Genomic DNA, 115,343 nt, shown 5'->3' on the forward strand with positions numbered 1-115,343 from the left:
TCTAGTGTGTATAAACAGAAGTATTATATTACTTATGTCCTGTTATTTAAGAGACGTAAGTATGAGTAGACGAAAGAATGGAGGGGCACTAGGATCATGACAACTTCGGTAATAGGGTTAATTGGTGCGATGGATGAAGAGATTGAACTACTATTGGCTCAGATGGAGAGTAGTGAGAAAGTCACAAAATCTGGAGTGAGTTATGTAAAAGGTACACTTGAGGGTAAAGAAATAGTGGTATGCAAGTCTGGTGTTGGCAAGGTTAATGCTGCAATTACAACACAAGTACTTATTGATTATTTCGGTGTATCACAGATTCTGTTTACAGGGGTTGCAGGAGCTCTGGACCCTAGATTAAACATCGGTGATATCGTTATTTCTTCATCGTGTATGCAGCATGATATGGATGTGACTCCACTAGGCTTTGAGCGCGGTGTTATTCCGTACCAAAGTGTATCTGACTTCCCAGCAGATGATCGTTTGATCAAACTGGCCGAGCAGGCTTGTAAAGATCTCTCAGCAGATGGATACCTTGTAGGAAAGGTTCTGTCAGGGGATCAATTCATCGCGAGTAGAGAAACTGTACAAATGCTCTACGAGCAACTGAACGGTGCATGTGCTGAAATGGAAGGATCCGCAGTAGCTCAAGTATGCTATATGAACGAAGTGCCGTATGTTGTCATTCGATCTATGTCGGATAAAGCAGATGGATCTGCGCATGTAAATTTTCAAGAGTTTACGGTTAAAGCATCCCAGCGCTCGCATTCCATTGTCACTCATATGCTAAAACATTTGTAAAATTAGATTAACATATCTAAAATACTAGTCTTATAGAGACTGATATCTGTTCATAGGTTTTGATATCGATTTCATAAGTATGCAAAAAGGCGTTGTCTCTTTGAATAGAGCAGCGCCTTTTTCGTGAAAATAATCTATTTTAATACATAAATCGCTGTTGGAATCTGATCCGGTCAAACTGCTCCTGTGAAGATAAGGGTACCTGCTTTCCGATCTTGACCATGAGACAGTTAGCGGGATGGGAGCAAATCTCAGGATCATCTGTTGCATACCACTCCATTTCTACGACTTTCATCAATCGTTCCATCATTTTGCGGTAATCCCATACATTCAGACCACTTCCCTTGAGGTCCCAATGCCAATAGTATTCTGTCGTAAAAACGATATATTGCTCCATTTGTTCATCTTCAAAAGCGGTCTGTATCATCTTCTGGCCTAGACCGAGTGAACGGTAATCATTGGCGACTTCAATAGCTCCAAGCTCAACCAAATCTTCCATTTTCCCCTGAGACCATCTTTCTTGTTCATCAGGATAATGAAAGGTTACATACCCTACAATCATATTCCCATCACGGGTAAGGATAATTCTTCCCTCCGCTAGCCCAGCAATTTCAATTAGGGCTTCATGCTGCTCTGCAGGACGGCGAAAGGCATTGAGGTCAGGGTGCATAGTCAGCTCGGAGAGCTGCTCGGGCGTTACAGGGCCTTCTATGATTAGGCGGCGGTCTTCAGGAAACAAGAGGTGAGACTTGTATAGCTTGTAGTGTTCCATCCGGTACGCTCCTTTCAAGTACATACCCTACTTATAGCAAAAAAATAAAAAAATGAAAAGCAATGACAGGAAATCATATCCTATGATATAATCTTTTCGACATAAAACCTTCACAATTATTACATTGACTTTCGAGTTTGACTCTCGAAATTCCTTAGGTCTATTTCCTGATGATTTGAGCTCCATGATGACCTGCCGTTTGTGAATTCTAATGTACCATTCATATCATTTGTAAGCGCTGTCCACACAAGTAGGAGAACGATTTAAGAATGAGGAGGATGCAATTATGAATCAAACGCACACTGAAGTGCTGCCGAGTGAAGTTTCCATTTCCAATATGAGCAATTACGAGCAAGCAGCTTCTCAATTTTCGTGGGATGAAGTTGAACGCCACTTCACTTGGTACGATACAGGCAAAGTCAACATGGCATACGAAGCAATTGATCGGCATGTGGCCGAAGGAAGAGGAGATAAGACTGCACTGTTGTATAGTGATGCAACTCGTGATGAAGCTATCACTTATGCCCAGTTGAAAGAGAAGTCGGACAAGTTCGGCAGTGTTCTCCGCAGTTACGGAATTGGCAAGGGAGAGCGGGTCTTTATTTTTATGCCTCGTAGTCCTGAGCTATATGTTAGTTTGTTGGGTATTTTGAAGGTTGGTGCCGTAGTAGGTCCTTTGTTTGAAGCTTTCATGGAAACAGCGGTTAAGGATCGGTTGGAGGATAGCGGAGCAGTGGCGCTAGTTACGACTCCCGCATTATTACCACGTGTAAAACGTGATGAGCTTCCGGAATTAAAGCATATTTTTGTCGTGGGTGAGAATACACCAGAGAATGAAGGTCTCATCGATTATTACAAAGAGATGGAGAATGCCTCATCGGATCTTGAGATCGAATGGTTAGATCGCGAAGATGGTTTGATTATGCATTACACTTCTGGATCAACAGGTAAACCTAAAGGTGTCTACCACGTACAGAATGCAATGCTTCAGCATTACTATACAGGTAAAGTCGTTCTCGATCTGCGAGAAGATGATATTTATTGGTGTACAGCGGACCCAGGCTGGGTTACTGGAACATCTTATGGAGCCTTTGCCCCTTGGCTTAATGGTGCAACAAACGTAATTCGCGGTGGACGTTTCAGTCCTCAGGATTGGTACGGAACGCTTGAGAAATATAAAGTAACGATTTGGTACAGTGCTCCAACGGCATTCCGTATGCTAATGGGGGCAGACAAAGATCTTATCTCCCAGTATGATTTGAGTAATCTACGCCACGTACTCTCAGTAGGTGAACCTCTTAATCCTGAAGTTGTACGTTGGGGACATAAAGCTTATAAACAGCGCATTCATGATACATGGTGGATGACGGAGACGGGTGGACAATTGATTTGTAACTATCCGAGCATGGCAATCAAGCCTGGGTCTATGGGTAGACCATTGCCAGGAATCAAAGCAGCTATCCTGGATGATAAGGGGCGAGAGGTTGCTCCTTATACGATGGGTAACCTAGCGATTCAATCAGGATGGCCATCTATGATGAGACAAATCTGGAATAATCCAAGTAAATATGAGGAATATTTCAGAATTCCAGGTTGGTATGTATCAGGAGACTCTGCTTATATGGATGAAGAAGGATACTTCTGGTTCCAAGGTCGTGTCGATGATGTTATCAACTCTTCTGGGGAGAGAATCGGGCCATTCGAAGTGGAGAGCAAGCTTGTAGAGCATCCAGCTGTTGCTGAGGCAGGAGTTATTGGTAAGCCTGACGTAACAAGAGGGGAGATTATTAAAGCATTTATCTCCTTGCGTGAAGGCTATGAGCCTACTCAGGAGTTAAAGGATGACATTTATCGCTTTGTAAAGGAAGGATTGTCAGCACACGCAGCTCCTCGGGAAATTGAATTTAAGGATAAACTGCCGAAGACACGTTCTGGTAAAATTATGCGTCGCGTCTTGAAGGCTTGGGAACTGGATCTACCAACAGGTGATCTATCTACAATTGAAGATTAATAGAAAATAAAGAGCAGCCTCCTGGCTGCTCTTTATTTGTATAATGCATAAATTATGAATTATGATTATTACCGTATAACGTATATCAAGAAGAAGGGACGCCAGAGTGCATGAAAGTGCTCTCTGGCGTCCCTATTTGTTTAACAGTTTTAATTCTTCTCAAAAAACACGGTCGCTGAAGGTGAGGACTGACCAATTTTATTCACAGCTGTAATCCGGAATGTTCCACTGATCGGAGCGCTGCTCTTATAGTAAAACTCATTAGACTGCGACGTTCCGAGTTGTTGATAAATCCCATCATTGTTAGGGCTGTAATGAATGATATATAAACTTACTTGATCATCAGCTGGATTGCTGCTCCAAGAGGCTTTAAAGCCGTCTGGTGTAGCTTGAATATTGGGCTGTCCAGGTTGCTGTGGCGGAGTAGAGGAACTGTTAGAATCAGTCTCAGGTGTCTCTTGAGCTCCATCATCAGGTATTACCTCGTCAGGCTTTGTATCTATATCTGGCACTATTGGATTAACAATCTGTTGGTAACCTGCGATAGCACTCGGCTCAGATGCTTTACCAGCTACGTCTACGGCTACAATATAATAGCTTGCATTTCCGAGCCCAGTAAACTGTTTAGTAGCATCTGCCATAACAATCTGACCTGTTTGCATATAAGGACCATTGTTCAAAGAACGATAGAGCCTATAGCCGACCACATCAGGCGAACCGCTTGGAGAGAAGGTGATAACTCCATTGGAGTAGTTCACGTTCTTAGGAGGGGTTGGAGCCCTTCCATCGTCAACCCTCGGATCGACTTTCGTTGGCATGCCTTTATTAGCGTCTCTAGGGATGTAATACTCTAGCGGCTGGCGTTCTCCACGCATAACCGCGAAGGCAGCCTCTAGTTCCTTAATCAGTTCATCAATAGGCTTTTCGCGCTTGATGACCATTTGCTCTTTAAGGAAATCTGAAGGCGTTCCATCTCTAGGTATATAATTAGCGCCATTGTAAGTAATGTACTTGGCTTTAACCAAGCTGTCATCTCTCTCTGTAGGCACATACTTGACATTAAAGAGATCTGTTACAAATTTGTCAGTCAACTCTGAAGGGAGTTTTCCACTATATGCTGAGACGGTTTTGGAGATAATTCCCTCAGGTTTTTTGAATTCTTTTGTTGGGAACAAGTCAGGCTTAAGATCGATAGCCTCATTCATGACTTTGGACCATATGCGCTGAGCATGTTTCTTCTGATCATCTACCAAGACATTAACGGATTGTTTATAACCGATCCATACCCCCAGGGTAATGTCAGGAGAATAGCCCATAAACCAGCTATCACCGTAGTTTTGGCTTGATCCCGTTTTTCCGACAACTGGAATGGTATTGAAATGCTTGTAGTTGTTGCGAACAGTGTCACCAGAACCATTCGTGATAACTGTACGCATCATATCCGTCATCAAGTAGGCAGTCTGATCGGAATACACCTGCACCGGATCTACCTTGTGCTGGTACACAATCTTACCATTGGAATCTACAATTTTTTCAATCATATAAGCATCTGTGAATTTACCATGGTTGCCAATCGAGCTGTAGGCATTTGTTAATTCTTCTACAGATACACCGTATTTGAGTCCGCCCAACACACCCGTTGATGCTGCGTTATCGGCCTCGACTAGGGTAGTTATTCCGAGTTTCTTAGAGAAGTCCCATGCCTTATCAATACCGATGGCATTATTAAACAACTTCAGTGCGACTGTATTCGTTGAGTTATTCAAGGCTTCACGAGCAGTCATAAGACCCTTGTATCCTCTATAGACATTTCGAGGAATATGATACCCTTTTGAATAATCTTTCAAAATAATAGGTGAGTCGTCTACGATACTGCCTGGTTGAACCTTGCCTTCCTCAAGGGCGGGTAAATAAGCTGCAATGGGTTTCATAGCCGACCCCGGTTGACGAACCATCTGTGTAGCATAGTTCATTTCCTCTGTCTTGAAGTCTCTGCCTTCAATCATTCCGAGAATTGCACCGGTTTTATTATCAATCATCATTGCAGCCGTCTGTTCTTTCCCTTTTGTTTGGCTATCAGGGTAGAAGTTACTGTTGTCTTCTGCGATCTTTCGCATAGATCCATAAATCGTACGATCGATGGTTGTGTAGATTCGATATCCACCGGTACTAAGTTGTGAGCGTGCTTCCTTCATCAGATCGCCGTTTTCTTTCGTTTGTTCACCATCAACGTCTGGATGGTTAATTTTCATTAAAATTTTCGAAGCCTGACGTTCAACTTCCATCATCAGATATGGATAAGTTACATAAGCTTTCTGCGTGCGTGGAGCCAATGATTTCTTGATGTCAAACGCTTTGGCCGTCTTATGTTCTTCAGGGGTGATCTTACCCTCTTCTAACATACGGTCAAGCACGAGATTTTGACGCTTGAGAGCACGCTTAAAAGACTTCTCATCAAATTCTCCGATCCCATTAAACGCCGAATAGGCAGAAGGGAGTTGTGGAAGACCTGCAAGGTAAGCAGCCTGAGCAATATTCAATTTATTCAGATCGCTGATATTAAAAATACCTTTAGCTGCTGCTTTGATTCCGAATACATTGTAGCCATTTGAACCGTTACCAAACGGAACTTTATTCAGATAAGCTGTGATAATCTGTTCCTTACTTAAAAATCGCTCCAAGCGTAACGAAAGCAAAATCTCTTTAACTTTCCGGTCACTTGTCTTGTCGCGGCTTAAAAAAGCTTGTCGAGCGAGCTGCTGCGTAAGTGTGCTGCCACCTGTCTGAACAGGCTCATTCAAGAGGCGTTGTTTAACAGCGCGTGCAGTGCCCATAAAGTCGACTCCATTATGTGTATAAAACCGGTTATCTTCTATGGATACAACCGCATCAATGACGAGTTTCGGAATGTCATCATAACTCACCGGTCTTCGATCTTCTTCCGTCCGAAGTTGACCGATAGGGGATCCATCACCAAAGTAGGCGAAACCAGTGACGGCGTTGTCGTTCATCTTTTGTTCGATGAGAGCCCTTGATCTTATGGGTTCATCTTTAACAATAGAGGTTACATAACCAAAGACGGCTCCTCCAACGAATAACGTACCCATCAAACCAATAACAAAGAGCCAGCCTATAACCGATCCTATTCTGCGTCCGATGGATCTCTTAGGAGGTCGTTGTTTATCTGGCTCCTTTTTTTTCTCCTCAACCATGTATGTTACTCCTCCTTTTAACGCACCTATTATAGCATAAATCGACGCATTTGAATCATCATATCGCATCCTGTCGTTCCCATTTTACGGAAGTTTTATTTTGTAGGAGACAGAAGAGAGCCATTCTTCCTAAAGTTGGCGTACAAAAAACTTAATATGATGAGCATAACTGTTTGAGAGCGCGATAATTCTCCATATTGTTCACATAGGAAAGGATTTTCTTGCATTCGATTTAGAAGGGCGTAAGAGAATGTATTGATCATTAGTTAAATATCATGAATGATCTTTTGATGTGATAAAAATAAGACGGACAAACCTGAAAGTTCGGTCTCACATTTAAGAAACGGAACTAAAAGGTTCATTCGTCTTTAAGTAGACAGGTATAAAAAAACCGGAGGCATAAGCCCCCGGCTGTTAAGAACTCAATCTTAACGGTTGTAGAATTCGACGATTTGCTTCTCGTCGATATCTTGAGACAATTCGGAACGCTCTGGAAGACGGATGTACTTACCTTCCATTGCAGTTTCATCGAACTCAAGGTAAGCAGGAAGATGTACGCGATTAGCCAAAGCATCTTTAATTGCAGAAAGGCTACGGCTTCTTTCACGAAGACCGATTACGTCGCCAATGCTAACAGCATAAGAAGCGATGTCGACTTTTTTGCCGTTAACAGTTACGTGACCGTGTGCAACCAATTGACGAGCACCTGCACGGGAGTTGCTGAAGCCAAGACGGTAAACAAGGTTGTCCAGACGGCTTTCGAGCAATACCATAAAGTTCTCACCGGCAATACCCTTCATGTGCTGTGCTTTATCAAACAGGGTGCGGAATTGCTTCTCACCCAAGCCATACATATGACGAAGCTTTTGCTTTTCTTGAAGCTGCAAACCGTAGTTGCTCATTTTTCTACGTTGGTTAGGACCATGTTGTCCTGGAGGGAAAGGGCGTTTCAATTCTTTACCAGTGCCGCTCAGGGAAATACCCAAACGACGACTTAATTTAAATTTAGGACCGGTGTAACGTGCCATGTAATATAGACTCCTTTGTAATTAAGTTTCATTTAGGGCTCTATTTGCGCCGTATTTGTTTCATTCTGTCCGGTATCCGGCAGATCTGACGGGAAAGTTCAGCCGCTGTCCTGTCAGCAACAAATATCGTGAGGGTGACACAACGATTCCGCCCAAATTCAAATGAATGCAATGCATTCTTATCAACAATAAATATTATATGAAAAGCTGATATAAAGTCAAGTTGAAGATAAAGTTTACATACGGATAACTTTGTCTAAATTTGTCGATAGGCCCAAGGACCTAAAAAATATGAACAAAACGTCGAATTCTTAATGCAAAATGGGTAGGAAAAGAGTAAGATATATTTAATAGTAATTATTCTATTTGATTAAGTATACACAATTTAACGCGATAACGCTTGAAAGTAAAAGTGGATTAGTGAAGAAGCAACGGGTACATGTATATTCGTACATATTAGCGGGATGTTTATAGCTTATGACCAAGGTCTTTATAATGGTACAAAGGAGCGCCCTTTATGTCAGAAGAACAACGTAAAGTTTCTGGAAGCTCTCCTGGTTCTACATCCAAGATAATGAATGTCGATCGGATTCTTAACTCGGAATCTTATGACTGGCATCAATCTATGGATATAACACCTTCGGATTTTCCTTATCTTCAACAATTACTAGAAGAAAGCTTTCAAGAATGGAAGAGGGATAGCTCTGGACTTCAAATGATATTGCAATCTGATTGGGCTATCGTAGGTCCAAACGGTGAATGGGTGACAGGTGATCCCAAACTGCAGAAGTATTTGTGGATTAAGGATGATGCTACACTTAGGCGAACATTGGAATTACAGGCGGTTACTATCGGTTTAAGTGAAGAGGTTTCAGGTGTTAGAACGATATGTGCTACGCCTATTGTTTCAAGGATTCATCATGATGTATTCGCTGTGCTAATTAGTGCCGCGCCTTCGCATATCGACTCTGAACAAATTCAGTTTATGACTGAATCTGCAGCTGTCATGCTTCGCTCTTGTTTTTATCGGCGATTCGAACGTATTTTTGTAGAGGATATGGCAAAAATTCATGAACAAGCTCAGAGAGAGGCCAGTAGACGTTCCAATCTGTTTCATTATGTGAAGCGTATGCATGCTCAGAACAATGTAGATGGAGTACTTACAGAAGTGTTAGACAGTGTCCACGGTCTATATCCTTATGCTAACGTGCATCTGTTCATGTCACAGGACCATCAGAGTAGTCATCCGCTAGTAAAGCCATTACTGCTTCATCATTGGCAGGAGGAAGTGTATGTACGTACCTTCATGGAGGGATCGCTCACGGTATGTGATGATACTGAACAGGCGGATAATATGGTTGAAATTGGAGTCCCTGTGGGTGGGAAGCAAGGTGTTTATGGTGTTCTCCATCTTCAAGTTGAGCAAGCACAGCTGTCGGATATGGATCTTGAATTGCTAGGGATGATGGCTGATGCGGCTGGTACCGCATTCGAGAATGCTAAATTGTATGAGCAGTCGAATCTGATGATCCATGAATTACGTATGATCAACGAATTGACACAGCAGTTAAACAAAAGCTTACAGCTTTCAGACATATATCAATTTGCTAATGAGGAACTTTTAAAAATTTTAACGGCAGAGTACTGCTGCATTTTAAGTTACAACGAGGAGCTTGGGGGACTTGAAGTCGTATCCTGTAATGCTTCAAATCTTGAAAAAGAAGTGTTTGAGAAGAACTATGGTCTAGGTGGACATGTATTTCATTCCAAAGAGCCGCTGTTTATGGCGGATTATTCAGTGGAGCGTCCTGCGGATTCGAAATTGATGGAGTCAACGGGATCCAATTCGATGATTGCTACACCTTTGATTGTTAATGGTGAAGTTCGAGGTGTTATTTTGTTAACCCATCGAAATAGACATTATTTTTCGTATGATAATTATCGTCTGTTGCAAGCCTTAACGAGTCATATTGGTCTTGCCGTTGGCAACGCCTCATTGCATGCAGAAGTACGATGGATGGCGAATCGTGATATGCTGACTGAACTATATGCACGTCATTACCTTGATGAAGCTATTCATGAGTGTCAGAGCCGTGATTTCTGTGGATCGCTCATTGTTGTAGACATTGACCAGTTTAAACAGGTGAATGATACCTTTGGGCATCAGCGGGGCGATAAAATATTGAAACAGGTCAGTGGGATTGTGAAGACATCCATTCGACAAAGCGATATTGCAGCCAGATGGGGCGGAGAAGAGCTTGCTGTCTACTTGCCGGGTCTCGGCATTGAACAGGCGCTCCAAGTAGCAGAACGAATACGTATCAGAGTTGCAGAAGAGACAGAGCCAAGAGTCACTGTATCTTGTGGGATCTCAGAGTGGAACTGGATGCATGACAGGGTAAGTGTAGAATCTCTATTTTACAGGGCAGATATGGCATTATATGATGCGAAGAATAGTGGTCGTAATCGAATTGTTATTGAACGGACAGAAGTATGTGAATGAATGGAACCCAGCGGCTATTCGTAGTCGGTGGGTTTTTTTCTGCATAAATGGGGTGGAGGCGGTTAGTCTAAGGGGAATGAACAAATGAAAGGCTGATTGCCATCATGAGAAAAAATCACTGTCGAATTTACCTACTATGGCTTGCTGTAATAGCTATATGCATGTCCATAACCGCTTGTGGTATGAATAAGCTATCTGCAGAAGAATCTTTTACACGAGCGGTTGCTGGGCTTTCCGGTATGGATAATCTTGCTTTTAAAGGTAATGCTGTGATCAAAAGTGGTAATGGTGAACTGCATAATCAAGCTTTCGCTTTTCAAGGGCAGTTACAGGACCATAAATTGCTCACTATCACGACTTCAAAGTCACCTCCCTCATCAACTAAAGTTGCTGGTGACTTATCGGAGAACGCTTATTCCGAGGGTCTAAAAGGGAAGCTTCAGTATGATGGTGAGAAGTGGCATTCTCTTGCTGATGGTCATTCCAATGCAGACTGGATGGCCCGGATGAATCCGTTGGAACAGCTTAAGCTTCTGGGGGATTCCGATAAGAAAATTACAGAAGAGGTACGAGCTGCTAGGGGAACGAAAATCCTCCGAATTAAGCTATCTCCAAGTGCCTCTAAGGAAATGACAAAGAGCACACTGACGTCTCAAATGCAAGCTATCCGCAGTCGAATGGACCAGAAAGGGGATGCTCTATATACTGACGACCCTAAGGTGAAAGCTCGGCTTTTAGCTATCTGGGAGAGAGAAAATCAAATAATGAATCGGTTGCTTGATAAGTCAAATGTAAACACGGTCTTCCATCTAACGATTGATAAGAAAACATACCTACCGAGCAGATTGTCTTCAGAACGAACCATTTCCACAGCCAGCTCCAAGGGACAGAAAAGAGATGAAACGTTGGTATCTGACATTCTTTTTATGGACTATCAATAAAATTCAAAGGGAGCGGCTGACGCTATCCCTCTTACCGTGATACAATATAGGAATACGAATTTACCGCTGTTCAATTTGAGGTTGTGCAGTGACTAGCTCAAGGGAGGTAAACATTTATGAAGGACCCAAGAATTCAGAAATTAGCAGAAAATCTGGTCGGTTATTCTGTTGATATGCAGCCAGGGGAAAATGTTTTAATTGAAATGATTGGTTCTGAGCGTGACTTACTCAATGCCATTATTGAAGAAGTGGGAAAAAAGGGAGGACATCCTTTTGTCCAGCTTACAGATAAGACCGTCCAGCGCGCGATGCTGAAAAATGCAACAAAAGAGCAACTTACATTGTGGGCAGAACTCGATTTGGCCCGTATGAAAGAAATGGATTGTTACATTGGTATTCGTGCTGGAGAGAATGTGAATGATCTCGCTGATGTTCCAGAAGAAAACATGAAGTTATACAATGCGCTGTATTCGCATCCTGTACATAGTGAAGAACGTGTTAAACGCACGAAGTGGGTTGTGCTCCGTTATCCGAATGCAAGTATGGCGCAACTAGCGAATACGAGCACGGAGGCTTTTGAAGATTTCTATTTTGATGTTTGCAACTTGGATTACTCCAAGATGGATCGCGCACAAGATCCGCTCGCAGAATTGATGAGAACGACAGATAAGGTTCGTATTGTTGGTCAGGGTACAGATCTGAGCTTCTCTATTAAAGGAATTGGGGCTGAAAAATGCTCAGGACAAAAAAACATTCCTGATGGCGAAGTATACACCGCACCCGTTCGTGACTCCGTAAACGGCACCATTTCTTATAATTCCCCAACTTTATACAATGGTGTTACCTTTGAAAACATTAAATTCCGTTTTGAAAACGGCAAGATCGTAGAGGCAACGAGCAGTGATACTGAACGCCTTAACGAAATCCTTGATTCCGATGAGGGAGCTCGTTATATCGGAGAGTTTGCTATTGGTTTTAACCCGTATATTTTGAACCCGATGAAAGATATCTTGTTTGATGAGAAGATTGCTGGAAGCCTGCACTTTACGCCAGGTCAAGCATATGAAGATACGGACAATGGCAATCGTTCTTCCATCCACTGGGATCTTGTATTGATTCAGCGTCCGGAGTATGGTGGGGGAGAAATCTATTTCGATGATGTATTGATTCGCAAAGACGGTTTATTTGTCATTCCAGAACTTGAGGGGCTAAACCCCGAAAATCTGAAATAAGACGAAATATAGTTGCGCGAGAAAACGGATTCAAGGTATCATGAAGAAGCAATACAAAGCTTCCTAATATCCTAAAGTTACGGAGGGATTCGTATGTCCAATACTAATGCGACAGTCGTAGACATTTCTCAGACCGCAAGTCAATTCTCTTCCTCTATCGTTTTGCAGGCTGAGAACAAGTACATCGATGTTAAGAGTATTTTAGGTTTGTTCACTACACTTGTGAGCCACCAAAGCTATGAGTTACACGTTCATGGCCCAGACGCTGAAGAAGCAAAAAAGGCAATGATCGACGTGTTTACAAAGCATGGCCTTAATGTCACTGTAGTTGCTGAATAAGATCAGCAGAAACATCCTTCCTATTGTAGGAAGGATGTTTTTTTAGATTTAAGAAAGAATGATTATAAATAAGATTTCTAGGGTCTAGTTTTTGAAGTGGTTCTTGTATTGACCTGCGATATCGTCTAATATTAGAGGTAGAACCGTGCTGTGATATTGACATAGGGGGGAAGATCATGACTTCATCTGATTTGCAAGAACAGCTCAACCTTAAAGCGATCAGTCTTCTAAATGAAGATGCAGATAAAATTCAAAAGCTCATTGAAGTACAGATGGAGAATCTGGCAACCCGTTATTGCCCTCTCTATGAGGAAGTGCTGGATACCCAAATGTACGGATTTTCAAGAGAAGTTGATTTCGCTGTCCGGGCTGGACTTCTTTCGGAAGTAACAGGGAAACAGCTACTCAGCAAGTTAGAGCGTAATCTGGCTCTTTTATATGAAGCCATGAATCAAGCCGAATAGCCTGTGTTAATACAGGCGATACATAGAAACGCATGCGTGAGAAAGTGTCGGCATGCGTTTTTTTGATAAAAAATGTTTTAGAAACATCAATAGGGATATGCTAGAAAAGACGCGTTATATGGAAGCTTAAGCTCCGTATAGCGCGTCTTTTGAATGGAGAAGCAAGAATGTTTGTAATCTTTTTTTACACAAGGTAAAAGGAGAAGCCAAGTATTACATACACAGCCAGCAGCATTAGACCCTCATACCAGTTGGTTGCACCGTCCTGTGTGATGGATTTGGCAATAAAGACGGCTACACCGATCGCGACCAGCTCTATCGTTGTGAATACGATATCCATCGTGTCACCCATGAAAAAGCTGATGAAGACCAGAACAGGAGCAACAAATAGGGCGATCTGCAGGCTGCTGCCCACCGCAATTTCTACTGCCGCACCGATCTTGTTCTTCATCGCTAGCATGATCGCTGCACTATGCTCAGCAGCATTACCTACGATTGCAACAAGGAATGCACCAACAAACAGTTCACTGAGCCCATATTCATGACTTACAGGTTCAAGGACGCCTACTAACCACTCACTGACAAAGGCGACCATAACGGTAGCTACAACAAGGTAAAGAATCGAGCGGCCTTTGGACCAGGTAGGAGCGTGCTCATGAGCCAACTCCTCTTGTTCACCGTCATTGCTGACATCGTTTAAATAATCCTTATGTGTGATCATAGAGAAGAGCAGCCATGCTAGATAAGCGACGATGAGAATACCAGCGACCACGAGACTGAGAAATTTAGTATCCGACTCCGTTATGGAGTGCGTGTTCAGAAATACAGCCGGAATAAAGAGGGCGATAATTCCAAGTATCATCAGGGAACCATTTAATCCTGCAAGTGTAACGTTATATTTCTGAATCTTAAATTTCAGGCCTCCTGCAAATACACTTAACCCTAGAACAAGCAGTAAATTTCCGATGATAGATCCGGTTATGCTTGCTTTAACCATATCGTATAACCCTTGCTTAACTAAGAGGATAGCAATAATGAGTTCAGCAGCATTACCAAAGGTTGCATTCAGGAAACCACCGAGCCGTTGTCCAGCGTAGTGTGCCACGCTTTCTGTCGCTTTTCCGAGAAAGCCTGCGACAAAAATAACCGAAATGGCTGATAGAATAAACTGTAGGGTGAAATTCCAACCCAAGAAATGACCCGCTGCACTAAGTAAGAAAGTAATAACTAACAGCGCTGGACTCAGCCATTTTTTCAACATAAACACCTACCTTATTAATATGTAAAAACTTTAGTATACCTACTTTTATACCCATTACAATGCCTTAAATAAACACAACTTGCAACTAGAGATTTGCTTTTTGGGCCTGTTAGGATTTACAATAACGGATAATGAGGGTGAAGGAGGATATGGCATGGCAGAACAACTTCAACTGGATAACGGTTTAATTCGAATATCGGATGATGTCGTCTCGAAAATTGCTGGAATGGCTGCTTTGGAAACTCCAGGTATCGCAGCGATGTCTGGTGGATTGTCCGAGGGCTGGGCGAAACGTCTTAGCGGCAAAAATGTACAAAAAGGTGTGACAGTAGAGGTAGGTCAGCTTGAAGCGGCGATCGATCTGCGCATTATTGTTTTGTACGAGACACCGATACATGAAGTGTGCCGTATGCTTCAGCAAAACGTTCGTGAGGCTGTAGAGAGCATGACGGGCCTTCGGGTTGTAGAAGTTAACGTTAAAGTAGAAGGCGTAGCTTTCAAAGACGATGAGATCGATGATGCTTCTTATCGCGCTAAATAAGTCGCATAAACAATTAAATTAGCAGAACACAAAAAGACTACCGGGCTGGCCGGTAGTCTTTTTTGACGACGGATTTTACATGTTCTTCTTTATCAGGTCGATTGCTTTCTCTGGAAATACTGAGCATAATCCCCATAGCAAGCATCATAACAAGTAGAGAAGAACCACCGTAGCTGATGAATGGGAGGGTAACACCCGTGATTGGAATGGTGTTTGTCACACCGCCGATATTAATGAACGCCTGAATGGCGATCAAGCCCATAATTCCTATGCCGGTTAATGTACCGAAGGGATCAGGACAGCGGAGCGCAATAATAATTCCCCTCCATATGAAATACAGATACAGCATTAAAAATATCGTCGTACCAATAAATCCGAACTCTTCTCCGATGACGGAGAAGATAAAGTCGTTGTAGGGATTGGGTAGATAATGAAGTTTCTGAACACCTTCACCGTATCCTGCGCCTGTTACGCCTCCCTGGCCGATGGCAATCAGCGATTGAACTAGGTTATACCCGGTACCTGATTGATCCTTGAAAGGGTCAAGGAATGCCTCGATTCGACCCATCTTATAATTGCTACCTGTCTGGCCCTCGGCATCTCCCCCAGAAGAACCGAATAAGGAACCAATTCCAATGGTTAGAACCAATCCAAGCGCAACAAGAGATATACAGGCTGTAATATGCTTCATACTCGCGCCTCCGGCATAAATAATTAGGCCGCATGTAGCTACAAGAATAAATGTCGAACCCAAGTCGGGCTGAAGCATAATCAGACCGGCTACAACGCCTACGATGATCAGTACGGGGAAGAATCCGCCCTTCCATTGACGGATCCGTTCCCCTTTCTTCGAAATCAGAGCTGCGAGGTACACAATGGTAGAGATTTTGGCCAGCTCTGACGGCTGGATTCCCAGCTTGCCGAGATTAAACCAGCTAGAAGCACCGTTGGTGGCCACACCGAGAACAACGACCAGAATGAGCAGAATCATCGTAATGAAAAAGACAGGGATAAATAGCTTTTTATACTTCTTGTAATTAATGTTCATGGCAACCAGCATCACAAATGTCCCGAGAACTGCAAAAATAAGCTGTTTTTTAGAAAAGTAAAACGGGTCATAACTAAATTTTTCAGAAAAAACAGTCAAGCTGGAGCTGGAACTGAACACCATGATCAGTCCGAATCCCACCAACAGCAAGGTAAGGATCAGCAGCTGGAAATCCGGCGTCCCTCTCTTGGGCTGTGGTTTTGTTGTTTTCATAACATTACCATTACGCTTCCAGCAGCGATTTCAGTTCCTGCAACTTCTTATTAGCAAGATTCATAACCGGTTGTGGAGCAGGTGTCTCGTATTCTAGACCGTGTGGGAAGGTTGCCTTTCCCAAGTAAACGGCTTCAATCTGGAGTACAGTGTCAGGCTTCTCCAATTTTCCTTCAACAGCGCGTGTGTTGATGCGGAGGAAGTACTCTGACTCGCTTTTCTTATCTTCGATCTTCAAATCATATGTAGCTCTGTAGTATTCCCACTGCCAGCGGACGAAGCCTACCTTCTCTGCACTTTCATCAAGATAAGCTAAATCGCTTTTCAAGCCATCCAAGCCCGTATTTTCAAAAATCATGGCGTTAGTAACCTCCTTAATTAGTCCCTACAAAGTTCTTTAAATATGATAGTATGTTTCAAGAACTTGTGCAAGCCTGCGGGTTCGTCAATTGTAAGGTCCGACAGGCTGTTGTTATATGAAGAGATATGATGATGGCATATTGATGAATTTGAAGTATATGGGTCAACATATTTCTGATACAATGAAGAATATTATAACTTCCAATGTTTGGGGTTCATTAGCTAGAGGTTTATTAATTCTTATGATGATTTCATAGGAAAAGAGGTGCTATTATGAACCGCGCTATATATCAATCGCAATATTACGTCGTCGAAGAAACGAAGAACCACGAGATAATTGTTCATGACATGATCCCTGAATCAGCTTCAGTGGTCGTCATTCATCAGAATTGTGTGATGCTAGTGCGGCAGCATAGAGAAGCCATAGGTGAACGAACCTTGGAGCTGCCAGGAGGTACTATTAAACCGGGGGAAGAGAAGGTCGTCGCAGTGCAGCGGGAGCTAGAGGAAGAGGCGGGGATCCTGTGCGGTGATATCAAGTATATAGGAAGCGCTTACCCATTGGCTTCACTTGCGAACAGAAGAGTTCATTTTTATTTCACCGATGATGTCCGGCAGGTCACAGTGCTTAGACAGGATAAAGACGAGGACGTTAACCCCGTATGGGTTCCACTCCGGAAAGTTTATCGAGAAGTGAGAGAAGGTAGGAGTAATGACAGCATGATAGGACATGCACTGATGTTATGTGTACTTCATGGATTGCTGAAGTTAGATTGATTCATTGAGACGGGGGAAGGATGAGTGATATGAACGAGGCAGTTGACTTGGAAGGATTATTTCCACAAATGGTGGAATGGCGTCGATATTTACATCAGCATCCTGAAGTTTCTTTTGAGGAACAAAAGACAGCGGCGTTCGTAGAGGCTCGTCTACGAGAAATGAATTATGAAGTAACCTCGGGTCTTGGTGGACATGGCGTTATGGCTATTCTGAAAGGTGGGCAACCCGGGAGGACGGTCGTACTCCGTGCAGATATGGATGCACTCCCGATCCAGGATGAGAAGAACTGTGAATACAAGTCCACTGTAGAAGGTGTAATGCATGCTTGCGGGCATGATGGTCATACGTCTATATTGCTGGCGGCGGCATCGTATTTCAAGCGAATTCAGGAACAGGTTCGAGGAGAGATCAGATTTGTGTTTCAACCAGCTGAGGAGGTATGTCCTGGGGGCGCGCTGGGGATGATTGAGGCGGGGGTGTTAGACGGAGCAGATGTGATCTACGGTTTGCATTTGTGGACACCGCTTGCGCTTGGGAAAGCGTCCAGTGCTCCGGGCCCAATGATGGCGGCGGCAGATGAGTTTTTTATTGATATTATTGGTAAGGGCGGCCATGGAGGAATGCCACATATGACGGCTGATGCTGTAGTAGCGGGTTCTGCTCTGATTATGCAGCTGCAGAGCATTGTTAGTCGGTCTGTCGATCCGCTTCAACCGGCAGTCGTTACGGTGGGAACTATCCAGGGGGGCTCAGCTCAGAATGTAGTTGCTGATCGCTGCCGTATTACCGGAACCGTGCGTACATTTGACGAAGAAACACAAAAGCTTATTCGTACTCGATTAGAGACGATAACGAAGGCCACAGCCGAAACTTACGGAACGGAAAGCTCGGTACAATATCTTACCGGCTACCCAGCTGTTGTGAATGATGAGAAGGAAGCAAAGCGATTTTTCCAGACTGCCCCAAGCATATTTGGAGAGGAGCACGTTATGCTATCTCCTAAGATCATGCCTGCGGAGGATTTTGCATACTATTTGCGTGAGATACCAGGATGCTTTATGTTTGTAGGAGCGGGGAATATGGCGAAGGGGGCGGTTTATCCACATCATCATCCGAAGTTTGACTTTGATGAGGATGCTATGCTCCATGGATTAAAGCTAATCATTGAAATGACTCGTTCCTACCAGGAACAGGATGAACAAATATAGGATTCTGCTTTCCGTTTAAGAGAGTACTAGACGCATTGAACCGGGAGAAATTGGGAAGAGTATAACTATGGGAAGTTCAGATCCGTGTATCAGACGGAGATGAACTTCTTTTTGCGAATAAGGCCAAATATTCAAGGGCCAGCCAAGGAGGACTACATGATGACACAAGACAAGCCGTGCATTGTACAGCGGGATCGGACTATCCTTTTGGAGGTGGGTCATAAAGGTTTCGAGGAAGCCCGTGAGCAATTGTCACGATATGCCGATCTGGTTAAAAGCCCGCCCTCTTTCCATACATATCGAATCACACCATTGTCGCTCTGGAACGCAGCGTCTTCAGGTTGGACAGCCAAGGAAATATGCGAAAGCTTAGAGTCCATCTCACGCTGGGATGTACCCGCTGCACTAAGCGAAGAGATACAGCGTCTTGTAACGAGATATGGACAGTTGTCGCTAATACAGCATCCTGACCGTGAGGAGTCTCTTATTCTCCGAAGCGAGGATGAAGAACTTATGGAGGAGATACGTAGGCAATCGTCGCTCTCCAAGATTGGCCTTCGTTTCATTACCCATTTAGTGGCAGAGATCTCGGCGGACCGAAGAGGGATGTTGAAGCAGGAGTTAACCCGACTTGGATTCCCTGTGATGGACTATGCCGGCTATCAGGATGGGCAATTCCTTCATATTCGATGGCAGGGTGAACAAGATGAAGCAGAGGATAAGAATAAAGAGGAGTCTATATCGGGACAGAAACATCCCTTTCGACTTCGTGATTATCAGCAAGAGGCAGTAGAAGCGTTTCGAGATAGTGGGGGAAAGGGCGGAAGTGGCGTGCTGGTGCTTCCTTGTGGCGCAGGGAAGACGATCATAGGTATGGCAGCGATGCGAGAGCTTCAATGTGAGACGCTTATTCTGACATCGAATACAACCTCTGTCCGGCAATGGATGACAGAATTGGAGGACAAGACAACACTTCAGGCGAACGAAATCGGTGAGTATACAGGACAGCGTAAAGAGGTTCGACCAGTAACGGTGGCTACCTATCAAATTCTAACCCATCGTCATAGTAAAGAGGACGAGTTACGCCATATGAAATTATTTAATGAGCGAAACTGGGGTCTGATTGTTTATGATGAAGTTCACCTGCTTCCTGCACCCGTGTTTCGTGCCACCGCTGAGATCCAGGCAACGCGGCGACTTGGATTAACCGCTACCCTCATTAGGGAAGATGGACGTGAGCATGATGTATTCTCCCTAATCGGGCCGAAGCGTTATGAGATGCCTTGGAAGTCGCTAGAGGACAAAGGCTGGATCGCATCTGTGGATTGTGTTGAAGTGCGTGTGCCCATGCCAGAACAGTTGAAAGAGAAGTGCCTATATGCAGGAACTCGTGAGCAGTACCGATTAGCATCAGAGAATCCAGCGAAGATCGATGTGGTGAAACGGCTGCTGGAGCACCACTCGGGCGCACAGACGCTTATCATAGGGCAATATCTGGATCAGTTAGAAATGATCTCTACTCAGCTCGGTGTTCCACTCATATCTGGCTCAATGCCACAGTCACAGCGGAATGAGCTATATGCGGCTTTCAGAAAAAGGGAACAACAGGTCCTTGTCGTTTCGAAGGTAGCCAATTTTGCAGTGGATTTACCAGATGCGTCTGTAGCTATTGAGATTTCTGGTAGCTTTGGTTCGAGGCAGGAAGAAGCACAGCGGCTAGGTCGTATTCTTCGTCCAAAATCTGGAGATAACAGAGCATATTTCTATGCGCTCGTATCGCAAGACAGCCGGGAGGAGACATTTGCACTCCGGAGGCAACTGTTTTTGATTGAACAGGGCTATCGGTATCGAACAGTGACGGAACCCAATTTAATAAACGATACAATGCAAGCTATTGAAGATGATCCGGAACTTGGGAAGGAGGCGGCAGGTACGACATGAGCTTAGAACCATTGTCCAAATACGAAAGACTTGTGTTGCAGCGAATTTGGTTATCCTATGCAGGGCAAGTGTTTACAGAGGAGAAATTGCTCGGACTTAACCTGCTGCCTTTGAGTGGCGCTGAAGTCATGACAGCTTTTCTAAAGTTGCGGCAAGAAGGATGGGTCTGTGCGGTCAAAAAGGCCTGGGGTGAGCGATTGTGCTTCATCCCTTCGGACAGATTACTTATGATTCAAGCTGCATTCTATCGCCCATCGAAGGAACTAGGCGAGGTTTCCATAGCTTCTCTGATATTCGAGGCGAAGCCGGGACTTGTGCTAGATGTATTTAATGCATTGGTGTATACCGCCAAGAATGAGGGGCTCCCCTTAACTTCAAAAGGCACCATACATAAGAAGCATATCCAAAAGCTAGATGATGAAAAGGGTCTCACTGGCGAAGATATCGCTGCAATTGGACTGGAATATGCGCATTCAGACGTGTATCCGCTGCGTGTTGCGGTAATGCTCGACTTGATGCTTAGTCTAGGTCTGCTAATCAAGGAGAGTCACGCCTTCGTGTTGAAGGAGGATGCCGTAGAAGAATGGATGGATCTGTCATGGGAGGCAATGAATCATCTTCTTTTTCAGAGCATTATGGAAAGATACGGCCGTACCAATCCAGAAATTCAGCATTTCAGGCTACTGTTATGTCACGAAGCATTTAAAGATAACACATGGTACGATGTGAGCCGGATGCTGGATGAAATGATAACAGAGGGAATGGTGAATCCCGAGCATCGGGATGAGCTATATGAAAAGGGGAAAGCATGGCTTCGCTTCCTAGCTGGTGCGGGCTGGGCGGATGTTGGCATAAACGGTGAAGATCATTACCTGATTCGCTGGAAGGTTCCGATAAGAGAGCTAATTCATGGCGTTATTACGAGAACGACTGAATCAAAAAATGGCTATTTATTTGTTCAACCCGATTATGAAGTGTTGGTACCGCCAGAAACCCCTTTTGCCGTTCGCTGGCGACTGGCTCGTTGTGCCGAGCATATATCTGATGATCATATGTCCGTTTATCGTCTAACGAAGGGATCTGTTGCGCTTGCAGCGGATCTGGGGATTAGACCGGAGTGTGTGGCTGATTTTATAACTGAACAGGCGCTGACAGGCATGCCTGATAACGTAGAGGCTGCCCTTGCACAGTGGGGAAGAGAAGTGGGAAGAACCTCTTTTGCAGAATTGACAGTCTTGCAGTGTGAAACTTCCGATGAAGGCGACCAGATTGCGGCTCATCCTAAACTTACTGAATGGATACATCGTTTGGGTCCGTTGCATTTTGCAGTGCAGCCACAGCGTGTTTCTGAAATTAGAAAAATATTAAACGTAGCAGGTCTTCCGCCAAAACGACAGATCGGCGGATTTGAACAGGTCTTGGGATCAAGTACCTCTCATTCAGCTACGGATGACTATGTTGATGATGGAGCTTTACGCGATCGATATTTTGAAGGGGACTTTAACCACTTCGCATTTCCAAGTCTCGTGTACAGTGGAAGAAATGAGCACTACTATGAGCCGGATGTAGACATACCAGATAACGCAAGTTTATTTCCTGGACTTGAGAAGATTCCGGTGATGTGGACAAGAGATTGGCGTACATATCATGGTACAACAGCTAAACAGATATTAGAGCAAGCGTTAGATTGGAAGATTAAAGTGGAGCTTAGTATAAAGAATGAGAGAGTGGTGTTCATTCCACAGCGATTGCTTCGCAATCCATGGCGTATGCTAGGAATGATCTTTACACCAGATAAGACGGAAGCGGTAACGGTTGAGCTTGGTGAAGGAGATTGGCAAGAAATGAGGCTCATTGTACCTGATTTATCGTGAGGATAACAATCACTTAATCAAGGAGAAAGCCCTCTCATCTTGGAACGGAATGGTTCAATCTGATGAGATTCAAACTGTAGTTTCCCCCTTCTTAAGCAGCGACTGATATGCTATGATAAAGAAGTCCACCTTTTAAGGAGGACTAATCTGTAAAGAAGTGGGATGAGATCATGAGCGTATCAGAATTGAACACGGTTGATATGGCCGAGGTGCTCACCTACGCCTATGAATTGGGTGACATGATTAATGCTTCCGTCGAAGTGGCGGATTATCTATATTGGAAACAGGCCGTCGAGAATGATCCGAATATTCAGGCTTTGATCCATAAGCTTGAATCGAAGAAGGAATTATTCGAAGAGACCCAGCGGTTTGGTCATTTCCACCCGAACTATCATTCAGCGAAGGATGAAGTTAGCGCGGTAGAAGCAGAGTTGGAAGCGTTTGAGGCTGTTGCGCGCTTTAAACTTGCTGAGAAGAACTTGGATGACCTTCTGTTCAATATGTCGGAGAAAATTGCACTATCAGTTTCCGACACGATTAAAGTACCTAGTAATAATGCTCTTCCGAAGAAAGGTTGCGGAAGTGGCGGCGGTTGCCAGTGTGGCTAGCGTAAGGCGTAGATAGAGATAGAGATGAAAGAGAGGCGAGACTACGGATGTTGGCGGAACGAACGGGTTATATTATTTGGGTTAGTGATGTGAAGGCAGCTAGAAACCTTGAAAAGTATGGTAGTGTACATTATATCTCGCGCCGTATGCAATACGTTGTGATGTATGTAAATGCAGAGCGGGCGGAAGAGACTGTTAAGAATATTCGCAGACTTTCCTATGTTCGTAAAATCGAACGCTCATACCGAAACGAAATCAAGACAGAATATAGCAGTAATGGGCCTGACAAGACCAAGTTTTTCGGACCTTGAGTTTGTTCCCGATTCTGGGGTCTTGCCCGTAATATCTATAACGAAACACTTAGCAGCCGAAAGGCTGCTTTTTTTTAATTCTGAAATACGTGTGGTTTTTTAGGCTGGAATTTTTTTAATATTCAAGAACTATTCACAATGAGAAATGTTTCTGCCTTGTGCATAATTAAGGAATGATGTAATATGTTGGGTATATATACATAGATACAAAGACCCATTTGGTGGAGAGTGATTATCCATGCGCGACAAAGGGACTGAGCGGTGGAGCACCTACGAACCGTTTTACATTACGTTAAATGATAAGAAGGTAGCTGACATTGTAATAACGAATCATGCAAAGAGCCGATATACGGATCGTGTGGAGCACAGTGATACTCCACATGATGAGATTGGAGCATGGATGTGGGAATGTTTAAAGCAGGATCGCATTGTTCCGTATTATCGAAATGAGCAGGACGTGTATCTTATTGATGATGATCTTGTTGTGGTTGCGGAGTTTTCGGAGTTAGAACATGAACGTGATCTAATTGGAAACCCTCTTCATCGAATGATCATCGTAACTTTTCTGGGAAGAATGTCAGAGACAATAGAACTTCGGGATTTGAAATCCTATTACTCGTGGCTGCGCCATTCTCGGCGTATGACGCTAATTAAGAACAGTCGTAAACGGAAGTAAGCATGCGTGCAGTTGCACGGATGCCTTTTTTTTGTACCAAAGAGATGGAATCCGCTAGAATGAAGGAATAATAGTGAATAAGGAAAGGGGCTGTAAAGATGGATGATCGTCCAATGAAATCAATCAACGCCATCCAGAAAGGCTGTGATCTACATACCCATACGCAAGCATCTGATGGAATGAACGAACCTACCGAAAATGTACGCCTTGCGTATGAAAAAGGATTATTTGCAGTTGCAATTACCGACCACGATACGGTTTCAGGCGTTCAAGAGGCGATGGAAGCGGGAGTGAAGTATGGTGTTAAGGTGATTCCTGGAGTGGAAATCAGCACGATGACTGGTGGAATAGATATTCATATTTTGGGTTATTTTGTAGATGCGAACAATCCTGAATTTTTAAACCGTCTTGCTAATCTCCGAAATACGAGAAATGAACGAAATGGGAAAATCATTGCCAATCTTCAAAAGCTTTGGATCCCTATTACGATGGAAGAGGTAATCTCTGGATTAGAACGTGAACTAAAACCAGACGAGAGTATCGGGCGTCCACATATTGCAGACACTCTCGTTCGAAAGGGATTCGCCACGGATATGCGTGATGCGTTTGATCGATATTTGGCACAAGGAGCTCCTGCATATGCTCCTCAGCCTCGAATTTCACCTCAAGAAGCATGTCAATGGATTAGGGAGGCCGGTGGGACGGCGGTACTGGCGCATCCGGGGTTATATGGTGATGATAAACTTGTTAGATCCATTCTTGAGCAAGCGCAGTTATCTGGCATTGAAGTATTTCATTCGGATCACAACCAAGAGGACGAACTTCGTTATTTGACATTGGCGGAGGAGTTTAAACTGATCGTTACAGCGGGTTCTGATTATCATGGTGAGCGGCAGGGCGTTGTGTTTCATGGAGACCTTGGAGATAAGAGGGTACCCGAAGAAGTATTGGAGCAGTTAGAGTCAGCGCGGGGAAGGTTTTAAAGATTCGTAACTAGGAGCCACGAATATAAAGTGTGGTCGATCGTGATATATATATAAAGAATCAGGGATATCCGGGGTTTAAGACCCTTTGGATATCCCTGATTTTGTCTGTAATGACTGAGGCTTAGACCTGGTGGTAATAGATTTTGCTGACAAGTGACTAGTTACGCTGATTTTTGATTACACTCGGCAGACTTTTAATGAGCTTCTCATCAGGTGTCACAAACAATGTCTTCTGGTGATCATAGATCACAAATCCGGGTTTGGATCCGCTTGGTTTACGAACGTGTCGGATTAGTGTGTAATCCACAGGGACACTACTGGATTCTTTAGCCTGGCTGTAATATGCGGCAAGTTGTGCGGCTTCCTGAAGTGTATCCTCGCCGAAGCGATCGCTGCGGATAACGACATGAGAACCCGGAATATCCTTCGTATGTAGCCAAGTATCATTCGAAGAGGCCAGTCGGTTCGTGACATACTCATTTTGCAAATTGTTCTTACCTACGTATAACTCGATTCCCTCTGAGGATGTATACATATGCAGGGTCGGCTTGTCGTTCTTTTTCTTCTTACGGGTCTTGCGGCCACGGTCGCGGAGATAACCTTGCTGCACAAGTTCATCTCGAATCTCGTCGATATCATTCATTGACGCATGAGAAAGCTGTTGCAGCAGGTTCTCAATATAACTAATCTCCTCGTGTGTCTTGATGAGCTGTTCATCAATAACGGCTAAGCTGTTCTTGTATTTATTGTATTTCTTAAAGTATCGCTGCGCATTATCGGAAGGAGAAAGCAAGGGATCAAGTGGAATGATGATCGTCTTCTGATCCTCGTCGTAGAAGTTAACGAGTTCCACTTGCTTGTCTCCTTTTTGGATCATATGCAGTGAAGCAAAGAGGAGTTCTCCTGAAATACGGTACCGGTCAGCATCTCCTGCTTCTTCCAGATCCTTGTTCAGATTGTCCAGCTTCTTGATGTTTTTAGACCGCTCGTTCTGCAGGAAGCGAAGGAGGTCACTCACCTTCTGCTTAACGGTGTCCCGCTGAGCCTTGTCTCCATAGTAATCTTCTAGGCATTTGCTTGTTGATTCATAGGTCTTCGTATCTCCTGTAAGCATCGTTAGTGGTATAACGGAGAATATGAGTTTTCCTTTGGCGTTTAATCCAGCTGTCGGCGTAAATCGATAGTTTCTGACATCTTCCATGACCTCAGAGAAAGCGGTCCATAAACCGCCACAATTCTTCTCCGTACCCACATCTTCTGTGCTAGATACATAACCAGCTCGGTGGGCTATTTCTTGTGCCGCTAACGGACTCATTCCACTAAAAGAATCTACGAGCCAAGTTATAGGGTTATCTGGACTAACAAGGCAGGATTCTCGGAATGCTTCCTGTTCGGTATCGAGCGGATTCAGCTTATTCTGCTGAGGTGGCTCTGTATAAGCAAAACCTGGCATAATGACCCGGTAGCTGCTAATGGCCGGTGTGACATGATGAATTCCATCTAGAATGGTGCCTGTGGATGGATCTGTCAAAATAATATTGCTGTGACGCCCCATAAGTTCGATGATGATCAGCTTGGAGGAAAGATCCCCGAGCTCATCCCGCTGACGAACACGGATATGAATTATCCGTTCCATCCCCACCTGCGTGATCTCCTCAATAATCCCACTCTCACAATGCTTACGCATTAACATGCAGAACATAGGCGCTTCGCTTGGGTTGACGAAGGTCTCTTCTGTTAGATGTACCCGCGGATACGTTGGGTTTACGGATAGCAAAATCTTGGCGTTTCCTTGCTGTGTGCGGATATGTAATACAATGTCGCGTTCGTTCGGTTGATATATTTTACTGATCCGGGCGCCTTTGCAGGCCTCAAGCTCATGCACGATCGCCCGTGTTACGATTCCATCAAGTGCCATTGGTCATTTCTCCTATCTGCTAGCATTGCCCCTACTTCATTCCTTCTCTATGATGCCACACTTCAGGCAAAAACTTAATAGCTATGCTGTGATATTTGTGAACCTGTCCGAATACATTTACGTTGAGAGGTGGAAAAGCTGTCATCCGCCGGAACAGGAGAAACGACCGGGAGGGAAAGGAAGCATGGAACAAAAGTTATGGCACCAGATGGATGTTGATGAACTGCAACAGGTGATGCGGGTGCATCCGCAGCAGGGCCTCACGGAAGAGGATGCTGAAGAAAGACGTAAAAAAAGCGGTTGGAACGAGTTGTCCGAAGGAGCAAAAATATCTCCGTTCACGCTGTTGTTGAATCAATTCAAGGACTTCATGGTGCTTGTGCTCCTTGGTGCCACATTGGTATCTGGATTGCTTGGAGAATATCTGGATGCCGTGACGATTATCGCGATCATACTGATTAATGGCGTGCTTGGTTTTGTTCAGGAGTTTCGGGCAGAACGTTCACTTCGTGCGCTGAAGCAATTATCAGCACCGACGTCTAAAGTACTTAGGGATGGCAAAGTTATTCATATTGCCGCTAAAGGACTGGTCCCGGGAGATGTCATTTTGGTGGAAAGCGGTGATCGGATCCCCGCAGATGTTCGCTGGTTGGAGACAAGCAGTTGCAGTGTGGAGGAATCGGCGCTAACCGGAGAGTCACTACCTGTAAATAAGCATTCGGAGGCCATAGCCGAAGAAGATGTGCCACTTGGGGATCGTAAAAATATCGGTTACATGGGCACGATGGTATCGAGAGGGACTGCAAAAGGCGTGGTCATCCGCACAGGGATGGATACCGAGATGGGGAAAATCGCTGATTTGATCCAAAATACAGAATCGCAAGAAACTCCGTTACAGCATCGTCTCGAACAGCTCGGTAAGATTTTAATTGCTGTATCTCTCGTACTCACGATTCTCGTTGTTGTGGCTGGTATTTTGCATGGTCAGCCAGCATCAGGGATGTTCCTTGCAGGTGTTAGCCTTGCCGTTGCTGCTATTCCTGAGGGATTACCGGCCATCGTCACGATTGCACTGGCTCTCGGTGTACAGCGGATGATTAAACGAAAGGCAATCGTTCGGAAACTCCCATCGGTTGAGACGCTCGGCTGTGCTTCTGTCATCTGCTCGGATAAGACAGGCACGCTAACCCAGAACAAAATGACGGTAACTCGTATCTGGCTTGATGGCCGAATGATGGAAGTGACAGGTCAAGGATACGAACCTCTTGGTCAGATTCTAAAGAATGGTAAGCCCATTGAATTACGAACAGATCAGACTTTGAGAAGACTTTTGCAAATAGGTGGATTGTGTAATAATGCAGAAATCTATGAAGATATAGCTGAAGCTCCAAAGATGAAGAAAAAGAACAAAAATGAAGCAGTATCAACCAATTGGGAGCTTAAAGGAGACCCGACGGAAGGAGCGCTACTTACGCTCTCAGCCAAAATGGGGTTAGGACAAAGCGCATTAGCTACCACATATAAGCGGGATAAGGAATTTCCATTCGATTCCGAGCGGAAGCTGATGTCTGTCGTTGTCAGTCATCAGGGAGGTCGACTGATATGTACGAAAGGTGCTCCTGATGTACTTCTGGATGCCTGCGCGTATATTTTATGGGAAGGTAATATCGTGCCTTTAACTGGAACCTTACGGCAAAAGGTACTTGCTGCGAACGAATCGATGGCTTCCTCTGCACTGCGGGTGCTCGGAATGGCTTACCGTGATCTCCGTTCTTATGAAAAACCAGAGACGGAAACGGAAGCAGAATGCCAGCTGATATTCGCAGGTCTTGCCGGTATGATCGACCCGCCGCGGCGTGAAGTTCGAGATGCTATTGCAACCTGTCGCCGTGCAGGCATTAAAACCGTGATGATCACGGGTGATCATCGGACTACAGCGGAAGCTATTGCGAATCAGCTTGGCATTATGCCGCGTAACGGTCTTTCGATGTCTGGGCAGGAGCTTTCTAGGCTTGACGACAAGGAACTAGATGCGAAGGTGGATCAGACCTTTGTCTATGCGCGGGTATCACCGGAGCACAAGCTTCGAATTGTGAAGTCGCTTCAGCGAAAGGGTCATGTCGTAGCTATGACCGGAGATGGTGTCAATGATGCGCCTGCGATCAAGGCAGCTGATATCGGGATTGCGATGGGGATTACAGGGACGGATGTTACAAAAGAAGCATCGGCTCTTGTGCTGAGCGATGATAACTTTTCAACAATCGTAGCAGCGATCGAAGAGGGGCGAAGCATCTATGAGAATATCCGCAAGTTTATTAGGTATCTCCTCGCCTCAAATGTTGGCGAAATCCTGACCATGTTCTTTGCTATGATGATGGGTCTGCCGTTACCGTTAGTACCGATACAGATTCTATGGGTTAACCTTGTGACTGACGGTCTTCCAGCGATGGCCCTTGGTGTCGATCAACCGGAGAAGGATCTTATGGAACATAAACCTCGGGGTGCGAAGGAGAACATATTTGCAAGACGTCTCGGATGGAAAATTATTAGCCGTGGAGTGTTAATTGGCCTGTGTACTCTGGGGGCGTTCTGGCTTACATTACGAACAGCACCTGATCAGGCAGGGCAGTTGGCTAAAGCGCAATCTGTTGCTTTTGCCACTTTGGTCATGGCACAGTTAATTCATGTATTTGACTGTAGAAGTTCCAGATCCATTTTCCACCGGAATCCGTTTCAAAATAAATATTTGGTACTCGCTGTACTCTCATCCGTTCTTCTCATGCTGGGTGTTATGTATATTGAGGCGTTGCAGCCAATCTTCAAGACGGTTCCGCTTGGACTTCGGGAGTGGGCAATTACACTTGTTGCAGCTGGTATACCAACGTTCTTAATGGGAATAGGCAGCGTATGGGGAGGAAAGCGTCATCGTAATCGTCGCAACATGATGACGAAAAGTGCAAACCTTTCGGCATAAAGTAAATTTGAAAACCCATCTTTCTGCGGTATGCTGATTTTCATCAACAGCTGCAGAGGAGATGGGTTTATTATGATATTCACGAAAATGAACGGACTCGGAAATGACTTTATTATCGTATATGGCGAGCAAGATCTGCCTGTTAATGCTGCAGAATTAGCTGTAAAATGGTGCAACCGATTTTTTGGGATCGGGGCTGACGGACTTGTGTATATCTTGCCTTCTGAGAAAGCAGATTTTCGGATGAGAATTATAAATTCTGACGGTTCAGAAGCAGAGCAATGCGGGAATGCCATTCGTTGTGTGGCTAAATACGTATATGATTACGGGTATACCGTGAATAGTGAGATTACAATTGAAACGATTGGAGCAGGTGTTCAAAAGGTTGGTCTTCGTTTAGAGGGGGATGTGGTCAAAAGCGTACGCGTTGACATGGGAGAACCGATCCTAGAAGGTTTAATTATTCCTACTACACTGAATCAGAGTCCTGTTGTGAATCAATCCATTGAGGTGGATGGACAGGAATTCAAATTTACAGCAGTGTCGATGGGGAACCCTCACTGCGTAATCTACGTGGAAGATGCCACTCAGTTCGATCTATCCTTGTGGGGGCCAAAGCTTGAAATTCATCCGTTGTTCCCTAAGAAAATTAACGTTGAATTCGCGACTGTTCGAGCTCGGGATTATGTGGACATGCGAGTGTGGGAACGTGGGGTTGGACCTACACTAGCTTGTGGGACAGGCGCATGTGCGACGTTAGTGTCTTCCGTACTGAATGGTACTGCCGATCGCGCTGCGGTAATCTCACTGAAAGGTGGAGACTTATTCATCGAGTGGGATGAGAAGGATAATCATGTTTATATGACGGGGGCGGCTGATATGGTATATGAGGGAAGGGTTCCAGAGTAAGTGCATATTTTGAAATTTTCTTTGAGCTGACGGACTAATATTGGTAAAATAATGAAAGATAAAGAGACAAAGATGGGGTAGAAGGTACCCTCTTTGTCTCTTTATCTTTTGGAACCATTTATGATACATTAAGGTGAAACTACAGTCAGGCGGGGGGAGTACGATGAGACCGGATCTGCGGCAAGCATGGGGAAATAAGGTACTAATCGGGGACGGGGCGATGGGTACATTTTTATATCAAAAAGGGTTTCCAGTAGGAATATCTTATGAAGAGTTAAATTTGATCTCACCCGAGGTTATAGGTGATGTTCATCGCCAGTATATAGAAGCGGGTGCCCAGATACTTGAGAGTAACACTTTCTCAGCGAACTACGACAAGCTCTCCAAATACGGTCTGGAATCCAAAGTGGATGAGATTAACCGGGCCGGAGTAAGGATTGCTCGTGAAGCTGCTGGCAAGAATGGCTATGTTCTTGGAGCGATGGGTTCCATTCGTGGGGGAAAGCGGAATAATATTTCAACCGATGAGTTGAAGAAGTACTTTCAGCAGCAGATTCATTCTCTACTAACTGAAGGCGTGGATGGAATATTACTAGAGACATTCTATGATGTTGAGGAAATGCTGCTTGCCTTGTCCCAAGTTCGCAAGGTAAGCGATGTGCCTATCATCTCGCAATTCGCAGTAGAGGATATCGCTCGGACGCTTGATGGATATACCATGAATGAAGCGCTTCGTATCGTACATCAGGAAGGTGCTGATGTATTCGGATTTAACTGCCGCACCGGACCTAACGGCATGCTGCGTGCATTGGAGACGCTTCAGGGTTATAAATCGATTCCTATCTCTATATTCCCAAATGCAGGGATTGCGGATTACGTGGATGGGGAATACCGTTATGGAGCGAGTCCAGAGTACTTTGGTCAGATGGCGTTAAAGTTCGCTGAGCAGGGAGCTCGAATTATTGGTGGTTGTTGCGGGACTACTCCAGCCCATATTACTAAGATTGCAGCTGCGCTCAGTGACTATCTTCCAGCGCCTTTATCAGACACTCCTATCGAAGAGACGGATCGAATCGTACTGCACGAACAGGTAGAACCACAAGAAACGGTAGAACGCGGCGGAGAACCTACGCTTGTTGATCTTGTGAAGGAGCGGCATACCGTCATTGTCGAGTTGGACCCTCCACGCGATCTGGATATCACGAAGTTTATGAAGGGTGCTGAAGCGCTCAAAAGAGCCGGGGTAGACGCGCTTACGCTGGCTGATAACTCGCTTGCTGTGACTCGAATGAGCAACATGGCACTTGGACACCTTGCCTTTAGTCGTACTGGAATCCGGCCATTGATTCATATTGCTTGCCGAGATCGGAATTTGATCGGAACACAGTCCCACATGATGGGCTTTGATGCACTTGGTATTGATCATGTCCTCGCAGTAACGGGTGACCCTGCAAAGTTCGGAGATTTGCCTGGTTCTAGTTCCGTTTATGACCTGACCTCTTTTGAGATTATTCGAATGATTAAGCAGCTCAACCAAGGTGTAGCATTCTCAGGTAAAACGCTCAAGCAGAAGGCGAAGTTTGTTGTTGGAGCAGCGTTTAATCCGAATGTAAGGAACCTTGATAAAGCGGTTCAGCGCTTGGAGAAAAAAATAGCAAGTGGTGCGGATTATGTCATGACCCAGCCAGTCTATGATCCAGAACTCATCATTCAGTTGAAAGAGGCTACTAAGCATCTAGATATTCCTATTTTCATCGGGATCATGCCTTTAGCAAGCGGACGAAATGCAGAATATCTTCATAACGAGGTCCCAGGTATTCAATTGTCTGATGAGGTTCGTCAGCGGATGGCGGGGCTAGAAGGCGAAGAGGGCCGTGCAATGGGTGTGAAGATCGGCAAGGAATTATTGGATGTTGCAACAAAACATTTCAATGGTATATATTTGATGACTCCGTTTATGTTTTACGAGATGAGTGTTCAGCTGACAGAATACGTATGGGAGTTATCAGGGCGCCGATTGTCCCCCTTGTTTCATTAATAATTTTCAATTACAATAGTATAATGGATGTGATTCCGATGTCATTAAGTATGACCGGATTTGGTCAATCTGCCATCAAATTTGAAGGTTATACCGTTATCTTTGAAGTGAAGTCGGTCAATCACCGGTATTGTGAAGCAGTATTCCGCATGCCGCGCGAATGGGCCTATTTCGAGGATTCTTTAAGGAGAACTGTACAATCTCGAATTTCTCGAGGGCGGATCGATGTTTACATTAATAAAGAGAGCGACGGCGAGAGCTTCTCGGCGGTCCTTAATCATGCGATGGTTAAGGCTTATTTGAAAGCCGCGGATGAATTGGAGTGCTACGGCATTGAAGGGAAACCGACAATCACTGACATTCTATCATTGCCAGATGTTTTGGTCAGTCGAAGCGAACAGCTGGGGGAAGATAAACGCCAGCAGTGGAGCGAAATGCTCTGCAGAGGGCTTGACGAGGCATTAGATGGACTGATGCAAATGCGCAGTGCAGAGGGAACTCACTTAGCCAAAGATATGGAGCAGCGGATTGAACGCCTTCAGCTCTTGCAAGCAGAGATGGTGAGCCTGGCACCGACCGTGACGGATGAATACCGGACACGCCTGCGTCAGCGATTGGAGGTCTTGAATGACGGCTCGTTGACTTTCGATGAACATATATTTGGAATGGAAATAGCTTTGTTTGCGGAACGCTCCAATATTGATGAGGAACTTACTCGTCTGTATAGTCATTTTGAACAGTGCAGACAGCTACTTCATCAGAGTGGTCCTGTAGGACGTAAGCTGGATTTTCTAATCCAGGAAATGAACAGGGAAGTCAATACGATTGGATCGAAAGCCAATCATCTGACTCTGGTAAACCGTGTTGTCGAAATGAAAGCGGAACTGGAGAAGATTCGTGAACAAGCCGCAAATGTAGAATGAACAGGCTTATTCGGCAAATAGAGTCAAATGTATAGGGGGAGCAACCGCAATATGGCAATCAAACTCATTAATATCGGCTTCGGGAATATCGTATCGGCCAATCGAATCATTTCTATCGTGAGCCCTGAATCGGCTCCGATTAAGCGGATCATTCAAGAAGCAAGGGATCGTCATATGCTGATTGACGCCACATACGGTCGCCGGACAAGGGCTGTAATTATTACCGACAGTGATCATGTTATTCTGTCGGCAGTACAGCCTGAGACGGTTGCTCACCGTTTATCCAGCAAAGATGATGACAACGACGAATAAAGATGGGGAGTATTATGTCTACAAAGGGATTATTAATTGTATTGTCCGGTCCATCCGGTGTAGGAAAAGGAACGGTATGTAGTGCACTTCGACCTCGTATTCCAGATCTCGTGTATTCGGTGTCTGCAACGACGAGAAAACCACGTATGGGTGAAGTAGATGGTGTGAACTATTTCTTCAAGGAACGGGAACATTTCCTTTCCATGATTGAGAATGATGAACTCCTGGAATATGCGGAGTATGTCGGTAATTATTATGGTACCCCTCGTGATTTTGTTGAAGAAACCATCGCGAGTGGCAAGGATATCATTCTGGAAATTGAAGTACAGGGCGCCTTGAAAGTGAAGGAGAAATTCCCTGATGGTGTTTTCATTTTCCTTACTCCGCCGTCTCTAGATGAATTGAAGGATCGGATTGTAGGACGAGGCACGGAAAATCAGGCTACAATAGACCATAGGATGTCTGTAGCAGTTGATGAAATGGAATTGATCCGGCACTATGACTATGCGGTGGTCAATGATGAAATCAATCTTGCGTGCAAACGAATAGAATCTATTATTATTGCCGAACACTGTAAAGTTATGAAATAATGTACTTCTGTTTACAGTGTAAAGATAATTAGTATATGAAAATGAGGTGCTTTGAACTATGCTTTATCCATCCATCGATGAAATGATGAACAAAGTAGACAGTAAGTATTCGCTCGTTGTTGCGGCTTCCCGCCGTGCACGTCAGCTGCGCGAAGGAGAAATCTCCGAGCTGAAAAACCCGAAGTCCCATAAACAAGTGGGCGTTGCTCTTGAGGAAATTTACGGTGGCTACCTTATTGTACAAAAAGGCGAAGAGTAGATTTCGAAATAGACAGAATCTAATGAAATTGATTTATGCAGTTTAATAAATGCACTACAAAAATGTGACAACCGAAAGGTTGTTATTTTTTTGAAAATATAAGAAAGTAAGTTTGCATTTATACTTCCAGGTACAGGAGAGAAGCGGCTTTGCGATCCAAAGCACTGCTTCTTTATTGTTTTAATACAGAAAGCGGGGGGAGCAGTCATGTTAAACGGTAAAGTTATTGTGCTTGGGGTCACAGGCGGTATCGCGGCATATAAAGCCGCTATGCTATGTAGCAGACTCGTCCAAAAGGGAGCCGATGTTCATGTGATTATGACAGAATCGGCTAAGCAATTTATTACTGAGCTAACACTGCAGTCGCTTACTAAAAACCCGGTTTACAGCGACACATTCGATGAACGTGATCCATCTGTTGTGTCTCATATTCATCTGGCTGATCTAGCAGATTTGGTGCTGGTTGCTCCTGCAACTGCTAACGTTATTGGCAAGATGGCTCATGGTCTTGCAGATGATATGCTTACAACAACGCTGCTTGCCACGACAGCACCTGTGATGATCTCGCCAGCAATGAATGTTCATATGTATACTCATCCTGCTGTGGTTGCGAATATGGAAACGCTTGTGTTTCGTGGTGTTTCTATGATTGAGCCAGGGGAAGGGCTTCTTGCTTGTGGCTACGTTGGCAAGGGACGGATGGAAGAACCAGATACCATCGTAGAGGTAGTGGAAAGGTTCTTTGAGCAACAGGAGAAGGACCAAGCAGAGACAATGGATGAAAAGTCACCTGAGCTTTTAACGGGTAAAAAGGTGGTTGTTACGGCAGGGGGAACGATTGAGCGGATTGACCCTGTACGTTACATTACGAATGACTCTTCTGGAAAAATGGGATTTGCCATAGCGAAGGTGGCGAAGGAGATGGGAGCGGATGTTCACCTCATAGCCGCTCATACGGATATCCCCCTCCCCGAAGGTGTGAATGCGGAACGCGTAGAATCAGCTCAAGATATGTATGATGCGGTGATGCGCAAGTTTGATGACAGCGATCTGATCATTAAAGCAGCTGCAGTAGCTGATTATCGACCCGTGAACGCAGCTTCTTCCAAGCTGAAAAAGCAGGGAGAGACGATGCTTCTAGAATTGGTCAAGACCACAGATATTCTTGAAACCTTAGGCAAACACAAACAGTCTCAATTCCTCGTTGGTTTCGCTGCGGAGACGGACTCGGTTGAACAGTATGCAATGGACAAGCTACGTCGTAAGAACTGTGACCTTATCGTAGCCAATGATGTAACCAAATCCGGTGTGGGATTTGGAACCGATACGAACAGTGTGAGTGTATTCGATTCGGAAGGGCTTGCTCTTCATCTTCCGCTTATGTCCAAGGAGGATGTGGCCCGGCGCCTGCTAACCTTGGCAGCCGAGCGGATGACAAAGGGGGAATCCTAAATGGAAATGGCCAGAGTCATTGTGGACGTACCATCCAAGGATACCGACCGGCCGTTCGATTACCTGATTCCTGAGCGATTGCGCCCTTGGATTGAGGTTGGTAGTAGAGTGGGTGTACCTTTTGGTCACCGGACACTCCAGGGGTTTGTCGTTTCTCTTCACCCTCGCCTTGAAATGGATTATGCCAAAATGAAGTCGATTCAAGAAGTGCTCGATTTTGCTCCTCCACTGTCACCTGAGTTGATAAAGCTTAGCGAATGGATGAAAGAGCGCTATGCTTGCCGTCAGATAACGGTTTTGCAATCTATGCTACCTACGGCACTTAAAGGTAAAGCGGAGCGATACATTACACTTGGAAATCCCGAAGAGGATAACGGGCCGGAAGACGGCCTGTTTTCCTTGTCTTCTGAGAATGATATTGAACAAGCTGTTATCTTGTTTGTGAAGCAGCGCGGGGAAGTTACGCTAGAGCAGGTGAACCGTGCTTTTCCGGATGAGGCAGATCGTATTAAGAGGATGTTATCCAGAGGACTACTTCGCGAGCATCAACAAATCAAGGACAAAATGCAGAAAAAGACGATGAAGGCTGTGGAACTGGCCGTGGATGTTTCGGCGGCACAGGAAGCGCTAGAATCATTTCCTGCTAAAGCGCAGCGTCAAAAAGAAGTTCTCGAATATCTTATCGAAATGGAATCTTTTCTTCCGATCGCGATGAAAGAAGTGCTCTCCTCGCTTGGAGTCACAGCGGGGACAGTCAAAGCACTTGCAGACAAAGGCTATATTCGTGTAGAGGATATGGAAGTATTCCGTGATCCATATAAAGGCCGGGATTTCAAACCTACGAAGCCGCTTGTTCTTACTCAAGAACAGCAGCATGTATATGGAAGAATTGTTCATAAACTGGATCAGTTCCAGCACGGCGTTTTCTTATTGCATGGTGTCACCGGGAGCGGAAAGACAGAGATTTACCTTCAGACGATTCAGCGTTGTCTTGAACAGGATAGACAGTCTATCGTTTTGGTGCCTGAGATTTCACTTACACCACAGATGGTGGAGCGGTTTAAAGGGCGGTTTGGTGATCTTGTGGCCGTAATGCACAGCCGGCTATCCGCAGGTGAACGTTATGACGAATGGAGAAAGATCCATGAGGGCCGGGCATCGGTTGTTGTCGGTGCTCGTTCGGCTGTGTTTGCTCCCTTTGACCGTCTTGGACTGATTATTATGGATGAGGAGCATGAGACTTCTTATAAGCAGGAGGAGACTCCGAAGTATCATGCTAGGGATGTAGCCGTCCGCCGTGCTTCTGAAACGGGGGCTGTTGTCATCTTGGGCTCAGCGACTCCGTCTCTTGAGAGTTATCATGCTGCAAGGTCGCATTCCCAGGAGGGCTTTGAACCTGAGCTATTAGAAATGCCGACTCGGGCGCTCGGCAATCGTCTGCCGGAGGTCGAAATTGTCGATATGCGTGAGGAGTTAAAGGATGGTAACCGCTCCATGTTTAGCCGTCCCCTTCATGAGGCGATCGCAGCTCGTTTGGAACGGGGGGAGCAGACGGTACTACTCTTAAACCGGCGTGGACACTCTACATTTGTTATGTGCCGCAGCTGCGGTTATGTGGCGGGTTGTCCAGAATGTGATATCTCCCTTACGTACCATCAAAAGTCTAACAATCTACGTTGTCACTACTGTGGATATGCTGAAAAGTCACCTGAAGTGTGTCCGGAATGCGGAAGTGAGCATATTCGGTTCTTTGGTACAGGTACGCAGCGAGTGGAGGAGGAGCTGGCCAAGTTATTCCCAGGGATACGGGTCATCCGGATGGATGTGGACACGACAACAGAAAAGGGTTCGCATGAAAAGCTGCTGAAGCTATTCAGAGATAAGAAGGCAGATGTGCTCCTCGGCACCCAGATGGTAGCGAAGGGTTTGGATTTCCCGGATGTAACACTTGTTGGTGTGATAACGGCTGATTCTGCCCTGAACTTACCTGATTTTAGAGCAGCGGAAAAGACATTCCAATTGCTTACTCAGGTAGCTGGTCGTGCTGGTCGACACCAGCTACCGGGAGAGGTCGTTATTCAATCGTATACACCGGAGCATTATTCCATTATTCATGCTAGTGGTCATGATTATTTAACGTTCGTCAAAGATGAACTAAAGCATCGTAAGGCACTGCATTATCCACCGTACTGCAGACTCATTCTCGTGACATTATCCCATGAGCAGCTTCCGCTGCTTGTCCGGGTAGCGGAGAATTATGCTGCAGATTTGAAGGGAAGAGCAGACCGGAGAGGTTGGTTCGGCAGTTTGGATCGTTTTTCCGCAGATGCCTTAGATATTCTAGGGCCTGTCGCATCGCCAATTCCAAGGCTAAAAAATAGATACAGATTCCAATGTATGATAAAATGGCGTGGAACGATGGATGCTGTCTCGCTTGTTCGGCAAGTTGCCGAGGAGCTGCAGGATTCAGTGCGCGACACGAACTTGCAGATCAGCATTGACGTGGACCCGCAAATGTTAATGTAATACTGCATATATTGAATGAAAAGCGTGAGGAAGGTGTCATAATGGCAATACGCATTATTGTTAAAGAACCAGATGATGTATTACACAAGAAAGCAAAGGAAGTTACAAAAATTACACCGAATGTTCAGAAGCTGCTCGATGATATGGCAGATACGATGTACGATGCGGATGGTGTTGGTCTGGCCGCACCTCAAGTCGGCATTTTGAAGCGTCTTATCGTAGTTGACGCAGGTGACGAGCATGGATTAATCAAAATGATAAATCCGGAAATTGTAGAGAGTGATGGCGAGCAATTCGGACCCGAAGGTTGCCTTAGTATCCCTGGATGGAACGGCGATGTGCGCCGCGCGGAACAAGTGAAAGTGAAGGGGCTTGATCGCGAGGGGAACGAACTGCTTGTGACGGCGACAGGGCTGCTGTCCCGTGCTTTCCAGCATGAGATTGATCATCTGAACGGTGTATTGTTTACAGATATTGCTGAACGGGTGTATGAATTTGATCCGAATCGCCCTCCACGGAGGGAGCTGGAAAATCGATGAATATTGTATTCATGGGTACACCTGCGTTCGCTGTGCCAAGTCTCGATATGCTTGTAGCTGAAGGCTACAACATTACCGCTGTCGTAACACAGCCGGACCGTCCCCAGGGACGTAAGAAGGTGCTTACACCAACTCCAGTAAAAGAAGCGGCTCTTCGTCACGGAATCCCTGTGTTACAACCACAGCGGCTGCGTAGCCCTGAGGCTGTGGCAGAACTGGCGAATTATAAACCGGATATGATTGTGACTGCAGCCTATGGGCAAATCTTGCCTAAGTCTGTGCTCGATATGCCGGCACTTGGCTGTCTTAATGTTCATGGATCGCTTCTCCCTAAGTATCGGGGAGGAGCTCCGATTCAGCGTTCTATTATTAACGGTGAGAAAGTCACTGGCATTACGCTGATGTATATGGCTGAAGGACTGGATACCGGCGACATGATAGCTCGTGTCGAAGTTCCTATTCTGGATGACGATACGGCTGGAACGATGTTTGACAAGCTTAGCATCGCGGGAGCAGCTTTATTAAAAGAACAGCTTCCCCGATTGACTAATGGCAAAGTACAGGCTGAGCCTCAGAACGATGAGGAATCTACCTATGCTCCGAACTTGACGCGTGAGGACGAGAAGATTGATTGGAGTCGTACATCGCGTGAAATCTACAATCAGATCCGAGGACTTGTTCCCTTTTCCGGTGGCTTTACACTCTGGAACGATGAAGTGTTTAAAGTATGGTCGGCTGCTCTTCCAGATGTGGATGGCGCAAACGCATCTTCGAGTCAGGCGGATCCAGGAACCGTGCTTGAACTGACAGAGACCGGTATTGTTGTTAAGACAGGTGACGGTTCGCTGACATTATTAACGGTTCAACCGAGCGGTAAAAAAGCAATGGATGCTTCGCAATTTGTCCGTGGGACAAGCATGACAAGCGGGACGGTGCTGACGTGAGCGGACGTGGAAACGGTGCTCCCAAGGGACGTGCAATGACAGCAAGGGAACTCGCCATGAATGTTCTGACACAGGTTGAGCAGGAAGGGGCTTATAGCAATCTGCTCCTAAATACTGCTCTCCAGAAGGCTTCGCTTGAAAAAGGGGATGCAGGGCTTGCAACGGAGCTTGTATACGGAACCATATCCAGGCTGAATACGCTGGATTACTTCCTCGACCGTTTTGTCAAAAAAGGTACAGCCAAGCTGCAACCATGGGTCAGAGCACTGCTTCGCCTGAGTTTGTACCAGATTGTATATTTGGACCGGATTCCCGATCATGCTGTTGTTAGTGAGGCTGTGAACCTGGCAAAACGACGTGGTCACCAAGGCATATCTGGTATGGTCAATGGCGTGCTGCGGAGTATACTCCGGCAAAAGGAAGAGCTCGTTATTCCCGATAATCTATCACCAGCAGATCAAATTTCTCTTCGGCACTCCCATCCGAAATGGCTTGTGGAGCGCTGGATTGAACAATATGGCGAGGATACTGCCGAGGCGATCTGCAAGGCTAATAATGAGCCCCCTGCTGTTAGCATCCGGGTGAATACAACGATGATCAGCCGCGATGCGCTGCTGGAGGAGATGAACAGCCGTGGGTTTGAGGCCGTATCATCCGAACTAAGCCCTTATGGGATTATCGTGAAGAGCGGCGGAAATATGGCTCATACCGAGTGGTATAAGGACGGAATGATCTCGATTCAGGACGAGAGCTCGATGCTTGTAGCGGAGGTCGTTGATCCAGAACCAGGTATGCGTGTGTTAGACTGCTGCGCTGCCCCAGGCGGAAAGACAGCTCACATGGGTGAATTGATGAAGGATGATGGCTTGATCATCGCTAATGACCTGCATGCCCATAAACAAAAGCTGATTGCAGAACAGGCAGAACGGCTTGGACTGGATCGTATTAAGACAGTTACAGGCAATGCCCTTGATCTTGCTCAGACATATGAGCCAGCCTCCTTTGATCGGGTATTGCTGGATGCACCGTGCTCGGGCCTTGGTGTGATTCGCCGGAAACCTGATCTCAAATGGGTGAAGACTCCGGAGGATATTGGAGAGATCGCATCGCTTCAGCGTGAGTTGCTTCAATCTGTGTCTACACTGGTGCGTCCAGGCGGTGTACTCGTATACAGTACATGTACGATTGAACCGGGGGAGAACGAAGGTGCAGTCGCTGCATTTTTGGCTGACAACCCTAATTTTGAAGTTGCTGATAATGAGAACGGCAGCATAAGCCGTATTATGAAGAATGCACTTCCGAAGGGTGGAGGCGTGCAGATCCTTCCCCAACATTTTCACAGTGACGGATTTTACATTATTAGACTTCGTCGGCTCTCATAAGAGGCGAATGCTTGTAAGACAATAGAAATGGCCCGCCGTGCCGGCGGGTTTTCTCTTTTACCGTCTCTTTTATTTATGTTAGAATAGGAAGAATGAGAAAAGAGATGCATATGAATGAAAAAGACAGGTGTGGTGAAATGAACCCTTTTATATACGACTATTCGCTAGAAGAGCTTCAGGCTTGGGCTCAAGAGAACGGAGAACCCGCATTCCGCGGTTCTCAAATATTTGATTGGCTGTACGTAAAACGAGTGAACTCTTTTGAAGAGATGACGAATCTACCGAAGGGCATTCGCCAAAAGCTGGAAGATCAGTTCAGCTTTGTGACCTTGACTGAAATTACCAAGTTTGAGTCGAAGGATGGTACAGTTAAGTTTCTGTTTGGATTACATGATGATCACGCGATTGAGACAGTTATTATGAAGCATAACTACGGTAACAGTATCTGTGTGACGACTCAGGTCGGATGCCGTATTGGTTGTACGTTCTGTGCTTCAACACTTGGAGGCTTGAAACGGAACCTGACTTCTGGTGAGATTGTCGCTCAAGTCGTTCAAGCTCAGAAGATTCTTGATAAAAAAGGTGAGCGTGTCAGCAGCATCGTAATTATGGGCTCTGGTGAACCATTTGAGAACTACGATGCAACGATGAAATTCCTTCGTACCATGATTCATGAGAAGGGACTCAACATTGGACAGCGCCATATCACAGTGTCGACAAGTGGTATCGTGCCTAACATCTATAAGTTTGCTGAAGAGAATACCCAGATTAACCTGGCGATTTCGATCCATGCACCTAACGACACACTTCGGTCCAAGCTGATGCCTGTAAACCGTCGTTTTCCGTTTGATGATGTTATTGAAGCACTTCGTTATTATCAAGCGAAGACGGGACGCCGCATTACGTTCGAGTATGCCTTAATTGGCGGTGTGAACGACCAGGCTGAACATGCAGCAGAGCTTGCAGACGTCATCAAAGATATGAACTGCTATGTAAACCTGATCCCTGTTAACCACGTACCGGAACGGAAATATGTCCGTACGTCACGTAACGACATTTTCAAATTTCAACGTACGCTGGCGGAAAAAGGCGTGAATGTAACGATCCGCCGTGAACAAGGCCACGATATTGCTGCTGCTTGCGGTCAACTTCGTGCCAAGCATATGGAGTTGGGGTGAGAATAATTTGATCAATACGGTTCATGTCAGCCATGTCGGACGGGTTCGGCAGGTGAATGAGGACTCTGTCTTAATCTGTCAAATGGAGCATGGTTATACACTCGGCATTGTTGCCGACGGAATGGGAGGTCACCTTGCGGGTGATACGGCCAGTAGACTTGCGGTTCAGACCGTGTCTGAAGACTTAGCTTCCTTGGAACCTGATATGTCTATGGATGCTATTCAGGCTGCGCTTAGTGATGCTATCTTACATGCCAATGAAGTGATTTACCAGGAGGCCTCCGCCGATGAGCGGCTGCATAATATGGGTACGACCATTGTAGCAGTGCTACTCCGTGGTCATGAAGGCTGTATTGGGCATATTGGCGATAGCCGTGCCTATAAAGTATCAGCAGGTCAAGTAAGCCGGCTGACAGATGATCACACATTGGTCAATGAATTGTTCAAAAGCGGTCAAATTACTGAGGAGGAGTTAGAGTCTCATCCGCGTAAAAATGTACTTATTCGTGCTCTTGGTACAGATATCGATGTATCTGTTGAAATGAGTGCGGTAACCATTGAAGCGGGAGAGGCGTTGTTACTATGCAGCGACGGGCTAAGTAATCTGGTCAAAAGAGATCGGATAGGACAAATTGTCGGCTCACTCGATATTCCTCTACAGGAAAAAGCGGACCGCCTGCTTCAACTAGCACTTCTCGCCGGAGGCGACGACAACATCACTGTCGCCCTGTTAGAACATCAAGAAGAAGCTGCTGGGCAAAGTAAAAAGGGGTGGAATTCATGATCGGACATGAATTGGCTGGTCGTTACAAGATCATAGAGCGTATCGGCGGCGGTGGAATGGCGCTGGTCTATAAGGCACAGGATATTTTACTGAACCGAAACGTAGCGATCAAAGTGCTACGGCAACAGTTTGTGCACGACGAGGAATTTATCCGCCGATTTAGGCGTGAGGCACAATCTGCGGCATCATTGTCGCATCCAAATGTGGTTAGCATCTACGATGTTGGACAAGAGGATGAAATTCACTATATCGTCATGGAATATATCGAGGGAAATAACCTCAATGAAATCATTAAAGAGCGAGCGCCTCTTCAGGTTGACGAGGCAGTGCGAATTGCGACTCAAATCTGTGATGCGCTCGATCATGCCCATCATAATCAAATCATTCACCGTGATATCAAGCCGCACAACATTTTAATCGGTCGAAATGGCCGGGTAAAGGTAACAGATTTCGGTATCGCAAGAGCGGTAACCTCTACAACGATTACCCAGACGGGTTCCGTTATTGGGTCTGTTCATTATTTCTCTCCAGAGCATGCCAAAGGTGTAGCAACAGGGGAGAAGTCAGATTTATATTCTCTTGGTATTGTGCTGTATCAAATGCTTACGGCGCGTCTTCCGTTTCTTGGAGAAAGCCCGATCAGTGTGGCGCTTAAGCATCTCCAAGAGGAATTTGATGAACCGCGGGAAGTGAACCCGCTTATTCCTCAAAGCGTAGAGAATGTAATTCTGAAGTCGATGCGTAAGAACCCGCAGGAGCGTTATCAATCAGCTGAAGAAATGATGCATGATCTCGAAACTTGTTTGCTGCCTAACCGGCGCAATGAGCAGAAGCTGGATTTTGAAGAAGATGAGGATCAGACTAGAGTGATGCCTGCAATCAAAACGATGCAATCTGGGGATCACACCTACGCTACTCCTGAAGATCCAGAAGAGGATGATCAGGAAGAGGAAATTGCTAAGGGGGATGGCTCCAAGAAAAAATGGAAAAAGCCAGCTTTGATTGTTGGTTTAGTCCTTTTGTTTCTGGGTATCCTTGCAGGTGTAGTTATTTATGTGAATAATTTATTTGTAGTGGATGATGTAACGGTTCCTAAAGTGGTGAATATGACAGAGGAAGTCGCTATAAGTACACTCGAAGAAGCGGGTCTGGTTGTTGATGGTGAAGTCATTAGAAACTACAAGCAGGGTTTCAATGAAGGCACGGTATATGATCAGAGCAGGAAAGAAGGAACGATCGTCAAGGAAGGTTCTGTCATTCAACTATCGGTTGCAGGACCCAAGCCTTTAAGTAAGATGCCTAAAGTTGTAGGTAAAAAGCTTGATGAAGCGCTCCAATTATTGGAAGTTCAGAAAGTCGACGATAACAGGATTAATACGACTGAAGAGCACAACGATAGCGTGCCAGCTGGGGAAATCATCTCTCAGTCACCAGATGAGGGTGAGGAGTTTGATCCGGATATCACGGTTGTGAAATTGGTTATAAGTAAAGGTAAAGAATCCGTAACGATGCCTGATTTGACGAATATGAGTCGTAGCGAAGCGGAGAGTAAAATCAAATCGCTCGGTCTTGAAGTCGGATCGGTAGAGGAAGCACCGAGCTTTACCGTGGAGAAGGGCAAGGTTATTAAGCAATGGCCTTGGAACCCTAATAGCCCTGCAACACCAGGAACGGAGCAGAACTTAACGGTAAGCTCGGGTTATCCACCTGAGGCTATCAAGTATACTTTTAAAGTTCCAGTAGCTCCGATCCGTGAAGGAGAGAAGAGTAAGATTCGTATCGTTTATTCTGATGCGTTAGGAGACAATCGAGAAGGGGAAAGTCGTACAATCAGTACAACAGAAATCATTCCGGTTGAGCTTCTTCTCGCCCCAGAGAAGAACGGATCTGTTCAGATTTACAGAGATGGTAAGTCGATTGAGACATACTCTGTGTTTTACTCTGATGCTAAGAACGGGACTGTACCGGTTCCTGAGATCGAACCTCCACAACTCCCGGATGTTCCTGTGACAACCGATCCTTCCACAGAGACTGGTGGCGAGGAAGGTCATAATGAAGGACAGGAGCAAGGAGAGGACCAAGGCGATGGTCAAACGGAAGGGCAATCTGAGGAGAACGATCATTCTGATGATTCTGCTTCGAGTAATCAGGGCAATAACGGAAATGGTAAAGGAAAAGGTAAGCACTGGAAAGAGCTTGAGGATAAGATTGAAGCCGCAGGCTGGAGTAGATAAAAGATCTAACATCAAACTATTGAAAGTGAGGCCTGCATATGCTTGAGGGACTGATTGTTAAGGCACTAAGCGGATATTACTATGTCAAACCATTGCGGGAAGGCAATGTTGTATCCGGGGAGGACCCATCGGTTCAATGCAGAGCCCGCGGAATATTTAAGAAAAGAGGCGTATCTCCGCTTGTCGGAGATCGCGTCTTATACACTTTGACTGAGAATGGGGAGGGGACCGTGGAGGAAATACTTCCACGGTCTTCCCAATTGATACGTCCTCCAGTTGCGAATGTGCATCTTGCCGTCCTTTTATTCTCGATAAAAGAACCGGACTTGAGCTTGCTCTTGTTGGACAAGTTTCTCGTACACGTCGAACACGCCGGTTTAGAGGCTTTGATCTGCTTCACGAAGCAAGATCTAGCTGACGAGGGTGATGATTCAGCAGAGCGTGCGAGAAGCCTCTATGAAGCTATTGGCTACGAGGTCATCGTTACAAGCTCACAAGAGGGATTGGGAATGGAGATCGTCAAAGAACGTCTCGCGGGTCAAATTAGTGTGTTTTCTGGCCAATCGGGTGTAGGTAAGTCATCACTTCTGAATGCTTTAATGCCAGGCTTGTCTCTAGAGACAAGTGAGATCAGTCAGCGATTGGGACGTGGTCGTCATACGACTAGACACGTTGAGTTGATCGAACTGGATAACGGAGGTTTTGTTGTTGATACACCCGGCTTCAGCCAGCTGGACTTTCAAGAACTAGGTGTGGAGGAATTGTCGAGCAGCTTTAGGGAGTTCATTCCATTCGCCGAGAATTGCAGGTTCAGAGGTTGTAGCCATACGCACGAACCTGGCTGCCGTGTGATTGAGGCTAAGGATGAAGGACTTATCGTATCTAGTCGTTATGAACACTATGTTGAATTTCTTACTGAAATGAAAGATAAGAAGCGGAGGTACTGACATATGATTAAAATAGCACCATCGATACTTTCGGCAGATTTTGCAAAGCTTGGTGATGAAGTTGCAAATGTGCAGGCAGGAGGAGCTGACTGGATCCATGTGGATGTAATGGATGGACACTTTGTGCCTAATATTACGCTTGGACCTGCGATTGTACAGGCGATCAGACCTCATACGACGTTACCGCTTGATGTTCATCTGATGATCGAAGAGCCGGAGCGTTACATTGCTGATTTTTCAAAAGCTGGCGCGGATTATATTACCGTTCATGCTGAGACCTGCCCACACCTCCACCGTGTCATCCATATGATTAAAGAACATGGTGTTAAGGCGGGGGTTGCTATTAATCCTGGAACCCCTGCACATGTCTTGCAGGAGGTACTTCCTGATCTGGACCTGGTTCTCGTCATGACGGTTAACCCTGGATTTGGCGGACAAGCGTTCATTGAGCGTACGGTACAAAAAATTGAGCAAATACGTAAGTGGATTGCAAGTGGACCAAATCCGAATATATATCTTGAAGTGGATGGCGGCATTACGGCTGAGACGGCTCCGCTAGTTGTAAAGGCAGGCGCTGACGTTCTAGTAGCTGGAAGCGCTGTGTACGGCAAGCCAGATCGAGCGGCTGCTATTACAGAGATTCGGGCGAGCACGCAGGTCTGAGCTGTAAGTCTGAGAGTGACATGCATAGGGCGGCGATCCGCCGCATAAATATGGTTACATGAGCTAGGTTCTCATGTAGCCTTTTTTGTCGTGTTAACCTCGATGGGCTTGGTGCATAAAATAAGCTAGAAGGCATGAGAATGATGGGGAGGGTGAGACATGAAATTCTATACGTTCAGGCTGCCGAAGTTTTTGGGAGGTTTTGTGAAGGCCATTTTGAACACGTTTCACAAAAGCTGACAGCTTGTCCCGGCATAACAAAACCTCCGCCCGGGACGGGCTTGCGGTAGCTAAACCGGGAAAGAGGCATTAAAAAAAGCACCTGCTGCGTTCAGGGTGCTTTTTGTTTAGTCATATGTAGCTAAACGCAAGAAAAACTTCCTGGTCCCGGGCAGCCCTTTAAAAAGCTGGAGATTGAGAAGTTTTTCTTCAACATAAGAAGGTATAACAATTCATTATACTCGCTTATATTTCTTGCAGAAACGCGATCGTCCTGTTCAATGGACGACGCATTCGTTTCTACTTGTATGGGTGTTGATTCATTATACGCGAGTCACTTTACCGGACTTCAAAGCACGAGTGCTAACGTATACACGTTTTGGCTTGCCGTCTACCAGAATACGAACTTTCTGAACGTTTACGCCCCAAGAACGTTTGTTGTGGTTGTTGGCATGAGAAACGTGGTTACCAGTGCCTGGTTTCTTACCTGTTACATAACATTTGCGAGACATAGATTACACCTCCTTGTTTCATAACCCTGCATAAAACAATACCTAAATATCATATCACAGTAAAAAATGCTGCGTCAACTATCCTAAAAACATTTATTTCTCTTTCTTCTTATAGTACAATGTTATTTAGTCTATAATATTTCCTAAGAAATGTGATGGACTTGTCGGTTTGTCCTTTCTAAGTGGAGAGCAGTACCGAAGACTTGGAGACGAGAGGCTAGCCCATGACCAGCGTTGTGACTAATTTATTTAATCATAGATGTCTATTCTTTGTTGGGCGATTATCGGCTCAAAGCTCTGAATCGAATTAAAAAATATAATTGAAGCGTTTTTTTGTATCAAGCCAGGAAGGGGAATTCTCATTGAGTAAGCGTTCTTTGAATGGAACAGAATTTACCGCGATGGTACTAGCCGGAGCGGAACAACTGCAGCTGCATGCAGAACACGTCAATTCCCTAAATGTTTTCCCGGTGCCGGATGGCGACACGGGAACGAATATGAATTTGACGATGACTGCTGGTGTAGCAGAACTGAAAAGCAAGTATTCGGAATCGATCGGACACAGTGCTGGTGTGTTGTCTAAGGGACTTCTGATGGGAGCTCGGGGTAACTCCGGAGTAATTCTGTCCCAGCTGTTCCGCGGCTTTAGCCGCTATGCTGCATCATACACAGAGCTGAACTCCACCCAATTTGCAGCTGCGCTGCAAACAGGTGTAGATGCTGCTTATAAAGCGGTTGTTAAACCGGTTGAGGGTACAATCCTTACGGTAGCTAAGGAAGCTGCTAAGCATGCTGTTTATTTTTCACGCAGAAGTAGTGATGTTGTGGAATTAATGGAGCAGGTGCTAGCGAAAGCCAAGGAGACGCTGTCCCAAACCCCGGATATGTTGCCGGTTTTGAAGCAGGTTGGTGTTGTAGATTCCGGAGGACAAGGCCTCGTTTACATTTATGAAGGTTTTTTAAGATCGCTGAAAAATGGTGCTCCTTCTGCAGAAGTGGTTACGACGTCTGTAGGACATACTGTATCGCGTGACCTACCTGAGGGAATTGTTACCCATCCAGATTTGGCCACTGTGCAGGTTCCTGCATCAGCACAGTCTCAACTATCTACCGAAGAAATCGAATTCCTATATGATATGGAATTTTTTATCAACCGACAGCTGGGCAACACTTCGTCTGCAACGTTCGATGAAGATAAATTTAGAAAAGCGCTTGCTGTAAATGGTGATTCTATTATTGTTATTGCAGATGATGACACAATCAAAGTGCATGTGCATTCTAAGGCTCCAGGTGAAGTACTTAATTTGGCACTATTGTATGGTGAAATTACTCAAATTCATATTTTGAATATGCGTGAGCAGCATCGCGATCTGTTATCGACGGGTATGGATATTGCACCGATGCCTGAGTTGTTTGCAGATATTCCTGCTGAGTCCAAGACACCTGAAGCACCTGCAGTTCCTCCTGCTGATGAGCTAGCTCCTTATGGATTTATTGCGGTATCGTCAGGTGAAGGAATCTCCAGTATATTCAAGAGCCTTGGTGTGGATGTTGTACTGGCCGGTGGTCAGACCATGAACCCAAGTACTGAAGACTTTGTAAACGCCATATCTTCCATTTCTGCTCAGCAGATTTATATTCTGCCGAACAACTCTAACATTGTTCTTGCTGCTCAACAGGCACGAGAGCTATTGGAAGGTGAACGGAACGTAACTGTAATTCCGAGTAAGACTATACCACAGGGAATTGCGGCAGCATTTGAGTTCCAAGAGGACGAGAGTGTTGAGACGAACACGGAGAATATGATTGAAGCTGTTTCTCGGGTGCAGTCTGGGCAAGTTACTTACGCAGTAAGGGACACAACGATTGATGAACTTCATATCAAAGCTGGTGAATTTATTGGTATTCAGAATTCGAAGATCGTTGCCGCCGCACCAGACTTATTGACTGCTTGTCAGGAACTGCTCGGTAAAATGCTTACCTCTGGTGATGAAATCATCACGCTTCTCACAGGGGAAGATGCGACTGAGGAAATTACAGAGGGTCTGACTGCATGGTTAGAGGATAACTATCCGAACGCAGAAGTGGAAGTGCATTACGGCGGACAACCAATATATGCCTATCTGTTCTCTGTTGAAGTCTAATTACGATATTTAATCGTATGATATCGTAAATGCTGTTTATTTTTAGGAGGGGTTCCCGGTGAAGAAAACCGTTATTGTCACTGACAGCACAGCGGATATTCCGGCAGACCTGGTGAAGAAGTATGACATACGAATCGTTCCGTTGCGTCTTATGTTTGGCAGTAATACGTATTTAGACGGAGTCGAAATTACGGCTAGCGAGTTCTATAAGCAGCTTGTAGAATCGCCACAACTGCCAACTACTTCTCAGCCCTCTCCGGCGGACTTTGTAGAAGTCTATGAATCGATTCTAAAGGAGTATCCAGGCTGTTCTATTCTGTCGATGCACCTATCTTCCGGTATGAGTGGAACGTATCAGTCGGCATTACTTGCAACCTCGCTGATAGAGGGAGAACCTGATATTACGGTGTGGGACTCAAAGTCAGCATCTTACGGTTTTGGACTGTTTGCTGTTCATGCAGCTAAGCTAGCTGCAGAAGGATCAACTGTGGATGAGATTATCTCTTCCACAGAAGAACTTCGGAGCAAACGTCGTCTATATTTTCTGGTAGATACACTAGAATATCTACAGAAGGGTGGACGTATCGGTAAGGCATCTGCCGTACTTGGTACGCTGTTAAACATTAAACCGATCCTATCCATTGATGATGAAGGTATTATTTATCCAGTTGAAAAAGTAAGAGGCCGCAAAAAAGCAACTGCCAGAATGATTGAGCTGTTCCAAAAGGATCTGGCAGGTGTTACGAATATTAATGTAGCGGTGGGTCATACGGCAGATCCAGCTTCAGTTGAGGACTTTCTAGCGCAACTGTCTACCGTGTTTACGGTGAAAGAAACGGTTCTGTCTGACATTGGCGCCGTCATTGGTACCCATGTGGGACCGGGCACCATTGCCGCGTATATCTGGCCCGCTTGATTGGGGGAGAATAATGAATCTCGATCTAGATCAAATATCCGTACGGCAGATCAACGGCGTGAGCGCTCTGAAAGAAGGAGAGCTTCACGCCTTTGGCGTCTCTACGGTTAAAGACTTATTGGAGTATTATCCGTTCCGGTATGAAGATTACCGCCTTCGCTCGCTTAGCGAGGTAAAGGATGGAGACAAAATTACGATACAGGCTAAAATTGCAGGTATTCCTGTATTGCAGAGATATGGTAAGAAGTCTCGTCTATCCTGCAAAATGTTAGCTGAGAATTGGATGTTTACGGCAACATGGTTTAACCGCCATTTTCTAAAGGATCAGTTGACCCCAGGACGAGAAATTGTGCTGACGGGCAAATGGGATCAACGGCGTATGCAATTGACAACGATGGAATCGGAGTTCCCGGATAAAGGGGCTTTTCGAAGTGGCACGCTTCAGCCTGTGTACTCAGTTGGCGGGAAGATTACACAATCTTGGATACGTAAGACGATGGTACAAGCCCTGCAGCAATACGGTGATATGATTCCGGAGATTCTTCCGCCAGCCCTGCTGCAGAAGTATAATCTGATGCCGCGGAAGCAGGCGATCGTAACGATTCATCAGCCTGTGGACTCTAAGGAAGGTCAGGAAGGTCGGCGTCGGATGGTTTATGAAGAGCTGTTTATGTTCCAGCTGAAAATGCAAGCTTTCAGGGCGCTGAATCGCGACCGGATGGATGGGGTTGTACATACAGTGGATAATACAACGATTCGGACATTTGTGCGGAGCCTTCCGTTTGAGCTAACAGATGCGCAGAAACGGGTAGAGCTTGAAATTCTGCATGATATGCGTTCACCGTACTGTATGAATCGTCTGCTCCAAGGGGATGTTGGTTCCGGGAAGACCGTTGTGGCTGCGATCGCCTTATATGCAACGGTTCGATCGGGTTTTCAAGGCGCTCTGATGGTTCCTACAGAGATTTTGGCAGAGCAGCATATGCGTTCCTTACAAAAGCTGTTTGAGCCGTTTGGCGTAACGGTAGGGCTCTTAACGGGGAGTGTAACAGGTAAGAAGCGTAAGGATCTGCTTGCTTCGCTGCAAATGGGACTGATCGACATCGTAGTGGGTACGCATGCTTTGATCCAAGAGGATGTCTATTTCCGCCAGCTTGGCCTGGTTGTAACGGATGAGCAGCACCGTTTCGGTGTGAACCAGCGAAGTGTTCTTCGCAGGAAGGGCTATAACCCTGACGTGCTTACGATGACGGCGACGCCGATTCCTCGGACGATGGCGATCACTGCGTTTGGTGATATGGATGTCTCGACCTTGTCGGAAAGACCGAAGGGTCGTATTCCAATTACGACGTATTGGGTCAAGCATGATCTGATGGAGCGTGTTCTTGGCTTTATCGCAAGAGAGATTGAGCAGGGGCGTCAGGCTTATCTGATCTGTCCGCTTATTGAAGAATCAGACAAGCTGGATGTACAGAATGCGATTGATCTGCATGTTCAAATGCAGCAAGCTTTTCCGAAGTATCGGGTTGGACTGCTTCATGGTCGAATGACACCAGGGGAAAAAGATGAAGTGATGCGTGGGTTTTACAGTAACGAGCTGCAATTGCTCATCTCGACTACGGTAGTCGAGGTTGGTGTGGACGTTCCGAATGCAACCTTGATGATTATTATGGATGCTGATCGTTTCGGTCTGTCGCAGCTTCATCAGCTTCGTGGCCGAGTGGGACGAGGGGCTCATGCTTCTTACTGTATCCTTGTAGCGGATCCCAAATCGGAGGTAGGACAAGAGCGAATGCAGGTTATGACCGAAACCGAGGATGGCTTCGAGGTTGCACGTCGAGATCTGGATCTGCGGGGACCAGGTGACTTCTTCGGAACGAAGCAGAGCGGTGTTCCTGAGTTCCGACTAGCGGATATGGTTGCGGATTTTGAAGTGGTGGAGCAGGCAAGAGGAGATGCTGCCAAACTCGTTAGCGATGCGTCATTCTGGACTTCACCGACTTATGCTCCTTTAAGAGCCTATTTGCAGAAGGAACAAATTTTCCAAGGTGATCTTATCGATTAATTGAATCAGATAGCACAATGGACGGGCCCTCGTCATATACTGAAACAATGACATCGTTATAACGGGAGGTGCCGAACGTTTTGAGTTATCAACAATACGGAATCAGTCCACAACTTGTGGAACGAATTAAGCAGAAGCTGAAGAATCCTGCCGTCAAGGACAGGGTGAAGGCTGTGGTTCAAGGTCTGTCTAAGATTGATCTTCAGAATAGCGCAAAGGTTCAGCAATTAGTACGGACATGCACAAGTCTTCTGAATGAAAAGCTCACTCCTGCACAGGAACAGCAGATTGTTCAGTTTGTCCTTGCCCAGCGAATTGATCCGAGCAACACATTTCATCTCATTAAACTATGGGGGATGTTTCGCTAAACCCAGTGGTGAGGGCCAAGTAAATAGAGAAGAGCCTCTGCAAACTTTGCAGGGGCTCTTTCAAATGGTGGAGTATGTGATTTAGCTGCTAATAGGTTGAATGCATTCAGGGGTTTCGTTCTTGACTGAATTGACAGTTGTCCCGACGAGGGTAGCTCTCATCTCGGTTGCAGGGTAGGGTTCGAGTAGTCGTTTAAGCTCATCACGACTTGTGCTGCGGCTGATCCATAGTGACTCATCCTCTGGTCTGAGAATGACTGGCATGCGGTCATGAATATCTTGCATCAGTGGATTAGGCTGAGTGGTGATGACTGTGCAGGTACTTAGCTTGCTCCCATCCGGTGCGGTCCATATGTCATATAAGCCAGCCATGCTGAAAATACTACCATCTTTCATCCCAATTCGGTGAGGCTTTTTAGTACCTTCAGTGCGCTGCCATTCGTAGAAACCATCAGCCGGGATGAGGCATCTTTTTCGCAGGAAGGGGGTCTTATAAGCGGGCTTCTCTTCAAGGGTCTCGCTACGAGCGTTGATCATCTTAGCACTACCTGTGGTATCGCGAGCCCAGGAGGGGACAAGACCCCAACGAAGCTGCCCGATTCGTCGGCGAACTCCGTCGTGAATGACAGCGGCAACCATCTGGGTAGGTGCAATATTATAGCGGGGCGCGTGGAAAGGATCGGTAGCGTCAGGATCGATCAAGAATCGCTTCAATAATTCTTCCCAAGTTACAGTTAGTGTGAATCGGCCGCACATATTATCTGCCTCCTTCTGGCACAATGATAATAGTTATATTTTATTTAGATGAATAAAGTATACACGTAATTTAGGCTCGCGAAAAATATGACATTCCTCTATAATAGTAGGTGCGTTTTTGCAACATGTGATTTTTACATTAGAAATGGAGGCAATTCAGTGTTTGATTTAAAAGCCAATGGAACTTCGGTCAAGACCGAAATTGTTGCTGGAGCAACTACATTCTTCACCATGGCGTACATTATGGTCGTAAACCCTCTGATCCTTTCCGGAGCGGGTGTGCCATTTGAACAGAGCTTTACTGCAACTGTCATTGCAGCGGTTATCGGTACCTTACTGATGGGTCTGGTGGCTCGTTATCCAATTGCTGTTGCGCCAGGGATGGGGCTTAATGCTTACTTTACATATTCAGTCGTTCAAGGACATGCGAACTTGTCTTATATCGAGGCGTTCTCGGCTGTATTCATTGCAGGGATTCTGTTCTTGCTTCTGTCGATGACTTCGCTGCGCAGTCGATTGATTGAAATGATTCCCCAGAACTTGAAGCATGCAATTACCGCAGGAATCGGATTGTTCATTGCTTTTCTTGGGTTACGGATGAGTGGGATCGTGGCGGCTCACCCAGATAATCTTGTAGCCCTAGGTGATCTGCATCAGCCTAAAGTGGTATTAGCGCTGGTCGGTCTTACGGTAACCTTAATTCTGTTGTCTCGTAATGTAAAAGGTGCGCTGTTTATCGGGATGATTATTACCGGTATTATCGCTTATTTTGCCGGGATGCTGTCCTTCTCAGAGGGAATCGTCTCTGTACCTACGCTTCCTGAAGGAATCTTGGTGTGGAATCCGATTGAGGCAGCGGGCGATGTCATTTCGCATAGCTTGTACGCTGTGGTGTTCTCCTTCCTGCTTGTCACCTTATTTGATACTACAGGTACAGTGGTGGGTGTAGCTGAGCAGGCTGGTCTAATGAAGGATAATAAGTTGCCTCGCTCTGAGCGAGCTATGTTCTCTGATTCCATCGCAACGGTTGCGGGTTCCATGGTGGGTACAAGCCCTACAACAGCATATGTCGAATCTGCTGCTGGTGTGGGTGCAGGTGGACGAACAGGGCTGACCGCGGTTGTGGTTGCAGTGTTGTTCGTAATTGCCGCGTTTTTTAGTCCGCTCGTTGGGGCAGTGTCTGGGTTATCTGCGATTACCGCTCCATCGCTTATTGTCGTTGGTTGCTTAATGTTAGGCAATGTTAAAAGCATTCGTTGGGACGACTTCGACGAAGCGTTTCCTGCATTCCTCGTTATTCTGACTATGCCGCTTACATCTAGTATCTCGACTGGGATTGCACTTGGCTTTATCTCCTATCCACTGATGAAGGTGGTTAAAGGGAATTTCCGCGCGGTGCATCCACTTATGTATGTCTTTGCTGTATTGTTTTTATTGCAGTTGGCATTTGTTCCACACTGATTGTTTGTACGTTCATGACTGAAAAATGTTAAAAAGCCGGAGAATTCTCCCTGTGATTACAGGTGGGGTTCTCTGGCTTTTTTAGTGTTGGTCTGATTCGTTTGAATGCTGGTGAAGAAGATGGCTCAGTTTCTGGTCAATCTCTTTTAATTGCCGGTCATAATGACGGTAGGTGATATACCCGATCACTGCTTTTATGGCAAAGAATAAGAGAGCAGCGATGGGCTATTTTATGAATTTCCATTGTTCCAAATGCTCATCGGACTCAGCGTAATGATAATGGATGTGAGTCCAAGGTTGTTCTTCGCATTAGCGCAGCTCATTTCGCTTCCTTGGTGTAATCTTTCAGGAGTCTCGCCAGCTCCGACATATACTTGGTCAGCTGTACGCTGATCTCTGCTCGCATGACATCACGGGTCATGCCAAACTGGTCTTCATATCCCCGGCAATAATAGCGATGATAGATGACCAGATCGGATTGCTCTTCAGTCAATATTTTGATATTACGCTGCTTGAGCTCACGCCGTATTCGGTACATATCCTGCATGATCTGTTCGAGAATCTTCTGGCTTGCGAGGATGTACAAGCGCTTTAGAATATTGGTGGAGTACTCTGCATCAGCGATGCTTTTCTGAACCATCTTCTCCATATGCGGCAGCAGGATATAGTCACGAATCATCGTGCGTTCCTCTGGTGTAATGATCTTGCTTCCATGAGGCGTATGCTGCTGTTCATACTGCTCGACATGCTCTGTTAACAGCATTTTGGATTTCCAGCGTTCGTTACCATCAAGCTTGCTCATTTATAATGCCCTCCAATTTGTTCAGCTCTTTCTCGTGCTACGCCCGCTGCCTTCAGAGAAGACGCGCGCATAATGGCGCTGCTCCCGTACCGATGCTTAATCTCATCAATGACCCGTTCTTTGCGAAATGCAAGGGGGCGGTCATCAAAGAGGGTGAGCTGAATAACGCTATCGTCTGTTAGTTGCGACAAGGAAATGCTTAAGTTACTGAGAGGCAGACCGCTCCAATGATCGATGAACAGCTTGCGTGCAGCGGCAGCAACTTCGTGGGTAAGTGCCGTTGGTTCAGGCAGCGTCATCTGCCGGCTGAACCAAGCTGTACGCTCACCGTCGGTCTCTGCGGCAGAGACCGAAACTACAGATCCCACATAGTGATGTCGCCTTGTACGCTGGCACACTTCAACGACAAGCTCAAGTAGAACAACTTCAATATCTTGCAGTCTGCGATACAGGCTCCAGCGGAGAGCTTTACCATGGCTGATGGATTTAAGCTGATGCCGTATTCCGGATACGACGGGGCTAGGATCAATGCCGCGGGCAGTCTGCCAATAGTATGCAGCCTGAATATCACTTTGTTTGCCCATTTCCCGGCGCATCCGTTGTTTAAATTCACCGAATTCCATACGGGCAATATCACCGATGCAGCTCAGGCCCATCCGAGTGAAATGGCGAGTCATGGCAGAGGCTACCATGAACATATGGTGTACAGGTAGCTTCCATAACGTAGACTCTAGCTTGTCGAAGGATAGCTCAAAGATGCCTTCGGGCATCGTTTTGGCATAGTTATCGGTGGCCATCTTGGCGAGAATCTTCGTGGGACCGATCCCGACTCGGGTCCACACACCCGTGGATAACAGTACATGGTTCTGGATCGTCTTCGCCATCTCGTAAGGGGAACCGAAATAAGTGATGGAGCCTGTAACATCTAGAAACTGCTCGTCGACACTGTACGGCTCTACGAGATCTGTATAGGATTCAAAGATTTGTGTGATAAATAAGGATACTTGAATATAGGTCTGCATTCTAGGACGAATGACAATCAGATCCGGGCATTTAGCCAGAGCCTCCCCGACTCTTGATGCTGTTGTCACACCGCGAGATTTTGCGATGGGGCACGCCGCGAGCACAATTCCATTAAGCCTTGCGGGGTCTCCCACAGCAACAGGCTTATCCCGATATTCCGGATGAGCCGCCTTCTCTACTGAAGCGTAAAAAGACTGTCCGTCGATTAAAAAAATATGTCTCGACATGGGTTAACCCTCCATTGAAATACTGTAAATACACTGTTCTCTGTATGGTTGATGAATAGATATATGGCTGAAATACGAATCAAAGATACGAACAAGAGAATGTTTCTCTATCCCCGTAGTGAATGGAGCCTAGACCCCTGCCTCGAATCTTCTCCGTATCTTCATTTACTCTTCATTATTATATACAGAACATGTGTTCTATATGCAAGTGGTAAATACAGTTTGGTGGAGGGGATAGTTTATAATTAATGATAAATATATAATTATGCATCTACATACAACAGCGAATGGTATCTTGCCTGCTATGATATTACCGAGAGCGGGGAAGAAGCGGGAATCATGGACGGTGGTGTCGTATCTCACAGTGGCATGACTTCAAGCCTTAATGTCTCCCTCCCAGGAAAAAAAGGTGTGTATCAAGTGAATGATCAGCTTGATACACACCTTAGTACAACTAATAAAGGCTATAATTAACCCTAAGGGTTTGTTGAGTCCCACCAACCTCTAGTAATATTCATGAAGAGATAGTTTCCTCCACTTAATGCAGGAAGTAAATTAATATCAATTGTATGAGGGGTATAACGATAAAGTGAATATGTCGCACGATTGTTTATCCAAACATAATTTTTGTAAGTAACGCCACCGGAAGTAACTGTTTTCCCAAAGTTAATGGAAGTTACTGAACTATCAGGTAGTCCAGAAAGTAATTTGTATTTCACTTTAAACTTCATTAAACAGGAGTGATGGCTTATGTTAATTAGAGTAACTGTTCTTCTGATTTTATGTAGTATGCTTCTTATATCTTGTTCGGCTTCTAAGGAGACAACAGAGAGCCCATCGTTACAATACCCAACATTAGTATATGTATCTCTCTATCGGAGTGACTCGATAAAGCCGCAGCCGGAACTTGTAGATGTTATATCACATAATGCTAAATTGCTGGAAACAGCGACTAAAGAGATACAAAATATTGGACCTATTGCAACTATTCCCACGGCTGAACAAATAGATTCAATTTTTTATCTCCAGTTTTCATACGAAAGAGAAGGAATCACCGAGAGAACGGAAGATTATATGTATGTTAGTGATATGGACGGTAACTATTTCATTAAAAGATTCAAAATGATGCCCCAATACTCTCTCGACAAATATAATACAAGTGAAAAAGAGTTGCTGTTACAAAATATCGGATATAACGATTGGAAGCCTCTTACTTCACCATTATTAAATATTCTATGCCCAGCGAGGTAAATCAAAGACTGTTGTCAGGATTACAACAGGAACGAAGCATATATCTGCTAAATTGAACCATCTAAGGCTGTACTAAAAAAGGAAATTCAGAAGGTAGAACCATATTGGAAGATAGATGGGATATATGTTGTAGAAATTAAAATGTTAATTTCAGAAGGTGAAACTGAGGTAGGAAAGGAGAACGCTGCTATTATTTTTACAAGGAGGTGAAATCATCTTTGATTGATTTACAAGCACCTATCGTCCCTTGGGAAGGAATGGGAGGTATAAAGCTATATAGCCACATCAATGAGTTCTATTCAATGATAGAACAATTTGGTAAACAACCGAAATTATTAGGGAAATATCTAATAAGGTATGAAATAGATAACTCAATAGATTTATGGTTTAATTTATTAAATGGTAAGTTATTCAAAATAACTGCTACGAGTAACTATAATGGTACTTTATTTAATAAAATTAGGATTGGAATGCATATTGATGATGTTATAAAGCTAGAACCAAGTTTTGTATATGATGATTTTGAAGAAGTTTATTTTAGTACTAAAGGAGTTTACCTTGAAACAGACCCCGTTAAACAAACAGTTTTATGGATTTCAGTTTATATCAAAGAAATAGATAATCCAGATTTTGAGAGAGGAATTTGGTAGAACACCTTCGAAACCTTGATTGGCTAAATGCCGTTTAAGGTTTCTTTTTTGTCGGCTTGCTTTTGGATTTTTATCTGGTGTAGGTAATAAGCTGAGTTCTAATCGATATAATTACTTGTTTGATCTGTTAACAGGTAAGAGTGCCTATACAAATAGTGCAGGCAACTCTGATTGGGCGAGAGAACAGCTAGTAAGTGCTTTTTTGAAATCGAAAGAAGCAGAATATAGTGCGATGTATGCCATGGGAATGGCAGGTGGAATTGGTTGGGGTAACAAGTCTACAGGTAAAAATAAGGTTAAATCTGTTGCAAATATGGATGAGTTTTTTAAAATGAAGTTTGGAAAATCAATAAGTAATTCCCTATCAAAAACAAAAGTTAAATATGATGGACAATCAATTTATAGGGTAGAAAAGAAAACTAATAACCAGTATCTAAAAAAAGGCTATGGAGTTTATCTTGACGGATTACACAAAGACCATTTAGAAGTAATAGATAAAACAGGGTATGTGAAATACGTTTTGAATTTAAATGGTACTTTAAACCCTGATAAGACTAAGAAAGCACTTGGACGAGTAGTTAAGGATTGGAAATGAAAGTGGAGGGATTTAAATGGATAAAAAGTTAGAAGGAATATTGGACATTCTAGGTAAACTTAATTTAAGTATTAATATTGTAAACAAAGAAGATTTAGATGAACAGTACGGGAACCTGGAGGATTTTAGGACTTTAACTAGAGATTTAGATATTTTACTAAACAATTTTAATTCTGTGGATAAGAATGATGGTGATGAAGTAGAAAAAATGTTATTTGAAATTCATAGAATTATAACGACATTTGAATGGCATTTATCAGAAATCAGTGATTTGAACACAACAATTTTAAAAGTATATAAAGACAAAATTAAAAATGCCTAGTCTAGTAATGTGAAGACTTAAAAAGAGAGTTATCGTCATTTTAAATAATTTAGACTCCTCGACCGGGACCTGCTAGCCGTGACTCTATAATTATTGAAAGAATGAGCAAAATTATAAAAAAAGATGGTAGGGTTTTTGAAAGTGATGGAGAGACAAGTAGTACTCAATATTCCAATGCTAATGAATTGCTTGATAGCTACAATATTAAACTGATTAGTTGGGAATCTACCCCACCAATTAAAAATACTTTTTCGAAATGATTCATCCTAACCGCCTTGCGTTTATCGCTTGGCGGCTTACTATTAATTCAACGCTGTATCGCTAACAACACAAATATTCGCCAAAAAAGTATGAGCGGCAGCAAGTTCAATATAAGGGTAAGGGTAATGTTCCGAAGCAGACGATAATATCAAACAAAAGGAATATATACGATGTCACCCCAAGCTCAAATCATACTATAGTTACTACAACTCCCGGGTCGACTGGTAAACCAAACTCAAGCGTTGATATCGTTGACTTAAAGACGGGAGAATTGACGAGAAGATGGTATGGTCCTGACGGAAGGGCAACGAGGGATGTAGATTATACACATCATAAGACTCCTCAAAGTCACCCTAAGGCACCGCACGAACATAGATGGACTTATAATAAAAATGGTAATCCTGATAGAAGCAAGTAAAGGAGGGATTTGAGTTAGTAGAATATACTGAACTCGTTCAAAGAGTAGGGGGGGGCGAAGAGTTCCCGTTTTACTATCATAATGAGGAGTACTGGATTAGTAGAAATAAAGAAGGATACTATCTAACAAGAGGGGAGGATAGTTACACGCAATCATTTAGGACAGCAGATGAATTGCTTAGAGAAGGACAAATTAATGGGAAGACTATCTTCGAGATTTGGGATTTAATAGAGATTTAAAGTTTATTACCAAGTTTAATTCTTAAACGCCTATGAAAATATCGAATTAAATATAAAAGAAAAATCTACTTTAATGATCTGAGGAGAGCTCAGCTAGCGTAATCAGAGATCATCTAACTCAAGATATTAGTATTCATAAGAATACAATTTATTATTGGGCGATGCTGCATGAGGATGGTCTGGTCATGCTGTAACCTCTTTCATGCGAGAGATTGCATATGTGGCCAAATTAGATAGCCAAGACTAGAGTTATCAGATGGGAATTTAGATAGTAAGTCTGGTCAAGTGGTCTTTACTAAATTTGTTAAATCACAATTAATTAAGGTGGTGTCTGCGATTTTAGATGTAGAACAATTAAAAAAAGCAATAATACTTTGGCAGATTGAGAAACAAACCAAAGAACAATTTCTAATAAATTTTAATAATTATATGGTTGAACAGAAGGAGGAGTTTTTGATTTTGATTTAATAATGTTTTAGTTTATTTTATTTGAGTCAAACGTCCAGTTTGTCACAAATTAACCATACAAAATTCACAAAGGAAAATTTGGAGGATAAATTGAAACTTATTGGAAGTAAAACAGAACAAGAAATCAGGGAACATCTTATTAAATCAAATCAGTTACTTTTCAAAAGTGAAGAGAAAAAAAGGTTACTTGAAGTTATAGAGTGTGAATTTCCAGAAATGAAAGCAGCATATATTATTTATTGGATACCTGAACAAGGTGAGCATCTTTATAAGATACTAATAAACGATAGATTCGTAGCAGAAATTGAATTAGAACGTAATAGTTATGAGGTAAAACCAAAAGTTAAAACTTTAACAGTTTCGCAGTATTTAAAAGGGCTTAGTAAGCAAAATCAAATTAAATTGGCTGTTGCTCTTGATTTAGTAAAGCATGACTTAAAGATGTAGATTAATTTCATATCTTGCCTTGAAAGGTTATTTTCCTTTCAAGTTTTTTTGTTGGTGGGCATACCTAATACCGAATATTTAACATCCTTTAAACTTCTTCTAGGTGGAACTCAATGAAGGCTGGAGTTATTAATAGATATACATTGGTATTGCTTATCGGGAAAGAATAGCACTAGCGAAAGTCAGATAAGCCTTATTGAGGCAAACGCGAATGTTTTACATTCTATGAAAAAACTGATAGGTCCTTATGAATGAAGCTTTGGAAGACGAATGTAAGTAATGAAAGAAACTCCGAAAACCCACTACATTCATGGGTTTTCGGAGTTCTTGTAGAGAGCTTTATTTTAGAGATTTAGCCCTACGCAGAAATACTTTTCATTTCATGGATTTTTTGGAGCGTGTGGACAAGATTCTTCTTCTCGTCATCGTTCTCTGTGTGGAGATACCCCTCCACAAGCCGATACCCGAACATAAGAAGGATCAGCTCGTAGACGCAATGATCGGCGATAGAGGATGCATCTGTATACTCCGAAAATCCTTTGTAATATGCAGGGACACATCGCTTATAGTATTCGACCATGTGATCGATATCCGCTTCATCCGCAATCAGGCTTGCGATATCCTCACCCAGGTAGCCCCATCCGGAAGTATCCCAGTCGATGAGAGCAATTGTACCGTCCGCATAGATCAGGTTAGTCACCCAGAAATCCCGGTGGCATAGCACGAGGGGCAAATTCTCGATGCGGGCGAGGATCTCGTCTGCGTGCTCATCAATGTCGATGAGCATTTGCCGTAAATGCTGTGGGAATTCGCAGTCTTCCGAACGTATATAATCGTAGACGAGCGGCCATGATCGATAATGCAGATACGTATTCTTCATAAGATCCGCATGGCTCAGATTGGTCAGACTCTGCAGTACAGCGGGCTGCTCCGCATACAGTTTTCCTTGATAGCGTCCTAACTCCAACGCGGCCTGTTCATACATGTCACCGGTCAAGTCTAAACCGGATACGCCATTGATAAATTCCAGCCACAACTGGAACTGATCTTCTTCGGCATTGATCTCGGCGTGATAACATATCGGCCAGCGGAAGGTATCCGAGAACGTCGCGCCTAAGTCAGACGTATAGAGATCATATTCCCGGCGCCATGAACCCGGATCGCCATAACGCTCCCATTTCTTTTGAGTTTTCAGCACGATGCGGTACGGCAATTTTTCACCATCCGCGGCTTCGGCAGTCCCCGTTACTAGGCACACATCTCCTACAGTTCCGCCCTGTAATGGTATGGTGTGGCAGTCAGCAGAGACGATGTCCTTCTTAAAAAGTTGGCTTAAGGTATAGATTAGCGTTTCGAATTTAATGTTCATATTTTCATTCCTCCGTTTTTCTTTGTTTGCTTGCTCCGCATAGCGATCGTTTTGTTTCGAGCTCTTTTATCGATGAGGTAGCTCGTTTTATCCTGGATATACTTGTTCTCATACTGTTGAGCGATATAATGCTCCCACCGTTCACGTGGCAACGAACCGTCTTTCAGCGCGGCGAGAACGCCACAACCCGGCTCGGTCTGATGGCGACAATCTGTAAATCGGCACTGAGTAAACCATTCCTCTACATCGGTAAAGCCTGTGCGGATACCTTCGTCGGCATCAAAAAGCCCGAGTTCACGCATACCAGGTGTATCGATGACCATCGCACCGGAGGGGAGCATGAACAGTTGACGGTGCGTTGTTGTATGCCGTCCTCGGCTGTCAACCTCCCGAATCTCCTGAACCTTCATTACGTCCTGTTCGATTAACACGTTAAGCAAAGACGATTTACCGACCCCCGACATACCGAGAAATACGACTGTTTTAGCAGGTAATAAGTAAGGAGCGAGTTCGCTTAGTCCTTGGCCTGTATGACTGCAGATCGCGTAAACCGGCACATCAGGAATGCTCTGTGTGACTTCTGCGAGGGAGAGATAATAATCTGGAGCGAGATCCGCCTTAGTCAGAATGATGACCGGCTGGCCGCCGCTCTGTCTAGCTTGTGTCACATATCGCATGATTCGGTTCACGTTGAAATCCATATTTAGAGAAGAGAGGATAAACACGTAGTCAAAATTGGTTGCAACGACCTGTTCCAATACGGTTTTGGCATAGTCTGCAGCATGCCCTGAGTAATCCGCGCGTGAGAACTTGGAGCGGCGGGGCAGTACTTTAACGATGAGAGATTCTCCGCTCTCGTTGTAGTGCAGCAAGACAAAATCACCGACGCTTGGAAAGTCTACGCGTGTTTCCGCGCTGTGATAGAACGCTCCTTTGAGTACCGCTTTTACTTCGCCACGCTCGGTCATGATCGTGAAGCGCTCGCGCCGAAGCTCTGTCACCCTGCCGGGTAATAATCCGTCTTGAATTGCTTCTATTTCTGTGTAGCCATAGGTTTTCAAATCCACCATATTTCTTTGTTAGCTCCTTTAATATTGTTTTTTTGGACGCAAAAATGCCACGGACAAGCAGCCTCTAAAGAAGCTGCTGTCGCGCGGCATTATGACGCAAAAAAGATACGACCTTTATCGTATCTCGCAAACAGCAATATTCACGAAAGGTTACTTTGGATGGCATACCAAATAATACGGGCATTTTCCCGCCTTATTTCAAATATGCCTACTATTCAGTTTTAATACTGAACCACCATATAAGTAGTCGCCATTAAAAACATCTCCCTTCGTGTTAGGAACTTGCTTATCGCTAAGCTGTATATAAATTAACCTATTTTAGAAAAAAATTCAATGCCTAAAACCGCAGATTCGGTTAGCCTGCTCCACTGATGCTGAGTTATTGACAAACAACCTACTGCGTGATACTTTATAGTGGTAACTAGCAATACTTGATACTAGTGATACAGAATAGCAAGAGGTGATTGTTCTGGAAAACCTAACGGAAATGCTTAAAGGAGTACTTGAGGGCTGTGTCCTTGAAATTATAAGTCGTAAAGAAACCTACGGATATGAAATCACTCGGAGGCTAAATGACCTCGGCTTTACAGATGTTGTGGATGGAACGGTATACACGATTCTGGTCCGGCTTGAAAAAAACAAGTTGGTGGAGATCACCAAAAAGCCCTCCGATATGGGACCGCCGCGTAAATTTTTTATGCTTAACGACGCAGGGCATAAGGAATTACAGAAGTTCTGGGGGAAATGGGAGTTTGTATCTTCGAAAATCAACGAGTTAAAGGAGAGACAAGAATGAATTTTTGGGAAAAAATTACCGGAAGCGACATCAATAAAGAGATGAAAACTTTTGAGTTACGAGTCAAAAAGCTGCCAGTTGATTATCAAGAGGCATGGGGAGAGATTCATACTAGTCTTTGGGAACATTCAGATTTCACGGGTCGTAATCTCATGCCGATTTTTGAAGGTGTACTTAGCTTTTTCGAAGAAACAGCGGCAGAAGGTCAAAGTGTCCAAGAGGTTTTGGGTGATGATATCCGAGGCTTCTGTTTAGCATTGGCTAGCGAAGAAGGAGCAAACTCTTTACGCGACAAGTGGCGCAAGCAACTCAATAATAATATTGCAAAAAAGTTAGGTAAGTAGGAGGGTGAAATGAGAATACAAGATATCATCGAAGGCAAAAAAGAGTGGCGTGCACATGTAGCGCGTGTTAAAGGGCTCCCGGAAGACTATCAGATTGTTTATAAAGAGATTCAAAAATATTTCTTTAAGGTCGGTCCTGTTGAACTAACCGCTGGAATGAGTGTGCTTTCGGGAATTGTCGATCTTTTTGAAGAGGGTGCAGCCTTGGGAAAGGGTGTGCTCGATGTGACAGGCGGTGACGTAGCCGCTTTCTGCGACGAACTAATGAATAATTCAAAAACTTAAAGTATTGAGGATAAAACTAAGTTGAAAATAGATGGGAAGGCCGTATCGGATTAAATCTGATAGGGCTTTTTTGTGTATAGAATAGTTCTGAATTGTTTCGGATATATATTTAATTCTGTGACCTTATTATAATTTACTAAAAACTTGGAGGGTTATATGCTTAATATAGATTACAGCCATTATTATTGGCAAGATGATGAAATTAGACTGCGTGCCATACAGACTGAGGATTGGGAAAGTTGCTACGTAAGTGATTTTGATACTCCGGCACGTCGCTTTTTAGAATGTGCAATTGAATTACCACCTACCATTTCAGGGGTGAAAAAATTCGTAGAGGAGAATGCTGATTTTTCTTCAACGAATGGACGAATTATGTTTACTATTGAAAAACTAAACGGAGAAAGTATAGGCGGAATCAATTTAAATAGTATTGACGAGAGAAATGGTACGTTTAGCATTGGAATCGTAATCTATAAAGAGTATCGTGATCAGGGCCACGGTACAAGGGCTATGGAGATCTTATTAAGGTATGCATTTCTGGAGCGAAGACTTCATAAATTTAATGACTATGTTCTCGAAGGAAACGAAGGTTCTTCAAGGATGATGCAAAAACTTGGCTGCGTTCAAGAAGGTGTGCGGAGACAGGTGGTATATATAAATGGTCAATATTTAGATTTCATTCTGTTTGGTTTAACTAAAGATGAGTTTATGCAGAAGCAAGCGGAAAAACGCAAATTGGGATAACAAAGGTACAAATAATCTTGACTTTCTGTATGAAATTGACAAGGGATATAACCATCTTTTATAGAATAGTATCAGTAATGAAGGGAATGTATTCTTAGGGGGCTCGGAGCGTAGGTGAAATCTCCATTAACAGGTCTAAAAGTAGTTATTATTGGGGTTTTTGTTTTTTTTACTGCGCCCTGGATATTGTTATATATCGGTCTTTCATTAACAGAAAATCCTCCTAAACCTGCCTATACATATGGGGAATTCCCCTTTTACCTGGAATATGAAATCGATGGTCAAGTAAAGACCGTAGAAGATACAGTCATTGTCGAGTTTGATGGATTTGGACTTAGTGAAGGTTCTGGTGGTAAGTACGTACAGTGGAAGAAATCATTGGCCAGTGGGAATAAGGAGATTGTCTTATATAAAGATGGCAAAGGAGAAGAAGAGGTATCACTGCTTTTGTCCGTTCTATATCAATCTTATGGATTGCAAAATGAGTTGCAGAACGGAGAAACTACAGTTCCGGGTGTAATAAAAAGAGAAGGGAGCTTAAGATCGGCTGCACACTTACATGAATACGAATTATTAACGGAGTATAAGTTGAAATGGATCAAATTCGAATATGGCGAATCTATAATAAAGTAACCTGAGTAGCAATTCCAAAGCGATAAGGAGTGTGAAAGCTTCATAATGAAGATTCATTTTCTTGGGACCGCTGCGTCTGAAGGATTTCCTAATGTATTTTGCCGCTGCGATGCTTGCCTTACAGCTCGTAAACTCGGTGGGAAAAACATTCGCACAAGAGCTTCAGTCATCGTCGATGATTCCTGGAAGTTCGATTACTCAGCTGATTCACAAATGCAGGCTCTACGAGATCAGATCGATATGGGGCGAATCGAGCATCTACTCGTGACTCACACCCATTACGATCATTTTTACCCGAATGATCTGATCAGCCGGATTGAAGGCTTCGCGCATGGAACCAAGCATCCGTTACGGATTTACGGCAATGATCTAGCCATGTATCATGCTCGGAAAGCCCTTGAGAAGTTTGAAGGCGCCAGATTTAGCTTCCAGCGGATGATGCCTTTTCAACCGGTAGCAATTGGATCTGCTCTTGTTACGCCGCTGCTTGCAGATCACGATCCGATGGAAACTTGTTTGATCTACTGTGTTGAGAAAGATGGGAAGGCTGTTTTATATGGTAATGATACAGGTTGGTTCCCCGATGAAACTTGGGCTTGGCTGAAGGGCAGAAAGATAGATTTGGCAATTCTGGACTGCACACATGGAAATACAGGAGATAAGAAGCAGCGTGGTCATATGTCTGTAGAAACGATTCTGGAGGTCCAGAACGTATTCAACCAAGAGCAAATTCTTACGGAGGAGGGGCGGATTTATGTCACGCATTTTACGCATAACTCCGGTCTACAACATGACGATTGGATGAGAATCTTTGAACCTTATGGCATTGGGGTTGCGTATGACGGACTTATCGTACATATCTAATAAAGGCTCACTTTATACCAAAAGAACGAATAGAGGCATTATCAGCGGACGGGTTCCATTCGGAACATGTTTATGGTAATGCTTTTTCCTTTTGTAGCTTCCAAAAATCACATAAAGAAGGTTAAGTAGACAGCGCATACAAGCTCATCAAAGTCTATTTAGAGGTGATTTTTCATGATCAAAAGTGAACATTTGCTACACATACTTGGGTGACTATCGGTATTCATTCTGAATGAGCATTTCAGACATGAAGTAGCGTGTTATGTGCATTTTCATATGTTGAAATTTGAGATATATTTTAGTTGTTTGCGAGCTAGTGATTGGAGGCAAGAAAATGGAGGTAGGTGAGCTGTGTCCGGTATTTGTAGCAAAGGAATGCTATGCGGGAACGATCGTTAATTCACCAGGTTGTACCTATGGGCCAAGACTTCAGAGCGAACTACAAGTTGTACTGGTACATTCCGGTTCAATGCTGACCACAATTGACGGTGCAGTGACCAAGGTTAAACCTGGAGAAATGATACTTATTTTACCTGGTCAGAAAGTGTACATTGCATTCGCTGAAAAGGAAGAAACTTGGCATCGCTGGGTTACTGTATTTGAATATGAAATAGAGAGTGAAGTGCTAGAAAAACTGCAAAAGCTACCTAATAAGCTCCCCATATCGGAACAAATGAACCAACTGCTTGATTTGCTTGTTAAGCTTCAAAGACGTGGGATGCCAGGCGGTACGATCGTGCTTAACAATCTCGCACTTTGTGTCTTTCAGCAGTATGCAGTAGAGTGCCAGAATGACGCGGTAGCGCTTACAGTTCATCCGGCCATTACGCTAGTACAGACAATTATTCAGGAACGATTTCAGGAGGATTTAACTTTACCTCAATTAGCCGCTCGTGCTTGTCTATCCGTGAGCCATCTCGTACGGCTGTTTCGGCAGCATACAGGAATGACACCGATGCAATATATTTGGCAATACCGTATGGAACGCGGGGTGGAACTTCTCCGTACAACGGGTCTCGCAGTCGGAGATATTGCAGAGCGCTGCGGTTTTAAGTCATCCTATCATTTCGCACGAATTGTTAAATCAGGTAAAGGGCGTACGCCTACAGAAATTCAGAGAGGAAGATTAATATGACATTAAAGTTGAAAGATTCATTTGATCGTGATGGTTATGTTGTATTGAAAAATTTATTTTCCGACCAAGAGATTCTTGAACTCAAAAAAGAGGCTATTAAAGTGCTTAAGGAGAAAGAGGTAGGCAAGGAGGGTGTATATGTCGGCATGGCGGCTGCTAGTCCTGTCTTCGCAACCGCGGCAGTAAAGCAAGAGCTTGTCGGAGCGCTTAAAGAAGTTATTGGAGATAAGATTGTGTTTCTGAGTGATAAAATTGTGTTTAAGGATGCAAGTACAGATTTTGGATCTCCTTGGCATCAAGATTATCCCTATTGGGAGGGCAGCCATAAGTTTTCGGTATGGATCGCGTTAGATGATGCTATTCCAGAAAACGGATGTTTGCGAATTGTGCCTGGGTCGCATTTGCTCGGGGATATACGTCATAATGGTGATGCCTCTGACGGTCTTGGATTTGGTAACCGATTAAGAGATGAGGATATTGATCCGTCACAGATTTTAGATTTACCAGCATCAAAGGGAGATGCGATTATATTTCATGATCTGCTCTTCCATGCTTCTTATTCGAATAAATCCGGTAAAGATCGCTGGGCACTTATATCCACTTATAAAGACGGTACACAAGAAGATCCGACTTACAGTTGGGCCACTGCAGCATTTGTAGTTAGTAGTTAAGTTTTCGTTCGAGTTGAACGGCAAGCTATGAAGTAACGCTCCCTACTTGTGGAAATGACTTCATGTTGGGCATTAGTTCGGTATTGCACCGGACTGATGCCTTTTAATTTTGACTTAATTACACACGTTGTGATTGTAATAATCGAAAAATCAGATGTCATGATGATAAGTAACAGTGAGGCTGAAGAAAATGTGTGAATAATGACGATCGTTTTAAAAAATGAACAGCCTACATATTTAAAACACGCAATCTTCTTAAAGAATGAACATAGACGATAAATGAAAAAGAAAGTTAAATGAAGGCGAGTGACTATTTAAAGGGAGGCAGTATAGAGATGACTAAGGAAAATCATAACGGAATTAAAGTAGCTATTATCGGTGCAGGATCGAGAGGATTGGGTTATGCCGATTATTTCCGCTCTAATCCGGCGGCAGGTACCGTAGTTGCGGTTGCGGAACCGAATCGCGAGCGGACAGATCTAATTGCAGGACAGCATCAAATTCCCGCCGAGCAATGTTATGACAGTTTCGAGGCCTTCTTTGCCCAGCCGAAGATGTGCGATGCTGTAATGATTTGCACGATGGATCGACTCCATTACGAGCCGACGATGCTGGCGTTAGAGAAGGGGTATCATGTCATGGTGGAGAAGCCGATGTCTCCGGAACCTGAGGAAGTACTTGCCATGGCTAAGAAAGCGGATGAAACCGGAAATATTTTGATGGTTGGACATGTACTGCGTTATTCTCCATTCTTCCATAAGTTAAAATCCGTCGTGGAATCAGGCGTGATTGGTAAGCTCGTTTCGGTCGATTTAATCGAAAATGTTGGAAACATTCATTACAGTCACAGCTACGTTCGGGGCAACTGGGGGAATAGCAAGAAATCAACGTTCATGCTGTTATCTAAAAGCTGCCACGACATTGACATATTACATTGGCTAGTAGATCAGCCGTGTAAGAGGGTTGCTTCTTTTGGCTCGCTGATGCATTTTCATGAAGGACAGGCACCGGAGGGATCAACGGGGCGCTGTCTTGACGGCTGTGCCGTAGAGCGGACCTGTGCATACTCAGCGAACCGAATTTATGTGGAACGCGGTGAATGGCTATGGCAGGTTACGCTTTCTGACCGTAAGGAGGAAAGGTTGAAGGCGATTCAGGATGGGCCTTACGGCCGCTGTGTTTATCGATGCGACAATGATATCGTCGATCACCAGGTGGTCTCCATGGAGTTCGAGAATGGGGTTACGGCTAGTTTCTCGATGATGGCTTTTACAACAGAAGGGTATCGGACAATCAAGCTGTTCGGTACGAACGGACAAATTCGCGGGCATATGGAGAAAAATGAAATTGAAATTTCTACTTTCGATGGTGAGGTGGAAGTGATTAAACCGATGACACGTCCCGGTGGACATTTCGGTGCTGATCCCCTACTCGTAGAGGATTTCGTCATACAGGTACGTAAAGGAATGCAGGGAAAAGGGCGCACAAATGCGAGCGCGTCTGCAGAAAGTCATCTCATTACCTTCGCAGCCGAGGAAGCACGTTTGAAAGGGCAGGTCGTTGAACTGGATCGTTATGTGGAGGGGCTGACGCCTACGCCTGCCCCGATACAAGCTTAAGTGGTGACACTAAAATATTGCGTTGGTGTCGTGCCGTTTAGCCTTTTGAAATGCCTGATAAAAGTGCCAACATTGGTGTAGCCGACACGCCCCGCAACTTCTTTGACCGGTAGATCTTTGTTCTCCTGCATCAGCCTGATCGATTCTTTAATTCGGACAGTATTGATGTAGTAGCTCAAATTGAAGCCGGCATTTTTTTTGAAATAACTAGACAAATAGACGGTTGATATAGAAAAATGATCAGCAATCATCTGCATCGACAGATCAAGCCTATAATTGGTTTCGATATAAGCAATGATCTTATCATATAGTATTGTGTCCTGCTGGGTGGAATAGGCGGTTGCTTCACTATATTTTTTTCTCAGCAAAGTTAGCATAGCCGGAATACCGAACATCGCGGACAACTCAAGTGGTGCGGCATCGACGGAGAGATTGGTCTGCATTTTCTTGCTTGCGACAATGATATTCAACAAATCGTGAAGATAGCGAAGCATATGGCGAATTTCCTTGTAGCACAGCTTCTCCATGATCGCTGGTATGGTCGTATTGAAAAAACGCTCGACACCCTCAGTATTACCCTTGAGGACGTAGGCGATAAGTTCTTGTTCTTTCTCAAGAGAGAGTGTAAAAGGCACTTCTCGGATTGCTGCTATGTCTGGATAATAGGCGATATGACAAGTCGCGTCAGAATCGTATGCATGGCGCTCGATCGCCAGAAGGCTTTCCTGCACAGCGGAGTGGACATTCAGCACATCATACTGATAACTGCTTATGCCGCAGATCATAAAGAGTGAATTGGATGCTAGCCTGTCGCAAACGGACGATACAATGGTTCGCGGGTCCGCTTCGTTCATTGCCTCAATAATGTACACGTCTGTGTCGTGCCGGTGAAGTAGCTTCTGATAAGGGCAGTATTCCGAAAGTATACGCTCAAATTCCTCGATTGCTGCCCAGGCACGTTGACCGTCATGACCTTCAATCTGGCTGGATACAACATAATAAGAACGGTATTTTAACGCCAGTGCTTCGAGCATGTTTTGCGGAACTGCAGACGGCGTACCGCTTGAGGCGAGTCGTAATAACGCATTTTGTTCCATGATGATTGATTGCTCTGTAATCGTCTTCTCCATCTTAGAGTTAGTTATATTCAGCTTTCTAATTGTACGGCTAATCGGCTTGTATACGAACAGATTGAGGCCAATGAAGAACAAATGGATAGCTAGGAAAAGTCCAAATAGCAAGGCAGTATAACGACTGGCGGTCTTCATTTTTTCCTGTACCGTATTCTCACCGTACAAAATGGAATACTGCAGCTTGTTCATACTTAGTCCTATACCAGTATACGATCTACCGTCCAGTTGAATTCGGTTATCCAGCATGGTGATGTCTTCATTGCTGAGGGGGCGGCTGCCTGCCAAGAGTCGACCATCTGCTGTCGTGATGGTTATTGTATTGTTTAAAACGGCCGCTGCGTTCCTGAGGTACGTTTCTAAATGTCTTCTATCTATTTTTACAAAGATGGATCCGACGTTTTTTACTTGATAGGAGTATAAAACAAATTGTTCGTGAGTCGCCCATACTTCATCGGCTTCAAGTTTATGTAGGCAATTACAGGTGAAATCCCTGGAGTCATTTCGCAACTTGTTGTAGAACAGGTCTAATTTCCGGCTACCGTCTGCACCAGTGACAAGACCGGATTCCTTGAAATATACATACATCGAGGCACTAAACGGCATCAGTCGGTTCAATTCACCCAACCTTTGGTTGAATTTTTGAAGCTGCTCATAGTAGGCTGCGTTAAAGCGGCTATGATTTAATGAGTAAATATCAGTATTCATACTTAACGAGAAGGCACTTTTTTTTATTTTAGTCAGTTCTTGATCGATGGATCCAGCAATATTGAGCAGCGAATCTTTATTTGTTTGGTCTATGTTTTGTTTGATTGTTGACTTTAGGTAGATTGAATTGTAAGTGAGCAAGGATGCAAACAGCACAATGAATATGAGATTAACCGCGATGATTTTTAGATAAATGCTATCCCGGTTCAACATGATATTAGAAATGAACTTCATTTGGAGATCGTCACCCTTCCAAGATTGATAGCGCTTACAAATCATTATGTTATATTGTATAGACTCGGCTAACAATTGCAAGAGGAAAAGAACGCTTAGATTAAAGATTGAACATTGCTTCGATTTTTGAATGTCGGCGATTATACTTTTTGCATATCGGATTAATAGTTGAAGATTGCGTTTACATGATCTTCTTAAACATACTAAAACCACCACGCACGATGCGTGATTTATTTAAGAATAAAAGAGAGGAGGGATTGGAATTGAGTCGCTTTATTAGTCTATGTGTAAAGCAAAAATACTTGTTGTTGATGACGCTTCCAGGATTTTTGGTTGTACTGCTGTTCAAGTATTTTCCGATTTACGGTATTCTGATTGCTTTTAAGGACTACGATGTCGCTGCAGGCATATGGAACAGTCCTTGGGTAGGATTAAAACACTTCTTTTCATTCTTCAACAATCCACTCAGTTTACGCATTATTAAGAATACCGTATTGCTGGGTCTATACTCGCTTCTGTGGAGTTTTCCCGCACCGATCATTCTAGCGCTGCTGATGCACGAGTTGAAGATACGTTGGTTTAAACGTTGGGTACAAACAATTACGTATTTTCCTCATTTTCTGTCGGTGGTTATTATTGTCGGCTTCATTAAGGAATTTACGGCGATGGATGGACTATTCAATCAGATTACAAGTTGGTTTGGTATGGAATCGGTGCCGATGTTGTCGCAACCTGATTATTTCCGAACGCTCTTTATTAGTTCTGGTATATGGCAGGGAATCGGCTGGGGGACCATTATTTATCTGGCGGCTTTATCGGGGGTAGATGAAGTGCTGTACGAAGCGGCAACGATCGACGGTGCTAATCGCTGGAAACGTATGATACATATTACTTGGCCTGCTATTTTGCCAGCGACGACCATTCTGCTTATACTCTCGCTAGGCAGTATTGTCGGAAGCGATTTTCAAAAAATATTGCTTATGTACAACCCGAATATTTACGAGACTGCGGATGTCATTGATACGTTCGTCTACCGTCAAGGAATCCTGGGGGCACAATATGAATACAGCACCGCTGTTGGGTTGATGCTGTCGATTGTGGCGCTGATATTTGTTGTAACAGGGAATCGCATTTCTAGGAAAGTGTCAGAAACAAGTCTATGGTAGGAGTATGCGCCTATGAAAGCTTATAATGAAGGATTTGGCTCTAAACTGTTCAATGTGTTTAACTATTCGTTTATGATCTTGCTGTGTATCATTATGCTTTATCCACTTCTTAATACGCTTGCGATTTCCCTCAGCAATCCATCAGAAATTATTCAGGGAAAAGTAAGTTGGTTTCCGAAAGGTTTCAATCTGGAAGGCTATAAATATATATTTCAGGAACCAAGGCTGATGATCTCATTTCGGAACACTGTGATCTATGCAACCGTAGGTACGTTTGTTATGCTGACACTCACGTCCCTGATGGCGTATCCGCTATCAATGCAGGAGTTCGTTCTGAAAAAATTCATCACAATCTTTTTGACAATTACGATGTTTTTCGGCGGTGGCTTGATCCCAACCTATCTGCTTATCCGCAAGCTGCAGATGATCGATACGTTGTGGGTGATGGTTATTCCTGGTGCCATTTCTGCTTTTAATGTAATCATATTCCGTACATTTTTTCAGAACTTACCCAAAGAACTGCGCGAATCGGCACATATGGATGGGGCAAACGATATCACGATTTTGTTTCGAATCTATTTGCCATTGTCCAAGGCTCTTCTGGCGACCTTCGCCCTGTTCGGAATCGTCGGTGCTTGGAACGGTTGGTTTGAAGCGCTTATCTATTTGAACGACGAGAACAAATATCCGATTCAGATGCTACTTCGCAAAATGATCACAGAAACAGACACTGGTGCGATGAATGCGCAGACGTTTCAGCTGGTCGCAGCGATGAAGCTACACGGTAAAAATATTAAGATGGCGACAGTCATGGTGACGATTTTGCCGATACTTTTCCTCTACCCGTTTCTTCAGCGGCATTTCGTATCGGGTATGATGATCGGTTCTATAAAAGGCTAGATTACATTATTTATGAAGAGGGTGGTTCGGATGAAAAAGAAAAGTATGATCATGTTGACAGCTCTTCTGCTGCTGTCCATCGCTTTGACAGGTTGTCAGTCAGGCGCAAATGAGCCGGAATCCAGAGACAACGGGGGAGATAACAAGCCTTTAAAGCTGTCTATTATGGCAGCAACATTTGGGGCTTCGCCGGCTGGAACGGAAGTTCAAGAAGAATGGCAGCGGCGAATGGAGGCACATATCGGACGGAAGCTCGAAATTGACTGGCAATATGTGCCCTGGGGGGAATATAGCGACAAATTCAAATTAACGCTTGCTAGCGGTGATTTACCTGATATTATGACGAACACTGACGGTGACCTGACTACCCAGTATGGGCGGCAAGGCATCGTACTGGATATTTCCAAATACTTAGATGAGCACGCACCAAACTACAAGAAATTTGTTGATGAAACGCCGTATTCGAAATCCAGCTTATATACCCCAGAAGGAAATATGTACTTTTTTGGTGACGGTTGGTCTAACAAAGCAAATAACGAAGGATCGGCTTATGGCTCTCTTTATCGGTTTGATGTGTTCCAGAAGCATAATATCCCGATTCCGGAAACACTGGAACAGTTCTACGACGCTGCTAAGCAGCTGAAAGTACTGTATCCTGACTCATATCCGGTTACGAGCTTCCCGTGGCCGAAGATTCAGGATGGATTGGTTAACATTCATCATACATCCACCAGCATTTACTGGAATGGTAAAGAGTTTGCTTTCGCTCCAGTAGAAAACGCTTACAAGGAGGCGATCATGTATGCTGCCCAGCTATATAAAGACAAGCTGTTAGATCCTGAAATTTTCACCCAGTCTGAGGATCAGGTGAAGCAGAAGGCAACGACCGGTAAGTCATTCATGATACCTCTAGTTTGGTACGGATTTGTTGATGAGTTCAACAGTGCTCAGCAAGGGATGGAATGGGGTGGGTCGATGCTTCCGGCCAATGAAAGCTACGGAGTTCCATGGAAGCTGAGCTCTGTTGAACCGGGCCAGCGTATTCGACCTTACAATGGTGTGCTTATATCCGCTAAGACGAAAAATCCAGAGCTAGTCGTCAAAATGATCGACTACCAATACTCTGATGAAATGATCGATCTTCTCAACTGGGGCATCGAAGGCAAGACATATGAAGTGGTGAACGGTGTCAAGCAGTTATTGCCAGAAATTATGAATGCCCCAATACCATCCAAAGCCCTGGAACCTTTCGGTATAGGGGGCTATAGCAGGGCAGGAATTGTGTTCTCGCCCGCTGAGTTTAGTTCGGATATCGGAAAATATAAGCCGATGCCGTTTTACGCTAAGGGTGAATATGTAAAAGAGAAAAACTTTATTATTACAGATAAATTGGGCGGTAAGGAGTCGATCGCTCCAATGGATAGAGCTCCGTTCATCCGTCTGACCAAAGAAGAGCAGTCAATTCGGACGGAGACGATGACCCCGATCGATACCTATGTGGCAGAAATGACGACTAAATTTATTACAGGAGAGAAAAGTTTTGATGAATGGGATTCGTATAAAGCCGAGTTACTCAAACTAGGCGACTACAATGCGATTCTTAAAATATTGAACGATAAAGCAGCTGAACTAAAATAATGACTTAGATGAACGTCGTTGTTTCGAAGTATTTAATGGAGATTGCTGAGACAGGGATGAAACTAGGGACCGGAGGTACGCCTCCGGTTTTTTTACAAACTAACCTGTTTCCTAGGAAATTGGTGCGAATTTACGAAGCTTGAGCAAGATCAAACTGTGAAGGGGTGACAAAAATGAACGATAGCCAGGACAATCGTAGCCTAAGCGATAACGTCTATACATTCGACATATCCTCACAACGTTGTATGCCAGAGACTATTTTTAGGGGCATGGGAGGGAGTAATCCAGAAGGTGACATGCTCGATGTCAACAGCAAGTATTTAACCTACAATGGAACTCCTTTCCTTCCTGTAATGGGTGAAATGCATTATTCACGTTATCCTGCTGATTATTGGGAAGAAGAGCTCTTAAAGATGAAGGCATGTGGAATTCAAATTGTGGCGACATATATTTTTTGGAATCATCATGAAGAAAGCGAAGGCAAGCATGAATGGACAGATTCGAGAAATATTCGTAAGTTCTCGGAGTTATGTGCAATGCATGGATTATTCCTCTACTTAAGGTTAGGTCCTTATTGTCATGGAGAAGTCCGATACGGTGGTTTCCCGGATTGGGTTATTAACAAATGCCGTATTCGTACTAACGATTCGGTATATCTAACTTATGTTCATCGTCATTATGAACAAATATTTGGGCAGGTTCAAGGTATGCTTTTCAAGGATGGAGGGCCAATTATCGGAGTGCAGATTGAAAACGAATATTTGGGCGGTCAAGAGCATATGTCCGAACTTAAGAATATTGCTATAAGCGTCGGGTTTGACGTACCGTTCTATTCAGCAACCGCTGCAGGCGGGCAATTCGATTCCATTCCGGAGGGTGAAATGTTGCCCATGTTCGGAGGATATCCTGAAGCTCCTTGGGCGCAGCATACAGATCCAATGCCACCAAGTGTGAATTTCTTTTTCAGCCATCTTCGAGACGATTCTAATGTTGGTAATGATTTGATAACGACTGACTTGGATAAACGTGGATTAAATCCACCTGGAATTGAACGTTATCCTTACTTTATGTGTGAACTTGGTAGTGGTAATCAAGTGACATACCATCGCAGACCGATCATTTCAGCTGATGATATTGTCTCCATGGCTCTTGTAAAAATAGGCAGTGGCTGCAATTGGCCGGGATATTACATGTTTCATGGCGGCACAAATCCAGTCGGTAAATTGTCCACGTTGCATGAATCCCAGTCGACCGGCTATCCAAACAACTATCCTATACTTTCTTATGACTTTCAATCGCCAATTGGCGAATATGGTCAGATTCGCGAAGCTTACCATGAATTGAAACTACTGCACATGTTTTTACGAGATTTTGGTGAACGATTAGCTCCAATGGAGTCAATACTGCCTAAACAACAGCCTATAGATCGTATGGATAAGGATACATTAAAATGTGTGGTACGGTCAGATGGATATAGCGGATTTTTGTTTTTGAACAATTACGTTCGCTCGCAGGAGACGAAGCAGATCGGGCCTATACGTTTTGAATTTACGCTTGCAGATGGAGAGAAGCTTCTTTTTCCACAAAACCCAGTAACTATTCCTAAAGGAGAGCGTGCGATTTTTCCTTTCAATATGCCGTTAGAAGGCGGAGCGCTATTACATTACGCCACTGCACAGTTGTTTGCAAGACTTGAACATAACGGTAAACACATCTATATATTCTTTGCGTTATCTGGAATTCAGGTGGAATGCGCCCTAGAGGGAGTTGCCGTGAATAATATTGAGACTTCCGGAAATGGAGAGGTAGTTAGTCAGCATGAGGGTAAGGTGATCTTATCAGGGCTAAAGGCAGGTACTGATTGTTTGCTTCGATTAACTACAGCGGATGGCACAAAAATAGAATTTCTAATTATGACAAAATTAGAGGCGCTACATTGCTATAAATCAGAAATCTGGGGAAAAGAAAGGCTATTTTTAAGTGAATCCGACCTGCTCTTTGAGAAAGAACAAGTTCGTTTACTGAACAAGCAGCCTGGGCTTATGGATGTTGCGGTATTACCAGCGCCACCACAGCGATTGCTGTTCAAAAATGAGGAAGCAAATGTATGCATCAAGGGACCATTTTCGCATTACTCAAGGATAGTAAAAAAGAATGATGTGACCGTGAAAGCGTCCGCGTTAGCGGATGGTATTCTGTCTTATGATGGAGTACAACATGAAGTCAAACAATGGAGTATTAGGTTTGAAGCTGAGGATTTTGATCAATGTGAGCTAGGAATTAACGATATTTTTTTACTGATCGAATATGAAGGCGATTTCGCGGTATTGCGAAAAAGTGGAGAAAAAGAGCTTCTCGCCGATCATTTCTATACTGGTTCGGTTTGGGAAATTGGTCTGAAACGATTTATGCCTGGCATTATGTGTACCGACCTGCTGCTTCAGATCATCCCGTTAAAGGATCCATCGGCTATTTATTTGGAACGAAAGCCATCGACTGAAGGTCAATCCATTGCGTCTTTGTTGAATGTGAAGACTGCAACGGAATACACGGCTGGATTTCATATGTAGAAGTATATGATCAAGACAGTCTAATAAGATGAGTGAGTAAGATCTTGTAGCTTAATAACGCTATTAAAGGGAGGTTTACAATATGAAAGAAAAAATTAAAATTGGAATGATCGGATTAGGTGGCAGAGGTATGGGGCTATTAAGGCTTGTTATTCTTAACATGTCGGATGTTGAGGTCGTTGCTCTATGTGACCGATATGAAGATAGACAGACAAAGGCAGCAGATAAAGTAGAAGAGAAACAGGGTTCAAGACCCTTTGTAACGATTGATTATCAAGAAGTACTCTCAATCGATGAAATTGATGCAGTAATTATTAGCACATCATGGGCAGATCATATCGATATTGCGATTGCTTCTATGGAAGCTGGTAAATATGTAGCTACTGAAGTTGGAGGTGCATATTCGGTACAGGAGTGCTGGAGATTAGTAGAAGCATACGAAAGAACAAAAATACCATGCATGATCTTGGAAAATTGTTGTTATGGCAGAGATGAGCTTATGGTTCTTAACATGGTTAAGCAGGGATTATTTGGAGAAATCGTACATTGTGCTGGTGGATATCAGCATGATTTGAGAGATGAGATTGCCTACGGTTATGAGAATCGCCACTATCGTTTAGATAATTATATCAATCGTAACTGTGAGAATTATCCCACACATGAAATCGGACCCATTGCTCGTATCTTAGATATCAATCGTGGTAACCGCATGGTTTCTCTCGTATCCATGGCCTCCAAAGCTAAAGGTATGAAAGAGTACATAAAGAATGAAAAGAGTCATGATAGTGAGCTGGCTAAGCTTGACTTTATGCAAGGAGACATTGTTACAACAATTATAAAGTGTGCTCATGGTGAGACGATTACTATCACGCTGGATACAACATTGCCGAGATACTATTCCAGAGGATTTACGGTAAGAGGGACAAAGGGGATGTATACTGAAGAAAATCAATCTGTATACATTGATGGGAGCCATGATCATTACCAATCTTGGAATAAAAACTGGGGTAACGCTGAAGAGTTCAGAGAGAAGTATGAGCATCCAATTTGGAGCAAGTTCTTAGAGGAAGGCGTGCAAGGCGGACATGGTGGTGCGGATTGGCTTGTATTGGCAGATTTCTTTGAAAGTGTGAAGAAAGGTACTCAAACACCACTGGATGTCTATGACATGGCATCATGGATGTGTATCTCCACGCTGTCTGAAGATTCTATTGCTATGGGGGGACACCCTATTGCAATCCCTGACTTTACGAATGGGAAATGGATTACACGTCAATAAAAAATAAAAGGCGTATCCATCAACTATGTACTTAGAGCGAAGGGAATAATGGTGGTAGCAATGACTTATACGAGATGTATCTATTAACAAGAAAAAGGGCATTCCACAAGATCTTATACTCTTGAGGGATGCCCTTTTTGAAGTCAAAGTACACTTTCTTACAATCATCAGCCCACATTTTGTGTTTTGGCAGGAGCTGGGGCCACGCTGGACGACTTCCGCTTAGCCAAATCCATTTTGCGCTGCAGTATGCCTAGCACAACATCCGCGAAGATAGCTAACACCGCAGCAGGGATAGCACCTGCAAAAATCCGAAGCGAGTTATTACTGTTCAGTCCTGCGTATATTTCACGCCCTAAACCGCCTCCACCAACGAGAGGGGCGATCGTTACGACACCGATGGCAATAACTGCCGCAATACGAAGCCCTGACATGATATACGTCAGCGAAAGGGGGAAGCGCACTTTAACGAGCAATTGGAAGGGGCTCATACCGATTCCTTTACCCGATTCGAGGTAGCTTGGATCGACTTGCTTTAAACCGACGTAGGTATTACGAGCAATCGGATTAAGTGAATATAGGAAGAGTCCGACCATGACGGTCTTCGTTCCAAGTCCCAGCCACAGCATGAGGACGACGAGCATAGCAAGGCTCGGTACGACCTGAAGAATATTGGTTATAAATAGGATGATTTTGGCTGCCCATTTGTTTTTGGAGCATAGAATGCCGAGGGGCACACCGATGATGACGGCTAATCCGAGACCGATACCGACCATGGTGAGATGCTGTAGAAAATACTCCCAGAGCATATCTTTATTTCGTGATATATAGGATAAGAAGTCTGCAAATGTTAATTGTTCACTTTCCATAGTAACCCTCCTTTAGCTTTTCAAGAGGCCCTGCTCTTTCAAGTACGAAATGGCAACCTCTCGCTCACTTTTCTTCTCAATGTCCACCTGATAGTTGAGCGATATCATCGTATCTGCATCCAGATGACCGATTAAAGGCGCTATTGTATCCTGAATTTCAGGATGCTCTTTCAAAAGGTCCGAACGAAGTACCGGACTTGCATCATATGGAGGGAAGAATTGTTTGTCATCTTGAAGTGTCTGTAACTCGTAGGCTTTTAGCCGGGAATCTGTAGAATAGGCCAAAACAATATCGACCTGCTTATTAGCTACCGCACTATATACCAGACTGATCTCCATAGGGAAAACCTGGCCGAATTTGATGTCATATGCTTTGGAGAAGGCAGGGTACCCATCGCTGCTTCTTTCCAGCCAGGTGGTATCTACCCCGAGCTTCATCTTATCCATGTCTTGTTTAACATCGGAAATTTTGGTATACCCATTCGATTCCGCAATATCCTTTCTGACGGTGAACGCGTAGGTATTCTCAAAGCCCAGAGGGTCCATCCAAGTGAAACCGAAGTGTTCCCGAAATCCTTCTTGCGCTTCCTTCAAGACGGTGTCACGGTCTTTCGAGCCGCTGATTGGAAAATGGTTGTTAAAAATTTCACCTGTATAGAATGTCGCCATCTGGACGTCGTTTCTTTTCATCGCATCGATGATAAGGGAACTTGACGCTAAGTCGGGAATAATATCCACCTTCAGGTTGGTTTGGTCTTCGATCAAGGCTTTATACATTTCAGCAATAATTTTGGATTCGGTATAGGTTTGAGTCCCAATCGTAATCTCACTCTTTACTCCGCACGCTGAGGTGAATGAGGCAAGAGCGATCATACAGACTAGCATCGGTATCCATTTGAGTTTATTCAGTTTCATCACGTCTCCCTTATTCGGTCTGGTTCGCGGTTTCAGATTCATGTTACTCATACCGCAGCGTCCCGGGTCTGATTTTGATGGTAGTGTTTACTGAGCCAGCTCTCAAGGAGACCAAGCAGACCATCGGCTACAAGTGCTAGGAGAATGGCGCCAATACCACCGATAAATATCATCTCAGGTTTGTTAACTCCAAGTCCGGATACAATAAGCTGTCCCAAACCGCCAGCACCAATCAGGGAAGCGAGTGTCGCCCAGCTGATGATGTAGACTGTCGTGATACGGATACCTGACATGATATATGGGAGAGATAGAGGAAGCTGAATCTTTAGAATGGTTTGAGCAGTACTGTATCCCATTCCTTTGGCTGAAGTCAGCACACCTTTATCCACGGAATGAAAGCCGTCGTAAGTATTCCGCAGAATTGGCATTAAGGAGTATAGGAAGAGTGCCAGAATGGCGGGCTTCATCCCAATACCGAGTAAGGGAATGAGAATAGCTAGAAGTGCCAAGCTCGGAACAGTCTGAAATAGGTTCGTAATGAAAAATACAATACTATTAATCCAATTTATCCGGTTGTATACAAGCAGTATTCCGATCGGTACTGCAACAATTGTCCCAAGTAATACGGAAGAGAACGAGAGGATCAGATGCTCCTGTAATGCCTTCAAAATATCCGGATAACGATCCGTAATAAAGCTCCAGAATGCGTTCATATTACTCATCCTCTCCGTTCGGCAGCGGAGGGGCCATAGCTGGATATACTTCGGCCAAATGTTTAACTACACTACCTCTTGTAATTAATCCGAGGAACCGGTTGTTACTATCGATAATCGGTAGATTGCTAAGCTGATGATTGTCCATAATTTCAATAGCTTGGGTCAGCGAGCTTCCGGATGCTACGGAGTAACGGACTGGATGCATCACATCAGCTACAGTTTTCCCTTCTTCCCCGTATTGATCGAGAACTCGGTAGATTGAAACCGCGCCGTGAAGCTGACGATTACGGTCCACAATGAGCAGTGAGTCTACCCGTTTTATTTCCATCAATTTGATAGCTTCGGCTAATCCTCTGCTTGGGAATGCTGTGACCGGATTCGTAATCATCACTTCATCTACAAGCGGAATTTCGTAGCTGCTTTCATTTTCATTTTGCAGACGGTTCGAACCGATAAAGTTACGTACATAATCGTTCGCAGGATGTCTTAGTATCGTATCCGGTCTACCGGTCTGCATCACTTCACCATCTTTCATAAGAACGATGGTATCTGCAATTTTGATCGCTTCATCCATATCATGCGTTACAAAAATAATCGTCTTATGGAGATCCTGCTGAAGCCGGATCAGTTCATCCTGAAGCTGCTCACGGCTGATGGGATCCAGTGCGGAGAATGGTTCATCCATGAGAATGATATCAGGTTCAGCGGCAAGTGCCCGCACTACACCTACGCGCTGCTGTTGTCCCCCACTAAGCTCTGAGGGATAGCGGGAGCCGTAGGTTTTGTGATCCAGTCCGACCATATCAAGCAATTCATTTACCTTTTGGTCTGTTTTGTCTTTATCCCATTTCTTCAGACGCGGAACGACACCGGCATTCTTGGAAATATTCATATGCGGAAATAAACCAACGCTTTGAATGACATAACCGATATTGCGCCGCAGTTCTACCGGATTCATCTCGGAGATATCCTTGCCGTCAATGAGCACTTTGCCTGAAGATGGCGTGTTAAGTGCATTGATCAGCTTCATGGTTGTAGATTTACCACATCCACTTGGACCGATTAGGACGGTGATTTCACCTTTTTTGAATTCGAGGTTAATGTCTTTCAGTGCGTGAAAGCCATTATCATAAACTTTGTTCACATGCTCTAGTACTATCATTCAATCGCCCCTTTGGAAGAAGTCCATATTATCAGGAGCATTCGGCATATGATCCGGCAGAGAGTAGAGGGTTACACCACATGTGTGATTCCAGAATTAAGAGAAGGCATCAGCCTTATATATGTAATAGCTGAAATGAAGCCAAGCAAGTTAGCTTTAAAAAATATCAAAATGGATAGGATTAGTTGCATGGTTAAGGGATGGAAAAGCGTTAAAGAGGAACCCTGAAGGGTGCTAACAAATTCAAGTCACAATTTTCGTTACGGTATTGACTTATATACCGAAAATTCCACCTTTATATGCATAGTAGCTTGCTAAACTGTGTAATCCCCTGATGCATCCATCCGAAACATTTCAAGCCTGTATGCCCTGCATACAAAAAAGTATGCGTTCTCACACATGAATTCCTGAAATACCTGTGATAGGTCAAGCAGCTCTTTAATGATGCTACTGCTTCTCTCAGCCCAAATGGATATATGCAAAATGCGTAAGTAGGTAACGAACCATCACTTGAGTAGGTCCGATTAACCGTAATAATATGCTTATAACAATTACCCACTGTGCACAGAGGTGAAACATGTACTTAGGACGATTTTGTAGGGTTTCTTTTTTTAGGAAGTAGGATGGAGGCTCTAAATAGGATGAAAAATGATTTGATTCCATATAAAGAAGCTGCCCTAGGTCCTTACGGCCTAGTGAGCAGCTCTTCGTCGGATTGAAATATAGAATTATTGATGATTAGCTGTTTGGACAACAGGCTCCAGCGATACTTCTCCGTGCTGGTCGGATGAATCGTAAATTGCTTGAATAATCTGGGAGGAGAGGATGACTGTATCGATATGCGAAGGTTGCTTTTCTCCGGTTTGAATGCATCGAATGAAACCATCAATTTCATTCTGGAACATGCTTCCGTGATTGAATTTTGGTGTTGTTTCGGTTAGTGCACCGTCATTTGTACTGTAAAAGGTGAAGTCTGCGCCATACTTCAATCGGATCCCACCTTTGTCACCTAAGAAGTCGATGTAACTCTCATCTGTACCAATATTTTGTGCCCATGCACCGTTTAGAGAAATAGTTGGACCTTCGGTGCGCACAAGAGCGGTGACGAAATCATCAACATCATAAGTGCCGTCGTATTTCGGTGGACCTGCCCACATGTTGAGGAAGGTATAATTCTCCATATCCTTGCCTAGTTTGCAGTAGGTTTGTCCAGAAACAGTCTTCGGCTTTGGATCTCCAGTACAGTACATTACGATATCGAGGTAGTGAACGCCCCAATCGATCAAAGCACCGCCACCCGCGATGGATTTAGTTGTGAAGGCACCGCCCAATCCTGGAATGGAGCGATGGGAGCGGAAGCTCGCATATACATGATAGATTTCACCAAGATCACCATTTTGGATCATCTTCCTAATCCTGTTAACGCTTTCATTATACCGGTTGACGACCCCAATATTGAGCGTCTTGCCTGTTTCGTGCTGAACCTTTTGCATTTCCAGTGCTTCAGCATAGGTCCGTGCTGCTGGTTTTTCGCATAATACATGCTTACCTGCTCGCAAGCAATCAATGGCGATGGATGCATGACCGTCATTCGGTGTACAGATCGATACCGCATCAACCTCAGGGTCATTTAAAATCTGATGATAATCCTCAATGGCTTGACCGCACTCGTATTTCGTTACAGCGGCATCGGCCCGTTCCTTCACAAGATCGCAGAAATATTTAATTTCAGCATCTGTATTAGCCATGTAAGCAGGGATATGGGCACTGTTCGCAATCGTGCCGCAGCCAATCACGGCAATTGTAATTTTGTTCATCGGTTCTCCTCCAGAATCGTGGATTGATGATGCAGTGATTACATGAGCCTATCGCTTGATGTTATTGCTTGCCCCGAGTATAGCATATTGAATTAAGATTTGGAGTATAAAAATAGGATGAGAACATTATTTTTCCTTATGGGATTTTAAAGGATATTTTCTGTAACTAATTTTACAATGTTGGAAGATGCATAATATGGTTGATTTTGATAAAATAAAAAAGGAGTTACAATGCGATTTCTGAACAAGTATTCTGAGGAAAGGAGCGTCTTTCGTCTAGAAGAAAAATCCACTTTTAGGTCAGGAATATTTTGATTTGGTTAGAAGCATAATGAAATGATAAGCTCATTTGTTTAAAATTGTTACTAGATTAGAATTATTATAAAAAAGCTTGACATTTTTCGTTTTTTGGTTGATTATAATAATTACAAAGTACGTTCAAGGACATGCCAAATCGTCCTGAACTTACTATATAAACTAAATTACAATTAAAAGGAGATATAATCATGTCACTAATCGGAACAGAAGTACTACCATTTAAAGCATCTGCATTTCAAGACGGTAAATTTCTAGATATTACAGAAGAAAACTTCAAAGGTAAATGGAGCGTAGTTTGCTTCTACCCAGCTGACTTCACGTTCGTTTGTCCTACTGAGCTTGAAGATCTGCAAAACCAATATGAAACTTTGAAAGAGTTGGGTGTAGAAGTATACTCCGTTTCTACAGACACTCATTTTACTCATAAAGCATGGCATGCAAGCTCTGAAGCAATCGGTAAAGTAAAATACATCATGATCGGTGACCCTTCGCATACGATTTCCCGCAACTTTGATGTATTGATCGAAGAAGACGGTCTTGCAGATCGTGGTACGTTCATCATCGATCCAGATGGTATCATCCAGACTGTTGAGATCAACGCTGGTGGTATTGGCCGTGATGCAAGTGCTCTCGTTAACAAGATCAAAGCAGCACAATATGTACGTAATCATCCAGGTGAAGTTTGCCCAGCAAAATGGTCTGAAGGTGCAGCAACATTGAAACCAAGTTTAGATCTTGTAGGCAAAATTTAAGGTGGTAATATAAATGGCACTAGATCAAGATATTAAAAACCAACTAGCACAATATCTTCAAATGTTGGAAGGCGATATTGTACTCAAAGTCAGCGCAGGCGATGATGATGCATCCGTCGAAATGCTTGCTCTGGTTGAGGAAATTTCCAGCATGTCTTCACAGATCACGTTGGAGAAGACACAGTTATCTAGAACACCAAGCTTTAGTGTCAATCGTGTTGGAGAAGACACGGGTGTCATCTTTGCTGGTACGCCACTCGGACATGAATTTACTTCATTGGTGCTCGCGCTGCTACAAGTTAGTGGACGAGCTCCAAAAGTGGAGCAGAGTGTCATTGATCAAATCAAGAGCATTCGCGGCGAATACACGTTTGAAACGTATATCAGCCTGAGCTGCCATAACTGTCCTGATGTTGTACAAGCATTGAACCTGATGAGCGTCCTCAATCCAGGTATTTCGCATACCATGATTGACGGTGCAGCATTCAAAGAAGAGGTAGAGAGCAAACAGATTATGTCTGTACCTAGCGTATACCTCAATGGTGAGTTTTTCGAAAGTGGTCGTATGACGATTGAAGAGATTCTTGCTAAACTGGGTTCTGCTCCGGACGCTTCTGAGTTTGACAATAAAGATCCTTATGATGTACTTGTTGTTGGTGGTGGTCCATCAGGTGCAAGTGCAGCGATTTATGCAGCGCGTAAAGGGATCCGCACAGGTATTGTTGCTGAACGTTTTGGCGGTCAGGTTAATGATACAATGGGCATTGAGAACTTTATTAGTGTGAAATACACTGAGGGTCCTAAGCTCGTAGCGGCTATTGAAGAACAGGTGAAAGAATATAACATCGATGTGATGAAGCTGCAGCGTGCTAAACGTCTGGAGAAGAAGGATCTCATCGAGATTGAGCTTGAGAATGGCGCGGTTCTGAAGAGTAAAACCGTGATCATATCCACCGGTGCTCGCTGGAGAAATGTCGGCGTTCCGGGTGAAGCTGAATTCAAGAACAAAGGGGTAGCTTATTGCCCACACTGTGACGGTCCTTTGTTTGCAGGTAAAGATGTTGCAGTTATTGGCGGCGGTAACTCCGGCGTAGAAGCAGCGATTGATCTTGCGGGTATTGTGAATCATGTAACGGTTCTTGAGTTTGCTGAAGAGCTCAAAGCCGATGCTGTACTTCAAGATCGCCTTTACAGCCTGCCTAACGTTACGGTAATTAAGAATGCGCAAACCAAAGAAATTACCGGAACGGATAAGGTCAATGGTATCTCCTATATCGAGCGTGAGACAGGAGAAACAAAACATATAGAATTGCAAGGTGTGTTTGTACAGATTGGCCTTGTACCAAACACCGATTGGTTAGCTGATACACTTGAACGCACACGAATGGGTGAAATCGTGGTAGATAGCCATGGCGCTACAACAATACCTGGTGTGTTTGCTGCTGGTGACTGCACGAATAGTGCTTATAAGCAGATCATCATTTCTATGGGATCTGGTGCTACAGCAGCTCTAGGTGCTTTCGATTATCTGATTCGCAATTAATCAATATCGTTATAAGGAACAGCCCTCACTTTATAAAGTGGGGGCTGTTTTATTTGTGGAACTTCGGCTTGATTTACAAGTATGAAACATATAAGTTTATCTAAAAACGGATAATGGGGGTTCTGTATGTTGGCTATTTTTAGCTTGGTGCAGTTAAATTCGGAAGGGGTTTTCACAGAGCTAGGGCGTATAAGGTTAATGTAGGGAGATACTTGAAGTGATATTTATTGAAAACGTTTTCTTGAACTGTGTTACTAATCTCTATTAAGGAGATAGTCGGTTGTGAAAATATTATTCTCAGCATGGGAGGTTGAAAATGGATGAGGGATAATCATTGCAAATTGATAGAGAGAGGGCCAGCACAGGTTTGGACAGAGGCATTTCCAATAGGGAATGGCCGTTTGGGTGGGATGATCTTCGGGGGAATTAGGAACGAACGGATTCAACTGAACGAAGATTCCTTATGGTACGGAGGACCGAAAGGAAATGACAATCACACTTCTTCTGAGAAGTTGGAGGAGATCCGAAGATTACTGAAGGATGGTAGACCTAAGGAAGCTGAGAAATTGGCTTTATTACATATGACGAATGCTCCTCATTATTTTGGCCCATATCAACCTCTTGGCGATCTATTCATCCAGGTAGAAGGTGCTGACAATGCACTTAACTATCAGCGTGAGCTTAATATTCAGACCGGAGTCGCATCTATTGATTACCAAGTAGGGACAACGCAGTATCATAGAGATATTTTTTCAAGTGCGGTCGACCATGTTGTAGTCATCCATTTAACGGCTTCTAAGCCAGCAGCTCTTTCCATAACAGCAAGGATGAGCAGAAGACCCTTTGAGGGAGATATTAAGCGAGAGAGCTTCGATATTCTCACAATGCAAGGACAGGCTGGGGAAGGAGGAGTGCGTTATGCTGCCGTTTTACAAGCCGTAGTGGATGGAGGAGAAATCCTTGTAGTAGGAAATTACTTGGATATTCGTCATGCCAACTCGATTACGTTAATTATGGCGGCGCAGACATCGTTTAGATGCAAGGACCCTTATCAAGAGGCGTTAAGGCAAGCTGAAGGAGCCGCATCCATACCGTTTGCAGAGCTTAAGCGAAGACATGTTTCAGATCATCGGCAATTATTTGATAGAGTTAAGCTAGAGTTAAAGGGAGATGATGAGGAACAGCTTGTACAGTGTCCTACATCTGAGCGTCTTACGAATTACCGACTAGGTCGTGTTGATCGTGGTCTTGAAGTACTATTCTATCAATACGGAAGATATTTGCTCATAGCTAGTTCTCGGCCCGGGAGTCTCCCAGCCAATCTGCAAGGGATATGGAATGAAAGTTTTACCCCGCCATGGGAATCTGATTTCCACCTGAATATTAATCTACAGATGAATTATTGGATTGCAGAAGTGGGGAATTTGGCGGAATGTCATGAGCCGTTATTCGACTTCGTAGATAGACTCCTTGTAAACGGTCGCCAGACAGCCAAAAATTTATATGGTGCTAAAGGATTTGTAGCCCATACCATGACAAATCTGTGGGCGGATAGTGGTATATTCGGGGCATTCACGACTTCTAACATTTGGCCGACAGGTGGTGCATGGATTGCACTTCACTTCTGGGAGCATTACAGATATAACGGATCTGAAAGCTTTTTGCGGGAAAGGGCTTATCCGGTGCTTAAGGAAGCAGCTTTATTTTTCCTCGATTATTTGATTGAAGATTCATATGGGCATTTGGTTACTTCACCTTCACTATCACCAGAAAATAGCTATATAACTGAAGGCGGTGAAAAAGGTTCCTTATGTTATGGTCCATCCATGGATTCCCAAATCATATATGCCTTATTTAGTGCCTGTATAGAAGCGGCAGAACTTCTTGAGCACGATCGACATTTGCAAGAACAATGGGCAGAAGTCCGAAGTCGGCTTCCTAAGCCGCAAGTGGGCAGGTACGGTCAACTTATGGAATGGTCCATTGATTATGAAGAGGCCGAACCAGGTCACAGGCATATTTCGCACTTATTTGCACTGCATCCGGGAGAGCAAATCGTACCTCACCGGATGCCTGAATTAGGGGCTGCTGCGAGACGTACGCTTGAGCGAAGATTAGAACATGGTGGTGGTCATACAGGGTGGAGCCAAGCTTGGATTGCGAACTTTTGGTCAAGGCTTGGTGATGGCGATAAAGTGTATAGCAGCTTACAGAACCTATTGTCTAAAGCGGTACATCCGAACCTTTTTGGTGATCATCCGCCGTTTCAGATTGATGCAAACTTTGGAGGGGCTGCTGCCATTCAAGAAATGCTTCTGCAATCCCATGCCGGTGAAATTCACCTCCTGCCTGCACTTCCATTGGAATGGTCCACGGGCCGTGTTACTGGTTTACGTGCAAGAGGTGGGTTCACCCTTGATATGGAATGGTCACAGGGCCGTTTGTTAGAGGCAAAAATCCGTTCAATTCGCGAGGATACATGTGTAATTTATAGTGATATTCCTATTGAGATTCTAGATTCTCATGATGAGCTCATTTCAGTTGAACTGGTGGATAAGAGATATCTCTTTAAGGTTCCCGTTGGAGTCACTTATCGAATCCGATTAAAATCCAATTCTTCTAATAACTAACCCTGACCTGAATATCCTGTTCATAATTACCGAAACATTTACCGAAGAGACTGACGCCGCCGGCATTTCTAGCATCTTCGGGAGAACTAATACGGAATCGTAGTTCCTCAGCAGGTTTAAAGGGGATATCTTGAATACACACATCAGATAGAAGAACGCCATCCATATACGTCCCCGTGGAATTGACAAGTAGTGTCTTCAGGAGGCCATGCTGGGTGCTGCCGGGCTCCCACCATACGGGAGTAAGCTTGCCTTGTACACTTCCAAAATCTCCAGGGGAGGTCCATATGCAAACGGGAATGTCATTGACTATGAATGAGATGTCGGATGGCCAGTTATCCGCATAGCCAGGCGCTTCCGAACCGATCTCAAGGGATATGCGAAGGCTGGTGATGTTGTCTCTACTTGTCAAGTAATTCGGTATACGATACTCCACAAACCCGCTGGCGAACCATAAATGCTGTGCGCTTACATGCTCTGGTTCGGCAAAATATCGAGGATCATCCCGCATTCCGATCAGCTTCTTCTCGGAGGCAAGCCCACATGTAGGTTTGATTTGATATTCGGTGTACTGCCCTACAGGAATAGATACAGAATATGAATTCTGAACCTGTGCAGGCTCTTCTGGTATGTCAGAGGTTTTAAAGATTAATGACAAGGTACTTAGATGAAGCATGCATTGTTTCTGCATCCCACGTTTGCCTGCAATCATCTCTGTATGAATGATTCCAGCTTCTTCAAGCTGCTGCACATGTTTAGTCACAATAGCAGAGGACATCTCTAGTCTGTGTGCCATTTCTCTAATGTTGAGGTTTTCCTTACTTAGCATTTCAATCATTCGAATTCGAGTTTCGGAAGCTAGTGCGACAAAGAATGATAGGTTGCTTTGATTAACCTGTAATTCCATTTATGGACCCGCCTTTACGATTACGTTTATATTGATATTAACCATTGTATAACTAATTAGTTAACCAAACAAGATTGCAGTTGACTAAATAAGAGCCCTATCTTACAATCTGCTTGTAGTAGCATTGAGTTAATTATTAATCAATAGGTTAACTAAATAGGAGTGATTAACAATGACAATGGCATCAAGCAACACAAAAATTCCCCGTCCAGAATATCCTCGTCCTAATTGGGAGCGTCCTCATTGGATCAATTTAAACGGTCAATGGCAATTTGATATTGATCATGGAAAAAGTGGCAAGGAACGCGGATACCATCATGCCGAGCATGAACTATCTCGAACGATAACGGTACCATTCTGTCCGGAAAGCAAACTATCCGGTGTAGAATATACAGATTTTATGGCTGCGGTATGGTATAGAAGAGAGTTTTCCGTACCAGAGACATGGTCGAGTGGCCGAATTCTAATTCATTTTGGTGCAGTTGATTACAACACGGAGGTATGGATAAATGGTGTATCTGTAGGTACGCATCGTGGCGGCTATTCTCCGTTTAGCTTTGACATCACAGCAGAGGTATCATCGGGTGTGAATATCATCACCGTGTATGCAGAGGACGATGTTCGTTCAGGGCTTCAACCACGGGGCAAGCAGAGTGGGAGGTTCTACTCGAGTGGCTGTGATTACACGCGAACTACGGGGATTTGGCAGACGGTATGGCTTGAGCAGGTGCCTGAAACATATCTATCTAATATGAAGCTCGTTAGCGATCCAGACAATGCTTGCGTGCATCTGGACTTGAAGATTGAGGGAAATACAGCAGGGGGAAGTGTTAGCGCAGCTGCTTTTTATGACGGGAAGCAAGTTGGGCATGCTAGTGTTCTTATGTCAGGACCATCCTTAAAAATGAGCATACCGTTGTCTCAGGTTCACCTATGGGAAGTGGGCAAAGGCAGATTGTATGATCTGAAGTTATCCTTGTATCAACAGGGTCAAGTGGATGATTCCGTGAGCTCCTATTTCGGTCTCCGAACAGTTAGGTTGGATGGAATGGCATTTCGGATGAATGAGAGATCAGTGTTTCAGCGTCTTGTACTGGACCAAGGTTTTTATCCGGATGGCATCTATACGGCTCCGAGCGATGAGGATCTACGAAAAGATATCGAAATATCGATGGGACTTGGGTTTAACGGAGCCAGACTGCACGAGAAAATGTTCGAGCCCCGCTTCCTATACTGGGCTGACCAATTAGGTTATCTCGTATGGGGAGAGCATGCGAATTGGGGACTGGATATTACTACAACAACAGGGCTTTCGCAGTTCTTACCTGAATGGCTTGAAGGCGTAGAACGTGATTTCAATCATCCCGCCATCATAGGTTGGTGTCCGTTTAACGAAACGTGGGATCATAATGGAACTAGGCAAAATAACGATGTCCTGCGAATTGTTTACGAGGTTACCAAACAAATCGATCCGACGCGTCCAGTCATAGACACCAGTGGGAATTATCATGTAGTGACGGATATTTTTGATATCCATGATTACGATCAGAACCCGGAGTCGTTTCGTGCAAAATATGAACCGATGAAGACGGGTGGGGAAGTCTTTAATACGTTTCCAGATAGACAAAAGTATGAAGGACAGCCATACTTCATTAGTGAGTATGGCGGCATCTGGTGGAATCCAAATCAGAATGATGAGAAATCTTGGGGATATGGCGATCGCCCAACATCCGAGGAGGCATTTCTGGAACGTTATGAGGGATTAACAAGTACGCTGCTTGATCACCCGATGATGTTCGGATTTTGCTATACGCAATTATATGATATAGAACAGGAAGTAAACGGCCTTTACACATACGACAGACAGCCGAAATTTGATCCGGAAATGATCCGTCGTATTAACTCCCGTAAGGCAGCAATTGAAGATTAAGTTAGGATGTCCATAAATGATAACCGAGTGAGTACTAGAACGTTGATATTAGCCCGCAATAGGAGTTTCTTGACAGACAAAAGACCCTTTGCGGGTCTTTTGCATTTTTATTTCTTTTTTCGATATGCAGAGGGCGTAGTATTCGTAAGTATCTTAAAAATTCGATGGAAATGGGGAATGCTTGTGAACCCGCAAGTTTCAGCAATGCTGGAGACATTGTCATCTGATTGAAGGAGTAACTCCTTCGCACGAATAATACGCTTGGCATTCACATAATCCGTGACGTTCATTCCGGTGAACTGTTTAAATACACGTGAAAAATGAGATTGAGATACGGATGCTCTCTCCGCAAACGTTACTAAACTATGAGGTAGTTCAGGATTCGCATCGATTTCGAAGAGGGTACTTTTTATCCATGAGGGTCCGATTTTATTGTCCAGCGGCTGGCTCGTAAAATGTTGATTCAGGTATCGATTCAATTGCAGGAGCAGTTTTCCGAGTTCCAGTCTTATAGCTGCTCGATAACCTTGCTGCTGGAGTTTATATTCTTCTTGAATGACATCCAACGTGGACTCGATTGTAAAACGTAATGGGTCTGGCAATGCGAATTTGTAAATTTTATGTTTGGAAGCAAAATCGAAGCATTGAAGCAACGAGTAAGAATCGTCATTAGCCCCAGCCCCGGCTAGTGTAGGACCAAAAAAAACAGCCGTAGAGATAATCGGGTCAGCTTCATCTGGAATGGATCGATGTACCGTATTGCCTGGGATGATGAACAGATCGCCAGGTTGTTTGTCGTACAAGGATTTGTCGATAAAGAATGTGCCGTTGCCCTCATGGATATATACAAGTTCATAAAGGTCGTGAAGATGGTCAGGGAGTTCATTGTTCGGGAATTTCAGGGTTCGATGGATAAGGTGAAAGGGAAATAGCGGATCTCCATAAAAGGGTTTGCGAAAAGGTTCCATATCAACACCTTCTTCCAAGTGTTAAAGTTCATGACATAACAATATCAAAAAATAGTACAAATCTGCAATATGAGATCATATGATTCTATATTTTGATTATTTATAATGAGGGATAAGGAGAGGGGATGAACGTATGCGAATTGATGCACATCAACACTATTGGCGAATCGAACGTGGTGATTATGGATGGATAACCCCTGATATTCCTGTACTGTACCGAGATTTTATGCCGGACGATTTAAGGTCAATGTTGGAGAAGCATGATATAGAAGGAAGTATTGCTGTCCAAGCGGCACCTACGATGGATGAGACCGAGTTTCTCCTAACATTAGCAGCAGATGAAGCTTCGATATTAGGTGTTGTTGGGTGGCTGGATTTATTGGATCCAGATCACCGGAAACACTATGAGCGATTTGGCCAGCACCAGAAGTTCCTAGGGTTCCGAATAATGATTCAGGAGATGCCTGATTCAAGTCGCATATTAGAAGAAGCATTTATTACGGCGCTGCAAGGTTATGCAAAGGAAGATGTCCCCGTAGACATATTGGTGTTGCCGAGTCAATTGGAACATAGCGCCCAAATGCTCCATCAGGTTCCTGATTTACGTGGAGTTATTGATCATATTGCCAAACCTCGGGTCAGAGACATGGAGATGAATAATTGGTTACAAGCAATGCGTGAGATAGCAAGCTTTCCTAACATTTATTGTAAGATTTCCGGACTCGTAACTGAAGGTGATCATTTGAACTGGAAACCGCAGGATTTCATTCCCTACATCCATCATGTGTTTCAGTTATTTGGGCCTGATCGAGTGATGTTTGGCAGTGATTGGCCAGTTTGTCTGAGAGCAGCCTCGTATGACGAAGTCATTCAATTACTGCAGGAAGCTATGCCTCCGGAGTGGGGGAAGAGTGAGCAGAATAAGCTATTCGGCTTGAATGCTAAGGAGTTCTATAAATTATGAGTAATCTGTTGAACCCGTCGATGCTAACGAGTGAGAGCCGTGAGATATTTGAGACAATGAATAACGAACCGGTAACGATTTTGCAGATTGGAGAGGGGAACTTTTTGCGAGGGTTCGTAGACTGGATGATCTATATATGCCGGTCTCAGAGGTTGTTCAGAGGCAGCATTGCGGTAACACAGCCTAGGCCTGCTGGGAAAGCGAACATCGATAAGCTTATTGTCCAAAACGGGATATACACATTAGTTACGCAAGGCATGGATCAAGGCTCTTTGGTTATGAAAAAAGAAACGATTCAAGTGTTCTCTCAAATGTTTGATCCATACGCGGAGTGGTCACGTCTCATCGAACTAGCTATTAGCCCAGATCTTCGCTTTATTGTATCCAATACGACGGAAGCGGGACTTACATATCGTCAAGAAGAGCTGACTTATGGTCAACCGATTCTATCTTATCCGGGCAAAATTGCGTACCTGCTTCATGAACGCTATCAAGCATTTCAAGGTAATCCTGAAAAAGGTCTTATCTTGCTGCCTTGCGAGCTGTTAGAGCGGAACGGAGATGTTCTGAAGGCAGCGGTTCTTCGGTATGCTGAGGATTGGCATTTCTCAGCATCATTCCGAGATTGGATTAACAAGCATAACCGTTTCCTTAATTCATTAGTCGATCGAATTGTGACGGGATATCCAGATGAGGAGCAAGCGGAAGCATGGTTTGAAGCTTGGGGATACCGGGATTCAATGTTGTGCACAGCAGAACCGTACCACTTATGGGCAATTGAGGCAGAAGAAGAAATGGAAGCGCTTCTACCGTTTCGTAAGGCAGGACTAAATGTGCATTGGACAAAGGATTTGACACCATTTCAGCAGCAGAAAGTTCGGATTCTGAATGGATCTCATACTTGGATGGCTCCCTTAGGTTTGCTAAACGGTATAGAGCATGTAAGAGAATTTATGGAGCATCCACAGTTCGGCGAATGGGTACGAAATACGGTGCTGCGTAATATTTTGCCGACGTTACCTTACGATGAAGAAGAACTACATATTTACGCGAAGAGCGTATTTGATCGTTTTGGTAATCCATACATCAATCATCGTCTTGCTGATATTGCCATGAATTCGATTAGTAAGTTTAGAACTCGATTGTTGCCTTCGATAGCTTATTACATTGATTCAGATAAGGAAATACCGGAGGGGCTGGTCATAGGTGTAGCAGGCCTTCTTCGCTATTATAAAGTAATCCTGAATGATGAGGGCGTATTCAAAGGCATGAGTTTGAATGGAAGCACTTATGTGGTTCGAGATGATGTTAAAGTCTTGGAGAGCATGGCAAGGCATTGGGCCAGCGATGAAAAAATGACAGAAGAGGTGTTTCATCAACGAGATATTGTGAATGCAATTCTTGCTGACAAGGAGTTATGGGGACAGGACTTGTCCGCATGGAGGAACTTGAGCGAAACGGTCGCAGAGCATTTAGAGTGTCTGGAACGAGGTGGGATTAATGAATGATTGGATTCGTTTGTCTGAGCAAGATCAGGTTGTGATTGCGCTACGGCCTTTGGGTTCAGGTGAAACACTTCTGCTAGAAAATGGTCGCTCTCTCAAAGTTATAGATGATACACCGAAGGGACATAAGTTATTAACATCATCTGTACTCACAGGGCAGGATATCTATAAATTTGGTTATTCCATTGGAAGAGCGACGATGGACATTCGGGAAGGTTCTTGGATACATACCCATAACTTAAGAACAGGGCTTGGATCTATACTAGATTACAGCTACGAGCCGGTTCATCAGGATAAGCAAGAATCGTCAAGCCATGCGCCTACGTTTCAAGGGTATATGAGACCCAATGGAGAAGTGGGTATTCGCAATGAGATCTGGATTATTAACACCGTGGGTTGTATTAACAAAACTTGTGAAATGCTTGCCAAACGAGGAAATGATCACTGTGATGAACAAGTAGATGGCGTGTTCCATTTTGCGCACCCATATGGCTGTTCACAGCTTGGAGATGATCTGCAATACACACAGAATCTACTCGCTTCGCTTGTGAATCACCCCAATGCTGCTGGTGTACTTGTTGTGGGTCTTGGCTGTGAGAATAACGGAATCGATAGCTTCAAACAAGCGATTGGCGATGATAATCCGCTACGTGTAAAATTCATGAGCGCTCAAGAGGAAGGGGATGAACTGGAGAAAGGGCTGGAGCTTATTGAAGAATTGATAGCTTATGCCAAAACGTTCAAACGAGAGCAGGTACCTGTATCGAGGCTAAAACTAGGCTTGAAATGCGGGGGCTCTGATGGTTTTTCTGGCATTACAGCGAATCCCCTAGTAGGGACACTGGCAGATCGTCTGATCGAATTTGGCGGCACTGCGATATTGACCGAGGTTCCGGAAATGTTCGGTGCGGAGACGATTCTAATGAATCGGGCTGTAAATGATATGGTCTTCGGGGAAATTGTCACACTTATTAATGATTTTAAGCAGTATTTTATGAGACATGGGCAAGAAATCTATGAAAACCCATCACCAGGAAACAAAGCCGGGGGCATCACCACGCTTGAAGAAAAATCTTTAGGCTGTACGCAAAAAGGTGGCCGCTCTATTGTGAATGCTGTTGTGAAGTATGGTAGTCGGGTTAACACCAGTGGGTTGAACCTATTAGAGTCCCCAGGGAATGATTTAGTATCCGTTACTGCCTTATCCGCTGCAGGAGCTCATATGGTGTTGTTCACGACGGGGCGAGGTACGCCGTTTGGTGGTCCTGTTCCAACGGTCAAAATTGCAACGAACTCGGATTTGGCCGGGCATAAGAAGAACTGGATTGATTATAATGCAGGGCAGCTTCTGGAGATGAAGTCAATGTCAGAGATGAGCTATGAATTGTGGCATCAACTCATTGCGGTGGCCTCAGGAGAACTGAAGACTAAGAATGAGATCAATGGGTTTCGCGAGATAGCCATTTTCAAGGATGGAGTGATGCTCTAATGAAGTATCGAAAGTTAGGTAAGACAGGACTGGAAGTATCGCAACTTAGCTTTGGTGCCTCCTCGTTAGGCTCAGTCTTCCGTAATACAGAGGATCGTGAAGCCGTAAAGACAGTGCATGCTGCCCTTGATGCAGGCATTAATTATATCGATGTGTCGCCTTACTATGGTCTTACGAAAGCGGAAACGGTATTAGGCAGGGCTATTCAAGAAGTACCCCGTGATAAGTATCTATTATCTACTAAAGCGGGTCGTTATGGAGCAGATGTATTCGATTTCTCAGCTAAACGAATTGTAAAGAGCCTTGAAGAGAGCTTGACCCGTTTGCATACGGACTATGTCGATATTTTGTTCTTGCATGATATTGAGTTCGTTCCAGCACAGATCATCTTCGACGAAGCCATTCCGACACTAAAGCTGTTAAAGCAGCAGGGGAAGATCCGTCATACTGGAATATGTGGGCTGCCTGTGGAACTCTTCGAGTACATGCTTCCAAAAGTGGAGGTGGATGCGATTATTTCCTACTGTCATTATTCCTTAAATGATACATCGCTGTTGCAGCTTCTACCGCTGATCGAATCTCAGGAAGTGGGTCTGGTCAATGCCTCACCGCTATCCATGGGCTTGTTAAGTTCGCGTGGGACACCGGAGTGGCATCCAGCGAGTCGAACCTTAAAGGATACCTGTAAGGAGGCCGCAGAGTTCTGTGCAGCGAACGGTACGGATATTGCGAAACTAGCTGTACAGTTCTCTGTATCGAAAGAATCAATCCCAACAACGCTTGTCAGTACGGCTAACCCTGTGAACATTGAGAAGAATGCGAAGTGGGTAGATGAGCCAATCGATGCGGAGCTGCTGAAGGCAATACAGGATATTCTGGCTCCTGTATTGAATGAAACTTGGGTGAGTGGCAGACAGGAATACAATACTAGACTTCGGATCGAAGGGAAGCTGAATTCATGAACGGTATTGTATGCCAGCACATAGGTTCATTTCAGTATCAGTATAATCTACCAGAGCCAACGATGAAATCTGGGGAAGCAATCGTAAGGGTAAGACGAATAGGTATTTGCGGAACGGATATGCACGCTTATCAAGGTAATCAGCCATTTTTCACATACCCACGCATACTAGGTCATGAGTTGTCGGGGATTATTGAGCAGATCAACGATACGAATTGTGGATTTCTGATAGGGGATCAGGTAGCAATCATCCCTTATATGCACTGCGGAGTATGTATTGCCTGCCGTCATGGCAAAACAAATTGCTGTACTTCCATGGAGGTGCTTGGAGTTCACGTTGATGGAGGTATGCAGGAGCGAATAGCTGTACCAGTCACACATCTGATTCGAACGGAAGGATTATCGTTAGACGCGTCTGCTATGCTTGAGCCGTTAGCTATTGGAGCTCACGCTGTTCGTCGTTCTCAGCTTTCACAGGGTGAAACTGCACTCGTTATAGGGGCCGGACCCATTGGACTCGGGGTTATGGCATTCGCCAAACATGTAGGCGCGAATGTTATTGCGATGGACGTTAACGAGGAGCGACTTGCATTCTGTAGATCGTGGGCGGAGGTGGATCATATTGTCAACGCGTTAGACAGACCACAGGAGCAGCTATTAGAGTTAACGGATGGAAGTTACCCAACCATGGTATTTGACGCTACGGGGAACATGAAATCGATGGAAGGTGCATTTCGTTTTGTCGCTCACGGGGGTACGCTCGTATATGTGGGGCTTGTGAAGAATGATATTTCGTTTAATGATTCTGAATTTCATAAGCGAGAGATGACACTCATGGGCAGCCGAAATGCAACGCGAGAAGATTTTAATCAAGTATTCGAAGCTTTACAAACAGGTGAGATCGATATTAACAGATATATAACACATCGGGCAGGCTTTCACGAGGTGATTAGTAGGTTTAAGGATTGGCTGGACCCAGCTTCTAAAGTCATTAAAGTGATGATTGAGCTATAGTTATTCATTTAAAAATGTATATCGAGTGAGATGGGTCTGACGGATATGTTTCGAGCAATACTAGTTATTTCTGCTCATTAATGAGGAGGCTACATAACGTGGATAAGTATGATCTTCAATTTAACCAACCGATTGCTAGGTGGGATGAGGCGCTCCCGCTTGGCAACGGATTAAATGGATGCCTTTTATGGGGAAACGGCGATCCACTGCGGTTCAGTCTGGATCGAGGTGATCTGTGGGATCTACGGCTTACCCCTGAGGTGCTAGATGAACGATTCACCTATGCTGAAATGATTGATTGTGTGAGACGTGGAGATCAAAAGGAATTGCTGAGTCGATTCGATAGCATATATGAGAACAACCCACACCCGACCAAACTTCCAGCTGGTCGGGTGGAGCTAAGTTTTGGACGTTCTGCTGATCGCATAGTGAACCGACTCACCCTACAGGAGGCATGCGCACATGTTAAGTTGACCTTCGGTGAACGTACGGTCACGGTGTCTAGCTATATGCATGCTGTGAATGGACTAGGGTATATCCGGATTGTGGGTGATCCAGAAGGAAGACTGGATCTTGTAGCGCCTGATTATACGGGGGAACAGCGGGATGACAACGCTAACCCCGTATTTCATACAAGTCTGACCCGTCTTGATTATCCTGCGGCAACGATGCATTCGGAAGGTAATGTGAGTTGGTTTCATCAGCGAACGCTTCATGATCTTGAATACGCAATTGTCGTCGCGGAACACAGGTCAGCAGAAGGGGAACATACTGCGGTATATACGATTGCCACCAATCATGATGGAGATGAGTGGTTGGAGGAGGCAAAGTGGAAGACTACTTCTGCACTTATGGCCGGGTTTGATGCTGCACTTGCCGAGCATACCGAATGGTGGGAATGCTACTGGGATCAGAGCTCGATTGTATTGCCGGACGAAGAAGCAGAGAAAATGTGGGTGCTGAACAACTATCTATTCGCGTCCTGTTCACGCAAAGGCGCTCCGCCGATGCCACTACAAGGGGTATGGACAGCCGATGAAGGAACACTTCCGCCGTGGAAGGGTGATTACCATAATGATTTGAATACACAGCTGAGCTATTGGCATTATTTGAAGGCCAACCATCTCGAAGAAGGCGAAAGTTTCATCGATTTCTTGTGGAACTTACGGCCTGAGGCGAAAAGGTTTGCGAAGCGTTTCTATGATGCACCAGGCATTAACCTTCCTTCGGTGATGACGCTTAGGGGCGGTGCGATGGGTGGTTGGCCGATGTACAGTCTGAGTATCACGAACCAGATCTGGCTCTGTCAGGCCTTCGATCATTATTGGCTATACACGGGAGATCCTGATTTTTTGCGTGACAAAGCCTATGTGTACTTCAAGGAGACAGCTGAGTGTGTGCAGCGTTGGCTCACTCTAGGGGGAGACGGAAAGCTGAGGCTACCGTTATCGAGTTCACCAGAAATCCATGATAATCGGCTGGATGCATGGCTCGATCCGATTAGCAACTATGACTTATCTCTCCTGATCTATCTGTTCCGTCGTTTAGTTGATCTGGCTGGACGGCTTGGATTATCGACTGAGGCTGAAGGCTGGGCAGCCGTGCTTGAGAAGCTACCTGAGCTTGCTGTGAATGAGCATGGGGTGTTAATGATTAACCCGAAAGAATCGCTTACGACCAGTCACCGGCATATGTCGCATATGATGGCGATTTATCCTCTACAGTTGCTTGATCGGCAAAGTTCCGAGCGGGATCGTAATATCATTGATGCGACAATTCATAATCTGGAGGTGCTCGGTAAGGGACAATGGGTCGGTTATTCGTTTGCTTGGATGGCCGCCATGTACGCTGGTCAAGGGAATGGAGACGCCGCTCTCTACCATCTTCAGCAAATGTGGCGTTATACATGCTCGCCGAATGGATTCCATCTGAATGGCGATTACAAGAACACAGGGCTGAGCATGTTTCACTACCGCCCGTTTACACTCGAAGGTAACTTTGCCGCTGTCAGCGCATTGCAGGATATGTTGCTGCAAGTAGATGGAGGTATTATTCGTGTATTCCCAGCGATTCCAGCGGAATGGACAGCACAGTATGCAGAGTTCCGTGATTTCCGGGGGGAGATGGGCGTTCTTGTATCTGCGAAGATCAGCGAAAATCGGCTTAGTTATGTCAGGCTGAGAGCAGAACGTAGCAATATATATCAAGTTGAGAATAACTTTTTGAGCGATCGACTGCTGATCGTATTCGGACATCGCACAAAAGACATTGTCTGCCAAGTAGGTCAGGTGTTCAGTATTGAACTTCAATCTGGAGATGAATGTACGATTTCGGAAGCATAAGAAATGTTTGTGTGTTTCACGAATGTCATCATTTTACAAATGAATGTCTCGTCTGTGCAAATACGATTCCGCTTCAGCCTATCTATAATTAAACTTGAACTCCATCTAATTATTGAGAGGGTGTATGCTGAATGATCGACGAACAAGACGTGCAATTTTATAAAGAGAACGGGTATTTGTTAGTTCGAGGGGTTTTTAATCAAGAAGAAGTAGAGGAGATGCGTGGGGCGATTGATAAGATTATTCAAAGAGCCGCGCAAGCCAAAGCTGATCAGAATCATGCATGGCAAGGAGATTATTTGGACCCCGAGAAGCTCAAGAAGTTAGTGTTAAAGGGGTTTCACGATGTGCAATATCATGATGCCGCTTTCATGCGTGCCGCTATACATCCGCAGATGACAAAAGTATTGAATGGAATCATTGGACCTAACGTGCAGTTGCATCATTCAAAAATGCTTGTGAAGCCGCCGACAAACGGTGCAGCATTCCCTATGCATCAAGATTATCCTTACTTCCCTCATCGCGATCATACGATGCTTGCGGCTAGTATTCATCTTGATGACGCCGACATGGAGAACGGCTGCTTATGTGTCATTCCTGGCTCCCACAAACAAGGTGTTTTGCCTCATGTAGGCGCTCACTATCTCAATCATAAGGAATATCCGATATCCTCAGGAACTCCATGTCCGGCTAAGGCTGGAGATGTGTTGTTCTTCAATTACTTAACCATTCATGGTTCGGACGTGAACCGAAGTGAGAGAATACGTAGAAATGTTTTATTCCAATATCGGGACGCATCGGACATTCCAACGGTAGATACCCATTTCGACTGGGGAATGGGATTAATGATCAGCGGAGAGAATCCAGATTTCAACCATGTAAAGCCGAAGTATGAGATCATAAGTGGAAAATAGCTGAAAATCTAGAGTATGTGTGGATCTAGGGAGATAGAGAAGACTGCTGTATGAAGCAGTCTTCTTTATTGTTAGGATATACAACAGATTCTGCCCACGAAGATGTAATCATTTCAAAAGGAAAGAGCAGTGGTCATTATTTTATAGGATATTTAACGAATATCAATATCAGATACATTCGTGTAAATTACAGACATTGTTCAACTTTGGATAGAAAGGTATTCTAGAGTGGATCCAAAAGAAATAGACGTAAAGGAGAAGTTATTATGAACATTACATATACACCACCGACGTCTCCATTGACTGATGAGCAAATCCATTTTTTTAGAGAGAATGGTTATTTCTTATGGAAGAAAGGAATGAGCAGCGATATCATAGATGCCTTTAACAGACATATCTTTGATATACGAAATCAACAACCTATGCCTGATTGGGCAGCTTGCGATGAAACAAAAAAATACGCCCTGAGGCTATTTAATCCTCATAAGCACGACAGCTTCTCCCGTCAAATTATGAAACATTCTCTTGTTAGAGGAGCACTCGCACAACTGATGGGAAACGAGGCTGTATGTGTTCAAAGTATGTATTTCTACAAAGAGCCTGGCTCACCAGGCCAAGCCTCGCATCAAGATTATTATTATATTAAAAATGATCCGATGACAATGATTGCGGCATGGACTGCAATGGAGGATTTAGTGGATGAAGAGAACGGTTGCCTGTGGGTGATACCTGGGACGCATAAGCTTGGTCTTTTGCCTCATGGAGCTGTGAAAAACTTAGAGGAACACGAACACTGGACTGAGGAAACAGAAGGAATTGACACAAGTAGTCAGATTCCCGTCATTATGGAGAAAGGAGATATTTTATTCTTTAGTGAGTTGCTGATTCATTCGTCCAACAAGAATCGGAGTCAGAACAGATGGCGACGTTCTTACGTGTGTCACTATATTCGTGAAGACTCGAATGTACTGCATAGAGAAGACCTTCGCCAGAAGTTTTTGTTATATTAGAAATTAAAGATCATAAGAGATATTGACAACGTCAGGATGAAATATACTTGGCGTTTTTTTTGGGCAATAAAACACACTATCTTCACATCGTAATTGATAATATATTTTTGTGGCAATAGATGTTACCGGGGATGCTCATGAGCTAGTTTGATCCTGATACAGGGGGGATGCATATGATAATGATGCAGAATATACGATTAATTCGGGTGAAAATCGAATGAAGAAAGGGGAGCCCATGATCAAGAAGTTACCGCTTGAAGTCATAGCTGCATTACAGCCTCAAGAACCTTATGACGTTGTGTATTGGATGTTATGTGATCGAAGTATGGACGGGGAAGGTTATGCAAATACGTATGTGATTCTAAGTAAGGAAAAGCTATTTATCATATCGAATCCAGAGGATCTGTCGTGTGTAGAGTCGATTGATATCGATGATATTGAAACCGTATTCACCGTTAATCTTGTTGCCTCAGGTCTGATCGTTCTGAAAGAGAATGAGGAGCGGGTTATAGGAGCATTTACGAATGAACAGATGTCGAGTGCAGCGAGGCTTGTCTCTGTCTTTAATAAGATCAAGAAGCAGGAAGAGATTAACGATGAAGATGTAGAGGAGCGTCAAGAGAACAATACTTGTCCCAAGTGCGGAAAGAGGTATCCGGAGGAAGGCAGACAAATTTGTCCCAAATGCATGAAGAAACATGCCATCTTCTCGAGGCTTCTATCATTCGCTGGACAGTATAAGCTCTTGATGTTTTTTATTGTGTTTTTTATGTTACTCAATTCGGCTACGGGTCTTGCCATTCCCTATCTGCAAGGTACAGTGTTATTCGATCAGGCCCTTGGGAATACCGGGGATTTCGCTGGTCAAATCGGACTGGTAATCCTTCTTATCTTTGCGTTTCGTACGATTTCTTTATTATTCGGTGTCCTATTCAGCATGCTGAATGCAAGACTCTCTGCGAATGTCGTATTTGATCTGAAGGCAAGTGTGTTCGCTGCGATGCAAAGGTTGTCCCTTAGCTTCTTTCAGAAAAAACAAACCGGTCAGCTCATGACAAGGGTTAGTAATGACGCGCAGGAATTACAGTTTTTTTTCGTAGATGGTATTTCTTATTTCATTGTCAATGCGATGAACATCGTTGGAATTACAATCATAATGCTCGTTATGGACTGGAAACTTACCTTGATCTGCCTCATCCCGATTCCATTCGTTTTGCTGATGATAAGGTGGGTATTCCCTAAACTGTGGCGATTATCCTGGCGCAGACATAGACGGATAAGTACACTTAACGCCATGATTAGTGACACGATTCAGGGTACGCGTGTTGTAAAAGCTTTTGGAAAAGAGAATCAAGAGATTCATCGTTTTCATAGAGCGAATACAGCCTATTCTGAATCTGAACAATCCTTTAACTTGATGAGCAGTACGATCTTCCCGATATTAACGATTATCACCCAATTTGGAGGTGTATTAATCTGGGCATTTGGTGGTTGGAGAGTCATGCAGGGAAGTATATCATTCGGTGAGATCATGACATTTGTAAGTTATATCTATATGCTGTATGGTCCGCTACAGTTTATGAATAACATCGTCAATTGGTGGTCCAGTTGTATGAGTGCGGCACAGCGTATTTTTGAAATTCAGGATTCGGTTTCTGATGTCGCGGAAAAGGAAACGGCGGTCCACGTGGATCAGATGAAAGGAGATATCCGCTTGTCTGGCGTTTCCTTCGGATATGAACCCAATAAGCCAATCCTGAAGGAAGTATCCATGCATGCTAAGCCAGGTCAGATGATTGGTGTCGTCGGACATTCCGGTGCGGGGAAATCGACACTTGTGAATCTCATCTCCCGTCTCTACGATGTTACAGATGGCGTAATCTCTATTGACGGGGTGAACATAAAGGATCTGAGTCTGGATACGATGCGTAAGAACATCGGGATTGTATCTCAAGAGGTATATGTATTCATGGGAACCATCGCTGAAAATATTGCTTACGCAGATCCTGAATGCTCGATGGATGATATCATTCATGCTGCCAGGATTGCGAATGCGCATGATTTCATTGAAAAATTGCCAGATGGCTACGACACGATCGTAGGCACCGGTGGGCATAGCCTATCGGGTGGCGAGAAGCAGAGGATATCTATTGCACGAGCAGTTCTTCACAATCCTCGAATACTTATCCTGGATGAAGCAACAGCGTCGCTGGATACAGAGACCGAGCTGCAGATCCAAGAAGCGCTTGAAACATTAATTCAAGGCAGAACAACGATTGCGATTGCGCACCGCTTGTCCACTCTAAGAAATGCTGACTATTTGCTTGTGATGGATGCGGGCAAAGTGGTTGAAGAGGGAACGCACGATCAACTAATGACACAGGAAGGCATTTACCATGGCTTAGTTAAGAAGCATGATGAAGCACTGAGCATGAGAAAGGTGGGTTAATCTGTTAATGCAAACTACGAAATTGAATCAATCGGATTTGTCTGTCGCAGCAAGCATGAACTACCTAACGTCGGATAACACGGTTTTCACCAAAACAGAAGGTCAAATGCTTACGGTGAAAGTGAATGATGAAGAATATCACGGCGTGTATCTACATTGCTCCTTCCCTCATACCAACAATCGAGTTTATATATCGATTCGAACAGGTGAGAACAAAGAGATTGGCATCATTAAATCCATGGATGATGACTTTCCGAAGGATGTTGTTGCCTTGCTGGAGGAGCAAATAAAGATTAGATATTTTGCCCCAGAGATCACGAAAGTGAATGGAATCAAAGAGGAATTTGGTTACTCCTACTGGGATGCAGAAACGAGCGCTGGGAGCTGTGAGTTTACGGTTCGAAATGGCGGAGGCAATGTGAAGATGGTAACGGAGCGCAAGCTTCTCATTATTGATGTGTACGGGAACCGATTCGTCATTGTGGATATCAAACAGCTAAGCGAGAAGGAATATCGATTGGTGGAAATGTATATTTAGGGGGGAGGATGCAATGAACCTTCAATTTACGCTCTCAGAGCAAAATCTCCTAGCTGTTCAGCAAGCTTTAGGAGAGAGTATTACGTACTGTGTGCCTGCTGATTTATCGTTTGAAGGGCGAAGGACGGATGGTTATTTTGTCATCGGAGAGACCAAGTGGGCTCACGTTGTGCATGGAGCTGTGACTGAAGTCTGCAGCATTCATGAGGCACATGATTATAAGGTGGTTCCTTTAATCGGAAATGTGATCATTGAGGCAACACATATGCATACGCAAAGGATTGTTATCCGCTGCTCAATGCAGCATGCAGCAAGGCTATCCTACATTGCTCAAATCCTGAATTATATGGCTTCAAATAGTAAGATTCGGATCTACAACAACGAGAGTGAAAATGTATGTTCCAAGTGTGGTGGATATCTTGTGAAAGGTACAAGGTTGTGTCCGAAGTGTATGAACAAGGGAGCCGCTTTCAAAAAACTTTGGAACGTATCGAAGTCACACTGGAGAATTCTTGCCACGGCACTATTCGTTCTATTATTGATGTCTGTAGTAACCCTTACGGGCCCCTATTTTCAGAAAATACTTGTAAATTCGGCTTTAAAACCGCCAGACGGAGAAAGCCCCAATACACAGATATTTCTAATTGCGATTGCTGGGATTGCTTTTGGCTTAGTGGCAGGAGAGCTGCTAGGAGTACTTAGGGGAAGGATCATGGCCCGTGTCAGTTCAAGGATTGCAGCGGATTTGCGTATGCTTGTATTTGAGAAAGTTCAGAGTCTCTCACTGGGCTTTTTAACCTCCCAGCGTGCTGGAGATATCATGAACCGAATTAATTCCGATACAGATCGCATTCGGAACTTGATTCAAGAAGTGTTTACAATGGCGATATATCAGGTGATTATGCTGGCCTCCGTAAGTTTTTTGTTATTCTACACGGACTGGACACTTGCACTTATTATTATTTTGCCAGCGCCACTCGTCGTATATATTCAATATTTTGTGTGGAGAGCGGTGCTTCGGAAACTCTTTCGTAAGCAGTGGAGGGTCCATGATAAAGCCAACTCATTTCTGCACGATGTGCTGAGCGGGATTCGAGTGGTTAAGGCATTTGGGAAAGAGGAGCGAGAGATCAAGCGGTTTCGGACATATCACCGTGAGTATGCTGAGGCGACCATCCGAAGTGAAAAAGTGTACAGTTATCTCTCCCCAATCTCTCATTATTTGATCCAGATTGGACAATACTTTGTCTTGCTTGTGGGTTGTAATATGATTCTGGGTGGGGAATTATCTCTCGGAGAGTTGGTTCAATTTACGGGTTATGCCGCAATGATCTATGGCCCCCTTGGGTGGTTAATGAATATGCCGAGATGGATCGCAAACGCCTTGATTGCGGTAGAGCGCGTCTTCTCGGTCATTGATGAACAGCCGGAGATCTTCGATACGGAAAAATCTCAGAATTATAAGATAGATGGGACCATCCGCTTCAAGGATGTTACCTTTGGCTACAAGTCGTATGAACCAGTGCTCAAATCCATTAATGTGGATATTAAGAAAGGTGAAATGATTGGTCTCGTGGGGCATTCCGGTTCAGGAAAATCGACGTTTATCAATCTAATCTCCCGTTTCTATGACGTTAATGAAGGTGTCATAAGTATCGATGGCGTGGATATCAGAGATATCAAGCAGGAAGAACTAAGGTCGCAGATCGGAGTTGTGCTGCAGGAGACATTTTTATTCAGTGGAACCATTATGAACAATATTAGGTATTCCAAGCCGGAGGCAACGATGGAGGAAGTGATACAGGCCGCAAAGATCGCGAATGCTCATCATTTTATTAGCCAATTCCCGGATGGATATGATACCAAGCTTGAAGAGAATGGGAACAATATTTCAGGCGGTGAGAGGCAGCGGCTCGCGATTGCCAGAGCGGTACTGAACAATCCTCGAATTCTAATTCTGGATGAGGCGACAGCTTCACTAGACATTGAGACAGAATCGGAGATCCAAGAAGCGCTGCAGCGTGTCACAAGGAACCGGACGACAATTGCAATTGCACACCGCCTGGCTACATTGAAGAATGCAGATCGACTGTTTGTACTGGATAAAGGAGTTATCGCTGAGATTGGGACTCATGAGGAATTGATTGCGAAGCAAGGTATCTATTATAAGCTGGTTCATGCGCAGCGGAACATGTCGAAGGCGAATTCGGAACAGATCCTGGAGCCAGAGCCAAGCTTGCATACTTAGTTGAAGAAGATTACTGTGATTACTAGAGTTGATACCTTTGCAATGAATAGCGTACCATGGATATGAAAGCGATTTATTAACTATCCTAATCCGTCTAAGGAGTACATATCATGAGTACAAAATGTAAAGTTATCGTTGTTGGCTGCGGAAATATGTCTAATACGTGGGTGGAATATGCAAAAGAAAGAGTAAATACGGAAATTGTAGCACTTGTTGATATTGAATCATCTTTTGCAGAAGCACTTGCCGCTCGTCATGGTTTAACATGTCCTATATTCACGGATCTGGAAGAAGCTATTCGGGAGAGCGGGGCGAATATCGTATTTGATGTTACGATTCCTGCTAGCCATTACGGGATCAGCACAACGTCATTATTGGGCGGATGTCATGTATTTAGTGAGAAACCACTCGCAGAGTCGATGACACAGTGCCTGAATATTGTTGAGCTTTCTGAGAAGACCGATAAGATCCATGCCGTTATGCAGAATCGCCGTTATGATCCAAGAATTCGTGCCTATAAAAATTTGATTGAAGAATCGATTGGAAAGATTGGTTTTATAGGTGCGGATTTTTTCCTTGGTGCTCACTTTGGTGGATTCCGCGATCTGATGGAAAGTCCGCTACTCTTAGATATGGCGATCCACACTTTTGACCAAGCAAGGTTGATCAGTGGTGCGAATCCAGTCTCTGTATACTGTCAGGAGTTTAACCCTCCGGGATCTTGGTACGCTGGAAATGCGATGGCGGTATGTATTTATGAAATGTCGGACGGCTCAGTATTTAATTACCGCGGTTCTTGGTGCGCGGAAGGGGCTCAGACATCCTGGGAAGCCGCATGGCGTGTAACGGGAGAGAAGGGGACGGCCATCTGGGACGGGAACGATGCGATTTATGCAGAGATTGTTGCAAGTGGGGAACAAGCAGGGAATTTCACTAGGAAATATGAGCGCATAGAAGGTATTCTACCTGCTATGGATAAGACGGGTCATCATGGATGTCTTGAGGATATGTTTCAGGCGCTTGAAGCGGGAACCAAGCCCGAAACAGACTGCAGCGATAATATCTACAGCATGGCCATGGTGTTAGGGGCATTGGAGAGTGCCAAATCTGGGCAGAAGATCATGATCTCCGAGTTTATGAATCGGTAATGTAACCTTCTAAAGGTCGGAGGCAGGCTCTAAACGAGCTCCTGTCTTCGACCTTTTTGTTGTTGTCATCGTGCGGTGAAAGATTCAATGATCAGCTTCCTCATCTCTCACATGCCGGAACTCCCGTGGTGATCTGCCATTCATCTGCTTGAATAGCTTCGAGAAATAATGTACGGAGGAGAATCCATGCTTCTCCGCAATTTCCGTGACAGAAATATCCGAATTGCACAGGTCATCTTTCGCTCGATTGATCCGGAACTGGTTGATGTACTGTGTAGGCGGTAAGCCGGTAGCTTTTTTGAACAACTCGAAGAAGTAACCGCGACTAATACGTAATTCGTTATAGTACATCTCAAGTGGATGGATATTGCCATGGATAAGATCCTGATCAAGCTGTTCTAACACCTTGCGAATTCGATGATCCAGCATATGGTCATCTTGCAAGACGAATTGAAGAAAGAATTCAATGAATTGGAGAAAATGACTTTGACGCTTGAGATTACGCATATAGGTATGTTCTGTCATGAAATGGTTCTCGGTATAAAATTTTTCGAAAAAATCAATCCATACCCGTAGCTTTTCCACCTTTATATGTTCGGGGATAGCATAAGGAAATGCTGAATCTATGAGGCCCGGGATCACCTGCTCAGAGTCATAACAAATGACATGAGGACTATCGAAGTGCTGCTTCCGATCTCGGTAGATCCAATCGAAATAACAACAAATATGTACCATCGGATTGTGAGGATCTGCAATCCAATCATGTGGCTGTCCTGCAGGAATATATACCAAGGAACCCTGAGTGGGGCTATAAGTACGACCACAAGTTCGAAGGATGCCGCTACCTTCTGAAATCAAATAGAGCGATGAGGAATAACAGTGTCTATTCATACTAGCTTGACCTTTGGAGAAAGGATACCGGGTAGCATAATTGACATGGGGATGAAAAGATGAAAAGTCCACGATTCCATAACACAACCTTCTGTGATATTTATCATATTGCATGACGATTGTATAAAACACTGACGTTTATGTAAATACACCTGGTACAGAAATTGCTAGAATGAACCTGTATTTAAACGAATACAGAGGAGTGAATGAACAAGATGGATAGCAGAAATCTGTTGACGGATGAACAAATGATGGATTTTATAGCAAAAGGTTATGTTGTGCTTCAGAACGATTTGCCGGAACAGCTCCATAGGAGCGTAATGGATAAGATATATCATGTGCTGCATGAAGAGGGCAATCCGGGAAATAACATTTTGCCCCGGGTACCTGAAATTCAGCAGTTCTTTGAAACACCCGTTGTAAAAGGGGCTTTGACAAGTATTCTTGGTCCGGACTACTATATGCACCCACATCGACACTGTCACTACAACCAACCGGGTAATCAAGCACCTGGTGGCGGGGAATGGCATAAGGATGGTTACTGGTCTTCCATGCGTAGTCACCGCCCATGGTGGGCTATGATTTTATATTACACACAAGATATAACAGAGGACTTAGGGCCAACGGCGGTTATGCCGGGTACACAATACTATGAGAAATTTATCGGTGACCGAGGGGAAACGTTACTCCCAACAGGTAAAGCGGGAACGATGGTACTTATCCATTTCGATTTATGGCATAAAGCTTCATATAACATAACGAATTTGGATCGTTATATGCTAAAGTTTCAGTTCGTGCGGCTACGGGCTCCCGAATATCCAAGCTGGAATCATCAGAGCAGCGAGATGATTGTTCCAAGCGGGACGCCATGTGTACATCTGAATTTATGGAAGGATAGTTGGGACTGGCTGCGGGGAGCTAGTGAATCAAGTGAAGATGTCGCTTCCGTAAGTAAGGATCAGCTTGAGCTACTGGCGAGTGACCTGAAGTCTAATGAGGAGGCCGTTCGAGCGAAAGCAGCGGATGAGCTTGGACTGTTGGGTAAGGCGGGAGCTACGCTTGCGAATGATCTGGGAATTCTACTGAATGATGTGGAGATGGTAGCGCTGAACGCAGCGTATGCTCTTGGACACATGGGACCAGCAGGTATTGAAGTATTGATGAATCATATCAACGAAGGAACAACGCAGGTCGCGGTAAGGGCTACATATGGTTTACAGGCTGCTGATATTGAAGCAATTCCAGGGCTTGTGAAGTTATTACAGGAGCATCCGAGAGAGAAACGTAGAGCGCTGGCAGCATTCGTACTAGGCATGATCGGACCGAGGGCAAGCGAAGCTGTGCCTGCGTTGATCACATCTTTAG

Annotated in this window: 98 protein-coding genes (1 of these 98 only partly in view); 76 read left to right on the forward strand and 22 right to left on the reverse strand. The window is 44.3% G+C overall.

Translation table 11 applies throughout. The features are described from left to right. The first annotated feature begins 96 nt into the window (after positions 1 to 96). On the forward strand, positions 97 to 798 hold the full coding sequence (locus ACK8P5_RS08240; protein WP_422660461.1) for a 5'-methylthioadenosine/adenosylhomocysteine nucleosidase: 702 nt from the start codon (positions 97 to 99) through the stop codon (positions 796 to 798). A gap of 139 nt (positions 799 to 937) precedes the next feature. On the opposite strand, the gene ACK8P5_RS08245 is transcribed toward ACK8P5_RS08240, so the two are convergent. Beyond that, on the reverse strand, positions 938 to 1,570 hold the full coding sequence (locus ACK8P5_RS08245; protein ID WP_422660462.1) for a GNAT family N-acetyltransferase: 633 nt from the start codon (positions 1,568 to 1,570) through the stop codon (positions 938 to 940). A 286-nt stretch (positions 1,571 to 1,856) separates the two neighbouring features. On the opposite strand from ACK8P5_RS08245, the gene acsA reads away from it, so the two are divergent. After that, positions 1,857 to 3,581, forward strand: a complete 1,725-nt coding sequence (gene acsA, locus ACK8P5_RS08250) for an acetate--CoA ligase (RefSeq protein WP_422660463.1) — start codon at positions 1,857 to 1,859, stop codon at positions 3,579 to 3,581. Between the two features lie 149 nt (positions 3,582 to 3,730). Here the strand turns inward: acsA and ACK8P5_RS08255 are convergent, their stop codons facing one another. Both ACK8P5_RS08255 and rpsD read right to left on the reverse strand, forming a co-directional pair. Continuing rightward, a complete protein-coding gene (locus ACK8P5_RS08255) occupies positions 3,731 to 6,793 on the reverse strand; it encodes a transglycosylase domain-containing protein (RefSeq protein ID WP_422660464.1) in 3,063 nt (1,020 codons plus the stop codon). Between the two features lie 428 nt (positions 6,794 to 7,221). After that, positions 7,222 to 7,821 (reverse strand): 30S ribosomal protein S4, encoded by a 600-nt coding sequence (gene rpsD / locus ACK8P5_RS08260; protein WP_422660465.1) that lies wholly within the window; start codon positions 7,819 to 7,821, stop codon positions 7,222 to 7,224. A 517-nt stretch (positions 7,822 to 8,338) separates the two neighbouring features. Here rpsD and ACK8P5_RS08265 point away from each other — a divergent pair. The 5 genes from ACK8P5_RS08265 to ACK8P5_RS08285 all read left to right on the forward strand — a co-directional run bounded on the left by ACK8P5_RS08265 (position 8,339) and on the right by ACK8P5_RS08285 (position 13,300). Beyond that, positions 8,339 to 10,324, forward strand: a complete 1,986-nt coding sequence (locus ACK8P5_RS08265) for a sensor domain-containing diguanylate cyclase (protein WP_422660466.1) — start codon at positions 8,339 to 8,341, stop codon at positions 10,322 to 10,324. 182 nt (positions 10,325 to 10,506) lie between these two features. After that, positions 10,507 to 11,265: a hypothetical protein gene (locus tag ACK8P5_RS08270; protein ID WP_422660467.1), complete on the forward strand. Its 759-nt coding sequence runs from the start codon at positions 10,507 to 10,509 to the stop codon at positions 11,263 to 11,265. A 116-nt stretch (positions 11,266 to 11,381) separates the two neighbouring features. Further along, positions 11,382 to 12,497 (forward strand): aminopeptidase, encoded by a 1,116-nt coding sequence (locus ACK8P5_RS08275; protein ID WP_422660468.1) that lies wholly within the window; start codon positions 11,382 to 11,384, stop codon positions 12,495 to 12,497. Between the two features lie 93 nt (positions 12,498 to 12,590). Further along, a complete protein-coding gene (locus tag ACK8P5_RS08280) occupies positions 12,591 to 12,836 on the forward strand; it encodes an HPr family phosphocarrier protein (protein WP_422660469.1) in 246 nt (81 codons plus the stop codon). A 176-nt stretch (positions 12,837 to 13,012) separates the two neighbouring features. Further along, positions 13,013 to 13,300 carry a DUF1507 family protein gene (locus tag ACK8P5_RS08285; protein ID WP_422660470.1) on the forward strand — a complete coding sequence of 96 codons (288 nt, stop codon included), beginning with the start codon at positions 13,013 to 13,015 and terminating at the stop codon, positions 13,298 to 13,300. Between the two features lie 184 nt (positions 13,301 to 13,484). Here the strand turns inward: ACK8P5_RS08285 and cax are convergent, their stop codons facing one another. Continuing rightward, the gene (gene cax, locus ACK8P5_RS08290) at positions 13,485 to 14,558 is read right to left on the reverse strand and encodes a calcium/proton exchanger (protein ID WP_422661413.1); all 1,074 of its coding nucleotides are present in this window, start codon (positions 14,556 to 14,558) and stop codon (positions 13,485 to 13,487) included. A gap of 157 nt (positions 14,559 to 14,715) precedes the next feature. Between cax and ACK8P5_RS08295 the strand changes: the two genes are divergently transcribed. Further along, positions 14,716 to 15,102, forward strand: a complete 387-nt coding sequence (locus ACK8P5_RS08295; RefSeq protein WP_422660471.1) for an Asp23/Gls24 family envelope stress response protein — start codon at positions 14,716 to 14,718, stop codon at positions 15,100 to 15,102. Positions 15,103 to 15,139: 37 nt separating this feature from the next. Here the strand turns inward: ACK8P5_RS08295 and ftsW are convergent, their stop codons facing one another. Both ftsW and ACK8P5_RS08305 read right to left on the reverse strand, forming a co-directional pair. Beyond that, the gene (gene ftsW / locus ACK8P5_RS08300; RefSeq protein WP_422660472.1) at positions 15,140 to 16,363 is read right to left on the reverse strand and encodes a putative lipid II flippase FtsW; all 1,224 of its coding nucleotides are present in this window, start codon (positions 16,361 to 16,363) and stop codon (positions 15,140 to 15,142) included. 10 nt (positions 16,364 to 16,373) lie between these two features. Next, on the reverse strand, positions 16,374 to 16,721 hold the full coding sequence (locus ACK8P5_RS08305; protein WP_422660473.1) for a YugN family protein: 348 nt from the start codon (positions 16,719 to 16,721) through the stop codon (positions 16,374 to 16,376). Between the two features lie 275 nt (positions 16,722 to 16,996). Here ACK8P5_RS08305 and ACK8P5_RS08310 point away from each other — a divergent pair, with 275 nt between their 5' ends. From ACK8P5_RS08310 to ACK8P5_RS08345, 8 genes are all read left to right on the forward strand, one after another. Then, positions 16,997 to 17,500, forward strand: coding sequence for an NUDIX hydrolase (locus tag ACK8P5_RS08310; protein WP_422660474.1), 504 nt, complete (start codon positions 16,997 to 16,999; stop codon positions 17,498 to 17,500). Positions 17,501 to 17,529: 29 nt separating this feature from the next. Then, positions 17,530 to 18,711 carry a M20 family metallopeptidase gene (locus ACK8P5_RS08315; protein ID WP_422660475.1) on the forward strand — a complete coding sequence of 394 codons (1,182 nt, stop codon included), beginning with the start codon at positions 17,530 to 17,532 and terminating at the stop codon, positions 18,709 to 18,711. A gap of 159 nt (positions 18,712 to 18,870) precedes the next feature. Further along, entirely contained in the window at positions 18,871 to 20,652 is a 1,782-nt protein-coding gene (locus tag ACK8P5_RS08320; protein ID WP_422660476.1) for a DNA repair helicase XPB, read from the forward strand. Continuing rightward, complete coding sequence (locus ACK8P5_RS08325) at positions 20,649 to 22,526, forward strand: helicase-associated domain-containing protein (RefSeq protein WP_422660477.1); 1,878 nt, start codon at positions 20,649 to 20,651, stop codon at positions 22,524 to 22,526. The genes ACK8P5_RS08320 and ACK8P5_RS08325 overlap by 4 nt, the downstream gene beginning before the upstream one ends. A gap of 170 nt (positions 22,527 to 22,696) precedes the next feature. Beyond that, positions 22,697 to 23,134, forward strand: coding sequence for a YlbF family regulator (locus ACK8P5_RS08330; protein WP_422660478.1), 438 nt, complete (start codon positions 22,697 to 22,699; stop codon positions 23,132 to 23,134). 47 nt (positions 23,135 to 23,181) lie between these two features. Beyond that, a complete protein-coding gene (locus ACK8P5_RS08335; RefSeq protein ID WP_422660479.1) occupies positions 23,182 to 23,445 on the forward strand; it encodes a YlbG family protein in 264 nt (87 codons plus the stop codon). A gap of 238 nt (positions 23,446 to 23,683) precedes the next feature. Continuing rightward, a complete protein-coding gene (locus ACK8P5_RS08340) occupies positions 23,684 to 24,121 on the forward strand; it encodes a hypothetical protein (RefSeq protein ID WP_422660480.1) in 438 nt (145 codons plus the stop codon). 113 nt (positions 24,122 to 24,234) lie between these two features. Further along, positions 24,235 to 25,104 carry a PHP domain-containing protein gene (locus ACK8P5_RS08345; protein WP_422660481.1) on the forward strand — a complete coding sequence of 290 codons (870 nt, stop codon included), beginning with the start codon at positions 24,235 to 24,237 and terminating at the stop codon, positions 25,102 to 25,104. Between the two features lie 160 nt (positions 25,105 to 25,264). Here ACK8P5_RS08345 and ACK8P5_RS08350 read toward each other — a convergent pair whose 3' ends face one another. Next, on the reverse strand, positions 25,265 to 27,025 hold the full coding sequence (locus ACK8P5_RS08350) for an Rqc2 family fibronectin-binding protein (protein ID WP_422660482.1): 1,761 nt from the start codon (positions 27,023 to 27,025) through the stop codon (positions 25,265 to 25,267). A gap of 184 nt (positions 27,026 to 27,209) precedes the next feature. On the opposite strand from ACK8P5_RS08350, the gene ACK8P5_RS08355 reads away from it, so the two are divergent. The 18 genes from ACK8P5_RS08355 (at position 27,210) to spoVM (ending at position 47,919) form a co-directional block, all read left to right on the forward strand. Beyond that, positions 27,210 to 29,999 carry a calcium-translocating P-type ATPase, SERCA-type gene (locus ACK8P5_RS08355; RefSeq protein WP_422660483.1) on the forward strand — a complete coding sequence of 930 codons (2,790 nt, stop codon included), beginning with the start codon at positions 27,210 to 27,212 and terminating at the stop codon, positions 29,997 to 29,999. 72 nt (positions 30,000 to 30,071) lie between these two features. Continuing rightward, positions 30,072 to 30,908 carry a diaminopimelate epimerase gene (gene dapF / locus ACK8P5_RS08360; protein ID WP_422660484.1) on the forward strand — a complete coding sequence of 279 codons (837 nt, stop codon included), beginning with the start codon at positions 30,072 to 30,074 and terminating at the stop codon, positions 30,906 to 30,908. Between the two features lie 163 nt (positions 30,909 to 31,071). Continuing rightward, positions 31,072 to 32,946, forward strand: a complete 1,875-nt coding sequence (locus tag ACK8P5_RS08365) for a bifunctional homocysteine S-methyltransferase/methylenetetrahydrofolate reductase (protein WP_422660485.1) — start codon at positions 31,072 to 31,074, stop codon at positions 32,944 to 32,946. Positions 32,947 to 32,984: 38 nt separating this feature from the next. After that, positions 32,985 to 33,869: a YicC/YloC family endoribonuclease gene (locus tag ACK8P5_RS08370; RefSeq protein WP_422660486.1), complete on the forward strand. Its 885-nt coding sequence runs from the start codon at positions 32,985 to 32,987 to the stop codon at positions 33,867 to 33,869. Between the two features lie 51 nt (positions 33,870 to 33,920). Further along, positions 33,921 to 34,181: an extracellular matrix/biofilm regulator RemA gene (gene remA / locus ACK8P5_RS08375; RefSeq protein WP_006209218.1), complete on the forward strand. Its 261-nt coding sequence runs from the start codon at positions 33,921 to 33,923 to the stop codon at positions 34,179 to 34,181. A gap of 14 nt (positions 34,182 to 34,195) precedes the next feature. Further along, complete coding sequence (gmk, locus tag ACK8P5_RS08380; RefSeq protein ID WP_422660487.1) at positions 34,196 to 34,771, forward strand: guanylate kinase; 576 nt, start codon at positions 34,196 to 34,198, stop codon at positions 34,769 to 34,771. Between the two features lie 58 nt (positions 34,772 to 34,829). Next, the gene (gene rpoZ / locus ACK8P5_RS08385; protein WP_422660488.1) at positions 34,830 to 35,030 is read left to right on the forward strand and encodes a DNA-directed RNA polymerase subunit omega; all 201 of its coding nucleotides are present in this window, start codon (positions 34,830 to 34,832) and stop codon (positions 35,028 to 35,030) included. A gap of 207 nt (positions 35,031 to 35,237) precedes the next feature. Continuing rightward, the gene (coaBC, locus tag ACK8P5_RS08390; RefSeq protein ID WP_422660489.1) at positions 35,238 to 36,482 is read left to right on the forward strand and encodes a bifunctional phosphopantothenoylcysteine decarboxylase/phosphopantothenate--cysteine ligase CoaBC; all 1,245 of its coding nucleotides are present in this window, start codon (positions 35,238 to 35,240) and stop codon (positions 36,480 to 36,482) included. Next, positions 36,483 to 39,008 carry a primosomal protein N' gene (gene priA, locus ACK8P5_RS08395; RefSeq protein ID WP_422660490.1) on the forward strand — a complete coding sequence of 842 codons (2,526 nt, stop codon included), beginning with the start codon at positions 36,483 to 36,485 and terminating at the stop codon, positions 39,006 to 39,008. 41 nt (positions 39,009 to 39,049) lie between these two features. After that, positions 39,050 to 39,547 carry a peptide deformylase gene (gene def / locus ACK8P5_RS08400; protein WP_422660491.1) on the forward strand — a complete coding sequence of 166 codons (498 nt, stop codon included), beginning with the start codon at positions 39,050 to 39,052 and terminating at the stop codon, positions 39,545 to 39,547. Continuing rightward, entirely contained in the window at positions 39,544 to 40,491 is a 948-nt protein-coding gene (gene fmt / locus ACK8P5_RS08405) for a methionyl-tRNA formyltransferase (protein ID WP_422660492.1), read from the forward strand. Before def ends, fmt begins: the two co-directional genes overlap by 4 nt. 35 nt (positions 40,492 to 40,526) lie before the next feature. Next, entirely contained in the window at positions 40,527 to 41,873 is a 1,347-nt protein-coding gene (gene rsmB / locus ACK8P5_RS08410; protein WP_422661414.1) for a 16S rRNA (cytosine(967)-C(5))-methyltransferase RsmB, read from the forward strand. Positions 41,874 to 42,010: 137 nt separating this feature from the next. Then, complete coding sequence (gene rlmN / locus ACK8P5_RS08415; protein WP_422660493.1) at positions 42,011 to 43,051, forward strand: 23S rRNA (adenine(2503)-C(2))-methyltransferase RlmN; 1,041 nt, start codon at positions 42,011 to 42,013, stop codon at positions 43,049 to 43,051. 7 nt (positions 43,052 to 43,058) lie between these two features. After that, a complete protein-coding gene (locus ACK8P5_RS08420) occupies positions 43,059 to 43,835 on the forward strand; it encodes a Stp1/IreP family PP2C-type Ser/Thr phosphatase (protein WP_422661415.1) in 777 nt (258 codons plus the stop codon). After that, positions 43,832 to 46,069 (forward strand): Stk1 family PASTA domain-containing Ser/Thr kinase, encoded by a 2,238-nt coding sequence (gene pknB, locus ACK8P5_RS08425; protein ID WP_422660494.1) that lies wholly within the window; start codon positions 43,832 to 43,834, stop codon positions 46,067 to 46,069. Before ACK8P5_RS08420 ends, pknB begins: the two co-directional genes overlap by 4 nt. A gap of 38 nt (positions 46,070 to 46,107) precedes the next feature. Continuing rightward, on the forward strand, positions 46,108 to 47,016 hold the full coding sequence (gene rsgA, locus ACK8P5_RS08430) for a ribosome small subunit-dependent GTPase A (RefSeq protein ID WP_422660495.1): 909 nt from the start codon (positions 46,108 to 46,110) through the stop codon (positions 47,014 to 47,016). Positions 47,017 to 47,019: 3 nt separating this feature from the next. Next, a complete protein-coding gene (rpe, locus tag ACK8P5_RS08435; protein ID WP_422660496.1) occupies positions 47,020 to 47,679 on the forward strand; it encodes a ribulose-phosphate 3-epimerase in 660 nt (219 codons plus the stop codon). 159 nt (positions 47,680 to 47,838) lie between these two features. Further along, positions 47,839 to 47,919, forward strand: coding sequence for a stage V sporulation protein SpoVM (gene spoVM / locus ACK8P5_RS08440; protein ID WP_422661416.1), 81 nt, complete (start codon positions 47,839 to 47,841; stop codon positions 47,917 to 47,919). A 302-nt stretch (positions 47,920 to 48,221) separates the two neighbouring features. Here the strand turns inward: spoVM and rpmB are convergent, their stop codons facing one another. Next, entirely contained in the window at positions 48,222 to 48,410 is a 189-nt protein-coding gene (rpmB, locus tag ACK8P5_RS08445) for a 50S ribosomal protein L28 (RefSeq protein ID WP_054957233.1), read from the reverse strand. Between the two features lie 362 nt (positions 48,411 to 48,772). On the opposite strand from rpmB, the gene ACK8P5_RS08450 reads away from it, so the two are divergent. From ACK8P5_RS08450 to ACK8P5_RS08465, 4 genes are all read left to right on the forward strand, one after another. After that, a complete protein-coding gene (locus ACK8P5_RS08450; protein WP_422660497.1) occupies positions 48,773 to 50,554 on the forward strand; it encodes a DAK2 domain-containing protein in 1,782 nt (593 codons plus the stop codon). Positions 50,555 to 50,612: 58 nt separating this feature from the next. Beyond that, positions 50,613 to 51,470: a DegV family protein gene (locus ACK8P5_RS08455; RefSeq protein WP_422660498.1), complete on the forward strand. Its 858-nt coding sequence runs from the start codon at positions 50,613 to 50,615 to the stop codon at positions 51,468 to 51,470. Between the two features lie 13 nt (positions 51,471 to 51,483). Further along, complete coding sequence (gene recG, locus ACK8P5_RS08460) at positions 51,484 to 53,535, forward strand: ATP-dependent DNA helicase RecG (RefSeq protein WP_422660499.1); 2,052 nt, start codon at positions 51,484 to 51,486, stop codon at positions 53,533 to 53,535. A gap of 80 nt (positions 53,536 to 53,615) precedes the next feature. Then, entirely contained in the window at positions 53,616 to 53,903 is a 288-nt protein-coding gene (locus ACK8P5_RS08465; protein ID WP_422660500.1) for a stage VI sporulation protein F, read from the forward strand. 81 nt (positions 53,904 to 53,984) lie between these two features. Here the strand turns inward: ACK8P5_RS08465 and ACK8P5_RS08470 are convergent, their stop codons facing one another. Beyond that, positions 53,985 to 54,659 (reverse strand): SOS response-associated peptidase, encoded by a 675-nt coding sequence (locus ACK8P5_RS08470; RefSeq protein WP_422660501.1) that lies wholly within the window; start codon positions 54,657 to 54,659, stop codon positions 53,985 to 53,987. Between the two features lie 159 nt (positions 54,660 to 54,818). Here ACK8P5_RS08470 and ACK8P5_RS08475 point away from each other — a divergent pair, with 159 nt between their 5' ends. Then, a complete protein-coding gene (locus tag ACK8P5_RS08475) occupies positions 54,819 to 56,120 on the forward strand; it encodes an NCS2 family permease (RefSeq protein ID WP_422660502.1) in 1,302 nt (433 codons plus the stop codon). A 319-nt stretch (positions 56,121 to 56,439) separates the two neighbouring features. Here ACK8P5_RS08475 and ACK8P5_RS08480 read toward each other — a convergent pair whose 3' ends face one another. Further along, positions 56,440 to 56,922 carry a hypothetical protein gene (locus ACK8P5_RS08480; RefSeq protein WP_422660503.1) on the reverse strand — a complete coding sequence of 161 codons (483 nt, stop codon included), beginning with the start codon at positions 56,920 to 56,922 and terminating at the stop codon, positions 56,440 to 56,442. After that, entirely contained in the window at positions 56,919 to 58,172 is a 1,254-nt protein-coding gene (locus ACK8P5_RS08485; protein WP_422660504.1) for a DNA polymerase IV, read from the reverse strand. Before ACK8P5_RS08485 ends, ACK8P5_RS08480 begins: the two co-directional genes overlap by 4 nt. A gap of 750 nt (positions 58,173 to 58,922) precedes the next feature. On the opposite strand from ACK8P5_RS08485, the gene ACK8P5_RS08490 reads away from it, so the two are divergent. The 5 genes from ACK8P5_RS08490 to ACK8P5_RS08510 all read left to right on the forward strand — a co-directional run bounded on the left by ACK8P5_RS08490 (position 58,923) and on the right by ACK8P5_RS08510 (position 62,823). Continuing rightward, positions 58,923 to 59,423, forward strand: coding sequence for a hypothetical protein (locus ACK8P5_RS08490; RefSeq protein WP_422660505.1), 501 nt, complete (start codon positions 58,923 to 58,925; stop codon positions 59,421 to 59,423). A gap of 218 nt (positions 59,424 to 59,641) precedes the next feature. Next, the gene (locus ACK8P5_RS08495; RefSeq protein WP_422660506.1) at positions 59,642 to 60,073 is read left to right on the forward strand and encodes a hypothetical protein; all 432 of its coding nucleotides are present in this window, start codon (positions 59,642 to 59,644) and stop codon (positions 60,071 to 60,073) included. Between the two features lie 19 nt (positions 60,074 to 60,092). Next, positions 60,093 to 60,668 carry a hypothetical protein gene (locus ACK8P5_RS08500; protein WP_422660507.1) on the forward strand — a complete coding sequence of 192 codons (576 nt, stop codon included), beginning with the start codon at positions 60,093 to 60,095 and terminating at the stop codon, positions 60,666 to 60,668. A 16-nt stretch (positions 60,669 to 60,684) separates the two neighbouring features. Beyond that, positions 60,685 to 60,990: a hypothetical protein gene (locus tag ACK8P5_RS08505; RefSeq protein WP_422660508.1), complete on the forward strand. Its 306-nt coding sequence runs from the start codon at positions 60,685 to 60,687 to the stop codon at positions 60,988 to 60,990. Positions 60,991 to 62,466: 1,476 nt separating this feature from the next. Continuing rightward, entirely contained in the window at positions 62,467 to 62,823 is a 357-nt protein-coding gene (locus tag ACK8P5_RS08510) for a hypothetical protein (protein ID WP_422660509.1), read from the forward strand. 358 nt (positions 62,824 to 63,181) lie between these two features. Here the strand turns inward: ACK8P5_RS08510 and ACK8P5_RS08515 are convergent, their stop codons facing one another. Both ACK8P5_RS08515 and rsgA (ACK8P5_RS08520) read right to left on the reverse strand, forming a co-directional pair. Further along, positions 63,182 to 64,192: a phosphotransferase family protein gene (locus ACK8P5_RS08515; protein ID WP_422660510.1), complete on the reverse strand. Its 1,011-nt coding sequence runs from the start codon at positions 64,190 to 64,192 to the stop codon at positions 63,182 to 63,184. Further along, positions 64,189 to 65,064, reverse strand: coding sequence for a ribosome small subunit-dependent GTPase A (rsgA, locus tag ACK8P5_RS08520; protein WP_422660511.1), 876 nt, complete (start codon positions 65,062 to 65,064; stop codon positions 64,189 to 64,191). Before rsgA (ACK8P5_RS08520) ends, ACK8P5_RS08515 begins: the two co-directional genes overlap by 4 nt. 667 nt (positions 65,065 to 65,731) lie before the next feature. On the opposite strand from rsgA (ACK8P5_RS08520), the gene ACK8P5_RS08525 reads away from it, so the two are divergent. The 9 genes from ACK8P5_RS08525 to ACK8P5_RS08565 all read left to right on the forward strand — a co-directional run bounded on the left by ACK8P5_RS08525 (position 65,732) and on the right by ACK8P5_RS08565 (position 72,353). Then, entirely contained in the window at positions 65,732 to 66,058 is a 327-nt protein-coding gene (locus ACK8P5_RS08525; RefSeq protein ID WP_422661417.1) for a PadR family transcriptional regulator, read from the forward strand. After that, the gene (locus tag ACK8P5_RS08530) at positions 66,055 to 66,402 is read left to right on the forward strand and encodes a DUF1048 domain-containing protein (protein ID WP_422660512.1); all 348 of its coding nucleotides are present in this window, start codon (positions 66,055 to 66,057) and stop codon (positions 66,400 to 66,402) included. Before ACK8P5_RS08525 ends, ACK8P5_RS08530 begins: the two co-directional genes overlap by 4 nt. A gap of 9 nt (positions 66,403 to 66,411) precedes the next feature. Further along, positions 66,412 to 66,687, forward strand: a complete 276-nt coding sequence (locus ACK8P5_RS08535; RefSeq protein ID WP_422660513.1) for a DUF1048 domain-containing protein — start codon at positions 66,412 to 66,414, stop codon at positions 66,685 to 66,687. A gap of 156 nt (positions 66,688 to 66,843) precedes the next feature. After that, entirely contained in the window at positions 66,844 to 67,431 is a 588-nt protein-coding gene (locus tag ACK8P5_RS08540) for a GNAT family N-acetyltransferase (RefSeq protein WP_422660514.1), read from the forward strand. Positions 67,432 to 67,545: 114 nt separating this feature from the next. Beyond that, complete coding sequence (locus tag ACK8P5_RS08545) at positions 67,546 to 68,064, forward strand: hypothetical protein (protein ID WP_422660515.1); 519 nt, start codon at positions 67,546 to 67,548, stop codon at positions 68,062 to 68,064. Between the two features lie 45 nt (positions 68,065 to 68,109). Next, the gene (locus ACK8P5_RS08550; protein WP_422660516.1) at positions 68,110 to 68,928 is read left to right on the forward strand and encodes an MBL fold metallo-hydrolase; all 819 of its coding nucleotides are present in this window, start codon (positions 68,110 to 68,112) and stop codon (positions 68,926 to 68,928) included. A 334-nt stretch (positions 68,929 to 69,262) separates the two neighbouring features. Next, complete coding sequence (locus tag ACK8P5_RS08555) at positions 69,263 to 70,063, forward strand: AraC family transcriptional regulator (RefSeq protein ID WP_422660517.1); 801 nt, start codon at positions 69,263 to 69,265, stop codon at positions 70,061 to 70,063. 8 nt (positions 70,064 to 70,071) lie between these two features. After that, the gene (locus tag ACK8P5_RS08560; protein ID WP_422660518.1) at positions 70,072 to 70,734 is read left to right on the forward strand and encodes a phytanoyl-CoA dioxygenase family protein; all 663 of its coding nucleotides are present in this window, start codon (positions 70,072 to 70,074) and stop codon (positions 70,732 to 70,734) included. A gap of 335 nt (positions 70,735 to 71,069) precedes the next feature. Continuing rightward, complete coding sequence (locus ACK8P5_RS08565; protein ID WP_422660519.1) at positions 71,070 to 72,353, forward strand: Gfo/Idh/MocA family protein; 1,284 nt, start codon at positions 71,070 to 71,072, stop codon at positions 72,351 to 72,353. Here the strand turns inward: ACK8P5_RS08565 and ACK8P5_RS08570 are convergent. Continuing rightward, positions 72,350 to 74,191 (reverse strand): helix-turn-helix domain-containing protein, encoded by a 1,842-nt coding sequence (locus ACK8P5_RS08570; RefSeq protein ID WP_422660520.1) that lies wholly within the window; start codon positions 74,189 to 74,191, stop codon positions 72,350 to 72,352. The genes ACK8P5_RS08565 and ACK8P5_RS08570 overlap by 4 nt on opposite strands. A gap of 497 nt (positions 74,192 to 74,688) precedes the next feature. On the opposite strand from ACK8P5_RS08570, the gene ACK8P5_RS08575 reads away from it, so the two are divergent. The 5 genes from ACK8P5_RS08575 to ACK8P5_RS08595 all read left to right on the forward strand — a co-directional run bounded on the left by ACK8P5_RS08575 (position 74,689) and on the right by ACK8P5_RS08595 (position 81,978). Then, complete coding sequence (locus ACK8P5_RS08575) at positions 74,689 to 75,591, forward strand: ABC transporter permease (protein ID WP_422660521.1); 903 nt, start codon at positions 74,689 to 74,691, stop codon at positions 75,589 to 75,591. A 12-nt stretch (positions 75,592 to 75,603) separates the two neighbouring features. Next, entirely contained in the window at positions 75,604 to 76,491 is an 888-nt protein-coding gene (locus ACK8P5_RS08580) for a carbohydrate ABC transporter permease (RefSeq protein WP_422660522.1), read from the forward strand. Positions 76,492 to 76,521: 30 nt separating this feature from the next. Further along, positions 76,522 to 78,129 (forward strand): extracellular solute-binding protein, encoded by a 1,608-nt coding sequence (locus ACK8P5_RS08585; RefSeq protein ID WP_422660523.1) that lies wholly within the window; start codon positions 76,522 to 76,524, stop codon positions 78,127 to 78,129. Between the two features lie 173 nt (positions 78,130 to 78,302). Beyond that, complete coding sequence (locus ACK8P5_RS08590; RefSeq protein ID WP_422660524.1) at positions 78,303 to 80,699, forward strand: beta-galactosidase; 2,397 nt, start codon at positions 78,303 to 78,305, stop codon at positions 80,697 to 80,699. Positions 80,700 to 80,781: 82 nt separating this feature from the next. Then, positions 80,782 to 81,978, forward strand: coding sequence for a Gfo/Idh/MocA family protein (locus ACK8P5_RS08595; RefSeq protein WP_422660525.1), 1,197 nt, complete (start codon positions 80,782 to 80,784; stop codon positions 81,976 to 81,978). A gap of 167 nt (positions 81,979 to 82,145) precedes the next feature. Here the strand turns inward: ACK8P5_RS08595 and ACK8P5_RS08600 are convergent, their stop codons facing one another. From ACK8P5_RS08600 to ACK8P5_RS08615, 4 genes are read right to left on the reverse strand one after another with little or no spacing between them, the layout of a single operon-like run. After that, positions 82,146 to 82,847, reverse strand: a complete 702-nt coding sequence (locus ACK8P5_RS08600) for an ABC transporter permease (RefSeq protein WP_422660526.1) — start codon at positions 82,845 to 82,847, stop codon at positions 82,146 to 82,148. 12 nt (positions 82,848 to 82,859) lie between these two features. Beyond that, a complete protein-coding gene (locus tag ACK8P5_RS08605) occupies positions 82,860 to 83,762 on the reverse strand; it encodes an osmoprotectant ABC transporter substrate-binding protein (RefSeq protein ID WP_422661418.1) in 903 nt (300 codons plus the stop codon). Between the two features lie 47 nt (positions 83,763 to 83,809). Further along, positions 83,810 to 84,475, reverse strand: coding sequence for an ABC transporter permease (locus ACK8P5_RS08610; RefSeq protein WP_422660527.1), 666 nt, complete (start codon positions 84,473 to 84,475; stop codon positions 83,810 to 83,812). Between the two features lies 1 nt (position 84,476). Then, entirely contained in the window at positions 84,477 to 85,640 is a 1,164-nt protein-coding gene (locus ACK8P5_RS08615; protein WP_422660528.1) for an ABC transporter ATP-binding protein, read from the reverse strand. Between the two features lie 48 nt (positions 85,641 to 85,688). Here ACK8P5_RS08615 and ACK8P5_RS08620 point away from each other — a divergent pair, with 48 nt between their 5' ends. Next, a complete protein-coding gene (locus ACK8P5_RS08620) occupies positions 85,689 to 85,868 on the forward strand; it encodes a hypothetical protein (RefSeq protein ID WP_422660529.1) in 180 nt (59 codons plus the stop codon). Between the two features lie 500 nt (positions 85,869 to 86,368). Here the strand turns inward: ACK8P5_RS08620 and ACK8P5_RS08625 are convergent, their stop codons facing one another. Continuing rightward, the gene (locus ACK8P5_RS08625; RefSeq protein ID WP_422660530.1) at positions 86,369 to 87,457 is read right to left on the reverse strand and encodes a Gfo/Idh/MocA family protein; all 1,089 of its coding nucleotides are present in this window, start codon (positions 87,455 to 87,457) and stop codon (positions 86,369 to 86,371) included. A 506-nt stretch (positions 87,458 to 87,963) separates the two neighbouring features. On the opposite strand from ACK8P5_RS08625, the gene ahpC reads away from it, so the two are divergent. The 3 genes from ahpC (at position 87,964) to ACK8P5_RS08640 (ending at position 92,700) form a co-directional block, all read left to right on the forward strand. After that, on the forward strand, positions 87,964 to 88,527 hold the full coding sequence (gene ahpC / locus ACK8P5_RS08630; protein WP_422660531.1) for an alkyl hydroperoxide reductase subunit C: 564 nt from the start codon (positions 87,964 to 87,966) through the stop codon (positions 88,525 to 88,527). A gap of 13 nt (positions 88,528 to 88,540) precedes the next feature. Then, positions 88,541 to 90,070, forward strand: a complete 1,530-nt coding sequence (ahpF, locus tag ACK8P5_RS08635; protein ID WP_422660532.1) for an alkyl hydroperoxide reductase subunit F — start codon at positions 88,541 to 88,543, stop codon at positions 90,068 to 90,070. 320 nt (positions 90,071 to 90,390) lie between these two features. After that, positions 90,391 to 92,700 (forward strand): glycoside hydrolase family 95 protein, encoded by a 2,310-nt coding sequence (locus tag ACK8P5_RS08640; RefSeq protein WP_422660533.1) that lies wholly within the window; start codon positions 90,391 to 90,393, stop codon positions 92,698 to 92,700. Here the strand turns inward: ACK8P5_RS08640 and ACK8P5_RS08645 are convergent. Continuing rightward, positions 92,690 to 93,607: an ArsR/SmtB family transcription factor gene (locus ACK8P5_RS08645; protein WP_422660534.1), complete on the reverse strand. Its 918-nt coding sequence runs from the start codon at positions 93,605 to 93,607 to the stop codon at positions 92,690 to 92,692. The two genes, ACK8P5_RS08640 and ACK8P5_RS08645, sit on opposite strands and share 11 nt — an antisense overlap. A gap of 172 nt (positions 93,608 to 93,779) precedes the next feature. Here ACK8P5_RS08645 and ACK8P5_RS08650 point away from each other — a divergent pair, with 172 nt between their 5' ends. After that, positions 93,780 to 95,537, forward strand: a complete 1,758-nt coding sequence (locus tag ACK8P5_RS08650) for a glycoside hydrolase family 2 protein (protein ID WP_422660535.1) — start codon at positions 93,780 to 93,782, stop codon at positions 95,535 to 95,537. 107 nt (positions 95,538 to 95,644) lie between these two features. Here the strand turns inward: ACK8P5_RS08650 and ACK8P5_RS08655 are convergent, their stop codons facing one another. Beyond that, positions 95,645 to 96,505 (reverse strand): helix-turn-helix domain-containing protein, encoded by an 861-nt coding sequence (locus ACK8P5_RS08655; RefSeq protein WP_422660536.1) that lies wholly within the window; start codon positions 96,503 to 96,505, stop codon positions 95,645 to 95,647. 133 nt (positions 96,506 to 96,638) lie between these two features. Between ACK8P5_RS08655 and ACK8P5_RS08660 the strand changes: the two genes are divergently transcribed. The 12 genes from ACK8P5_RS08660 (at position 96,639) to ACK8P5_RS08715 (ending at position 113,087) form a co-directional block, all read left to right on the forward strand. Next, on the forward strand, positions 96,639 to 97,469 hold the full coding sequence (locus ACK8P5_RS08660; RefSeq protein ID WP_422660537.1) for an amidohydrolase family protein: 831 nt from the start codon (positions 96,639 to 96,641) through the stop codon (positions 97,467 to 97,469). Further along, positions 97,466 to 98,977 carry a tagaturonate reductase gene (locus ACK8P5_RS08665; RefSeq protein WP_422660538.1) on the forward strand — a complete coding sequence of 504 codons (1,512 nt, stop codon included), beginning with the start codon at positions 97,466 to 97,468 and terminating at the stop codon, positions 98,975 to 98,977. Before ACK8P5_RS08660 ends, ACK8P5_RS08665 begins: the two co-directional genes overlap by 4 nt. Then, positions 98,970 to 100,463 carry a UxaA family hydrolase gene (locus ACK8P5_RS08670; RefSeq protein WP_422660539.1) on the forward strand — a complete coding sequence of 498 codons (1,494 nt, stop codon included), beginning with the start codon at positions 98,970 to 98,972 and terminating at the stop codon, positions 100,461 to 100,463. Before ACK8P5_RS08665 ends, ACK8P5_RS08670 begins: the two co-directional genes overlap by 8 nt. Further along, positions 100,463 to 101,425: an aldo/keto reductase gene (locus ACK8P5_RS08675; protein WP_422660540.1), complete on the forward strand. Its 963-nt coding sequence runs from the start codon at positions 100,463 to 100,465 to the stop codon at positions 101,423 to 101,425. Before ACK8P5_RS08670 ends, ACK8P5_RS08675 begins: the two co-directional genes overlap by 1 nt. Further along, positions 101,422 to 102,438 carry a zinc-binding alcohol dehydrogenase family protein gene (locus ACK8P5_RS08680; protein ID WP_422660541.1) on the forward strand — a complete coding sequence of 339 codons (1,017 nt, stop codon included), beginning with the start codon at positions 101,422 to 101,424 and terminating at the stop codon, positions 102,436 to 102,438. The genes ACK8P5_RS08675 and ACK8P5_RS08680 overlap by 4 nt, the downstream gene beginning before the upstream one ends. A 98-nt stretch (positions 102,439 to 102,536) precedes the next feature. Next, complete coding sequence (locus tag ACK8P5_RS08685) at positions 102,537 to 104,780, forward strand: glycosyl hydrolase family 95 catalytic domain-containing protein (RefSeq protein ID WP_422660542.1); 2,244 nt, start codon at positions 102,537 to 102,539, stop codon at positions 104,778 to 104,780. Between the two features lie 131 nt (positions 104,781 to 104,911). Beyond that, positions 104,912 to 105,694: a phytanoyl-CoA dioxygenase family protein gene (locus tag ACK8P5_RS08690; protein WP_422660543.1), complete on the forward strand. Its 783-nt coding sequence runs from the start codon at positions 104,912 to 104,914 to the stop codon at positions 105,692 to 105,694. Between the two features lie 266 nt (positions 105,695 to 105,960). Further along, on the forward strand, positions 105,961 to 106,704 hold the full coding sequence (locus ACK8P5_RS08695; protein ID WP_422660544.1) for a phytanoyl-CoA dioxygenase family protein: 744 nt from the start codon (positions 105,961 to 105,963) through the stop codon (positions 106,702 to 106,704). Between the two features lie 235 nt (positions 106,705 to 106,939). Further along, on the forward strand, positions 106,940 to 109,153 hold the full coding sequence (locus ACK8P5_RS08700; RefSeq protein ID WP_422660545.1) for an ABC transporter ATP-binding protein: 2,214 nt from the start codon (positions 106,940 to 106,942) through the stop codon (positions 109,151 to 109,153). Between the two features lie 7 nt (positions 109,154 to 109,160). Further along, the gene (locus ACK8P5_RS08705; RefSeq protein ID WP_422660546.1) at positions 109,161 to 109,691 is read left to right on the forward strand and encodes a DUF1854 domain-containing protein; all 531 of its coding nucleotides are present in this window, start codon (positions 109,161 to 109,163) and stop codon (positions 109,689 to 109,691) included. A gap of 13 nt (positions 109,692 to 109,704) precedes the next feature. After that, positions 109,705 to 111,939 (forward strand): ABC transporter ATP-binding protein, encoded by a 2,235-nt coding sequence (locus tag ACK8P5_RS08710; protein ID WP_422660547.1) that lies wholly within the window; start codon positions 109,705 to 109,707, stop codon positions 111,937 to 111,939. Positions 111,940 to 112,049: 110 nt separating this feature from the next. Beyond that, a complete protein-coding gene (locus tag ACK8P5_RS08715; RefSeq protein ID WP_422660548.1) occupies positions 112,050 to 113,087 on the forward strand; it encodes a Gfo/Idh/MocA family protein in 1,038 nt (345 codons plus the stop codon). A gap of 84 nt (positions 113,088 to 113,171) precedes the next feature. Here ACK8P5_RS08715 and ACK8P5_RS08720 read toward each other — a convergent pair whose 3' ends face one another. Next, positions 113,172 to 113,978 carry an AraC family transcriptional regulator gene (locus ACK8P5_RS08720; protein ID WP_422660549.1) on the reverse strand — a complete coding sequence of 269 codons (807 nt, stop codon included), beginning with the start codon at positions 113,976 to 113,978 and terminating at the stop codon, positions 113,172 to 113,174. Between the two features lie 215 nt (positions 113,979 to 114,193). Here ACK8P5_RS08720 and ACK8P5_RS08725 point away from each other — a divergent pair, with 215 nt between their 5' ends. Then, positions 114,194 to 115,343 carry the 5' portion of a HEAT repeat domain-containing protein gene (locus tag ACK8P5_RS08725; RefSeq protein ID WP_422660550.1) on the forward strand. It continues 404 nt past the right edge of the window, so only the first 1,150 of its 1,554 coding nucleotides appear in the window; its start codon is at positions 114,194 to 114,196; its stop codon lies beyond the right edge, outside the window.

This window comes from Paenibacillus sp. EC2-1, from assembly GCF_049311625.1.
In the GTDB taxonomy this organism is placed as follows: Bacteria; Bacillota; Bacilli; order Paenibacillales; family Paenibacillaceae; genus Paenibacillus_AQ.

Excerpts from the sequence above, each read along its gene's own strand:
- ahpC (WP_422660531.1), top strand. The coding sequence starts at position 87,964 with ATGTCACTAATCGGAACAGAAGTACTACCATTTAAAGCATCTGCATTT.
- rpsD (WP_422660465.1), bottom strand. The coding sequence starts at position 7,821 with ATGGCACGTTACACCGGTCCTAAATTTAAATTAAGTCGTCGTTTGGGT.
- ACK8P5_RS08480 (WP_422660503.1), bottom strand. The coding sequence starts at position 56,922 with ATGAGCAAGCTTGATGGTAACGAACGCTGGAAATCCAAAATGCTGTTA.
- rsmB (WP_422661414.1), top strand. The coding sequence starts at position 40,527 with ATGACAGCAAGGGAACTCGCCATGAATGTTCTGACACAGGTTGAGCAG.
- ACK8P5_RS08295 (WP_422660471.1), top strand. The coding sequence starts at position 14,716 with ATGGCAGAACAACTTCAACTGGATAACGGTTTAATTCGAATATCGGAT.
- ACK8P5_RS08605 (WP_422661418.1), bottom strand. The coding sequence starts at position 83,762 with ATGAAACTGAATAAACTCAAATGGATACCGATGCTAGTCTGTATGATC.
- ACK8P5_RS08265 (WP_422660466.1), top strand. The coding sequence starts at position 8,339 with ATGTCAGAAGAACAACGTAAAGTTTCTGGAAGCTCTCCTGGTTCTACA.
- ACK8P5_RS08715 (WP_422660548.1), top strand. The coding sequence starts at position 112,050 with ATGAGTACAAAATGTAAAGTTATCGTTGTTGGCTGCGGAAATATGTCT.
- ACK8P5_RS08325 (WP_422660477.1), top strand. The coding sequence starts at position 20,649 with ATGAGCTTAGAACCATTGTCCAAATACGAAAGACTTGTGTTGCAGCGA.
- ACK8P5_RS08695 (WP_422660544.1), top strand. The coding sequence starts at position 105,961 with ATGAACATTACATATACACCACCGACGTCTCCATTGACTGATGAGCAA.
- dapF (WP_422660484.1), top strand. The coding sequence starts at position 30,072 with ATGATATTCACGAAAATGAACGGACTCGGAAATGACTTTATTATCGTA.
- ACK8P5_RS08320 (WP_422660476.1), top strand. The coding sequence starts at position 18,871 with ATGACACAAGACAAGCCGTGCATTGTACAGCGGGATCGGACTATCCTT.
- ACK8P5_RS08600 (WP_422660526.1), bottom strand. The coding sequence starts at position 82,847 with ATGGAAAGTGAACAATTAACATTTGCAGACTTCTTATCCTATATATCA.
- pknB (WP_422660494.1), top strand. The coding sequence starts at position 43,832 with ATGATCGGACATGAATTGGCTGGTCGTTACAAGATCATAGAGCGTATC.
- acsA (WP_422660463.1), top strand. The coding sequence starts at position 1,857 with ATGAATCAAACGCACACTGAAGTGCTGCCGAGTGAAGTTTCCATTTCC.
- coaBC (WP_422660489.1), top strand. The coding sequence starts at position 35,238 with ATGTTAAACGGTAAAGTTATTGTGCTTGGGGTCACAGGCGGTATCGCG.
- ACK8P5_RS08675 (WP_422660540.1), top strand. The coding sequence starts at position 100,463 with ATGAAGTATCGAAAGTTAGGTAAGACAGGACTGGAAGTATCGCAACTT.
- rlmN (WP_422660493.1), top strand. The coding sequence starts at position 42,011 with ATGAACCCTTTTATATACGACTATTCGCTAGAAGAGCTTCAGGCTTGG.
- gmk (WP_422660487.1), top strand. The coding sequence starts at position 34,196 with ATGTCTACAAAGGGATTATTAATTGTATTGTCCGGTCCATCCGGTGTA.
- ACK8P5_RS08595 (WP_422660525.1), top strand. The coding sequence starts at position 80,782 with ATGAAAGAAAAAATTAAAATTGGAATGATCGGATTAGGTGGCAGAGGT.
- ACK8P5_RS08670 (WP_422660539.1), top strand. The coding sequence starts at position 98,970 with ATGAATGATTGGATTCGTTTGTCTGAGCAAGATCAGGTTGTGATTGCG.
- ACK8P5_RS08280 (WP_422660469.1), top strand. The coding sequence starts at position 12,591 with ATGTCCAATACTAATGCGACAGTCGTAGACATTTCTCAGACCGCAAGT.
- recG (WP_422660499.1), top strand. The coding sequence starts at position 51,484 with ATGAATCTCGATCTAGATCAAATATCCGTACGGCAGATCAACGGCGTG.
- ACK8P5_RS08310 (WP_422660474.1), top strand. The coding sequence starts at position 16,997 with ATGAACCGCGCTATATATCAATCGCAATATTACGTCGTCGAAGAAACG.
- ACK8P5_RS08555 (WP_422660517.1), top strand. The coding sequence starts at position 69,263 with ATGGAGGTAGGTGAGCTGTGTCCGGTATTTGTAGCAAAGGAATGCTAT.
- rsgA (WP_422660495.1), top strand. The coding sequence starts at position 46,108 with ATGCTTGAGGGACTGATTGTTAAGGCACTAAGCGGATATTACTATGTC.
- rpe (WP_422660496.1), top strand. The coding sequence starts at position 47,020 with ATGATTAAAATAGCACCATCGATACTTTCGGCAGATTTTGCAAAGCTT.
- ACK8P5_RS08615 (WP_422660528.1), bottom strand. The coding sequence starts at position 85,640 with ATGATAGTACTAGAGCATGTGAACAAAGTTTATGATAATGGCTTTCAC.
- ACK8P5_RS08370 (WP_422660486.1), top strand. The coding sequence starts at position 32,985 with ATGTCATTAAGTATGACCGGATTTGGTCAATCTGCCATCAAATTTGAA.
- ACK8P5_RS08270 (WP_422660467.1), top strand. The coding sequence starts at position 10,507 with ATGAATAAGCTATCTGCAGAAGAATCTTTTACACGAGCGGTTGCTGGG.
- ACK8P5_RS08585 (WP_422660523.1), top strand. The coding sequence starts at position 76,522 with ATGAAAAAGAAAAGTATGATCATGTTGACAGCTCTTCTGCTGCTGTCC.
- ACK8P5_RS08660 (WP_422660537.1), top strand. The coding sequence starts at position 96,639 with ATGCGAATTGATGCACATCAACACTATTGGCGAATCGAACGTGGTGAT.
- ACK8P5_RS08505 (WP_422660508.1), top strand. The coding sequence starts at position 60,685 with ATGGATAAAAAGTTAGAAGGAATATTGGACATTCTAGGTAAACTTAAT.
- ACK8P5_RS08625 (WP_422660530.1), bottom strand. The coding sequence starts at position 87,457 with ATGAACAAAATTACAATTGCCGTGATTGGCTGCGGCACGATTGCGAAC.
- rpmB (WP_054957233.1), bottom strand. The coding sequence starts at position 48,410 with ATGTCTCGCAAATGTTATGTAACAGGTAAGAAACCAGGCACTGGTAAC.
- ACK8P5_RS08650 (WP_422660535.1), top strand. The coding sequence starts at position 93,780 with ATGACAATGGCATCAAGCAACACAAAAATTCCCCGTCCAGAATATCCT.
- ACK8P5_RS08355 (WP_422660483.1), top strand. The coding sequence starts at position 27,210 with ATGGAACAAAAGTTATGGCACCAGATGGATGTTGATGAACTGCAACAG.
- ACK8P5_RS08700 (WP_422660545.1), top strand. The coding sequence starts at position 106,940 with ATGATCAAGAAGTTACCGCTTGAAGTCATAGCTGCATTACAGCCTCAA.
- ACK8P5_RS08490 (WP_422660505.1), top strand. The coding sequence starts at position 58,923 with ATGTTAATTAGAGTAACTGTTCTTCTGATTTTATGTAGTATGCTTCTT.
- ftsW (WP_422660472.1), bottom strand. The coding sequence starts at position 16,363 with ATGAAAACAACAAAACCACAGCCCAAGAGAGGGACGCCGGATTTCCAG.
- ACK8P5_RS08285 (WP_422660470.1), top strand. The coding sequence starts at position 13,013 with ATGACTTCATCTGATTTGCAAGAACAGCTCAACCTTAAAGCGATCAGT.
- ACK8P5_RS08610 (WP_422660527.1), bottom strand. The coding sequence starts at position 84,475 with ATGAACGCATTCTGGAGCTTTATTACGGATCGTTATCCGGATATTTTG.
- remA (WP_006209218.1), top strand. The coding sequence starts at position 33,921 with ATGGCAATCAAACTCATTAATATCGGCTTCGGGAATATCGTATCGGCC.
- ACK8P5_RS08335 (WP_422660479.1), top strand. The coding sequence starts at position 23,182 with ATGTTGGCGGAACGAACGGGTTATATTATTTGGGTTAGTGATGTGAAG.
- ACK8P5_RS08345 (WP_422660481.1), top strand. The coding sequence starts at position 24,235 with ATGAAATCAATCAACGCCATCCAGAAAGGCTGTGATCTACATACCCAT.
- ACK8P5_RS08470 (WP_422660501.1), bottom strand. The coding sequence starts at position 54,659 with ATGTGCGGCCGATTCACACTAACTGTAACTTGGGAAGAATTATTGAAG.
- ACK8P5_RS08645 (WP_422660534.1), bottom strand. The coding sequence starts at position 93,607 with ATGGAATTACAGGTTAATCAAAGCAACCTATCATTCTTTGTCGCACTA.
- ACK8P5_RS08580 (WP_422660522.1), top strand. The coding sequence starts at position 75,604 with ATGAAAGCTTATAATGAAGGATTTGGCTCTAAACTGTTCAATGTGTTT.
- ACK8P5_RS08245 (WP_422660462.1), bottom strand. The coding sequence starts at position 1,570 with ATGGAACACTACAAGCTATACAAGTCTCACCTCTTGTTTCCTGAAGAC.
- spoVM (WP_422661416.1), top strand. The coding sequence starts at position 47,839 with ATGAAATTCTATACGTTCAGGCTGCCGAAGTTTTTGGGAGGTTTTGTG.
- ACK8P5_RS08705 (WP_422660546.1), top strand. The coding sequence starts at position 109,161 with ATGCAAACTACGAAATTGAATCAATCGGATTTGTCTGTCGCAGCAAGC.
- ACK8P5_RS08305 (WP_422660473.1), bottom strand. The coding sequence starts at position 16,721 with ATGATTTTTGAAAATACGGGCTTGGATGGCTTGAAAAGCGATTTAGCT.
- ACK8P5_RS08655 (WP_422660536.1), bottom strand. The coding sequence starts at position 96,505 with ATGGAACCTTTTCGCAAACCCTTTTATGGAGATCCGCTATTTCCCTTT.
- ACK8P5_RS08530 (WP_422660512.1), top strand. The coding sequence starts at position 66,055 with ATGAATTTTTGGGAAAAAATTACCGGAAGCGACATCAATAAAGAGATG.
- ACK8P5_RS08640 (WP_422660533.1), top strand. The coding sequence starts at position 90,391 with ATGAGGGATAATCATTGCAAATTGATAGAGAGAGGGCCAGCACAGGTT.
- ACK8P5_RS08255 (WP_422660464.1), bottom strand. The coding sequence starts at position 6,793 with ATGGTTGAGGAGAAAAAAAAGGAGCCAGATAAACAACGACCTCCTAAG.
- ACK8P5_RS08535 (WP_422660513.1), top strand. The coding sequence starts at position 66,412 with ATGAGAATACAAGATATCATCGAAGGCAAAAAAGAGTGGCGTGCACAT.
- ACK8P5_RS08330 (WP_422660478.1), top strand. The coding sequence starts at position 22,697 with ATGAGCGTATCAGAATTGAACACGGTTGATATGGCCGAGGTGCTCACC.
- rpoZ (WP_422660488.1), top strand. The coding sequence starts at position 34,830 with ATGCTTTATCCATCCATCGATGAAATGATGAACAAAGTAGACAGTAAG.
- ACK8P5_RS08240 (WP_422660461.1), top strand. The coding sequence starts at position 97 with ATGACAACTTCGGTAATAGGGTTAATTGGTGCGATGGATGAAGAGATT.
- ACK8P5_RS08570 (WP_422660520.1), bottom strand. The coding sequence starts at position 74,191 with ATGAATACTGATATTTACTCATTAAATCATAGCCGCTTTAACGCAGCC.
- ahpF (WP_422660532.1), top strand. The coding sequence starts at position 88,541 with ATGGCACTAGATCAAGATATTAAAAACCAACTAGCACAATATCTTCAA.
- ACK8P5_RS08710 (WP_422660547.1), top strand. The coding sequence starts at position 109,705 with ATGAACCTTCAATTTACGCTCTCAGAGCAAAATCTCCTAGCTGTTCAG.
- ACK8P5_RS08680 (WP_422660541.1), top strand. The coding sequence starts at position 101,422 with ATGAACGGTATTGTATGCCAGCACATAGGTTCATTTCAGTATCAGTAT.
- def (WP_422660491.1), top strand. The coding sequence starts at position 39,050 with ATGGCAATACGCATTATTGTTAAAGAACCAGATGATGTATTACACAAG.
- ACK8P5_RS08350 (WP_422660482.1), bottom strand. The coding sequence starts at position 27,025 with ATGGCACTTGATGGAATCGTAACACGGGCGATCGTGCATGAGCTTGAG.
- ACK8P5_RS08540 (WP_422660514.1), top strand. The coding sequence starts at position 66,844 with ATGCTTAATATAGATTACAGCCATTATTATTGGCAAGATGATGAAATT.
- ACK8P5_RS08620 (WP_422660529.1), top strand. The coding sequence starts at position 85,689 with ATGATCCGGCAGAGAGTAGAGGGTTACACCACATGTGTGATTCCAGAA.
- ACK8P5_RS08365 (WP_422660485.1), top strand. The coding sequence starts at position 31,072 with ATGAGACCGGATCTGCGGCAAGCATGGGGAAATAAGGTACTAATCGGG.
- ACK8P5_RS08275 (WP_422660468.1), top strand. The coding sequence starts at position 11,382 with ATGAAGGACCCAAGAATTCAGAAATTAGCAGAAAATCTGGTCGGTTAT.
- ACK8P5_RS08690 (WP_422660543.1), top strand. The coding sequence starts at position 104,912 with ATGATCGACGAACAAGACGTGCAATTTTATAAAGAGAACGGGTATTTG.
- fmt (WP_422660492.1), top strand. The coding sequence starts at position 39,544 with ATGAATATTGTATTCATGGGTACACCTGCGTTCGCTGTGCCAAGTCTC.
- ACK8P5_RS08565 (WP_422660519.1), top strand. The coding sequence starts at position 71,070 with ATGACTAAGGAAAATCATAACGGAATTAAAGTAGCTATTATCGGTGCA.
- ACK8P5_RS08515 (WP_422660510.1), bottom strand. The coding sequence starts at position 64,192 with ATGAACATTAAATTCGAAACGCTAATCTATACCTTAAGCCAACTTTTT.
- ACK8P5_RS08315 (WP_422660475.1), top strand. The coding sequence starts at position 17,530 with ATGAACGAGGCAGTTGACTTGGAAGGATTATTTCCACAAATGGTGGAA.
- priA (WP_422660490.1), top strand. The coding sequence starts at position 36,483 with ATGGAAATGGCCAGAGTCATTGTGGACGTACCATCCAAGGATACCGAC.
- ACK8P5_RS08665 (WP_422660538.1), top strand. The coding sequence starts at position 97,466 with ATGAGTAATCTGTTGAACCCGTCGATGCTAACGAGTGAGAGCCGTGAG.
- ACK8P5_RS08485 (WP_422660504.1), bottom strand. The coding sequence starts at position 58,172 with ATGTCGAGACATATTTTTTTAATCGACGGACAGTCTTTTTACGCTTCA.
- ACK8P5_RS08720 (WP_422660549.1), bottom strand. The coding sequence starts at position 113,978 with ATGAATAGACACTGTTATTCCTCATCGCTCTATTTGATTTCAGAAGGT.
- ACK8P5_RS08340 (WP_422660480.1), top strand. The coding sequence starts at position 23,684 with ATGCGCGACAAAGGGACTGAGCGGTGGAGCACCTACGAACCGTTTTAC.
- ACK8P5_RS08590 (WP_422660524.1), top strand. The coding sequence starts at position 78,303 with ATGAACGATAGCCAGGACAATCGTAGCCTAAGCGATAACGTCTATACA.
- ACK8P5_RS08550 (WP_422660516.1), top strand. The coding sequence starts at position 68,110 with ATGAAGATTCATTTTCTTGGGACCGCTGCGTCTGAAGGATTTCCTAAT.